This is a genomic window from Microbacterium sp. P5_E9, from assembly GCF_054049175.1.
The window spans coordinates 1-91,824 of record NZ_JBFUMV010000017.1; the positions used below are offsets into that span (position 1 = coordinate 1).

A 91,824-nucleotide genomic window follows, 5' to 3' on the forward strand; every position below is an offset into this window, starting at 1 on the left:
CCGTCGCCCAGACCTCTCCAGTCTCGCAATCGACGATGTACGGCCCGCTGCCGATGAGCATCGTCAGCACGTCGCCCGTGTCGAGATAGACCCGAGACTGCCGCGAGATCGTGAAGCCCCACGGCTTGGTCTCGACTCGCTCGTCGGCTTCCCGCCCCTCATCGAACGCCGGGCGCGTCCACTCTCTGACGACGTCGGAGGTCACCTCGAGCTCAGTATCAGTCATCTCGGCAGGCTACTGGCTGCAGCCGGCGCGTGAGCGACCCCTGGGCGCCGTAGCCCGGTCGCTCAGCGGGCCAGTTCGTGGCGTGCGAGGACGGTGATCCACTTCTCCGCCGATGTCGGCTGGGTGGAGTCAACGATCYTGAGCGGCGTCCACCCTGCGTCGCGGACCACGGCTTCTAGGGCGTCTTCCTGCCAGTAGGTGAAGTGCCTTCGGGCGTCCAGTTTYTGGCTCGACCAGCCCTCGCCCTCACCCTTCTTGAACGACGCCACAAGCACGCCGCCCGCTCGCGTTGCTCGACGCGCGACCTCAAGCACACCTGCCAGCCGCGCACGGGGCACATGCAGAAGGACCGCGTTCGCGAACACCGCGTCATACGGTCCGCCGAAGTCGCGCGCGTCGAGTTTCAACACCCGAGCGGCAWGACCGGCCGCATTGAGTCTTTCGACGAACGCGGCCGCACCGTCCGTCCGGTCGACGCTCAGCCCGGCAGCCTCGAGCGCCACGGCGTCCCTACCGGGACCGGTACCCAACTCGAGCACACGATCCCCGGCCGCGGTCAGCCCGATCAGGTCATCGACAAGGGGCGACCGAGCGTTGGACGTGCGATCGACGTACTGCGTCGCGTAGTCCTCATACGCGTTCAGCGTCTCGACGGCGGGGTCCAAGGGCTCCATCACATCATCCTCGCGTCCGATGCGACCACCGCAAAGGGCCGTTCCCTCGAGCGGGTGGCTCAGCGCGACAGTTCAATACGCTAATCAGGGTCCTTGTATATTGTGCTCGCCAGAGTATTCTGTGGACATGCGCGATGCCACTCACGAGTTGTCGAATGAAGTGTCCTTCTGGGTGCTGACAGCTCTGTCTGAGGCGCCAAAGCATGGGTACGCAATCTTGCGGGATGTCGAGTTGCTAAGCACCTCTCAAGGCAGCCCCGTGACCCTGAAGATACCGACGCTTTATGGGGCGCTGGAGCGGCTGAATCGCATGGAACTGATCGAGGTGACCAGCGAAGAGGTCGTCGATGGTCGCGCCCGCCGCTACTACCGACTCACCGAGCTCGGGGCGGCGGCGCTGGAAGACGAAACGGTACGCCTGGAAGCGCGCGTTCGGGTCGCCAGATCGGTGATGCCTGCCAGTCCATCTGTCAGCGTCGACGGAGGGAGGCGATGACGAACGCGCGACGGCATTACGAGCGGATCCTGCGCTGGTACCCACGTACCTGGCGGGTACAGCACGAGTTGGTCGTGCTGGGGACCTTGCTGGACATGGATGACGCACGGGGACGGAACGGCCCGACTTTCGGCGAGGCGTGGTCATTGCGCCTGGACGGGCTGAAGCACCGGCTCTTTCCGGCCACTGGAGAGGTAGCGCGTCGCCGGCGCACAGTCACTTCCGTCGCGGCCGTGGTGGTGATTCTCGGGTGCGTGTCGGTCGGCGGACTGGCAGCTGTTGCGTCGTCTTCGCTCGCGCCCTCGGCCGAAGAAAGAACGGCACAGCTCGCAGCGTGCCTCGCAGAGAAGGGTTGGGCAGCAACGATTGAGGCGGACGGCGTCGTTTTCCAGGCACCAATGGGCCAGCAAGAGCAGTACCTGGCAGATGTGGAAAGTTGCGCCTCGTCCACGAATCTGATTCCCGTCGCGGCACCGTCGCGCGAGCAGCTGGAAAAGCAATACGCGAACTTGCTCGCAGCGCAGCAGTGTCTCGAGGAGCTCGGCTATGGAACACCGAGGGCTCCTAGCGTGTCGACGTTCGTTGCATCCATGGGGACGTGGTCACCCTTCGCGATGCTGCCCAACATCTCAGCCGCAGAGTTTGCTCAGATCGAAGAGGCATGTCCACAGCCAAACCTCGAGACATGACGAGCTCTCCAGCCGAAAGACCGAGCGCATCAGCCCTACAACGCTGAAGTTGGGGCGCTTAGCGGACACCTTCAACCTTCCCCAGACCCCAAGGAGAGTGTCCACGAATGAGTTCGGTAGCCGACAAACTCACCGAGAAGTCCAGCCACAAGACCAGTGTCAAGCAGGTGCGTCTGCGCTTGGTCTATATCGACTTCTGGTCAGCCGTGAAGCTGTCATTCCTCGCGGCGATCGCGATCGCCATACTCACCGTCGCCGCGTGCGTGCTGATCTACTTCGTCGTTCGTACAGCGGGCCTCATCGCGCACGCGGACGAAGTCTTCGCCAGCTTCTCGGGCGGCAACATCCTGATCTCGCAGATCATCAATCTTCCGCAGGTGCTCAGCTTCTCCGCGATCGTCGCGATCCTCAACCTCGTAGTCGTCACGGTGCTCGGTGCCGTCATAGCTGCCACCTACAACCTCGCAGTTAAGGTGACCGGCGGACTACTGGTCGGATTCACCTCCAACTGACCTCTCTCAGAGCTCGACAGTTGCCTTCTCGTAGGCCCGTTGTTCATCGCAAAGCGCGGTTGCATGCGGATCGACATACGTTCAGGGGGGAACTGGGCTCGATGTTGTCACCTGAGGAGTTCTCGCGCGTAAGGGTGGCCGTGGATCTTGGAGAAATGTTCCGGGTCTCGTGTCACACTTCGCGTGTTGCCGGCCATTACCTTCGTGACGGCGGATGGTCMGTGGTCACTGGCTGATTGGAAGACGCACCGTGGGCAAGCCAACTGTTGATGAGTTGCTGTCAGGGAGTGGCCCGTCCTTCGCGCCCTCGGTCGCGACGGAGGCGGCGCTTGATGCGCTGGTTCTGGAGACGAAAGCCGCCAGTGTTGAGAGGCGGATTTCCCGTAGACGGCGTGCGCTGTGGCTAGTGCCGGGGGTCTTTGTCGCTGTCGGCGCTCTGACCGCTGGCGCCGCGGTCGTCGAGCAGTATCTGAGCGTGGACGTACCGATTGCGATCGGGTACACGACCGACACCGGGGTCACTGTGGCATGCACGGCGCACGTGGGCAGCTCCTTCTTCGATCCCCAGCCGGCAGAGGTCATCAAGTACTACCAGACGCACGACTTCAGCGGAGTGGGACAGCAAATATATGRCTACGCGCTGGTCCTCCACGGCGAGAGACCAAGCACTCCGGATGTCCTCCCCAAATCGGTCGTCTGGCACCCAGCCGAGGGCTCGGAGTCGGATCCAAACGACGGCGCGTTCGGCGACTCAATGATGAGCTTCCTCGTCCTCGACGTCATTCTCGAGCTCGGGTTGGAAGGCCCTGGAGGAACTGCCGGCTACAGCGCCGACTGCCAGGGTGAACTGCATTGACCGACGCGGTGACACGCGCGAACGTCGGCGCGGCCAGCACCGACCTGACCAATGCCTTCCAACGCGAGGCGGCAACTCTGTTGGGGTTCTTCATACGGCGTGGTGTTCCCCCGCAAGACGCCGCCGACCTCGTCGGTGAGACGTTCCTGGCAGCATGGAAAAGCAGTGGGCGGCACCGAGTGGAGCCGGCAATGCTTCGCGCGTGGCTGTTCGGAATCGCCCGCAAGGTGCTGTCGCAGTACCGTCGCGGCCGCGTCCGTCGAACGGCTCTCACCGACAGGGTCCGCGCGACACTCCCCTCCGACAACACTGCGCAGGCAGACGGTTCCCCCGACGGACTGGATCCCGCCCTTGCCCAGCACGTACGAGAACTCATCCAGTACCTGCCGGAGACTGATCAGGAAATCGTACGGCTGGTCTACTGGGAAGGGTTCAGTCAAGAAGAGGTCGCCACCATCCTTGGCAAACCGGCCACGACCGTACGCGCCCGGCTGTCCCGCGCACGCACCGTGCTGCGCCAGCAGCTCGATGCAAGCGGAGACATCGAATGAACTCGCAGCTAACCCGATGGGCGCCGCCTGACCCGGTGCCCCTCGCATGGCGCAATCGAGATCCCTATCTGAGGGATGACGTCACAAACAGCCACAGGTCAGCAATGGTCGGAGAAACTCAACGGCGAACACCCAGGCCGATTCTGTCGATGATCGCGAGTAGATCCGGTGCGCTTCCCCCGAGCACCCGCAACCCGGTCGCTCATCGCTCATCGTGGTGAGCTTCCGGGCTTCAAGGTCTGCGCACCGGAATCCAGCTCTGGTCCGTTGCCGGGTCGCATGAGATTGTCGAACCATGCAGATCGTTGGAGTGCTGCCTGAGGACGCCCCCGACCCGCGGCTGGAGTCCGCGGCGCGGGTACGCGCCCTGCCGTTTCCCGTCGTCGGCCTCATCCCCCAACCCTCGATCACCGATACAGGCGGGTTCGGCTTCCAGGAAACACGAGACACCTCCGGCCACACTGCAACCGCCGTTGACCGCAGCTACACGCTCTGGCGTAATCCCGACGACCATTCCGACCCCGTAAACCTCGCCGATCTCGACGAGCGGGCCCGCGCGTCGCTCGACGAGGTGCCACCATGGCCGCGGCCGGCATGGCTGATCGAAGCAGCGCAGCTGATGAGATACCCGATGCTGCGGCAAGCGGTTCGCACAAGCTGGAATCGCGACCCGTCCGATCGCACCACACCGGCCCAGCAGCTCGTGGACCACACCAACCACGTCCTACGCAACCAGTACCGCGAACAGCTCGGTTTGCAGCGCGGTCCTCACGAGAACAACAGGGACTGGATGATCACCATCTCAGCCGTGCGCGAGGGTGCCACCGCCCGCCTGGACGGAGCGGATGTTGATGCCGCGGAGATCGACACCGACCCCTTTGTCTACGCGATCGGCTTCGCGCTCAGAGAGGATGTCGTCGTAACGGCCGTGCTGCCCCGAGACGTTTTGATCTACCTCGATCAATCGTTCACTACGGGCACAGGTCTGGGCAGAGCCGACAGCGAGGCGATCTGAACCTGCCGCGTACCCGTATAGGCGGGTGAGGCCATCGACCGCAACCCCGTCCTTCAACGCGACGGTTCGATCTGCGGGGATGTGATCTGCGAGCGCGAACGTCGCGACGTTGCGCCGCGGCGGGCTTGCTGTGGTGGGCCGTGCGTCGCTCAGGCCCGCGCGGTGGTGGACGGCGGCCCTCCAAGTAATCCAACAATCCGACTCGTGGGTGTCAGGATCCGGTCGTGTTGAGCATCTACAGGTGTAAGGCCGCTCTCCACAGGTCGGAAGGCTCGGGGGTGGGTCGCGTGCGAGGATGTCGAGGCTGGCATGGCTGTGAGGGATGAATGCGGGACGGGTTCGATTTGCTGTACCGCGAGCAGTATGCGGCGGTCGCGCGGTTCGTCCGGCGCCAGGTCGGCGAATCGACGGCGGAGGATGTCGTGGCGTCGACGTTCGAACTGGCGTACGCGAAGCTCCGAGACGATCACCCGCATCCGGTCGGGTGGCTTTTCCAGACGGCTCGTAATCTCATGAAGGCAGAACTGCGCCATCGGGAACGGGAACGCCGCGCCCTGCGGGACGCGAGTGTCCTGGCGGTGCGTGACGCGGGCGATGACGACATCGAGACCGTCCGAGCCCTGCTCGAGGCGCTCCCTCTGCGTCACCGAGAGGTGCTGCAGCTCACCTACTGGGATCGGCTGGCGGCCAGCGATGTCGGTGTGGTGCTGGGGTGTTCAGAGCAGGCGGTGTGGAAGCGGATCAGCCKCGCCAAGACGGCGCTGCGTACCGCGTGGACGTCGAAGGGCTCCACTTCATGGGAGGAGACGCTCACCGATGCCTGACGACATGCTCTCCGACACTGAACTTGACCGCCTGCTTGCGGCGTCCAGCCCCTATCCTCCCGAGGCTGATTCCCACGGTCTCCCGCATCCCCAGACCGCCCCGGCGGTCCCGGCAACGGCACGAAGCCGCACGCGCGCGACGCGTCCGCGACGATCGCGTTGGGGATGGGTAGCGCCCGGGTTCGCGGTGGCGATGACCGCCGCGATCGTGGTGATCGCATTTCAGGCATTCGCCGCCCGCCCCAGCCCCGTGGCCGCGCCTTCACCGACCGCCTCAGCGACCACGAAAGTGTACGACGACATCGATGCACTGGCCCGCGACAGCTCGGTCATCGTCATCGGGTCAGTCACCGATCAGCACGCGGGCATCTCCACCGTGAAGGTGACGAACACCCCCGGGAATCCCGGTCTCGGCGAAAACCTCAACACCCGGTCCGCACCGGTCGCGGTCGGCGACCTGATCCAAGTTCGGGAGGACCCCGCCACCAGCCTGCTGCGACCGGGTCAGGAATATCTACTGTTCCTGACCCAGAGCACTCTCCMGGGGGACCAAACCACTCAATTCCGCATCACCGGAACCGACTCGGGGGCATACCAGATGGCCGGCAATCAGTTCATTAAGATCGTGACCGACAATGGCGATGGCCTCCCAGACACCATCGAAATCGCTGGCACGCGAGGCTGACCGAACCGTTGCACGGCGCATCTCCGACTGCGAGATCGTCCGGTGCAACCTTTGCCCGCCACCCGGGCGGTCTGCGCGACAGGGGTTGTGGTCACAGGATTCGCAACCGATTAGTTTCATCTCATGAGCCGCACCGCGATGCGCACAACAGTGATCACCGTCGTCGCGCTCGGCTTCTTTGCGATCGTGGCGTCGATTGCGTTCGACTGGCCGGCCAAGCAGTGGCTCGCTCTGGTTGGATACGCGCTGTTCGCAATCGGAGTGGCCATCGGCCTGGTGCGACGTCTAGTGCGGAGCAAGCGGCCGTCTGGCGGGGGCTCGTCCGAGCTATCTGCCTCCGACGAGTACTCGGACCTCGAGCTCGGGCGCCGCCCATTCACGCACTATCCTCGCGATGACGCGAGCACATCGCAGATTGGCGACCCACCGCAGCATCGTTTACCTTCCATCTAGGGAGCGCAAGGCGGTCGCTCTACGCGAGAAGACCGATAACGTGCAACCTCAGGGGCCAAGACAGCAGGCAGCCGGCTGCGACGGCGTTGCCCAAAAGACACTACCTGCGGTGGTCTCGGAGTGACCGCGTACATTGGGCGTCGGAGGATGGCTGCATGACGGTTAAACGCGGACACATGGTCTCGGAGGCATACCTCCGAGCGTGGGCTGACGCCAGAGGAACCGTCGACGTGCTCGATATTCAACACGGTCGCGGCTTCCCCTCCTCGATCAAGAACGCCACGGTCGTGAGCTACGTCTACGACCCCGCGATTCTCACGCGCGACCTCGAACGCGACTACTGGCGCATCGAAGATCGCGGGATCCCGGTAATCGTCAAACTGCGCAACGGAGAAGCGCTTGACTCTCACGAGTTGAGCGCACTGGTCGGCTTCCTCGACATGCACCTCGCTCGAGGACGGTACGCGGACCGCGCGGGAGTCCGTGTCCCCGCAGTGCTGATGAAGAACGACGGGAGCACGGAGGATGCCGAGCTCAACTTCGGCGACATGCTCTTGCTGTCCCAGTACCACCCCGAAACCCTGCGACTTACAACGCTCGGGCTGGAGCAGTGGCCGTGGCAGATCGTCGAAGCTCGCGGACTCGCCACCGGAGACGGCGCAGTACTCCTCTGGCGCCCGCATGCGAATGCCGAGATCTCGACGGTCTCCTTCCCCTTATCCCCCACGCAACTGCTCGTCATCGGAGTAGAGCTTCCCGCCGACCTCCCACTCAACACTCGCTTGGCAATGAACTGCCGGCGTTGGATCGTCGGGCTCCGGGGAACCCTGAACCTTGGACAAGCCGCCGTCATCGCCGCACGACAATCTGAATAGGTCAAATCAACGGCTCTTCGTCATGTGTGCGACGCGAAGAAGCCGTCCAACCGCTGTCTCGTCTAGACAGACCCATCGTCCGAGCCGTGAGGTGATCTGCCGAGATTGCCGCGTAGATGGTTGCGGCCCACGACGCGGTGCTTCGATCGCGGGCGGACGCACCGCCCGCTCGACGGTCCCTCAGCGACACACATAGAGCCGCACAGACGATCATGCCGGCGGCATCGGCACCTGCACCGGAATGTGGATCTGCAAGGTTGGCGGCAAGGAGATCGCGGCCGGGTGAATGAGACTTTGAGTTTCGTCCATGGTTGCGCTCCGTTCGTCAGGGTGTGTGTGATGAAGTGCCAGGCGGAACCAGCGCTCACGACTTAGCTGGCGCCCGGTCCCTCGTCTTCGGGGTGGCTAATTGTGCCGGGTTCGATTCGCCATACGACACGTAGGACGTTGACCACGTCGCCGGGGTCGGCGCCCGTTGCGGTGGCTTCGTCGACCAGTTCCCGGATCCGGCGGATGACCGATCTCGGTAGTACGGCTGCGGACTCGGCGACGCGGGTGCCGGCGGCGGTTCGGCTGACGACGAGACCGTCTTGCTCGAGCATCTTGTAGGCCTTTGCTGCGGTGCCGGGAGCCACGCCCAGGTCGCTCGCGGTCTGCCGCACCGTCGGAAGACGCTCATTCGCACCGAGCTGACCGGACACGATGAGGCCGCGGAGCTGCCGGTAGATGTCCAGGGTCGGGCTGGCCTCGTCCGTCGGGGACAGGATCGGATGCGTCGTCACAGCACCGCCTCCACGCCTGTCTTCAGTTCGGCCTCTTCGGACGGCTTGGTGATCGGCCTACGACGCAGGCGGCTGGCGACGAGCAGGAGCAGAACGAACGCGGTGATCTCGAGAGCTGGTGCGACCCAGCCGGCGACTGCGGCGGCCTCCGCATACCGCCAGGTCACTTCGTAGGGGTTGCCTTCGTTCTCGCCACTGATGAGCACGCTCGAGATCGATCCGGCGCTGGCGATGAACCGCCACGCGCCGGCCAGCGCGAGCAGCATGCCCGATGTCGCGATCCGCACGGCTCCGACCGCCACCTCGCGACGCGGGTCGCGTTCCGCGGTAACGGTCTCGGCCCGGATATACGGACGGGCGGCGTTGGTGTGAAGAACCGCCCAGGTCACTGCGGTCAGGACGGCCACGCAGATCAGGACCGGAACGCCATATGCCCACCCGTAGAACCACGGACGAATTGGGTCGACCGCTACCTCGTTGGGCACGGGGATCGCGAGCCATATGTACCGCCCCTGACCATCAGGCGAGGACGCCAGCCCGGCTGCAATGGTGGTCGCCACCAGAACGAGCAGCGCGATGCTCGCACCGATGATGCCACGCCGCGGACTGAAACTCAGCCAGGTCCGTCGTGCCGCGGGCAGAACGGGTGCCTCGGGCGGTGTTGTCCCTCGGGTAACGATCAGCCCGAGAACCACGCTGATGCCGAGGAACGCGGAGAACACGGGGGTGGCGTACCGCCACCACGAGACGACATCGCTCATGCTGAGATCGAACAGGTTGAGGAGGTATCCGCGCACCAGGTTCTCCGCCGCGAACAACACGATGACCGCGATCGCTGCGATGCCCAGGGCGCGGTGCTCGGGCAGGTATCTGGTTCGAACCGATCGGGCTGCTTGTTCGGAAAGCTGTCGTGCGTCACGGTTCTCGCGTCGCTGCCGCGACGCGAGGAGGAGGATGCCCCCTGCCACAAGCAACGCGATGGCCAGGGAGAACAAGGGCAGCGAAAGGGCCGCGGCCACAAGCTCCAGGGGGCCGAACGAGAAAAGACCGCTCTGCGGCATGGCGCCTCCAATCAATCTGTTGTGTCACATGTCTATCACAACTTGTGCCAGATTGAGGATACAAAGTTTCCGTTGTTGTAGGCGCAATCTCGCTCGGTCTCGTCGCGGACATACTCGGTGCTGCATGCAACGCTTCGAGCGGGCCGACCCACCTGGCGACTCCGCCGACCATCACGTGGCCGCAGGCCGGTCCCTCTACGCGACAGGTCGAGCAGAAGCGGATCCGCTACTGACGTACCGAATCCGCTCATCGCTCCTGTCATGCTGGGGCGGCATGTGTCGGGACGGCTGCAACCCCTGAACCAGCGCATGAGGTGACGTGGCAGAGCCATCCCGTACGCATGGATGGGATGGCCCCGCCCGAACCGCTCAGGACGTTCGGTAGACGAGGAGAAGAAGTTGACGAAGAGCAGCAGAGCAGGGAAGGTCCTGACGATTGTCGGCGTCGTGCTTATGGGCGTATTCACACTGGCATCGTCGGTGTTTCTCGCGTTGGCTGGTGCCGGCTTGTCGTCGATGGGCGGCGAACTCGAAGCAATGAGCCCGACGGTCGACGAGGTGGCGCGCTGGAACTTGGCGCGCGGTCAGTTCGCAACCGGTTGGCTGATGCTCATCGGCGTCGCCGTCGGTGCCCTACTAGTGGTGGTCGCCCATCCGCGCCGATGGCTTCGGGTCGTTCTTTGGGCCGCGGCCTGTGTGGCCCTACCGGCGGTCGTTTACGTCATCGCCTGGGTTAGTCAGCTGGGGTGAGCGTGCTGCTCGGCGCTCGTGATGCGTGAGAGGTGGCGCCACAGCGTGTTTCCAACCGTCCCTCAGCGCGACAGTCGGCGTCCCGTGATACCGACCCATGTCGACCACTGGGTGGCAGCCCTTAATGGCGCGTGGTGAACTCGAGTGGAATGTAGTCCAGGTCGTCGCGAGGGAGCACTGCAGTGAGGATCCCCCCGGTGGGCAGTTCTGCTCCTACGCAATAGACGAACGGGTCGGTGTCGATCTCGGCGCCGATGACGTCAGAACCATCGATCCTCACGCTGATGCCGTGGCGAACGGCTCGTTCGGTTACATCGGGCGCCGGCGCATCCCAGGGGTTGCCTTCGAGTCCGCGCTGCTGTCGATACCAGTTGGTCAGGATGTAGTTGGTGTGCTGCGCGAGCACGACGGTCAGCGTGGTGTGCTCGTTCGACTCGCGGAACCAGGTTGTCTTCACCGCCTCGGCCAGTTGCGGGTACCGCATCTGCTCGACCTGCTCGATGAGCCACTGCGGCCGAGGCCATGGTGGCACCTCCTCGATCGCCGCTCGGGTCTGTTCGTCGAGCTCGGCCAGGTTGAGTGGGTCCGAACGATCGGAGGGGTTGCGCCAGAGGGTGTAGCTGAGACTTGTCGACATCTCGAAGTACCCGGCACCGTCCTGGCCGCCGCCAACTCCCGCGTTCGTCTCCTGAAGTGAGGGTTGCGGAGCGAGGCCGACCACCGGAACCGGCATCAGCCTCACCTGATCTGTCTGCTCGACTCGCGGATCCGGCGCGTCCTCAGGAAGAACTTCAGCAAACCTCATCACCCGATTTTGGACGGGCGCCTAGTAATGAGCAACAGACGGTTCCAGATGACCGCCCGCCAGTCGGTCGGTCTGCGTACTCGCGCCGGCCTTGATCTGGGCGATACGTTCGAACGGTGAGAGCAGAGCTCATCGATCCTCGCGATCAGACGTCTCAAATCGACGACCCGCGCTACCGGGTCTACTTCTGGGACGCGGTCGGTAGAGCCAAGGAGGAGTGGCAGCTTTCGGAAGCTGATCTCGTTGAAGTTCTCGAGTGGATTCCCTCACGATCTCAAGGCCGGACCCATAGCCTCTGGGCAGTGACTAGGACTGCAACCGGCGTGTGCTTGATTCGTCTGCGAGGCATCGACCTCGACACCGAACCGGACCAACGGCCAATCTGGGCCAAGCAAGTCTCCCAATAACGGCGGTCACCGGTCGCCGAACGCGACAACCTCCGTCCGCAGGGGATCGGGCATGGATGTACCGTACCGATGTGCAGCAGGTATGGATCGTCTACCACGACAGTTCGCCCGACAACGTCATTCTCGGCGTCTTCGACGTCGAAGATGAGGCATACGCCTATCAAGAAGCAGTGGCAGCTGACTACCCGAACGGCGCTCTGCTCACCCCGTTTCCGGTCCCCTGGTGCGCTACCGATCACTCCGCCGAGATTCGCATCGGTTGATCGAGTCCCAACTAGCTTCCAGCTCACGCGTGGATCAGGATCGCGACCGCCAGTGCGCGCAAGCCGGTCCGCGTGTGCGAACAGTGGCGAAGAAGGACACGCTCGCGTGCAAGGGCGTTGATGGGTAGCGGGTTTGTGATTGGGCATGCCACCCTTGGCTCGAAAGGCGGGGGGTTGTCGTGCGTTCAGGTTGGCCGATTCCGTGGAACCCGTGGCCGCACGACATGATCATCACGGTCGATGATGGCCCTCAGCAGTTGCTTGAGCTGCTGTGGGTCCGTGACACGTGGTCACTGGCTGCCGGTCATCCGGACCCGCCGCCAACCCTGGTCCAGGCCGCTCCTGCAGGTGCGATCCCGGACGACGGGTGGGCGACGTGGAACGCGGCGTGGTCGGGACTGTGGCAGGGCGCCGTGGAGCATGCCGGCCGTGTCATCGGCGCCGATGCGCACGCGAAGCTGACGCGACCCAACCTGGCTCCCCCCGAGCGGCGCGCGCTGCTCGCCCAGATCGTCGGACCCAACTGGCGCGACCAGTTCGGCGACGAGGGGCTGGGCGACGCGTATCAATCCTGGCAAGCGGTACATCAGCGGAACCGGGGTGCGCGGCGCCGCGAGTTGATGTCCGCCGAGCTGGAGCGTCACGCGCTCGACGAGCTGGCCCCCGCGTGGAAACGCGGACTGACCAAGATCGTCACGATTCCCTGCCGTGGAGACCACACCCGCACCGTCGGCGCGCACACGCTCCTTGTGACGGACGAGACGCGCGAGGATCTGGGTCGCTACCGTCGCGCACTCGCCTCGTTCTGATTGCACGGCAAGGGGTCCCTCAACGCGACAGCTCGAGCAGAGGCGGATGGCCAATTGACGTCCGAGCCGAGCTGACACGCTGTGAGGCGCGAATCGATCAGAATTCGTAGATCGCGGCCAGCTCATCCGATAGCAGGACTGAGTGCGGGAGATCGCTTAGCGCGTCGGCGTCTACCGTGATCCCGCGCAGCCGTGCGGCCTCCGCATATTGTTCCCACGGAAATGAGGACGGCTCGGCGGCATCCGCTTGTACCAGCGCGAGAACCTCCGAGATCACGTCCGCTGAGGAGCGTTTCCAGGAGACCTGCTCGGTAGGCCGGTGCTTGAACGAGGAGACGCCGCGATCCATATCGAGACGAATCATCGACTCGTCCGAGAGGCGCAAGTACTGCGTCATCTTCATGCTCATAGCCGGTCGCAGGTTCCCTGGGGGCGGGTCATCGAGTTCGCAGATGATGACCAGCCCGGTCACTGACAGGTTCGAGATATCGAACGGCAGGCGATGCGCGGGCTCGGCACCTACCCACTCGCCCCGCATCGCCATATATCGAGTCTGCTCATCGTTGCCGGTCATGTTGGGGACAGCTTATGTCGGGGCTGCTGCACGAGTTGTAGACCTTCGATCCGGCTCGCCTGAGAGGCCGGCTCGGCCATCTCATGACGGTGTCCGCGAGCCCGGCACTCACCGCGACGGTTCTCGTCCTCTGGTGGATGGATTGGAGTCACGGCTCGAGCCTCAGATGTGAATCCTTCCACTGCATGCTGTGCCTTGTCCGTTCAGTCGGAAGTTGTCGCGTCCGGTCGCTCGAGCCCCAGAAATGGTCGCATCGCGGCACGATAGTCGTCGATGCTGCCAGACTTCACAATGGTCGCGCCGTAGCTGATGCCGATGCTCGTGAGGGGCCAGTTGAACTTGTCTGCCTCCCGACCTGCGTCTCCTGTGGGATCGAGTGAGCGATCTTGAATGGACAGAAGAACCCACTGCACGCCGTCGGTTGCTGTCGCGCTCCACACCCAACACTGCGCGTCGGTGCCAGCGCATTCCTCGAGTGATTCGTCGCGCACGAACCGTCCGAGGCCGGCATCTCGCGTGATCTCGCTGGCGGCGTCGAGCACCATCTGCCATTGGTCGGGCTCGGGGATCCCGTCTGAGATCAACTCGCAGCAGTTGACCGTCGTAAGCAGGGAGTCGCCGCCGTAGCCGTTTCCAACCTGCGGGTGCCAACTGTCGTCGCTGAACCACTCGTCTTGTGGTTGAGCGGGTTTGAGTTCAAATCCGGAGGAGTCGGCAATCGCGGTGCGGAGTTGGTTCATCAGCTCCCGCGCGGCAGGCTCGAGCTCCGCTTGGTCGGGATACTCGAGCAGTGCTTCGCCATCCTGGCCGGCGTGCGCTGGATAGTCCGCCCAATCCACGGTGACCGTCTTCCCGGAGTCATCCGTGTACGACGTAGTCGGGGAAGGCGAAGCGGCCAGCGCGCTGCATCCTGTCAGGAGCATTGCGCTGATCAGTATCGAGGCAGGAAGGGGCCCGCGAGAGAGATGAGAAAGCACATGGGGAATATTACAGGTTTTGGAATATGATCGGCGTATGCCCGCTGCATTGAATCAGCCGTCGTTCTGGATCCTCACCGCGTTGGCGTCGCGCCGGCGTCACGGATACGAGATTCTCCGCGAGACTGCTGACGCGTCGCAAGGGAGCGTGTCGCTGAAGGTCGCGACTCTGTATGCGGCTCTTGAACGGCTGGAGGCCGACGGGTTGATCGCTGCGGACGGTGAGGAGATTGTCGCGGGCAGAGCGCGCCGGTACTTCGTGATCACCGATGATGGCGCGTCCCGGTTGTCGGCGGAGGTCGATCAGATGGAGAGGTCGGCTCGAGCTGCGCGAACGCAGCTGGCTCTGCACAAGTTCGCGTTCACGCCGGTCGAAGGGATCGCCTGGTGAGCCGCGCGATGCAAGACCCGTTTCAGCGGCTGCTCCGGTGGTACCCGAGGCGGTGGCGACAGGCGAACGGAGAGGTCTTTGTCGGCAGCCTCCGCGATCAGGCTGAACACGAACACCGAGTGGCACCCACGGCAGGAGACAGTCTCTCCGCGGTAGTCAACGGCATCGGTCTCCGACTCGACGCGCGAGTCGCACTATGGTCTGCGCTCGTGGCGATCGGGCTCGGCGCCTGCTCCTGGCTTGCGCTGCTGAACGGACTCGGTGGAGCGCCGTGGGCAGCGAATGTGGTCGGCATCGTCACAGTCGGCGTCGTTCCCGCCTTGGCCGTCGTGGGCATGATCGCCGTCATGAGAGACCGGGGATGGGTCACCGCACCTCGCGCCCTGATCGCGATCCTCGCCCTCGTTACATCTCTCGCGCTGGCAGCACTGGCKCAGCTGTCCTGGGCACAAGGGTTCAGACTGGCCGACCAGAACCTGCCGCAGACCGGTCTGGCAGACGCGTGGGGTCAGCTCTTCGTGGTCGCATGGGTGGTCGGAGCGGCCGCGGTTGCCCTGCTCGTCGACGGTCTATTGCACCGCACTCGATGGCCGTGGTTCGCTCGTATGCCGCTAGCGGCGTTGGTCGGCATTCTCGCGGCCCCCGCAGCTGGCCTCGCATTGATCAATCCGACGATGGCCGTGGTCGTTGCGGGGTTCGCCGCCCTCATGGCTCTGTCCACGCTCAGCGGACGGCGTGTTCGGAGATCACCGGCCGCCACCCGGACGCGCGAGGCACGCTCGTCCGACGACCGGACCGCGGTTCGCTGGCTCACTGGCCTCAGCGCGATTGTCGGCCTGTTCGGCGTCGCATATGCGCTGACCGGGGCGGCGTGGTCGGCCGGTGCCGCCGATGGAACCGGGGCGATGGGGCAGGGCATCACCATTCTGCTCGCTGCCGCGATTCCCTTGCTGACGGCGGTCGCTCTCACCGTTTCGCAACGACATGGGCGTGCGGCGGTGTCGGGACCAATCGGTCTGGTCATCCTTGAAGTCACGGCCGTCGCCATCGCCTATGTCAGCGCGCCCTCATGGGACGACATGGCCCCCTGGATGGCCGTTTCCACGATCTTCGGCGGCGGGGCGGTGGCATGGTGGGCTATCCCGCGTCTTCGCGGGCCGTTGGGGCTCCGCGTTGCGGTTGGCGTCGCCCTGGGCGTTGGGTATGCGGTGCTATTCGGGACGACGACGATTCCGCTGCTCGCGTTTACGGTCCCCGTCTTCGCGGTCGTGGTCGCGCTGGTGGGCACTCGGTCCAGTCGGAAGTTGATCGCGCCGACGGTGCCGGATCCGACGGCAGCACTCTCAGCATGATCCGACGCCGCGGAACGAATCTCCAGCCCGCTACCGACGGTCTGTAGGTCGATCCCTCAACGCGACCAGCCATCGTGATGCCGCGGATCGGTCCCCAGCTTCCGGCACAGTTGCGTGTGTAGAGAGCGAGGGTTTGCGAGCGAGGCTCGGTTGGAGAGAAGTTCGTTCCCGTTAGGTTCGATCCTGTGACTGCTTCCGCGCAGCGAGTGACGCTCGCCCGGGTAACGGGCCCCGCATCGGTCGTGGGGTGGGTTTCCGCCCTCATCGCTCCTGCCACCGTCTTCCTCGTCACCACCGCCGCGCTACTCCAGCGGCGCAACGATTACTGTTCCATCGGAGCCACCGAGGTAAGTGGTCAGTGGCAGTTTTCGCTTGTGCCGCTCGGTCAAACATGCAGCCAGCAGATGTCACCCGAGGGGTGGGTTGCTCAATGGGTCGCGACGGTGGTCGCCTTCGCTGCGGCGTTGATCATGCTCTCCGCCTGCGTGGTCTTGGGCGTGGTCTGGATGAAGTTCGGCTACGCCCCTGGCTACGCACGGTGGTTGCTGTACGCAGTGGCGACGGGAATCCTGCTCGCGCTCGTGGTGTGGCTTCGAATGTCCTCTGTGGATCGCTACATCGATCGGGCGGGCGTGTCGCTCGGGATCGTCTGGGCCTGCGCGCTCGCCTTCGGTGCGGGCCTCATGACGACCGCTCTGGTTGGCTTCGTTCGATTGCTCTACCTTGAAGGCCGTGCGAGACCAGTGGCATAAGGGTCCTTCACCGGACGCCCGCAACCGGATTCCTCAACCGGCGCTATGGCTCGAGACTAGGGCGCGTCTCTATGACCACCGCCAGTGTTGCAACGACCAGAGACCGTAGCCGGATCCGTTGGCGCGGGCATCAATCTGGGGCGGTACCGACGTGGGGCGCGGGAACCTTTCGTTGGGCCGCGGACACTCCATAGTGTGAGCAACAGTGACGAGGCCGCCTGGGCCGAGGCCCTCGCGGGCAGTGGGGATGCCTTCGGGCAGATTTTTGATCGTCATCGTGCCCGGTTGTACCGGCACTCCCGCGGTCTTGCCCCTTCCTGGTCTGACGCAGACGACGTTGTCGCTGTGACGTTCCTCGAGGCGTGGCGCAAGCGCGACAAGGTGCAGTTCGTCGATGGTTCGATGCTGCCCTGGCTGCTTCGCACCGCGACGTACACGGCGAGCAACCTGACCCGCTCAACCCGACGCTACAAGGCCGCACTCCGACGCCTTCCGGCGGGTGAGGTGCACCCAGATCACGCGGGTCAACTCGACGACGGTGACGCGGTGACGGCGCTGCGGGGCATGTCGCAGATTGACCAGGAGGTTCTCACCCTGTGCGTGCTCGAGGGCATCCGCGCAGAGGACGCGGCCCGAATCATGAACGTCCGCCCCGGGACAGTCAAATCCCGACTCTCGCGAGCCAAGGCACGGCTCCGCGATGCCCTCAACGAACCGTCTCCAATGCTGCGACCGGAAGGTGTGACCAATGTCCTCTGAAATGATCGAATCTGAACGCGACACGGAACTGCGTCGGATGCTCGTCGCCACCGCCTCCGCCGCACCCGTCCGTGCTCGCCGTCGTTGGAGTATCGCCGCGCCGATCGCCGCATTCGCGGTTGCTGGCGCGCTGACCGGGGCTGCCTCGGCGGCCGCGCTCAACCCGCCCGAGCCCGTGTCGACGGTGAACGTCGCGGCCTTCGCGGACGAATTCGTCTACGACTACACGCAACTCTTCGGATCTCCCGTCCTGCTCAGTGGTGAGGGCGACACCATTGTGCAGCTCGGCTCCGTACCCACAGGGGCCGTTGAGCTAGCGGTTGCATTCAACTGCGGCGACCCGGGCCGGTTCGAGTTCCATCTCGACGGTGAGTGGGTCGGCAGCGTCGTCTGCGACGAAACGTCGACAGGTGCGGGGGGCGGCGGGGTCTACTACGCGGTGAGCGACGCGGCGACCCATACCCTCACGATCTCCACCGACGCCGGTGCGCGCTACGCACTATGGGCATCATGGGCCGCCCGCGCAGTTCTCCCCGAGCCTTCGCAAGCCCAGGCCGAGGCTATGGCCGACGGCCAGGTCACAGAAGACGAGTACCGCGCTGGGTTCAACCGTTACTCCGAGTGCATGACCAAAGCCGGACACCCCCTGGCTTTCGTCGATACGACAGGCACAGTGATCGACTACTCCAACCCCTCAGAGGCCGTCACCTCAGGCGAGGAAGGGCGATGCTACGCGCTGGAGTTCGGACAAATCGACCCCGCATGGCAGGTCGCAAACGAGTAGAGACGAAACCACACGGGCTGCGAGCCTGCCTCGCAGCCCCGACGGATCCCTCCCGCCCGGACATCGTCTCGGTCTGGGCGGGTTCCAATAAGCGGGCATCCGGCCCCAGCGCCACGCGTTCCGACTCACGTCAGTCGGTGGCAAGTCGCCGACCAAGCAGCTGAGCAGAGCCGCCAATACCACCAGCCCCAAACAATGTCTCGAGGAGTTCCATGGCCAACCCTCCCATCGGCCCTGCCGATCTGAATCTGCCACCAACAGAACCCATCGACATCTCATGGGCACTCGCGACAGCAAACTCCGTCAATCGGCCCGACGTTCCGTTGACGCTCTGATCGTCGCGCCGGGTTGGTGTTCCGTCAGTCAACTCAGAAATGCTCGACCTTCGCCTCCAGAGTCCAGCCCCCGCGCCGCTGAGCGGTCCCTCAACGCGACAGTTCAACTCCGCCAAACGGATCCTCGCCTACGACTTCGGTTCGCGATTAACGGCGTTTCGAATATTGTCTGGGCGCGGTGTGACTATTCGGGTGGCTGCGGACACTATGAAGTGTGGTGGACGATTCGGATGAGATGGTGTGGCGGTTGGTGCTGTCTGGCGACAGTCGCCGGTACGGCCTGATCTGGGACCGGCATCGCGACCGAGTCTTCCGGCACCTGATTGCCAGCGGGAACAGCGCGACGAGCGCGGAGGATCTCACGGCGGCGGCGTTCCTGGAGTTGTGGCGTCGCCGTGACGCGGTGCGGTTCGTGGACGGGTCGCTGCTGCCCTGGCTGATCGTGACCGCGCAGAACATCTCCAGGAACGCCGCCCGGGCAAGGCGTCGGTACGAGCGGTTTCTGGCTGCCTTGCCCGCTCCGTCCGTGGTGCCCGATCCTGCCGATCCGATCGCCGATCGCGACCACGAGCATCTGATCGCGTTGCGGGAAGCGATCGCCGCTGCACGTCCCGCGGACGCGACGCTTCTGGCGATGACGGCGTTGGAGGGGTTCACGACCCGGGAGGCCGCGACTGCGTTGGGGCTATCCGAGTCGGCCGCGAAGATGCGGCTCACCCGTCTCCGTGCCCGACTACGCACAGCGGTCACCGCCCATCCACTCCCTGAAGGAGGGTCATGATGGCGAACTTCACCCCGGAACGCTCCGACGCGATCAGAGCGAACCTCATCAACCATGTCGCCGAGAACCCGGCTCCCCGCCGGCGCCGCGCGCTATGGGCTGCCGGTTTTGTCCTCGCCGGTCTCGTCGCGGGCGCCGGGGCCTCAGCGGGAGCGTTCGCCGCCACCGGAATGCTCACCGCCACTCCGGCGCAACCCTCCGGGCAGCCCACGCCCGCCTACCCTGACGCGGTCGCCGCCCCGCTCGGGGTGACGCCCGGCGCCCCGATCATCGCTCTGCTCGGCGACCCGATCACGGAGACCTTCGACACGACCACACAGATCTCCCTCGAGGACCGGCCCGCTGCGGCCACCCACGCTCGCGTGACGATGACACCGTTGAGCCCCGGGTCGCTGAACTGGGGAACCGATGCCGGCGGGAACAATCCCAACGGTGGGTGGGGCGCGCAAGACTTCTCCTCCGGTCGAGATCTCTCGGCCTGGTACGACTACCCGCTGGACGACACCGTCCACACCCTCTACCTGAACCCGACCGACTTCAGCGCAGTCGTAACCGTGCAGTACATCACCCAAATACCCACCCATCTCGGGGTCAACGCCAACGGGCAGACCTACGGCGTCGAGGACTCGATCGAAGGCCGCCCCGACCTCATCAGCGCGATTGGCATCGCACCCGACGGAACACAGGTCGTGGGCTACATCTTCGCGAGCGAACTCGATGGCAGCAGCCCCGACCACCCCGGGCTCCCCTCCTCGCCTGACGAAGCACTTCGCTGGCAGAAGGAGACCCAAGAGAAGTACCCGAACGGATGGACCGTTCCCGTCTACACCTCCGACGGCACAACCCAGATCGGAACCTTCCAGATCAACGGGTGACCACGTCGCGGGCGTCCGCATAAGGGCCCTCGGCGGGACCGCGCGAATGGTCGGCGACCCAATCGTTCTTGCGAGATTGTCCAGGCAGGCTGTCTACTGAAGGCGTTGAGCAGTCCGCTGAGCTACCAGTGACGCCATCGGGTAAGGAGTCGACGATGTCCGCAAGCACAACCCCGACCACGTCGGTCCCTCGTATTACGAGGATCGGTGCGAAGCGGGTGGTTCAGCTGATCGCTGTGGTGCTGGCGGTTGCGGCGGGGGTCTTCATGCTCTTCGCGCCGACGTACCAGATCGCGACATCTGACTCCGCTGGAAACTCGAGTACGGGGACGGCGACCATCCTGGAGACGTCCGGCGCCTGGGCAATCGTGCTCGCTCTAATCCCGGTCGCCATCGCGCTTGCGCCGCTCGTTGTCCCGCCGCGCGCATGGCAGTGGGTGACGATCGCCGCAGTTGTCTTGTTCGCCGGATGGATCATCGTGGGCGTTTGGACCATTGGCGGATTCTATTTGCCGGCCTTCCTCGTCCTTCTGGCTTCGGTGTTCATCCGGCCACGCAGCAGCTTCGGAGAGTGACAGCCCTGCCCCGGTCTCTCAGACCCGGGCGTCGACGGCAACCTCGTCTCATAATCTCTTCCGACAGAAGGCGCCCATCGCGAAATCCGGACCGGGCGGTTCCAGCGCGTTCCTGCTCGCATCGATGTATCGACACCGGCGCGGGTTCCTAGCGGCCTGAGCCGTTGGGCACTCGACCCCTCAGGAACTCCAGTACTGTCAGCATGCCCGATGCCGGTCCCTCACCGCGACGCGGCGCGAGTCGCCGTGCTATCCGTCGAACACATCGGCACTGGCGAAGGCGGCGTCGTCGGGGAGCAGTTCTACCAGGAGTGGCGGGCAGTCGTCGAGCATCACTCGATCCGGCGACGGCATCGGTTCTGAGCCGAAGTCTGCCTCCACCGAGTAGCAGGTGTAGACCTGGCTCGGCCCCGTGTAAGTGCGGTTCTCATCGGTCGGGACGGCCTGCCGTGGGCCAGACGAGATGAACACCGCGACCTTAGCGGATGAATCCGTTGCGACCGTGTCGTAGAGAACGATGCCGCCTCTGTCGAGCTCCAGGTCCGCAGCGGATGACGCACTCCCATCCCAGCGCATGCCGTCGAGGGCGTCGAGGTACGCAGCCGGCCCATTCTCCGCAGGTTGAAATAGATCCTCGGAGAGGGGATCCTCGAACGTCGCGACTTGCCTCGCCAACACCCCGTCGATCCCGCTGTCGTAGCCGTGGTACTCGGTGGCGCATCCCGCGAGGGCAATAGCCCCAGCTACCGAGAAGACGATCGTGACGATCAAATTGTGCTTCTGCGCTACGGTCACTTTCCACCCTCCCATTCAACGGTGACCCCGGGTGAGCGCCGCCGAGGCCACGCGCCGGTCATCTCTGACGTGCGATCGTCAACCAACCCACCACACACACATCGAGAGCGGTGTCGTCGGCCTTGCGGTCCGTGGCCGCTTGTAGTCAAGGAGAACCGACGGTCGAACAACGAGTCAAGCGCTGCATGAACCGGTTGGTCCTCAGGGCCGACCCCGTGCTCACACTCGATGACCTCGTTATCGGTGCTCACACTCGTATTGCTCCATACAACCGGATCAGTGCACACCAATCTTGCGCGGCGTGATCCCGCAGTGTCTGGTGCTCGCGAATTGCACCCTCATGGCTGGAGATCGGGCTGTGGGCATGCTCGTTCGATCTGGGCGAGATCCTCGGCTGTCCCGTTGGGGAGCGCCGCGAACGGCGACCATGTACCTCCGGATACCACGAACGTGGACCTGTCCGGAGCTTTCGGTGTCGCGTAGCCACGCTCTTCGAGGCAACGTTGTGCCGCGAGCAGGTTTGCGTAGTGCGCCTCTAACTGCGCGCGCGACGGCTTGGCGATCCGATTGAGCTGCAGTGTGGTGATGCAGCTCTCAGCGTCCGCTAGGTGCTGGGCTTCCTGGTCGGACTGGTATTCGACAGCGACGCCACCGTCGGCGCCTATCTCTGTTGCCCAGCCTTTGTCGTTGAGGCAGGCGGCGAGTAGTTGCGCTCTTTCCTCGTCCGAGAGAGCCGGGGGTGATGCGGCTGCCGCTAGGCCTCCGACGGACACGCATCCGACAATCACGAGGCCCACGATGGCAGGTGCCATCCTGCGTCGCCTCCGCGGCAGGCCGTCATCGGCGGGGCGGAGCCGGCGCCGCAGTCCGTCAAGACGCAGCGACCACGCCTCACCGAATGTCGGCCCGCGCCGCCCGCGAGCATCATCCATGTCCAGCAGGGTGCCGAGCATCACCTGCTCGTGCTGCGCCCGCCATTCCTTGGGATACCACCGAAGAATTCGCTGATATCGCCGCTTAGCGTTCGCGTCCGTCATCGTCCGCGCCCATCGACCGTGGTTGATGTGCTCGCGGACGATCCGGCAGGCATCACGGATCGCGCAACACGAACGCGCGCCTCCAGACGCACCGTCTCCTCTTCCAGCGCCGCAGTCCCGTGCTCGGTGAGCCGGTAGTACCGACGAGCGCGACCATCGACGACCTCCTCGCTCAACACCTCAATCAGCTCCAGCCGATTCAGACGATCCAGCGCCCCATAAAGCGTCGGGACCTTCAGGGAGACGGGGCTGCCCTGCGAGGTGCTCAGCAGTTCCACGTCACGCAGAATCGCGTAGCCGTGCTTTGACTCCTCGGACAGGGCAGCCAACACCCAGAACGACACTTCATTCGACAGCTCCCGCGAGACTCCGCCCATGCCCACAGAATACTCTGCCGGGAAGAATATGCAACGTCTGATTCCGAATCGCCTCACCGGCCTCGTCGCGAACCACACCGACCACCCTCAGGGCGGTCCGACCGCATGCGACAGTTCGCGTACAAGCGGATCATTCGGCGGGCGTAGCCTCGTTTTCGAAGCAAGTTGTCCTCGCGATGGACGAAGTGCCGGGTGCTGGACATATGGAGGTATGGGCACCTTCGAGAGGACAACGCTATGAGCGAGAACCGGGATCAGTCGAGGTCGTTGGATCAGCTCTTGACGCGAGCGGCGCCGCCGCGAACACCGATCACACCTCAGGTTGAGGACGCGCTGGCGCGGATGACTGTCCAGGCGCACAAGCAGGAGCGCGAGCCGGCGGAACGGCGTCGGCGAACGTGGAAGGTCGCGGGTCTGAGCATTGCCACCGCGGTCATGCTCGGCGGGGCCGGGATGGCCGCCGCGGCGACCGCCGATGATTGGGCGTGGTGGCTGCAAGAGCCGGACGGCGCGTATTACTTCACCTCCCTGTCCGGAGACCCGTGTGAGTACCGGGTCGGCCAGATCGAGTCCACGGACCCGGATGTCGCACAAGCTGTGCGCGACGCGTTCCGCGAGGACGCGACCGTGAACCAGGACGCGATCGTCGCAGACTGGGAAGCACGACTTGCTGAGTACGCTCAGTTCACCGCCGATCAGAAAGCGCTCGGTGTCGAAGCGCCCGCCCGATCCGACGAAACGATGTGGATCATGTCGGTATCCCGCGTTGTCGACACTCAGATGCGCGCCGATCTCGCAGCGCAGGGAGTCGACGCCGCTGCGATACAGGAAGCCGGCCTCGCGGTCAGGGGCGAGATTCGCTGCAAGGGAGAAATCGTTGAGTAGGCGAAGCGACCACGACAACGCGGTCCTGCACGCGATCTCCCTCTCGTCCATCGACCTACTCGGCTACTTCGAGTACCGGGTCGGCCGTGACGATGCTCCGGACCTCCTGGCCGAGACCATGACCACCGCCTGGCGGCGCTCCGCGGACCTTCCGTCCTCACAGGTTGAAGCGCGCATGTGGCTGTACGGGATCGCCCGCAACGTGCTCGCGAACGCCGAGCGCGGCGGTCGCCGGCGGTGGCGGCTGGCCAACAAACTCCGCGCCCTAACGACGCCCCAGAGCATTGTCGGCGTCCCCGCCGATGCCGGTATCGAGATCCGCGACGCTGTCGACAGGCTCCCGAAAGACCAAGCCGAACTCGTCCGGCTCATCCACTGGGACGGATTCACCATCGCGGACGCCGCACAACTGTGCGGCATCCCAGACTCCACAGCACGAAGTCGGTATCAGACCGCAAAACTCCGACTTCGCGAGACCCTCGAACCAGATCGATCGGAACCGACGCAAATCCCCGCGATTAGGTGTTGAGCGCCGCGGGATGTCGAGCTTCCCGTGGCGAGCGCCGGCGGTAGGCCGGTCCCCGTGCGAGACAGCCCCCGCAAAGCCGGTCAGTCAGCGGTCTCCTAAGGCGTCCGGGTCATACATAGCGAAATCGCCGACCACACGAAGGCTCGGTCCAACCTCTCGTTGCAGGTCACGTACGAGTGCGTCGCCTTCGGCAATCCATTCGCGTCCAACCGACGGCTCCGGCCACTTGATCTCAAAGACCGGATCGAGAACAACCTCCCACGTCCGGTTCCATGCACGGAGTCGCTGACGTAGCTCGGGAGAGATGTCGATCGACCGGGGAACTACCTCTCGCCCTCCCCACTCGGGAAAGACGAGCAGGGTACTCACGCGTTCTTCCTGTTCGCTAGCGTCCACCCTTCGACGGTAGCTCGCTGCTGCCCGTCAGAGTGAGATCGGCCACAAGCCGGTCCCTCAGCGCGACAGCAACGGCCGTGGACGAGCAGCCCGAGGCGATGAGGTTGTCTGCCTCGTATTGCTCGCCGTCTTCGAGGATCGGTAGCGTGCCTGAGCAGGAGCGATTCGCAGCGGTCGCGCCTGCAAGCGGGCAGTCTCCATTACGCGACGCCGGGGGTGCTTACTCCGTCGGAGATGCGAAGACTGGGCCTAATGCCGGCCAGAACTCGCTTCGCACGAAAACCGGGAGCTCGCCGAGGGGAGTTGGACGGGCGAGGAGCTGACTGCCCTCCACGCGCGCGCCTGTGAAGGCGTCGATCCATTCGCCGGCGGGCAAATAGACCTCGATGGAGTGGGCGCCTTCGTGCACGACCGGCGCTACTAACAGCGCGTCGCCCAGCATCCACTGGAGTGGCCGGTCCCACACCATGCTGTCGCGCGGGTGATCGAAGAAGAGCGGCCGCATCAGGGGCTCACCACGGGCTATCGCGTTGTGAGCCGATGAAGCGAGGTACGGGACGAGGCGTTCGCGCAACTCCGCAAATCGGCGGAATGTCGGGATGATGCGGTCGTCTCCGGTGCGCTCCTGGATATTCCATGGCGTCCGGTCTCGGCTCGGAGTGCGGTGGAAGTTGAACTCGGAGTGGTACTGCATGATCGGTACGAACGTCGCCGCAGCCACAGCGCGGAGGTAGAGCTCAGCAGTTGGAACATCGCCACTGAATCCTGCGAGATCCCAGGACCAATACATGATCCCCGACGCCGATGCGCTCAGGCCGGCGAACAACGACCACCTGAACGCATCCCATGTCGAGTTTTCGTCGCCCGCCCAGAATGCGCCATGCGCCTGGCTGCCCGTGAATCCCGCACGGCTGAAGGTGACGGGCGGCTTTCCTGCCCGCCGCAACAGTTCACCATAGGCCTTGGCGTACGCGACCGGGAACGCGTTGTTGCGCTGGTCACCGTGGCGCCCGTCGAGATACACCAGATCGGATCCCCATGCGTGCTCACCGCCGTCGGTCTTGAAGCCGTCGATGCCCACCTCGTCGACGAGGTAGCGCCGCTTCTCGGTCCACCATTGTGCGGACCGATCGTCGGTGAGATCGGGCATCAGCGCGAGTGGGAACCACCAGCCTCGATTGCGATAAGGACGGAGCCGACCATTATGCGTCGGCTCTTGGATCAGCACGTTGTCACGGATCGCCGCTGCGGCATCCGCTGCAGCCTGCCCAGCAGGGGGCGGTCGCATCTTGATGAGCGGGATCTGCCAGAGGTGCACGCGGATCCCTCGCGTGTGGAGTTCGTCGACCATGCCCTTCGGATCTGGCCATGGCCCGTCGGAGGGAAAGTCGAAGTCGGCGAGCCGGGCGGGACGTGCCCCATCGCGCACGATCGCCCGGGCGCCGCGCCACTGCGTGAACGTGCTTTCGTCGCTCCACGCCTCGATCACGAGGTTGCCGAATGGGATGCCATGATCGCGGTGAGCGTCGGCCTGCCGCATCACGTCAGCTTGGGTGTTCCACTCGTTCCCGCTTGCCCATAGTCGGAAGACCCACTCTGGCAGTTCCTCGGGCCGACCAGCCTCGCGAAGAAACGCTGAGAGTACATCGCGCGGCGTGCCGTCGTAGAACGCAATCTCCAACTGCCCGTCTGCCCCGGTTTCGGCTTCGACCCACAACCGATCGGGGTCGGATGCCCCTACGTCGAACCAAACCCGACGTGTGGTGCGGACGTGAAATCCCCACCCAGATCCGCCGACCACATGGGCAAAGGGCATCGTCAAGTACGTGCGTCCCGTCGCTCCCTGGTCTTTGTATTGCTCGAAGACGACCGAGTCCAGTTGCCGGCCGCGCTGATCGATCGCGTCGAATCGTTCGCCGAACCCTACGACGTGCTCGCCTGCCTTGAGCCGTAGCGCGAAGCGCACCCGACGTGTCTTTGATCCGTCGCCGAGGGTGCTGCCGCGTTCGTCGGCGATGCGCGTCGTGCCCACGACCGCGAGTCCTCCCACACCGACGGTCCAGCCGTTTACCGATGTCTCGAACCACCGCGTGCGACCGTCATTCGAGATGAACCGGTATCGCAGTTGCTCGCCGCGCCGTAGACCACCCAGTTCGGTGGACCATCCGACGCTGGAAGGCGCGAGGCGATTCTGTGCCGCGGCGAGGTGACCGACCTGGCTGACCACCTTTCCGCGGTCGCTGCGAACGACGCGTCCCAATGAGACATCGGCTTGACGTACCGCATCGCGGTGCCACTCGAGCAGCACCCACCTGACCTCTGCGGATGCGCGGACGCCGAGGCGAAGCGGCTGCCCTTCGACCGGCGTCGCTGGCGAAAGCTGGTCCGTGTCGTCGGCGTACGGGTGACCAGATCCTGTCGGTCGGTGGCGAATCACTCGCCGAGCAACCCAAGCTCGTCGGCGAGGATCAGGTACATTCCATGCGACCAGAGGAGCGGCGTCGCGACGGGACCCCACTCGCCGACCCAGCGATCGCGATGCTCGGGGTGAAGCAGGTGGTGTGGTACCTGTTCGGGGAACTGACCTTCGGGGCTCAGCTGGTCAGCGGACCAACGCAGGTGGGCGAGCGCTCCGTCGACATCGCCCCGCACGGCTTGGTTCCAGCCGAGTAGGCAGGAGAGCAACGGCCACTGTCCCCCACCGTAGAATTCGTCGGCGAGATAGCGATGAACGCCACCGCTCACATCGAGGTTTTCGGAGATGGCGTCGATGGTAGCCCCCGCCACGGGGTCCTCGACGGCGATGATCGCGAACGGGACTATGCAGGACGCCAGCGAGGCGTCGCAAGCATCGCCTCCCAGCCATTTAGCGAGACGTGCGCCGTCGTCAGCCAATCCCTCAGTCAGAATGAGCTGCCGGATACGTTCTGCCGCGGCGGCGGCGGCGGCGACCCTTGGCTGATCGATCGCCGTACTCCGAGCGACGGCCGACAGGCCGCCGAAAAGCGCACCCAGTGTCGAGCCATGGCGCTGGTCGACGTTCTCCTCCCACCAGTCGTAGCAAGGCAGATCCCAGAACGCGCTCGCGTAGTCCGCAGCGACTTCGATCCCCGCCCGCCACCGCTCGAGAGGTTCCGCATGGCGTTCGGCATGGGTCACGACAGACCAGAGCCATGTGCCATAACCATCAGTCTGGAAGTTCCACCAGGTGTCCGGTTCTGCGTGATCTTCGGTCGGGAACCGTGTGGGAAGCATCTCGGCGACGGTGGGGATGACCCCTTCGCCCCGCTGCGCGACGAGGCGGTCCACTTGGCTGCGGCGGTCGGCGAGCCGCGCAGTCACCCAGTCGTGAAATGCGTTCGCGGACTCGACATCCCCGAAACGAGAGACGCCCTCAGCAGTAAAAGCGCCGTCGCGCAGCCAGCTGTAGCCGCGGTAGGCGGAGAAGGTGGGCGAGGCCGGGTAGGCACCATGTGCGTCCTGACAATCGACGATCAGATCGTGCGACAGTCGGGCAATCGCGATCAGCCGGTCACGGTCCTCGATCATTCTGCGCGCTCCCACCAGACCATCGACCACACCTGGAGGCTCGGAATCACGAACTCGAGGAAGCGGTTGCGCTCACCGTTGACCACGGTGAATTCGAGTGGACGCGCCGTGCCTTCGCCATCATCGGGGGTGTCCCACCACACGCCATTAACACGGCCCGTGACCACAACACGCACCTTCAGCGCTGCTAAGACCTTTGGCGGGGTCAGCTGCGCGCTATTCCACCTGCCGGACTCGATCCCGACAAGATTGACGAGGTTCAACGTCGTCACGTGGCTATATTCCCGAGTGATGGTCCAGACCGTTCCTGGAACGGCTCCTGCGCCGTAGCTGGCGACGTTGCCGGCCAAATCGTCGTGTTCAAGGAGGATGACGTCGTTGGTCGGCCCGACCTGCGTCCAAGCCACGTCGATCCCGCCACCATGCAGAGCGCCGGTATTTCGTACTGCGAAATCCGCGTAACGGCGCACGATCTCGAAGTCCTCGTCCGGTAGCACGCCGTAATTTGGGTAGTACGCCTCAGTAAGCAAACCGGCGCCCTCGCCAGCGAGAAGCTGAAATCCCCCCGACGAGTTGATCGTCGCCCACGCCAAGCGGAACGTGTTCATCGCGCCATCCTGCCGACCCTCGGCAGGATGGAAGGCGTGCAGATATGCGGCGAGGACGACCTGCTTTGCGGGCCTGAGTTCCCGCGACCGGCGGATCAGGTCGTAGAGGTCCCGATAGGTGGAGTACGGATCCCACACTTCGATATAGGTGGCAGCATCTGAGCTGACTTTTGGCATTTCCTCGAGAGGCCACGCATTCACCAAATTGAAGATGGACCCTCCATCCGGTGCAGCCGCGAGCGTCTCCCGAGCCGCCTGCTCGACGAATCCGGTGAACTCGACTCCCAGATCCACTTCCTGCCACTCTCCCGAGGCCCGAGACACCGAGCGCTTTGGGTACCCGTATTGGTCGATATGGATGCCATCGAAGCCGAGTTCGCGGATCGCAGCCACGTACTGATCGATGATCCAACGCCGCCAGCCGGACACCTCACGAATGTCCTGCAGGTAGAAGATCTCGGCGAGCTCCAGCGGGATGTGTCGCCCGTCGTAGAGCAGCCAATCCGCGTGCTGGTCGGCGAAGTCTCGTTCCGCCCCGTACAACGCGCCATACGCCAGTGCCGCCATACCCCGCTCGTGAGCAAGGTCCACTTTCCGCTGAGTGACGGCGCGCGAGAGAGTTCTCCCGAGCGGGTCGATGAACTCCTGCGTAGGCGGAACAAGAGTGTGGTGGCTGTACATCCAGTCATAGAACTGAATCACGTTCAGATGCAGCGAGAGCATCGCATCGGCTCGTCGCGCTGACTCTTCCGGGGTCTCGTCAGGGCCGAAGTCGGAGAAGAAGCCGTACCGCGGAGCATCGTGCCACCGGACCGCGATGTCGAAGGCGCTAGTCGCGGTCACGGTGCCGCTGAGTGTTTGGACTGTCACAGAGAACCCACGTGAGGCACCGGCCGACACTTGCGCCGCGAGAAGGGCGAGTTCCACCTCCGCGCGCCCTTCCCCGTCCTCGCCGACAACGATCCCCAAATCGAAGTGCTGCGGTTTAGCCAGGAACGGTGACCCAGCCGCGATCGTGCCACGGAGGGAAAGGTCTCCGACCGGAGCGCCGGCAACAGTTATCCGAAGTCCGATGTGCTCGCCAGGACGATACTGCGCTCGGGTGGGGGTGACGACGAGGTGGGTCAACGAACGACCTCCGTCCATGTGGCAGGCCGGCATCGGGTGGGGATGAATGGCGTGCCGACTTGCCAACTGCGGTCTCTTACGGCCCCTCGTGGGGCACGGACGGTTGAACTCAAGGCGAACCTTTCTCGGCTGACTAGTTGAGCGACGGTGTCTGAACTGGCTACGGGACTACCCGCGAACGCCGGCGGAGAATGCGCCGTTCACGAAGTAGCGCTGAAGGACGATGAAGATCGCGATCTCAGGAAGTGCGGCGAGCGTGGTCGCAGCGAAGATCGTCGTCCATTGGGTGGCATGCGAATTGAAGAACAGCAGGATTCCGATCGGAAGGGTTCGCAAGTCGGGGTCCTGGAGGAGCAACCGCGCCCACCAGAAGTCGTCCCATGAACCGAGGAACGCGAAGACGGCGATTGTTGCGAGGGCAGGCTTGCTAAGGGGAAGAAGGACGCGCAGGAAGAACGTCCACACTCCGCCACCGTCGATCCGAGTCGCGTCTTCGAGTTCCTGCGGGACCTGTGCGAAAAAGCCGCGAAGCAGGAAGGTGTTGAACGCAACAGCGTTCGAGACGTAGATGATCCAAAGACCCGTCCAACTGTTTGCGAGTCCGAAGTCACGCATCACCTGGAACTTGGGTAGCAACGCAATGAGGTCGGGGATCGTCATCGTGACGAGATAGAAGCCGAAGATCCACTCCTTGCCGGGGAACCGCAGCCGCGCGAAAGCGAACGCGCTCAGCGCCGAGATGCTCACCGTCAGTATCACGGTGACGAACGCGACGACGAGCGAGTTGAGGGCGTACTGTTGCAGCCCCGCCGAGGTCAGGGCACGAATGAAGTTGTCGAGGGTCGGGTCCGCGGGCCAGATCGTGGGCGGGTCAGGAATCACCCAACGCTCGGGGCTGAGGGCGGTTCCGACCATGTATCCGAACGGCAGAATCATGGCGAGGGCACCGAAGGTGAGAGCGACGTACCGCATGATCCGCCACCTGAGGAGCCCCCGGGTGGCGCGCTGGAGGCGGTGACCGTTCCGYTTCGGCGTGGCGCTGGCGGTCACTGGTCAACCGCTCCTCGGGTGATTCGGCGCTGCAGGAAGCCGAACACCATGACTGTGCCTCCCAGGATGAGTCCGATCGCGGTCGCGTACCCGAAGTCGAGGGCGGTGAAGGCCTGGTTGTACATGTACGAGAGCATGACCTCAGTGCTTTTCTCCGGACCGCCGCCGGTGATCAGGTAGACGGAGATGAACACGTTGAATGCGCCGATGATGAGGGCGACACTCACGAACTGGAAGGTGGGGCGCAACAACGGGAAGGTGACGCGCCAGAACTTCTGCCAGGCGTTCGCGCCGTCGAGGGTCGCGGCTTCATAAAGCTCCCCGGGGATCGACTGCATCGCCGCAAGGAAGATCACCATGTTCCAGCCGATGCCCTTCCACACCCCGAGAAGMATGATCGGCACCTGAGCTGCCCACGTGTTGTGGAGCCACGCGATCGGCTCGGTTGCGACGTGGAGCACATCGACAAGCACGTAATTGACCGGACCCATGCCATCGCTGAAAAGGAATGTGAACACCAAGCTCACGATGAGCCAGGAGGTCACCACCGGAAGGTAGAACAGCGCCCGATAGACGGTGCGACCGAACAGTTGACCGTTGAGCAGAACAGCCGCGAACAGGCCGAGCGCGATCTGGATCGGAACTGTGACGATCGCATAGAGAAACGTGTTGCGAACCGAGACCCAGAAGATGGGGTCCCCGGTGAACGCCTTGATGAAGTTGCCTAAGCCGATGAACTCGCTTCGGCTGGGCACCGGAAGGTTCCAGTCGTACAGGCTCATCTGGACGCCCTTGATCAGAGGCCAGACCACGAAGAGCAATACGAGGATGAGGCCGGGTAGTACGAACGGGGCGGCGACGAGCAACTGCCTGCGGCGTTTCCGCATCGCACGAGCGCGAGGTGCCACCGGCTGCATCACTGGGCGGTCGGACGCGATGAGAGAGGTCATCCTGAATTTCTCCGGGCGGATCGGTTACCTGAAGGGAAGGAGTGGAGACGGTGGCCGCCCCCACTCCCCCTCATCTCTACTTCTCGGACAGCAGCGGATCGATTTGCGCCGCAGCGTCGCTGAGCGCCTGTTGCGCGGACTTCTCGCCACGGAGCGCCGCACCGAACGCGTCGGTCAGGATCGGGTCGATCTGCGTCCACGTCGGTACGGGTGTGCGGGCCTGGGCGGTCTGCAGCTGCTCGACGTATGCCGCCAGGTAAGGCACCCCGGTCACCGCGGGAGACTTGAGTGCAGACGCGGTCACCGGGATCTGGCCGACCTCCGCCATCGCCTCCTGTGCAACATCGGACAGCATGAACTGCTCGAATGCCCAGGCTGCCTCCTGGTGAGTGCTAGTCGCGAACATCACGAGGTTCTCACCACCCACCACCGAAATGGATCCGCCCGGGCCCTCAGGAACCTGGACCTCCTCGAGCGTCAAGTCGTTCTGGAATGTCGCCACCAGCCAGGGTCCGTCCGTGATACCCGCATAATCGCCACCGCTGAACCCGCCCCAGCTGTCTGGTGTCCCACCAACGGATGAAGGGCCCAGGAGTCCGGCGTCGTTGAAGTCGACCAGCCACTGCAGCGCCTTGACGGAATCGGCGGAGTCCAGGTAGCCGGTCGCCTTGGTGTAGTCGTCGTTCGTGACCGCGCCGCCGCCGCTCCAGAAGAAKGGCAGCACGTTCCACGGCCCGCTGCCACCGAGCGATAGAGCCCACTTGCCCTGGCCCTTGAGCTGGTCGCCGAGGGTCTCGAGGTCGTCGAAGGTCTCCGGCGCGGTCGTGACCAGATCGGTGTTGTACACGTACACCTGCGTGTTCGTGTCCAGAGGCAGACCGTAGGTGGCTCCCTTGTACTCGTTGGTCGATAGCGGTCCCGGCAGGACCGCCGAGGCGATGTCCGAGAATCCGCTGAGGTCATCGACCGGCTGAAGTACTCCGAGATCGGCGAACTCAGGCGTCCAGATGATGTCCATCCGCATCACGTCGGGCAATCCGCCCGCGCTCACACCCGCGATCAACTGGTCATGGAGACCGTCATACGGCATGACAACCGCGTCCACCTTGACACCCGGGCACTCCTCCTCGAACTTCGGCAACACCGTGTTCAGGAGCTGGTCGTTCTCTGGACTGTCGGTGCTGTACGTATGCCAGAACGTAATCGTTGTCGGCGTCGATGCTGCGCACACATCTTCAGCCGGCCCGGCTGTGTCACTGCCCCCACCGGCACATCCGGCGAGCAGTGTCACGGCGGAAATGCCGACGAACGACAGAATCAGTGCCCTCTTCGTGGTTTTCATGCAGACCCCCTTGTCTCTTTCTGGTGCACCCGCGACCATTACGCGGGACGTTCCTAACCCTCGCCCGCACCTGCTCGGAGGCGGGCGCGGACGAGACGGCCCTGCTCCCCGCTCGCGCCCGACGAGTCGAATGGCGTTGCGAGCACCAGCGCTGCCGCTCCTCGCGCCCATGCATCGTCATCCCAGGTCTCGACCATGACGCCGATCCCTCGGCGAGCAGGGATGAGCGCCGAACGGAACGCTGGCTCAAAACCGAAGGCCCAGTGGGGCCAGGCAAGCGTTCCCTCCCCGAGGATCATGACTGCTTCGGGGTCCAGGGTGTGCACGAGTCCCGCCAGTACCCGGCCGAGTCGATGCCCCGCCGCACCAAACACACCAGCGGCGACGGAGTCGCCCGCATCTGCGGCGGCGCGGAGCCCCGCGATCCCGTCTCCCTCGCGGATCACTCCAACTAGCCGACCAGCCTGAACGAGGCTGTCCTCGCAGATCAGCGTCTCCAGGCATCCGCGGTTGCCGCATACGCACTCGACGCCGTCCTCCACGACAGGGAAATGCCCGATCTCGCCCGCGCCTCCGTTCGCGCCGCGATGCACCACACCGTCAACAACGAACGCAGCTCCAACGCCGGTTCCGATGGTGACGACCAGGAAGTTCTCGAACTCGCTGCCAGAACCGTAGAGACGCTCGGCAACTGCCACAGCGTTGACGTTGTTCTCGACCAGAACAGGCAACTGGAGCTGACGACGAAGACTCTCGCCCACCGGGAGCCGCTGCCAACCCAACTGCGCGGAATCGACAATGCCGCTGTGCTGCCCATCCACATTTCCTGGGAGACCGACCCCCACCCCGAGCAGCCTTTGCGACGCGCTCTCTGAAACGAATCGACCGATCAGGGAGCCGAGGTCGGCGAGCACCGTCGTGGCGCCCGCATCGAACGGCTCGCTGGAGAATCTCTGAACGGTGCCGTCGATCCCCGCTTCAACCAACGCGACGTGATCGGCAGCTACCTTTACTCCAATGGCCGATCCGGCGCTTTTGGCGAGGCCAAGCATCTGGGCAGGGCGTCCGCCCTGCGAGGGCGAAAGTTCTAGCTCGACGACAAGTCCTTCAGCGATCAATTCTCTAGTGAGCTGAGTCATGACGGGGGGTGAGATGCCGAGTGTGCGTGCAAGCTCGGCCCGCGAAGCCGAACCCTGAGCGCCAAGAAGCGCGAGGACAGCCGATCGCTTTACGTCAGCTCGAGCCGCTGGATCATTCACTTGGGATCCTAAATTTAGAAGTAAATTAAGTTCTACAGATTAGCCACTCGCCTGTCAACCATTTGTTAGTCCAAGTCCCGAAGCCCTGGAACTAGAGTTCACTGTGCCGTGACCTGACCGCGTCGATGCAGCGCGCAAAGGGGGGTCTTCGAGGCGTGAGGTTGTCGGTCGCGCTCCTCGAGCTAGACATCTCCTCCGAGGCGACACCGATAGGCCTTCCAACGGACACCACGCGGCTCGGAACGATATCCGGGTCGAGGCCGTCGACGCGAGCGGCGAGTCCGTGGGCGCCATCCTCTTGCGGGGTCGCTGTGCGTACGGGAGTCCGGGCCGCCGTGATCCTCGCGCCTCTACGGTTAGTGCATGGGCAGCAGTAGTGAGCAGCTACAACCCCACCGCTGGGACAGGCAGCTTGGCGAGCTTTCTATCTCCGGCCGCACCGTGGGCTATGTGTACTTTCGGGCATCTCGCAGTGGCCTGGAGTGGAACGTAAATCGCTAGTGGCGGCTTTCGAAGGTGCAGGACTGGTGGATAGAAACGGAGGAATGGTTTATCGCGCCAGACGGTGAGATGTCGGCTTACGCGGGCGACAACGTCGGGCCCGAGCAAGAGTTCGCGCGATTAGATGCTGGCAAGTACACAGCGGCGCTATCCCGACTCGATCCTGCCGCGGCACGAGGATCCGGGGCTGCGACCGAAGTTGACGTCGACCTCCGCTGGATGGCAGGCGACGAGCGCACACAGACTCTGAACCGTCTGCAAGGTCTCTGACCGGTCGCTCACCGCGACGGTCTCGTCCGCTACCTCTCGATCGCGGCCCTCAACAGTCGCACAGCCTTCGGGCCGACACCATGGAGAGTTGCAGGGCGGTCGAGGCCTGCCTTCTCTGCGTCCTCCAAGTTCAGCACCCCGGCCTCGGCTAGGGCTCGGGTGGCCGGCGCGCCGATGTTCGGGAGTGGGCGAGGGGCGTCCATGCGCTTTACCGTACGCCCAGCATCAATGGCGCATGCCGGTCTGCTCGCGGACGCACTCTCACAGCGATGAGGCAGTGTCCCTCAGGGCGCACGCTGCGCAGGTGGGTCCTGGGTTTGAATCGTCCGGAGTTCGGCAATCAGCGCACGCGCTTCGTGGAGAATCCACTCCGCGTCATCTCGGGTCACCAACTCAAACCAGCCGTGGGCCGCGTGGTTACGGAAACCGAGAATTCGATCTATGGTCCGCAGCTGCCCTACAGAGATCAAATTGCTGCTCCTCAGCAGTGAGCCATAGGTGCCGAGCGTTGGGTCCTTCTTCGAGACGGAAATGCCGCATGCGCTCGTTGCTTCGCGGAGAGCTCGTTCCAAGGTGGCACTGGCCACCATCGTGGAGGCGCTCGGGTGTTGAGATCGATCTGATAGAAGATGCTCCGCGCGCAAGAGCATCTCTTCGTCCACTGAGGACCGCGCCGCCAGCATCCGCCCAAGGCGGACAGACGCATGCTCTTCGGCGGGCAGGTCGAGGTCCCGAATCATCTCATTGCGTAGCAGGACGCTTCCATGTGACGCCGTCCGAACAACGCTGACATACGAAAAACGATTCTCGAGAGCGAGGTACCTGAGAGTCTGGGTCAGGGCCAGAGTGGTAACAGGGAATGGAAGGCCCGCTCTGCGCCCTACCCGCTTCACCACCTGATTGATGTAAGTCAGGGCCACCCCAGAACCTGCGTCACCTCTCACTGCCCGCAACAGAAATCCCGTGCGTCGCCCGTCCAGGTAACGGTCCATCTCTACAGCGAGTAGGTCTGGCAAGGTCACGAAGCCAAGATCATTCATGCTCCCCGCCCGGGCTGGAATCGCCAACGCTGTCATGCCGGAGCGAGAGTGCAGGTCTTTCACACGCGCTTCTCTCAGTTCACTGCGACGCACTGAGCAGAGCCCGGCCAGACCTACGATTATTCGTTCAACGCCATCGGATGCCTCCCACATCGCTGCCAACTCATCGAGAGTCAAAACGGTTCTCCCAGCGAGAGCCACTTCGGTGATCTTGATGTCGGCGGCTGGATTGACTGCAATGACACCCGTGCGCCGAAGGTAATCGTAAAAGCTACGGACGTTCTTGAATCTCGTGTTTACGGTGTTGGGCGAGAGCTTCCGAGCGCGCAACCATTCACGAAACTCCCAAAGGTCCGTCACCGTGGCGCTCTCGAATGAAACCGATTGGGCGTCAGCCCAGTTCGCGAGATCGCGAAGTGCGAGCCTGTAGGCGTCGAGCGTTCCCGCCGCGAATGAGCGGTGCTGGAGAAACCTCTGCATCAGCTGGCCGCGGGCAGGAGTATCCATGTTCGCGATGCTATGCGCTCTCGGCCACGGTCATATTCGAAGCACTCGAAGCGGCGTCGCATTCGCGTCATCATCGAGCAGAGTCCGTTCGCAAGCCGGTCCCTCAGCGGGCGGCTTCGATTGGTGGAGTGGCTGCCTAGCCCTCGTCTAGGAAAACGCCGATCTGGTCGCCTGCCTTGACGAATTGAAGGGCGCTGTCAGGGTAAGCAGCGCGTAGTTCCTCGGGGGCGTTGCTGTCTACGACCATCTCGACTGTGGCTGGAAAGGCTCCCACGCGGCACGCGGTGTACGCGAGACCTGAGATTGACCAGGAGTTCTGGTCGATCTCTTGTTCCGCGGGGATCGCCGCGGTCGTGACGACGGCGAAGCAATCACCTGCGCTTCCGAGCATTCCGTTGGAGGTCTCGAACAGGGTCAGCCCGTGAAACTCCCACGCGCGGGAGCTTGGTCCTGCGCCGAACCAGCCGGGCGGGACTTCGACTCGCGGTGCGGGACGCAGCGTGGCGATCTGGGGAGCGCCGCTCGACGCCGAAACGGGGGACATGGCGAGCAGCCCATACGTGAGGGCAGTCGCGATGCCCGCCGCCGCGACAATTGAGGCCGCCCAAACCAGTCGAACAGGGCCCGACAACCTTCGCCGCAGCCGGGGCTCACCGGTGTCGTCGGCCGGTGGATCTGGGAAAGGCTCATCGGGCTCGGCGCTTTGCGAACGGTCGGGATCGGGCGCGGTCGTGCGGTCATACTCGCTCACCTCAGCCGCGGCCGCCGGCGCTTCAGCGAGTCCCTGATTCCCGGCGGACTGCGAGGAGTCGACGGCCGCAGACGTGTCTAGCGAGACAGGAGCGGATACTCTGACGAGCCCTTCCAGTTCACGAAGACGCCGTAGCGCGGCCGAGTCCGTGCCAATGTCCGCCGAAGGACCGTACGCGCGGGAACGAAGAGTCTGAAGCTCGTCGGAGATCTCGGTGTCCATCGGCCGCATCGTCTCACGAGATCGGGTCCCGTGCGCTACTCGCCATCCCGCGAGTCGTGCGTTTCCGATGCCGGTCGTTCAGCGCGACGACCATGTGGCGAAAGCAGATCCGTGTACGGGTGTTCGGGGATTGGAGCCCGTCGCCTCCTATGATGCGAGCGTTCGCCTGCTCACCCGCGATTCGGGCCACACACGGATGCTGAGCGCGGTGAGCGCAACAAGCCAAGCCCAGGCCCCGACCGTTAGCGTCTCGAGTACAGCCCCGGTTGTTGGGTAGGCGTGGGAGGCACTCCAGGCCACGCTCGACACCAGTTCGCGCATGGGGGACGCGGCCACGAGGTACCACCCACCAAGTAGGACGGTCACGGCCAAGCCAAGCTGAGAAACAGTCGTCGACTTCACACGCGCCGTCGATGCAGTGATGAGAACAGCGACGGCAGCGATGGCGCCAGTGACTGACCAGACAAGCATCGGGGTGGTCCCTGACGCGATCGCGTCCTCTCTCATCGCGACCGGGGCGCCTCCGGCCGCAGCCACACCGGGCAGCGCGACCAACGCGTACCAGCTACCGAGGATCACCATCATGACGGGTAAGACTGCCACTACAACAGCAGATCTCTTTGGCGCGCGCGGCATGTCAGGCCGGGCGCGGTCGAGCGTCAGCGCAACCCAGGCCACCGCTCCCGACGCCACTGCAACGTAGGCGAAGACCGGCTCGGTTGGAGCGAAGAAGGCAAGCGCCGCGGCAGCGGTCAACGAAGCCACGACAACTGCAACAGCTAAGCGATTCATGTGGCGAATGTAGGGTGGCTCGCCGTTGTGCGTGCCAAGGCGCGCCGGTCGTCCAAGAAGCGTGAGCCGGGACTGATGTCGCGACGCCTCGACCGGTGAGTTGGCCGATCGGTGCGTCCGCTACCGGGTCCGGTTGCGCAACGAAAGATGTCGCGCGGCGCGACCGGCTTGCGGTGGTGGGTCTGCGAAAGAGTTGGCGCTGCGTTTCGATGCCTTCGAACTCGCAGCTGAGATGCTTGTCGAGTGAGCAATTCAKACCCGGGCGATGAACTGTTTCTTCTCCGAGAACGCGCGTATGGACCGAATCCGACCATCGACGCGGCCGGCATAGTCCGGCTGAACCAGTTGGAGTCCGCGAGTTCGGTCGCGCCCGAAGTTGTTGCGAACGCGTCTTCTGACGCGGACACCATCGACGTGTCCCTGCCGTCATTGACTGTTCGTCTTCGAGGCGATGTTGGGAACGCCTCGTCGTCCCGGCACCGTCGATTTGTCCGGCGGCTGGGTTTCGCGGGAGTGGCAGTCCTGACTCTCGCCGGCGTTGGCTGGGGAGGATTCGCTCTAGGCCAAGCGGGCGCCCCTGCAGGGCTGAGCGCGAGCATCCCGTCCTCAGGAGCCGAGGCCGCGGAAGCTGCAATCTCGAAGATTGCGAACTGGGACGTGGACTCGCTCCAGCTCATCCGGAAAATCGACGACACAACTCTGTGGGCTGCAACCAAAGACGCTGGAAAACACGCGTGCATCGGGCTCTACACCGGAGGCGCGGGCACCGTGACGTGCGATGATACCGACGCCGTTCGCGGAACCAATGTGGGCGGCTCATTGGTTACGGTTACCGACGGTGGCACACCTGAGGTTCAGTTTCACCTATTCGACTAATCCCTACAGATACCCCCAGGTCACGTTCGCCACGAAATAGAGCAGCGATCGCGGAAACCCACGTATCTCAAGCCGGTCGGCTTGCGCGCCGTCCCGCTGGACTACGAGCCGGTGTTCCGCTCTAGCCATTGGTCGATGAACAGCCCCGTCTACTCGGGGTGCCGCGCAGGTGGCTTCYCCGCCATCGCGCAGGTCACGATCAACAGTGACATGCCCGACGAGCTGCGTGCCCAGTTCCCTGCGGACAGCGCCTTGCGGTTCGTCTACGACGGGGACAGCCTCGGGGTTTTTCTCGACAGCGACTAGAGGTCTTCTCCTTCGAGTCGCCTCGATTCGTGTCCAGCGCTTTGTCACGGACACTCATGCTCGCGGAGTCGCGCCACGCCCCACTCAGCCCAGTGAGCCGGGATCTCGGTCCTACAGCAGGACGTCACCACCTCACGACCTGCAATCCGGCCGATGAGTTTCCGAGCGACTTGGTGGAAGTGTGACCTTTCGGGGTGCTGCGGACACTATGAAGTGTGGGCGACTCTGACGAAGTGGTGTGGCGACGCGTGGTCGCGGGCAACGCCCGCGACTACGGACTGATCTGGGATCGGCATCGCGACCGCGTGATCCGGCACCTGCGTCTCAGTGGCAGCAATCTCGTGGACGCGGACGACTTGGCGGCCGTGACATTTCTCGAGCTGTGGCGGCGTCGAGGTGATGTCCGATTCGTGGACGGGTCGCTGCTGCCGTGGTTGATAGTGACCGCGCAAAACGTCCACCGCAACGCGCAACGCGCTAATCGTCGCTACCGCGCGTTCTTGGCCTCTCTTCCAGAGCCAGAGCACGCGCCGGATCATGCCGATCAGTTCGCGGACTTCGATAACTCACGGTTGGTGCGATTGCGGGCATTGCTCGCCGATGCGCGACCAACGGATGCACGCCTGTTGGCGATGACCTCTCTGGAGGGGTTCACGATCCGCGAAGCGGCCGCCGCGTTGGGCGTCTCCGAATCAGCGGCGAAGATGCGGCTCTCACGACTCCGGCGACGGCTTTCGAGCTCGCTTGCCCCCATCACGGAAGGGGAAACACCATGACAATTCCATCCACCCCGAGCAGGTCTGACGCCATTCGCGCCGGATTGATCGCACATGTCGCCTCCTCCCGTCCCCGCACCCGCGTGGGGTGGGCCGCTGGCCTGGTGGCTGTGGGAGTGATCGCGGGTGCCGGTGTATCCGCGGCCGCTTTCGCCGCGACAGACAATTGGCCCTCTCCCGGCCCGGAGACGCACCCTGCTGGCAACGGGATCGTCATCGAACAGCCCGCCGGCCAGCCCACGCCTGCACTGAGCGATCCGGTTGTCGCCCCCCAAGGCGTCATCCCGGGACAGCCGGTGATCACCGTCGTCGGTGACCCCACCTCTCTTACGGTGACATCCCCGATCGAGCTACCACTGACGAACCGGCCCAACGAGACCACCCATGTGCGGGTCACCGTCACCTGCCTGACCGTAGGAAGAATCGTCTGGGGAACAGACCCCAGTGGAAACAACCCCGCCAGTTCCTGCACCGCCACCGACGCGGGAACCGCCTCGGGGACGGCGTGGCTGGACCTCCCACTTGACGAATCCACCACGACTCTCTTCGTGAACCCGGAGGGCAAAGCGACAGCGAGCGTGACAATGCAGTACGTCAACTACGTACCCACGCTGCTCGGAGTGAATGAACACGGCGAAACCTACGGTTCGGGAGCGTCCKACCAAGGACAACCCGACCTGATCCTCGTCGAGACCACCGCAGCGGACGGAAACGCCCTTCAGGGATACGTGCATGCAACCGCCCTGAACTCCTTCTCACCCGACCACGCAACCCCGCCCTCCAACCCAGACGAAGCTCTCGCCTGGCAGGAAGAACGCGACCAGAAGTACCCGAACGGATGGGAAGTCCCCGTATTCGAATCCGACKGAACCACCCAAATCGGCACATTCCACGTCGGCGGCTAACACCAGTTCAGGGTCCGGTTGCGCGACGATAAGTCGCGCGCTGCCGAGCCTTGGGTATCGCAGTTACGGGAGGATAGCGAGGTGAGTTCCTACACGCGTCCTTTGATCGACACGCCGGTGTTCCGCGACGCCGACGGTCAGGTCATTGACTACGGCAACCGTTGGAGTGGGTCACCGCCGGAGGAGACCTACTCTGTAGACACGCACCCAGAGCGCTTCGCGCCGGTGCACACCGTCGCCGACGCGCTCATCGCTCACCTTCGTGACACCTACGACGTTGTAGTCGAGGAARGCGAGGAGATGGCGGCGGATCTGCTTCACCCGGCCTATAACGACGTGGTGCGCGCCGTACGGATACGACCGAATGATTCGGCGTGCGCGTCCCTCACGCTGGTTTTCACTGCCTACCCGGGGATCTACATGCATGCCGGACTCCTCAACGACTTCCATTACCCGGTCTGTGGTTGCGACGCCTGCGACTCAAACTGGCAGGCGGAGGCGGACGACCTTGAGCGGCAAGTGCTCGCGGTCGCCACCGGGCGCTATCGCGAGACCGTCGAGCGGCGAGACCTCGACCCCTGGGTGGGATATTCGTTCACTTACACCGACGGCGCGAGCTCAGGAGGCTCGCTCGAGCAAGGCATGTCGCTCGAGCGGTTCAACGCCGCCGAGTCGATCCTCCACAAAGCCCCGGAAGCATGGTCCGAGTGGCCGAGGGCGACTTCAGCACCGTGATCAGCACGGCCTAAGACCGCAAGCCGATCGTCAAGCGGACTGTTGGAGCGTTACCGAGAAGTTTGACGACTGCCTGCCTTAGGCCGGCGAGGGTGTTCCGAGTGCTTGTCGGTACAGACTCGGGTCGTGGCGGGTGACGCGCGAGACGATTAGTGTGGCGGCGTTCAAGCGCTCAGCGAAGTAGCCGGCATACGGCAGCTGAAGGATCGTCGTGAGGCCGGTTCGCCACGCGGGCACGAGTGCATCAAGGCAGCGCCACTCCGGATGCTCGGCAAGCGGAAGAGAGTGGTCGTCGTGCAAGCTCATGGACCACGTGTTGAAAGCGTCACGGTCGGTCCCTTCAGCCCAGAACGTCGACGGCATCGTGGAGAAAGCTTCTGCGAGTTGCTCATCGGGGAGCTCTCGGAGCAGGCGCGCGGTGTCCTCGTCGGGTTCGCGCACACTACGGTCACGCGGCTCGAATTGCGTAAAGGCGCGAGACCACTCGCGGCGCCACCGTACTGCGGCCTCGGTCGGATCTACCGCCGGTGGTCGCGTCGATGTGCCCGTCGCGGGCACCGGATCGACGTCTGGAAGTTCAGCGACATCAAGGCGCCACCCCTCCCGAACGAACAGGAGATACATAAGCGCGTACGGCTCATCGACAGCGATCTGCATTTCGAGTGGCCACGGGTTCCCAGGTATGGGCTGGTCGCTGCGCATCGTCGCCCTCCTTATGGTCGATCGGGTGACACCTGATTCTCTCGTCAAAGGGCGACCCGTATGAGGGGCACAACCCGCGAAGGACCTGACCGTCACGCTGATCCAGAATCCGTTCCGCTCGAGGGTCCCTCAACGCGACGCTGCGGCCAAAAGCGATCAGCTTGGCCGCAGCGGCCATGACCGGCGTTCAGTAGGCGGTGCGGATCCAATCTGTGATGGGTTCGAAGGTGGGGTCCAGCGTTCGCGTTCCGTCCTCCAATGCGGTGCTGCTCGTGATGATTGTGCCGTGGTCGTACTCGATGCGTTTGGTGGCGATGCCAGAGTCTTGGTCAACGACCATGGTCTGTCTCATCGCGGGGTCGCCCCCGTGCTCGAAGGTGAGCAACAGCGATCGCTGGCCAAGGCGCTGAGCAAGTACAGGACGGAAATGCGTCGGACGCTCGCCCCACACTAAGAACTCGGTCGGCCACAGCAGCTTCATCGGGTCGGAAATCGAGTCATGAAAGGAGGACGGGTGCGTGTTCCCGTTGCCGTAGTCGACGACGCCCGCAGAGTATGACCACTGCTCACCGTTGTCGAAAACCGCAGCCCACGCTGACTCGGGCTCGTCGACCCAGAAGCGGAACTGGCGAATCCCCCCTCGGTCTTGAGTCACTCCTTCCACCAAGAGCGATCGCGGCGAACCGAGCGCGCCGATGTCCGAGCGAAGCTTCGCTCCGCCTGTGGGGCCGAGTACACGATCGAAGAGCATGACTCCCACTCTGGTTGCTCGGGTCGGAGTCCAGCAAGCCGCAGGGATTCGGTGCATTCGACACCTCAGGTGCAGGGCGTCGCGCACCCGGGCAGCAACGGGAGTCCGTCAGTCGCGTCGTCCCATGTGCGCAGTTATGCGAAGGCCCGTCCCGCCCACCCGCTGTTAGCCACAGGCGGTCCTTCAGCGACACACGTCGGAGTCGCACGGACGATCACGCGTGGGGCGTCGGTACCTGGACCGGAATGTGGATCTGCAGGGTTGGCGGCAAGGAGATCGCGGCCGGGTCAATGAGATTTTGAGTTACGTCCACGGATGCGCTCAGTTCGTAGGGGTGTGAGTGATGAAGTGCCCAGTTCCTTGGTCGCTTCGGCGTCGCGACGACAACGAGGGCGGGCTGGTGACGCAACGGAATCGACCCTCGGACCTCCTACTGCGCCACGGGATCATTTATGACGGCAAGCGGCGTGGATGGGGAAGAGCGCCCGGAGGTAGGGCTCTGGGCGCTCTTCCCCTGCCGCCTGACAGGAACCAGTCAAATTCGGCTGTGATGTCCAGGCAGGTGCGGCGGTAGCGAGCAGGTGCCCACGGCAATGACGTTTCCGCAGTGCATCACGCGCTTACGCCGAGGGCGGCTCGCAGATCGTCCTTGGCGCGGGCGTATCGTGATCGCGCCGTCGCCGCTGGGATGCCGACAATCTCCGCAGCCTGTGCGAGCGTGAATCCGTCCCAGTGGACGAGTTGAACGATCTCCGCAAGCTCAGGTCTGAGGCGCTCTATCGCGTCGCGGACCTCGCCACCCTCGTCTGCCGCGGGCGCCGCCGCACGGGTCGGCATGTGGGATCGGACTTTGTCGACGAGCGCGGAGCGGCGGCGGGCGCCGCGCGCGTGGTTCAGCAGTGTTCCTCGGGCAAGCCCGAACAGCCACATCCGCGCTTCGATCGGATCCTCCGGCAGGTCGTCGACGCGCCGCCACGCGATCAGCAGCGTCTCCCCGAACAGGTCAGGCGCATCGTCAGACCCCACGCGTCGGTGCAGGAACCGCAGCAGGTCACCGTTCGACTCATGAAGGGCCGAGGTCAATAGTCGTTGCTTGCGCTTGGCCGTATTCACGGGGCAAGGGCCTCGCACTGCAGCTGCGCATCCGACGTCCACCAGCCGTCGATCCCCGCCTCGGCGGACAGACGAGTCGTCTCCTCCGTCAGCGCGACATAGTGCGCCACCGCGTACCAGTCGTCCTCGGTCGGCTCGGCCCCMGCCGGCAGATCCACGAACTGCCCGTTCGCGTCCAGCACCTGGATGATCGATCGAGGATCGGAACGGATCTCGTCCGCCCGTCTCGCGACGGTCGCGTCATCGAGGGTGAGCTGACCGATATCGGCGACGAACACGTCCCAGTCGCCGTAGTCCTCGGTCTGCTCCAGAACGATACGTGCCTCGCACCCGCGACCGCTCGGCAAGGTGAACGCATAGGCGACATCGGGATCCTCCGCCCACGGCAACCACTCGAAGCCTCCCGCTGCAACCGCGGCACCGGCGCCGCCCGTCAGCAGGACTGCCAGTCCGACGCCCGCCACAAGGCGCGGCATCCGGCGGATGCGGGGCTGCTCGTCCGCCACTTGTGTGTGTGTCGCCGCCGCGACGTGATCCATTTCGCGGACCAGGTCATCGCCAACGTGCACTGCCTCGGGCGCCGAGCGCTCGAGAAGCAGATCCAGACGGTCTTGGGTATCCATGTCACTCCCATCGTGAAGGGTCGTTACATGAGATATGTCCAGCAACACCGCCAGTGATGACGACGAATGAATGTTCGCGACCACGTAATCGGAAGTCTCCACCTGACGCAGTCCGCACCGAGTACAACCGGCCGCTGAACAACGTGCCGGGACATCACATCTGGCCCGGGACCGGGACCCGGTCCCTCTACGCGACGGCTCGGCTGAAGCGGATCCCGCCAGGACGCGGGTCTTGCCTGCGCAGGCAGGGCGCCGGGGTCTTGCTCCGCCATCCAACGAGCCTGGTGGTGATAGTCCGTGCCAAGTGTGTCACGTTGCTAGCACATTGTGTATCGTCGCGGTAATACAACTCGTTGGTAGGGAGTGCCCGATGGGAATTCTGCATGTGATCGCCTTCGCGCCGTTGCTTCTCGCGGCCGGCGCAGCCGCCGCAGGGTGGTTGATTATCGGCCGCCGCGTTGCGGTTCCGAGGGGATTGACGCGAGTTCTGATCGTGGTGGCTACCAGTGCCGCACTCGTGGTGATGATCGGCTATTGGCTGGTCAGCACCGCCCCTTGGCTCTTGCCGTCACCGTCGATCGAGGTGGTTACGGCGATGATGGATCTGCGGTACTTGACTCCGCTGGTGGTGGGAGGCGCTGCACTCATCATCCTTGCTTTCCCTGTGCGGGGCAGTGGAAGCCGGAGTGAGGGTGCTGAGCTCTCGCGGCGGACGGTGCTGACTTTCTCCCGGCCATGGTGGTTTGTCACGTTCGGGATCGTGCTGCTCCTGACCGTGGCGGTGGCGGTGGCCGCCGGCGTGGCCTCGTCGCCCGACGAACAGGGTCGGTACACCCTCTACGTCGTCGAGGTCGGCACAGCCGCGGCATCCACGACAATCTATGGCTGGCACTACTCCGTCCCGTGCCTGATCCTGCTCGCGGCGCTCGTCGGGGTCATGACTATCGATCTCACACTGATCTCACGACCCGCGATAGCGGAGAACCGTGATGAGGACGTCGCTGTACGCCGCGTGCGCTCCCTCAATGTCGTGCGCGTCGGGATGGGAGTAGTGCTTCTTCACCTGTCGGCCGTCCTGAGCTCACTCGCCGGAACCTCGACGCTCAGTGCCGGGATCGGTACAGGTGCGGGCATCGCAGGCGAGATCAATGTCGGGACATCCTTCGCCGCGCTAACCCCGTTCCTCTACTGGGCAGGAGCGGTCGTCGGGGTAATCGGACTCGCATTGTGGTTCTCCGCGCTGCTCTCAGCAGTGCCGACACCGAACTCTCGACGCCGGGTGGCGATCGCATGATCATCACACTGTCGGCATCTGGCGGGCCACCGACCGATCAAGTGCGCGACCAGATCCGTGGGCTCATCACGACCGGGCAGCTCGCCGCTGGGGAGAGACTCCCGTCGGTCAGGCAACTCGCCAGCGACTTGGATGTCGCTCCAGGAACGATCGCGAAAGCCTACAAAGCGCTGGAGACCGAAGGGATTCTGGAGACTCGCATCGGCAGCGGAACACGCGTGGGGATGACAGCATCCCCCACCGCCCGCTCCGTCCTAGAAGCCGCACGTAAACTCGCTGCCGTCAGCCACCGCCAAGGCGTCGACCTCGACKAAGCCACCCGCGTACTCCGCGCGATCTGGTAGCAACCACGCACACCCGGCAGCGGGTCCTCTACCGGACGTCATTCGGGCTAGATCTCGAGGACGCCATCGCGTGCGTTGCTCGGATCGGGGAGTGCGGCGGTGTCCAAGTCCTCCATGAGGTGGATGGCCGCATACATGGCCGGGCGGATGCGTCCGGCGTCGTCGAAGACGCGGAGGCTTCGGCGGAGGCGTCCCTCGGGGTAGTGGGGGTGAGTGAAGGAGACCTCTACGCGGGTGGCCGGCCACTCATCGACAGCCTCGACGAGTGGATCGCCGAGACCTTGTGACAGCGGAGACGTGCGGTCACCGTCACCGTGCCAGTAGTTCGCGAGGTGGTCGAACTCGCGGAGGACGGCGCGGACGGCCGCGGCCTTGTCGTGCTCGGAGAGGCCGAACGGGGTCAAGGGGATCTCCACACCCATCGGAGGATTATCGGGGGGCTGCGGTGCCAACCTCGTCATGGCATCGAGAAGGTCGTGCTCGTCGAACTGCTCGGACTCGAGGTCCGCGAGGCGGGTGACGTTCGCGAGTTCGTCCGTGAGTGAGACCCCGATGTACCGGTACGTGTACGTCGTCCCGCCCAGTCGGCCACGGTTCGCGGCGGGCGCCCCCGCGTAGAGGATCAGCCGGGACCGGTGGCCGTCATCGATGGCGAATGCGATCCGACGGTCGATCGTGAATCCCCCTACGGTCCCGTCCGCGTTGAGCACGGCTGCATGGTGCTCCCCGTGCCACGACTCTTCGTCATCCGGATCGAGAAAGCTCTCCGAGGTGAGCCAGAGCCCATGGCGGGTGACGCCGAGAGGCTGATTCTCAGTCAGGCCGGTGAAGCGAGTCATCTGACCGCTGACAGCAACGTGCACGGCCGCTGGCGTTCCGTCAGGAAGCGCAGGATTCTCCGCTTCCAGCGGCCGGTAGAACACCCACGCCCCGGTCGGCGCACCCAGCACTGTGCTCGACGTGGCGCGGGACCCCACATCAAGGTCCGGCCACGAGACGACAACGTCGCTTAGCCCGGGTCGGCGTACAACCGCGTAGGGACCGTCCACGCTGACGACGATGCGCGAAGCCCCGACTACGACCTCGAGCCATCGGCTTGGATTGACCTGCACAAGGCGAGACTGCCAGACCCCACGCGGAACGGCGACGGCAAGAGCCGGTTCTCCAACGGGACGGCACTCATTCCCTCAATGGATCGACCCCTACGCGGAGGGTTCCACTCGTGTAGGTGCTTTCAAAGCAAAACGGGCGAAATCGATACAAGCCACCGCGAGAAGACCTCCCACGCCCCTGTGACGAGAAGAACTCCGGTCACGGCCAGGCCGACGGCTGCGAGGACAGAGACGAGCCGTCCAGCTCGTCCCGCCCATCGTCTACCTCGGGTGGCGCGCACGAAGATGAGTCCGAACAACATGATCGGTGTCAGGAGGCCTAGGAAGTACGCAAAACCGAGAACCAACGCCGTCGGCACGCTCTCAGCACGAGATCCCAATCCCAGCACGATTCCCAAGGTCGGGCCGACGCATGGCAACCAAACGAGCGCCAAGCCGAAACCCAGCAGGAACGGGCGCAGGAAGCCAGCGGTTTTCGGGACATCGAACGCACGCACTGGCGGCTTGATCCATCCCACTGAAGCAGCGGCAGCCACGATGAATACCACGCCCAGCAGCCACGAGTATGGCGGGGCGAGGAAGTTCACGTAAAGGCCGATTACCAGGAGGAGAGCGACGGACCCGACCAGCGCGACGGTCGCGCCAGCGGCGAAGAGGAGCACTCGCAGCGACGCAGCGCCGGCGCGCGTTGTATGGGTACCGCCCTGAAGGCTGGCCACCACACCGGGAAGGATCGGAAAGGTGCAGGGCGAAAGAAGCGCTGCAACTCCCGCGCCGAAGCTCAGAAGCGCAGTCATTAGCACGCATGGAGTCTAATGGGGGTGCATCCGCTGGCCTTTGGGTCCAGGGTGATGTCCGAGTCCGCTGGCCGGTCCCCCAGCGCGAAAGTACGATCTCGCAGCCGGCGGATCGCTCAATCGAGAGGCCGGGGCCGTCGGCGCCGGTAGCATCGGGCACTGACGCAGCGAATTCACGACATTCCCGTAAGACCCGCCCGCGATCAATTCGCGCTCGGGTCCGTCATACGCAACAAGCGATTACGCAGAACAAGGTCGGTTTACGCAACCTAACGCGGGACATCGCTTGTCGCTGAGCTCTCGAGCCACGACGTAAGTGCAGACCGGAACACTGCGGGATCGACGTTGGCCTCCCACCCGTGTGGAGCAGCGGCCGTTTCCACGAGCACAACATCTGAGTGCGCTGCGACGAAATCGGTGGTCAGTTCAAAGGGGATCTCTTCATCGCCTTTGGAGTGGACCACGATCGTCGGCTTGTTGATCGTGAGGCGCCGGCCCCAGTCGAGCCGAGCGAAATCCAGGGGTGTCGGCATCCCGATCAGTCGACTGGCGACGCGCGAGGAGAGCGCCCACGTCACGACGGAGGCGACGAATCCAGGTAGACCTGCGTGTCCCACCCCATGTCGGATGATTCGTCGCCAGTTCGTGGCCGGGGCGATCAGCGCGAGTCGGTCGAACGCATCTGGGTTGTGGCGAAGCAGTTCCAGCGCCAGCCCCGCTCCCATCGACCACGCCACGACGTAGATAGACGCAGCTCCGCAGGCTCGTGCGTACTCGACTGCATCGGCCAGGTCGCCCCACTCACGCTGCCCGAGCGTCGAGGCGGGTGCCGTGGGTCCGTCGCCCGAGCCGCGATAGGTGATCACCAGCGAGGTCAGCCCCGCACGAGTAGCCACCTCGACAGAACGCAGCGTCACGAGTCGAGATGTGCGGATGCCCTGCACGTGAATCACCCACGGCGCATTGACCGATTCGGCGCGGAACAGCCATGCCGGCACCGAGGCTCCGTCGCGGAGTGGCACAATGACGTCTTCCCAGTCTGGATCGATGTCCGCGGGCCCGCTCATGATGTGACCGGTCCACTGTGCGTCGAAAGGGCCGGTGGGGATCGGAGTGCTCGCCTCGAGTACCCGGCGGATGACTCGGTCCCCGTCCGAGTGCAGGACAGGACCGATGAGCGCGTGGTGCTTGAAGCCCTCACCGAACCAGAGTCCGTACTTGCCGGCCGCGAGGGTCAGGGTGCTCCGCGGCAGCTCGACGTCGTCACCGACGCGACGGACGGCCAGAATCTTCCGTCTCGGCTCGACCCCAACGACGCGCCGAGCCAACAGTCGCACGAGGCTCGCAACTGCAGCCAGCACGACCGCGATGAATGCGACGACTATCGCGATCACTTTCAAGGTGCGGTCACCCTCCCCGCGGCGCTAGACATCCGGACTACGGCGGGCGCTCTCATCTGTCGATCGAGCATCGCGGTCGCCGCGCGCAACAGGTTTCGCTCACGCTTCGTCAGCTCCTGGCTGTTGGCGATGTCGGTGAGACGAACCGCTAGCCGGTAGGTCTCGTGGACGGGGTCTTCGTCCGGGATGGGAGTCACGAGCATTCCCCGACCGACGTTCGCTCTTGTGAGCAGACGGCCCAGCGCTGCATTCATCGACCGACGGCCTGCGCGGGCGATCGCGAACGCGATGATGCCGGCGCACACCAGGACGACACCGCCGTAGAACGGAATCGTGAACAGATTTCCGACCGCTTCAACTGTCGGGGTACGGCCCAATCCGGCTACACGGAGCGTGAGATAGACGATCTCCACAAGGCTGGCGCCAATGATCGCCCACGCGCCGATCCGGATGACGATGTACGGCCGTGGTCTGCGACCGCGGATGCCTCGAAGCATCCGGGTCATGATCAACACGACGCATCCCATGTATATCGACGCATACGCCCAAAGACCGAACTGATCCGCGGTCTCCTTGATGAAGGCATCCGTCGTCGATCCCCGATCAGCGATCAGCAGGAAGGGGATTGTGAAGGAGAGGAACATGACCGGCAGTTCCCACAGGTTGCGTGGGTTGAAGCGGCTCCCGTCCAACGTGAGGGCTGCCTGCATCACGAACCAGAACGCGGTGATCGCCAGCATGTTCTGGAGAAGGTTCGCCACATTCGTGCCGCCGAGCCAGCCGTCGACGATTGCCAGTGGAACCGCTACACCGACCATGAAGATCGCGGCAAGACCGGTGATGGTGGCGATCCAGGTCAGGCGACTGGACGGCTCGCGGATCGCGGAAGGCAGCCGGATCAGTGTGAGGAGCAGCAGCGCGAGGAACGCGACCGTCTCGATGCGTACTAGCATCAGCCGAATACCGCCTCGTCGTGACCATGGCGTGGCTGCAGCAGGAGACGAGACAGCAGCTGCGACAGCTTCTCAGCCTCCGCCTCGACAACCAACTCGGTGTCGCTGAAGTCCAGATCGACTTCGAAGTCCGGGGTGGCGATGCCGCGCGCAAGCACGGTCTGACCGGCGCGGGCATGTCGCGAACCTGGATGCTTGACGGGCAGGGTGGCACAACCCGCGTGCTCGAACACGATATGGGACAGCTCGTGGAGCACCGTGTGGAACTGGTACCAGCGGGGATCGGACTTCCGCACCAGGATCGTGGCTGAATCGGCGGTGAGCAGAACCAGACCGGTGATGTTCTCCCAGTCCCGATCACCGACCGGCTCGACGTCAATCCGTCTGCCTGTCGCGGAAGCGACGTGTCGAACGATGTCTTCCAGGTCTACGTCTGCCGGAAGCGCGAGGCGTTCCAGCTGGGCTTCCGCGCGGGCGCGCAACTCTTCATGGTCTCGAGATGCGCGGTAGCTCATGACGCCCGACCTCCGATCACGACCTCGGCACAGCGATCGCTCGAATGCTTCCACTGTACGCCGATGCGCAGTCGAGGTCAGGTGAGTCCGTTATTGAGCAGAGATCGACCTAAGGGTCTGTGCAATCGCGCGCAACGCCGCAGGTGAAATCTCACCGACGGCACGGGCCGACACCGAGTCCGCACCGGACGCCTTGAGCGCCTCACGGAACTCGAGGTTCGCTTCGGCTACTTCTACCGCTGCAGCATCGCCCAGATCCAGCAGGTAGGCAGTAGGGACGCCCGCGTACGCTCCTACGCCTTCAAGAACTCGCACACGCACCGGTGATGTGGACTCCGCAGCGAGCAGGGAGGACCACTCGTCCCGGTCGAGTGCGACGCCGCGATCAGCGAGCTCGTTGACAAGACCGTCGACGTCGAACGTTGAACCGTCAAGGCGAGGTGCACGGGAGACGGCGGTCAGACGGCGACCCAACTCCTTGGCCTCTGTTTCCACCAAGGGCTCAATCTCGTGGCCTTCGCCGATGGATGCCGCCACGCGCGAGATCTCATGCGGATGCGTTCCCAAGGCATGCGCGAGCTTTTCGATGTCGTTCGCGTCGAACGGCGCGGCCCCCCGCAATCGCCCGTAGTAGTAGCTCGCTGACATACCTGATCGGTCGATCAGTTCCTGATTCGTCATCCCGGCCGCGTCGCGCAGAGTCGAAACGGCGCGCACCAGGTCCATCGACCACGCGCCAGCCTCGCCTTGGGAACGTCTACCCACGAAAACAGGCTATCGCTATGCATTGCCATGGCGTTTGGTACCTATTTCAGCACGATCGGCGTATGGTGCACCTATGTACGCACATCGGCCTTCTGCGTTACCTCGCCCGCCGCCAACGCGCAGACGACGTTCAACGGAGAGATGACGCGTACCTCCCAATAGAAGCCGCGAACGTCGGCTGAGGAGGAGGAGGAGGTACGCGCGCCATGACTCACGAGAGTTCCACTATCGGTGCCGAGGACGCGAAGCTCGAACGGCTGCACGCTCAGCTGGCGGATGCTGTGGCCAAGCTCGTGACTGGCGATGACTGGGTGCGCGCTCTCGAGTTTGCCGCTCGATTCCGCTCCCGATCGTTCAACAACACCGTGCTCATCTGGATGCAGCACGTCGCTGCCTTCGAGCAGGGCAGAGTGCCCGAGCCGACGCCGACGTACGTCGCAGGTTTCAGGCAGTGGCTGGCGCTTGGGCGATCCGTCGATCGCGGCCAAAGGGGCTACCTGATCTTCGCCCCCGTCCTCGGCCGGTTCGCTTCGCCCACCCCGCAGGTCGCCGAGTCGTGGCGTCGCCTCGAACCTCGCGAGACTCCGCAAGGCGGCGACGTGCTGCGCACGCGACTCGTGGGTGTGCGACCGGCGTACGTGTGGGACGTATCCCAGACGAGCGGCGCGCCAGTCCCGGAKGTACCCCGGCCGCAGTTGCTCGAGGGAGAGGCGCCGAAGGGTCTTTGKGACGGCCTCGCGACATTGGTACGCGGACACGGTTACTCATTGCGCATTGTTGAAAGCGCTCGTGATCTCGGCGGAGCGAACGGCATGACTGATTACGTCACGCGGACCGTCGCTGTACGTGGCGACATGGATCCCGCGGCGGGGGCAAAGACCCTGGCGCACGAGCTCGCCCACATCGAGCTACACGGACCTGACAACCCAGATGCCACGCTCCATCGCGGGATCAGCGAGGTCGAGGCGGAGTCCGTCGCACTGATGATCGGAGCGGCGCACGGTCTTGACACCTCGGGCTACACCATCCCGTACGTGTCGACCTGGGCAACGTCCGTCGATGGGAAGACACCGGTCGACGTCGTCCAACTGACTGGCGAGCGGGTGCGCACCGCAGCGGTCGCGATCCTCAAAGGACTGCCGACGACGCAAGTGGGATCGGGCGACCGGCCCGGTCTGACGAGAGAAGCGCAACCGAGTTGGCCCTCGTCAGATACCCATCGTCCAACGGAACGGCTCGACGATGTCAGCTTCGCGACGGAGCGGCGATCCGCCAGCCGCTTCGAGAAATCAATTCGGGTGCTGTGATGGACACCCCAGCCCTATTCGCTGCAGTGGCGGGACTGCCGCCGAGCGAGGGAGCAACTCGGTTCGCCGCGGCCGGAATCCCGATCTTCCCGTGCAAGCCTGCGGAGAAGCGTCCACTCACGGAGCACGGGTTCCACGACGCTACCGCCGATGCCGAGCAGGTCAGACGGTGGTGGGCGCGCTGGCCTGAAGCGAACATCGGCATGCCGACCGGCTGCGCCTCCGGCCTCGAGGTCGTCGATATCGATGTGCACGGTCGGGTGCGCGGATTCGCTGCCTTTGAACTCGCCCGCCGAGAGGGCCTCGTGGACCGCTGGCAGGCGCTGGTGAAAACGGCATCCGGCGGAATGCACGCCTACTACCCGGTTGACCCTAACGGCGCTCAGTCGTCGTGGCAGGCCGCAAAGTCCGGCATCGACTTCCGTGGCGAAGGCGGCTACGTCATCGTGCCACCGTCATTGGTGATGTTCGAAGGCAACCGGTCTGCATATGAACTGATCGGCGCAGGGCGCGGGGATTCCGTGCCCGTCGACGGAGCGGCCCTGCGAGCGTTCCTTGACCCGAAGCCGGCTCCAGTGGCGACCATGCCCACGGATGCGCGCCGCGAAGTCGACGTGGATAGGATCGCGGCCTGGCTGGCTACGCGAGCCGAGGGCGAACGCAACCGCGCGCTGTACTGGGCCGCATGCCGACTCGCGGAGAACGGCGTCCCGGATCAGAGCGCGCGCAACGTTCTCGGCCCGGCAGCGGAGCGCGCCGGCTTGCATCAGCCAGAGATCCTGACCACCATCCGATCCGCCTACCGGACGGCGGTGGGGCTGTCGCCCTTTCGGAGCAGCGGACCCCATGCACTTGCCCGCTCACTCAACGGGCAGGTGATCTCGTGACCCCCCTAACGACGGACGCGCAGTCGGGCCGAGTCGCCGTCTCGACCGCAGTGGCGGGGACGGTCTTCATCGCGGTCGGCGCGTTCTGGCTGTCCTTCACTGCCCTCACCGATCTCGCACGCCGCTCGGGTGTTGCGCCAACGCAAGCGTGGGCGTGGCCGCTCATCGTGGACGGGATCATCGTCGTCGGCACGGTCGCGGTCGTGGCGCTCGCAGGCCAGCGCGACGCCTGGTACCCGTGGATTCTTCTCATGGCGGGTGCGGCCGTGTCCGTAACGGCGAACGCCATCCACGCTGTTGTGGCCGCCGATGCCGACGTTCCACCGGTGCTCGCGGCATCCGTTGCGGCGGTGCCTCCGTTGGTCCTGCTCGCGATCACGCACCTGACCGTCGTGCTCACCCAGCGGTTCCGCTTTCCGTTCTCCTCCACAGCTGCTGCGTCCCCCGTCCCATCCACAGAAGTAGTGCAACTTCGACAGACGGCCGACGTTCCGGAGAAGCGTGCCCTCAAGGACGTTGCAGCACTGATGCGTCAGCGCGGGATGTCGAACAAAGAGATCGCGAGCGCCACCGGAGTTCATCCGTCGACAGTTGGTCGATGGTTCACGGGGACTCTCGGCACACCTGAGATTCAGAAGGGAGCTGCGCCATGAACGAGTACGACCGAGACCCGCAGTCCGAGACCCGGTTTCGCGCGGATGCGTCGGAACGCCAGCGCGAACGCGCCGAGAAGTCGCCCAGCGACGAGGTGTCCGAATTCGCACGGCACGGCGATCCCTCGCTCACGAGGCAACCGCTGACTCTCCCAGGTGCCGAGCGGGTTCGAAGTGAGATCGTCTGGATGCGACCCACGGAGCTCGTTCCTGCCGTGACCGGTCGTGTCGCAGGTCAGGGTATCGACCTCGAGTCGTCGCTATCCCGGCGCGCGCGTGCGCTGCCAACACAGGGCGTTGCTGCCACCCGCCGTGCCATCCGCGATCGGGCGCTTCACCTTCCGCCCGTGACCGCGTTCGGAAACGGTCACGCTGCACATGGCGCAGTCCGCCGCTCCGGAATCGATCGGTAGCGAGGTTGCGATGTCCGGCCAGAGTTCACAGTCAGCGGCGAACGCATCGGGGCCGAGACTCCGGCTGCCGGAGGTGCCCGAGTCTGGGATTGCTCGCGCGGCGTTCGAGAGCTCGGAGGGTCTGCGCGAACTTTTGGAACGCCTCGCCGCACAGGACCACGGCGCGTGGCGTCACGATGCCGAAGCCGCAGCGCTGATGGGACACGTCGTTCGGCGCTACGCGAAGCTCGCGCGCAAGCATGGGCTCGACCCGTGGGACGCAGCCGCAGCCGCGTTCGACGCGATGCGCTCGTCGGCCGTGCGCAACGCCGACGATCCATGGGCGGTCGTGACCCGTGCTGTCCAGGTCACGCTGATCGCGGAGGAACGCGCGAACGGCCTGCTGTGCTCGGTCTACCAGGCGCGCCGCCCGGAGTTCTCGTCATTCCATGACCCCGAGCGGTTCAGCGACCGTGAGAACCCCTTGAGCGACTATCACCCGGCATTGCGGGTGGAGCCGATCGGGGACTCGCAAGTTGATGCAGCCTCGGCCGAAGGAACCGGGATCAGGGAGGCAGTTGAGAATGCGATCGCCTTCCTGACTCTCCTCGGGTGGCCCCGCACGCCCGCACGAACCGCAATGGAGTACATCTGCGCACGCCTAAGCGACGTGCCTTCCCGCGCAACGGCCTGGGAGTCGCTCCGGCGCGACGTCCACGGACGGACCCTACTTGACCTCTCGTCCGCGTCGTGGAACGGATTGCTACGTGCCGTCCTCGGCAACCCAGAGCCGGAGGTCGCTCGAACGACAGCAGGACGCGGAATCCTGCTTCGACTGTTGATCGGTGAACCGCTCCGATCTCTCCTGACGGATGACGACCTCGTCCTTGCGGTCAGTCTCGCCGCCCCCGCCGAACGATCGAGGCGGTGACCGTGCGAACCAACACCGGCCACATCGAGCTCGAACGATCGATCGAATCGATCATCGTTGGGAAGCGGCACCGCACCGAGTTCGGGGACATCGACGAGCTCGCCGAGTCGATCACCCGCGACGGCCTGCTACAGCCGGTCACCGTGACACCGGAAGGCGTCCTGGTGTGCGGCGCTCGTCGTCTCGAAGCGCTCAAACGGCTTGGTGAGAAGACGATCAAGGTGTGGGTGAGGTCCGGGATCACCGATCGGCTCGCCGAACTGTTGGCCGAGCAGGCCGAGAACGTCCTCCACAAACCGCTTACGCCGACAGAGGCCGCTGCCCTGTACTCCGAGTTGAAGGATCACATCGTCGACGATGCGACTCGCCGCCAGGCCGCGACGCGCTTCAGTCGTCCCGATGCTCGGGATGGAATAGACGGTGGTGCCACCGTGGCACCACCGCAATTCAAGCCAGGCAAGAGTCGCACGCAGGCGGCCCAGATGGTCACCGGCAAGGCGTCGTACACCACGCTGGAGCGCATCGCCGAACTGCAGCGCCTTGTCGCCGACCCTGGCGCCGGCCATGCACTGAAGGAGAAGGCGAGCGAAGAGCTACGGCTCATCGATGAGGGCGGAAGTGTCGCCGCGTCACACGCGCGAATCCGGCGACTCCTCGAGCCGGAGCCGGCGCAGCAATTCGAGGACTTCGAAGCGCCCGAGGACTTCGAGCCGCCCGACGAACTCGAGCAATTGGCGAACGCGGCCCTCGCAAGAGTCAAGGAGGCCAAGCGCAACCGCCGAACGCCTCGGTCCCGTGCCGTTGCGACGCATGTCTTTCCCGTCCGGGCGTTCGTGCGCGTGTGGGAGGACCTCGACCTGTGGTGGACCCACTTCGACGTCGCAGCTGTCGCCACGGAACTGAGCGACGAGCAACTGGAGCAGTTCGAGGCGACGCTCGCGTCGACCGTGGAGTTCTTCGCGGCGCTCCGCAACACGCGAGCTCAGTTGAGGCGGGAGATCGCGTCATGACAAATCCCGAGCGCTCGGGTCGTCGGCGCCTCGTACTCCTACTCGCCGTCGGCTTCGCCGTGCTGGCAGCACTGGTCGGAGTCGGGCTCTATGGCCTCTTGCTTGCGCCAACCCCGACCACGCCGACGACCGCGGTCGATTCGACAGCCCCGGTKGGACCCTCTGCTGAGCCCAGGCCGAGCGCGTCGAGCCGGGCGCTCGCTCCCATTCTTTCGACATCGGATGCCGGGACATTCGCCCGCGCCGCCGCTCAAACGCTGATCAACTGGGACACCGCCGCCGGACTCGAGCCGACCGACTATGCGCAAGTCATGGTCGATGCGGGCGATCCGTCCGGCGCGGAAACAGCCGCGCTTGCGTCTGACGTCCGCACCTACTTCCCCACCGCGGACGCATGGTTGAAGCTGCGCACCTACGGCACGCGTCAATGGTTGACAATCGACGACGCGTTCGTCCCGGCATCCTGGAACGAGGCTCTCGATCAGGCGACAGAAGGTCAACTGCTCCCAGGAACGATCGCTTACACCGTCACTGGAACGCGTCATCGCGCCGGCATCGTGGGGACCGACGCGCAGGAGACATCTCGACCGATCGCCTTCACTCTCTTCATCGCGTGCGAGCCCAGTTTTGACGAGTGTCGGCTGCTCCGACTGTCCGAGGTTGACAACCCGCTTCGATGACGGGCGCTGGACATGAAGAAGCTCGTGATCGCTCTGATCGTCGCGGTGTTCATCGCGCCGTTCGCAGGGCTAATAGCGCTGCCACTTGTCCTCTCCCCCGCCGCGCTCGCTGCTTGCCAAGCAGCGGGCCAGCTCGTCGTGACCGACGTGCCTGACAAGCTCACCGCGGTGCGGCGCGACGGCGCGTCAGTGACCCTCCGGCACACACAGCTCACGCGCGCCGCGACGATCATCACCGTGGGCAGCGGCATCGAAGGCGTCGGACGACAGGGCGTGCTCGTCGGTCTGATGGCGGCGCTGACCGAGTCGACCCTGAGGATGCTGGCGAACGTCGCCTACCCGACATCCCTCGACATGCCGAACGACGGCATCGGTAGCGACCACGACTCACTCGGCCTCTTCCAAATGCGCCCGACCGCGGGATGGGGCACCGTCGATGAGCTCATGGATCCGAACTACCAAGTACGCGCCTTCTTCGGCGGACCGGAGGGACCCAACTTCCCCTCGCCCGCAGGACTCCTAGACATTCCGGGGTGGCAGTCCGCTGACCCCGGTTCAGCTGCACAGTCCGTTGAACGCTCCGCCTTCCCCGACCGTTATCAGGACTATCAGCCCGTCGCAGAGGCGATTCTCGCAGCGCTGACCAGGCCCGCCGCAGGCGCAACCGAAGACGGCACACCTCTCGGCTCCGTCCCGGAGACCACCCGAGTCGTATTTGCACTGCCGAGCGGCACGTGGGTTCGTTCCAGCGGGTATGGATGGCGCACTGACCCCATGACCGGAGGACGCGCATTTCACGCGGGCACCGACTTCTCCGCGGCCGAAGGCACGCCCATCTTCGCGATCGCGGACGGGATCGTCAGTTGGGCCGGCCCGTATGGCGGATACGGAGAACTGGTCGTCATCGAACACACGATCGACGGAAAGCGAGTTGCGTCGGCCTACGCACACATGTGGGCGTCCGGCATATACGTGTCGGTGGGCGAGCGGGTCACCGCCGGCCAGCACATCGCGGACGTCGGTTCATCCGGTAAGTCCTCGGGATCACACCTTCACTTCGAGATACGCCCCGGTGGTTCCTTCGAGCCGTCCATAGATGCAGACCCGTGGCTCACCCAGCACGCGGCCGAGGGTTTGGATGCCGCCACGTCCGGTAGGGGATCGTGCGCGGCAGGACTCTCAGGGTGACCGGAATGGGCATCTTCCCGGACTTCGGAGCGGTTGGGGGTGGCGGTGACCTGCGTGCGATCGTCGGCGCACTCCTCATGTACGTCTTGGTCTTCGCAGTGCTCACCATCCTCATCTGTGGGGTCACGTGGGCGGTCGCGTCATCGAACGGCAACTACCAGTCGGCGATGCGGGCTCGCGCCGGGCTCCTCGTCGCTGTCGGTGCCGCGGGGCTCGCCGGCGCGGGAGTCGCTTGGATGAACTTCCTCATTGGAGTCGGTCAGCAGCTCTAGTCCGGGTTCGTTCGCCGATTTGCGCGGCGCGACCGGACCGCGGGGACGCCGCACGCACCTTGTGCGCAGGCTCGTTTCTTCCCAGACAAGGAGCACGACCGTGATCGACATCCCACCCAACGCGTCGGGACTTCCCGGCATCGAGCAACTCCGCGTCATCGTCGGCGCCATGATGACTGTCGGGCTCATCCTCGCCGTGCTCGCGCTCATCATCGCCGCCGTCGCGTGGGGATACGGAGCGAACTCCTCCAACCCCCATCTCGCCTCTCGCGGAAAGCTTGGCGTGCTCGTCGCGTGCGGTGCGGCACTCATCTGCGGTGCGGCCGTTACGCTCGTGAACTTCTTCTGGGGTGTCGGTCAGTCCGTCTGAGCGGTCGGGGCCGATCGAGGGGAACGACGCGAGTGGGTGGCGTGTGTGACATCCCGGCTATCGCCGAGGTATGCCAGAACGTCGGATCGGGTGTCGTTTCGCTCGTTGCCGCGCCCTTCGACTGGCTCGCCCATACGCTCGGCGCCGCTGCCGCGTGGTTCTTTCAAGCCGTTTGGGCCGTCTTCGACACCACCACGCTCGTTGACGTCACCGGTGAGCAGTACATCCAGGTGTACAACCTGCTTTTCGGCGTCGCGCTGTTCGTCATGCTCATCTTCTTCTGTCTGCAACTCATCACCGGTTTGGCGCATCGCGACCCGACCGCGCTCTCGCGTGCTGTGGTGGGACTGGGCAAGTCGGTGCTCGGATCCTTCGTCGCAATCGCACTCACAGCGACCCTGCTGGAAATCACGGATCGTTTGGCCATCGGCATCGTCCAGGCGACCGGAAACACGATGGCGGGGATGGGAGACCGGATTGCCCTGATGGCCGCCGGCCTCGTGGCGATAAACATCGCGAGTCCCGGCGTCGGCGCGATCATGACGATCTTCCTCGCTGGACTCGCGATCGCGGCGTCGGCGATCGTGTGGTTCTCGCTCCTCATCCGGAAGGCGCTCCTCCTGGTGGCGATCGTGTTCGCTCCGATCGCCTTGGCGGGGTTCTCCTGGGACGCAGCGCGCGGCTGGTTCGGCAAGTGGGTGGCGTTCGTTGTCGCCCTCGTGTTCTCGAAGCTCGTGCTCGTCGTCCTCTTCCTCGTCGCGATCAATCAGACTGCAGCACCGATAGATCTCGACCTGGCCTCCATCAGCGACCCGGTCGCCGGAGTCGTGCTCATGCTTGTCGCGGCTTTCGCCCCGTACATGACCTACAAGTTCATCTCCTTCGTTGGGGTCGACATGTACCACGCAATGTCGACCGAGCAGGAGGCGAAGGGCGCAATGAATCGCCCCATACCAGTGCCGGTAAGCCCCGCGATGGCGACGTCAGCGAAGGCGATCCTCGGAGGAGGCGACGCAGCATCAGGTAAGGCGGCAACCCCCGCTGTGGCCAAGGCCACCAGTGGCGCCGTGGGATCTGGTACCGGCGCGGCAGCATCAGGCGCAGGGGCTTCGGGAGCTGCGGCCGCCGCTGGCCCCACCGCTGCGGTCATCATCGGCGGGCAGGCTGTCGGCCAAGTGGCCACGGCTGGCCCCAAGCTCGGCAACGCCGCGGCTTTGGCCGCGGAAGGACACGCCGAAGGTAGTGCCCCGACTGATATGCCGCCAACATCGACCGACCCGGAGGCGGGTGCGCGCTCGATCCCCCAGTCGAGGCCAACGGTCACTCCCCCGCGCGCGCTTCCGGCTCCGCGCGAAAGGACAACGGCATGACAGCGAACAACACGCATCGCGCGAGCCAGCTCCACCCGGTTCAGTTCTCGCGACTACCCAAACGAGGGGTGATGCTCGGGCTTTCGCTCGCGCAGCTCGTGACGCTCGCCATCGGGCTGATCGCGTTCACCAGCGCCGTCTACATGGGTGGCGGCATGCTGTTCGGCCTGACGTCGCCGATCTGGATCACCAGCGTCGTGATCGCCTTCGTCCCCGTCGGTGGACGCAAGCTCATCGAATGGATCCCCATTGCCGTCCGCTGGGTGTGGCGAAGCATGGGAGGCCAGCTTCGGTTCCGAGCTGACGTGGCCAGGCCGCGCCCGGCCGGAACGCTTGCGCTTCCCGGAGATGCGGCAGCGCTACGCGAGTGGCTCGACCCCGAGACAGGCGCGGCAATGATCCAGGACCCGCACACCCAGACGTTGACCGCAATCGTCGGCATCACGCATCCGGCGTTCGTCCTGCTCGACAGTGGCGAGCAGGAACGGCGAGTAGCCGGGTGGGGACGAGTGCTCGCGACGGTCTGCCGGTCGGGTCGCATCGCGCGTGTGCAGATATCCGAGAGGACAGTGCCCAGTTCGGGAACCGGGCTCGCCGAATGGTGGGCTCGGCACGGCGTGGACGACAGCTCCTGGCCTGCGGTGACCTACAAGGAGCTCATCGAGCGGGCCGGCCCGGCGGGCGAACGACACGCGACGACGATCTCTCTAGCCCTGGACATGCATGCGGCCGCTCGACAGATCCGCGCCGCCGGCGGTGGCATGAAGGGAGCCGCAGGCGTACTTCGCCAGGAGATGACGACGTTCACCGCGGCGTTGCGTGCAGCCGACCTGACACCGACCGGATGGCTCACGCCAGGCGAAGTCGCTGTCGCGCTGCGCTCTGCGTACGATCCCGCCGCCGCTCCCGCTCTCGAGCGAAACGGTGACATCGGCCGGTCGCTCGCAACGGCCGGACCCCTCGCGGTCGCCGAATCCTGGGACCGGCTCCATACCGACTCCGCCCATCACGCGGTCCTCTGGATCTCGGAATGGCCACGATCGCAGGTCTTTCCGGGCTTCCTCTCACCTCTGCTGCTGACCTCGGGCGTCCAGCGCACCTTCACCCTCACCTGCACACCGGTTCGTGCGGATCTCGCCGTGCGAGACATCCGAAGGAAGAAGGTCGGACTGCTTTCGGATGCCGCGCAGCGCGCGAAGATCGGACAGATCGAGGATGCCGCGCGCACGGCCGAATTCAACGACGTCGTCCAGCAGGAGTCGGATCTGACCGCTGGCCACGGTGTGCTGCGTTACACCGGTCTCGTCGCAGTGTCGGCCCCGACGATCGACGAACTGGATGCGGCAATCGCGGCGATCGAGCAAGCCGCCGTGCAGGCTGCCTGCGAGACGCGGCGGCTTGTCGGGCAGCAGGCCCAAGCGTTCACGGCAGCCGCGCTGCCTCTGTGTCGAGCCGTGTGACTCGCGCGTGACCCCGACTACGCGATCGCGGGGACATCGCACGCACCTCCTCAAAGACTCCGCTATAAGGAAGCGAAATGCCCACATTCCAGGATCCCGTCGTCGATGGCGAGGAAGCACGCCAAGCGCTACGCGCCCTCGCGCACGCCACGCGATCGTTCGACGACCCGGCACAGACGTACGACGTTGTCGGGGACTTGCTGGGCGGCCTGAGGTCCCTCGAACAGGTTCTCGATCAGCTCGCAACCGCGCACACGATCACAGAGGCGATCGCCTGCACTGACGATGGCGATCACTGGGCCGGCGTGGAGGAAGCCTATGCGGCTGCGAACGAGCTGCGCCGAGCGTCGACCCTTGTTGCCCGAGCGGGCTTGGCCGTGGATCGGGCTTCTCTGCACTCCGGTCGAATCGCATGGGACTCCACCGCAGCGGCCGCGCCCGTGCCTGTTGCCGAGTCGATCGCGCCGCGTATCAATCCGCACGACTCCTTCCAACGCACGAACTCCTTTCCCTCCTCAGGGGCAGGAGCGAGCGCTCGCCGGCGAAACGGGATGTCGCTGTGAGCGCGCACGAGGACGAACGAGTGCACACCGCGGTGCTCGTCGACCCGGCTGGCGAACGCAGGAAGGAGCGCCGCGCCCGACGGAAAGCATCCCAACGACTCACTGCTGACTCTCGGGCCGCCGCCCTCGCGGCCGATCGTGCCGAATCGGAGGCTCAGCGCGCCGATCGGCGTGCGACGACCTTCCTGCCCGCATCGGGTGAGTCGCGGCCAGCGGCGCTCCGTACCCCGGGCCGGCTGCGGCTTCCGCGTCACCAGGACACCAGTGCGACCCTTGCCGGAGCGTACCCGTTCCTCGCCGAAGGCGGACTCGGCTCGCAAGGGGTGTTTGTGGGGCAGGATCTCTATTCGGGTGCGTCGTTCGTCTATGACCCGTGGGTACTCTACTCGCGCGGAATGATCACGGCGCCGAACATCGTCCTCGCGGGGATTGTGGGGTCTGGCAAGTCGTCGCTCGTCAAGAGTCTCTACACACGGTCGATCCCCTTCGGCCGCCGCGTCTACGTACCCGGAGATCCGAAGGGCGAGCACACTGCCGTCGCCGAAGCCGTCGGGGGGCAGGCAATCGTGCTCGGACACGGCATGGCGAACCGGCTCAACCCGCTCGACGAAGGGCACCGTCCGTCCGGTCTCAGCGATGAGAGTTGGGCGGGCCAGGTCGCCTCTCGTCGCCGTGACCTCATCGGAGCCCTCACCGAGACGGTGCTCGAGCGCCCACTGAGCCCGCTGGAGCACACGGCGATCGACCTCGCCCTTGCTGACACCGTCCGGTCCTGCGAGACCCCAATCCTGCCGATGGTCGTTGACCGAATCCTCTCGCCCGACGTATCTCGGGAAGCAGACCACCGACTCGTGGAGGACGGCAGGGTCGTCGGCCACGCACTGCGTCGGCTCGTCGCCGGCGACCTTGCCGGGCTGTTCGACGGCCCCAGCACAGTCACTTTTGATCCGAGCCTTCCGATGATTTCGCTCGATCTATCGCGAGTCGCCGAGAACGCCACGCTCGTGTCCGTTCTCATGACTTGCTCGTCAGCCTGGATGGAGTCAGCCCTCCTTGACCCACACGGCGGGCAGCGCTGGGTCATATACGACGAGGCATGGCGTCTCATGTCGCACCCAGCTCTGCTGCGACGCATGGATGCTCAGTGGCGACTAGCGCGCCACTTCGGGATTGCGAACCTGCTCGTGTTCCACAAGCTCTCTGACCTCGACAACGTCGGCGATCAGGGCTCCGCAATGCGGGCAATCGCGTCATCTCTGCTTGCGAACGCTGAGACCCGGATCATCTACCGGCAGGAAGCGGACCAGCTCGGAGCGACGGCGAGCGCACTGGGCCTCACGGGCACCGAGCAGAGCCTGCTGCCGGGGCTCGGCACAGGTCAAGGGCTCTGGCGGATCAAGGATCGGAGCTTCGTGGTTCAGCATCAACTGCACCCCGCGGAGCTCGCAGCATTCGACACGACGAGCCGGATGACGGAGGGCGTGAGATGAGCACAACCCACGCGGTACGACGGACGACAGATGCGATCCACGTGCCGCCGGTCCTGCCCCTGATCTGCATGAGGATCGCTACGGACGGCGCGATGACCGTAACCGTGGATGGGGTGCCGTGCGAGCCGCCTCGATTCGGGCCGCCCTGGGCCCGGTCGTCCTTTGCGGCAGTCATCGACACGGTGCTGCAAGAGCGAGGCTCGCCCGTGCGAGTCCTCGTGTACGAAACGGACGGCACGGTGTTCACCGACCTCGTCACACGGCCGTTGCAGAGAACGTTCAACCCGAAGGTGGAGCCGCAAATTCGCCAGGCCGCGCCGGCGGGCAGCACGAAGGTCGCCGACGCACTCATCGATGCCGCCCCCTTGATTGCGCCGCCGCGCGTCGTTCTCGGCGAGGAAGGCTTCCTCCCCGGAGAGGAGGTCGCCGTCGCGATCATCGTGCGACACACCAAGGCGTCGCCGGACGGGTCTGCCCGAGCGCTCCTCGAACCTGGAATCTGCCAGGCGAGCGCCGAAGGCGAGGTCGTCCTCATCGGGCGGATCTCCGGCACGTGCGTCATTGGAAACTTCACGTGACCGGCAGCCACGGCGTGGACATCTCCGGTCACGACGGCCTGACCAACCTCGCCTTGCTCGCCCTCGGCGCCGTCATCGCGATTGCCGGAGTACTCCGTGTGGCGGGCGATTTCGCCGCCTTCATAACGGGGGCGAACCCGCCGACTGGCGGTCTGGCTGCCGGACTCGGTGTCTTCGGCTCGCCCGCAAGCCCGGGGATCGCTCTCGGCTCCGCCGGGCTCAACCCTGTCGCGTACTGGTTGGTCGTGACGGTGCTCGTGGCGCTCGTCGGTGTTGCGGGGTGGTGGGTGTGGCGAGTGCTTCGGAATCACACTCGCCACACAGCATCCGATCCCAATCGGATCGCCGGGATCGCGACGTCGGCCGATGTACGCCGCGCCACCTCGGATCACGCGCTGCTGGCGCGGGCCGCGCATCTCCGAGCGTCCGTCGCGAAACCGCGACCGGAGGATGTGGGTTATCTCGTCGGGGTAGCTCGAGGAACGAAGGTATGGACGTCGGTCGAGGACTCGATCCTTGTGATCGGCCCTCCCCGATCCGGCAAGGGCGCACACATCGTCATCAACGCGATCCTCGACGCTCCCGGCGCGGTGGTCACGACCTCCACTCGGCCGGACAACCTCACCACCACAATTCGCTCGCGGATGAGGCGAGGACCGGTGGCCGTGTTCGACCCGCAACAGCTCGCCCCTGGGGTGCCGGCAGGCTTGAGATGGTCACCGGTGCGAGGGTGCGAACTCCCGCTCACTGCGATGATCCGCGCTACCGGGCTGGCGGCTGGCACCGGCTTGTCGAGCGTCGGGGTGGAGAACGGCGGCTTCTGGGAAGGGAAGACCCGCACAGCGCTGCAGGCGCTCCTTCATGCGGCGGCGCTCGAGGGTCGTTCACCGGGCGAACTTTTCCGGTGGACGCTCGACCCTGCCGCGGCTAAGGATGCCGTCGCGATCCTGGCCTCCAACCCAGCGGCAGCGACCGGATGGGCAGAGTCGCTCGAAGCGATGATCGATGCTGACCCCCGCACGCGCGACTCGATCTGGCAGGGTGTCTCACTCGCTCTGGCGGCGTTGGCCGACCCCCGTGTTCTCGATGCGGTCAGTCCGGGCGAGGACGAGCAATTCGATCCAGAGACCTTTCTCCGACGCAACGGCACCCTGTACCTCCTCGCGACCGGCGCCGGCGCCGGCGCATCCTCGTCGCTGGTCGCCGCGCTCGTCGAAGACCTTGTCGAGACAGCCAGGCGAGTCGCAGCGCGCTCTCCCGGCGCCCGCCTCGACCCACCGCTACTGCTGGCGCTCGATGAAATCGGCAACCTGGCGCCCCTGCCGTCCCTGCCGGTCCTGATGGCGGAAGGCGGCGGGACCGGGATCACCACGATGCCTGTGCTTCAGTCGCTCGCGCAGGCTCGGCAGCGGTGGGGCGACAACGCGGCTACGGCGATCTGGGACGCGAGCATCGCCAAGATCGTGCTCGGCGGCGCCTCAGGCTCACGCGACCTTCAGGACATCTCTACCCTGATCGGGGATCGTGATGAGGTCACCGACTCGATCACCGTCGGTGAACGCGGGCTGCGCTCAAATCAGCGATCAACACGCCGGGTTCCGGTCATGCCGCCCGACGTGATCCGGACGTTGCCGTACGGCACCGCTCTCCTGATGCTGAGGGCCGCACCGCCGATCGTCACCCGCATGCGGGAATGGGCCTCTCGCCCGGACGGGGCTCAACTTCGTGACGACCGTGCTCAAGTCGAGGAGCAACTGCGGCGGGGAGAAGTGACCCACCTACCAGGTGATGACCGACCCGCGGCCCTCTAGGAGCACCTAATGACCATAAACACCCAGCAGTCCCTTTCCGGCTTCCTCGCATCGCAGCCTCAGCTCGCGTTCAACGCGAAGGGTGAGGCCCGATTCTGGGTGCGGATCGGGCAGGAGCATTTCGAACGCAACGATGACGGCACCTTCACCCAGACGGAGACCACGTACCACGATCTCGTCATGTTCCGACGGAACGCGGAGCGGGCCTACGCGATGTTCAACAAGGGTGACGCCTTCATCGCCGAGGGCTACACTCACACATCCTCACGGGAACGCGACGGCGAGACGGTCGAGACCGAAGAATTCATCGCGAAGCGGCTCGGACACGACTCCGCACGGACGAACTACACCCTGCAACCTCGCCGGAACACGCTCCCGCCCGTGGCGGCGTCGGCACCATCGACGGCGAAGCCCACCGTCCAGCCCGTCTCCCTCTGAGGCATCCGATGGCCTTTGACGAGCCCCTACAGTTCCCCGGTTACGAGTTCGAGGCCCCGACGCCCGACAGCCCGGATGCAGATCCAGAGGGCTTGCCCACAGTGCCACGTCCGGTCAACTGGAACGTGCTCGCGTCGGATCGGGCGGCGTTCGAGTGGGTCGAACTCGACAGGTGGGTGAACTGGCTGCGCCGCACATACGGGCTCGGACCGTCGATCATCCCGCCGCTGTGGCATCGCCACTCCGAGCTCGTTTGGGAACTCTCGGCCCTGCACCTCCACTGGCTGTGCGCCTATGACGAGGAGCAGCATGGCTCCGCCCCCCTCGGCTGGCACCGCGACTTCGACGAGGCACGGGAACGACTGCATGACTGGGTCGCGGCCTGCGGCTCACGTCTCGACCGCGACCGAGCCACCCGTCAAACCGCCTGGCCCGGAGAGGCCCCCGCGCCTGCCGTCGAGGAGACGACGATCGAGGACCGTGCAGCCGACTTCCGCAGATTCGTCGTCGAAGACGTCGCACGCCGTCGCGCCGTCGAGGACGCGTTCATGGCGGCAGCCGCCGACGCGAGCTAGGGCCGACGAGGGCGCGACTAGACCGGCGGGAGAACTCGTTCTGCCGGTCGCCGACCTCAGAGCACGATGTCGTGGTCCGGCTTCGCGACATCCGACGTGAGCCATCGGAAGGTGGCGAGGGATGACGTGGGCGAGGCGGCACCGCGACGAACGTAGCCGGTGCTTGCTATCTGGAGTGCGCGGCGGCGAGGTTCGGTGTAGACATCGAGAGGTAGCAAGCCGGCCCGGAAGCGCGCTCGGGAGACCTCGGCGACGCGCGCCCGCAGTTCGACTTCGTGGTCGGTGAAGTACGCATCTGCGATGGTCAGGATCTCGCGGACCACGCGACTGGTCTCCCAGCGGTGCTGCCAGGCGAGCATCAACTCAGGTGGAGTCGGCACATCCTGCTGTCTGATCCGGGCCAACTCCTCGCCGCTGCGCTTCCGAGCGAAGAACGCGTCCGCGGCGGCGTCGTTCTGGCGCCGCTCCGCAGCCAACACCCGGTGAAGTCGGCGGTCGGGCAGTCCGGCACGAGCGCGACGACGGTGCAGGCGCCGCGCTTCATTCTCTCGCTGCCGATAGGACTCCTGTTGAGACGGACTGGGTGTCCACTCGGACACACGGCCGGCGGCGCGAGCGCGGGCGACCGCGCGACGACCAGCCTCGCGGGCTTTTCCCGGCTCCGCAGCCTCTCGCGCCCGCCGGCGCTCGGCGATCACGTCACGATTCCGGTAGTAGTAATCACGCTGAGCTTGCTTGTACGCCTCCGGATGCTTCTGCTTGTATCGCTCGCGCGCCTGCTGTCGCTCCTCGGGATGCTGCCGTGCCCACTCTTTGGCCCGCTCGATGCCCTTCTGCCGCCGCTCCTTCTCAGCTCGCTCGCGTTGCGTGCGCCGACGCTCACGCTCGCGGCCCGTCTTCCGGATGTACTCACGGTTCCGCTCCCGATACTCGGCGTAGTACGTCGGGTGCGCATCGTTCCAGGCTTGCCGCTGCGCTGCGTGTCGCGCCGAACGCTCGTCCTCGTTGAGCGCCTCCTCAGGCATGGTGTCCCACCGCGGGCACACCGTTGAGTTCAGCGAGCGCCGTGAACAGTTCTTCGCGCGTCGCTGTCGGGTCGATGATCGCGCGCGCGATGAGCACCCGCATCCGTTCCCGTTCGGTGTCAGACACGTCGCCGAGTCGCGCGATACACCATTCGATGTCATCGGCGAGGCGATACGCCCGGTCATCGACCTGGATGCCGGGGTAGTAGAGGAACGCGAGCACCGCCACGTGCTCGAGGACGGCGTCGGCGTGTTCTCGATCGGTCATGCCATCAAGGTGCGTGAACAGTTCCCACCGCCGCTCACCGCGCGTCCTGTTGGCATCTGGCCGGCGCCGCATGTTGCGGAGTGCGCTCATGAGGGGCGGTCATGTGTCCTTTGCGAATGCGCGCTCCAACATCTCGGCGGTCGCCGGGTTCACCATCTCGTTGCGCCGGATGTAGTGCTGAATGGTGATCTTCGGATCGGTGTGCCCCAACAGCTCAGCGGCAAGTTCGACTCCCGCTTGCTCGTTGATCGCGGTCGCCACCGTTCGCCGAAAGGTGTGCGGCGTCACCCCGGTGATGCCGGCGATGTCCATCACACGACGCAGTTGCCGGCGCACGTTATTGGTGGAAAGAGGGGTGCCTTCGCGGCTGCAGAACAGCAGAGCATCGAGAGATGGGTCGGCGAGTCGCGCCAGTCGGCGACGGACCGCCTCGGCTGTAAAGGTCGGTATTGCTACCGTGCGCCTCGATTTCGCGGTCTTCGGATGGTCCTGGCGTTGCGTGGGTTCGCCCTTGCTGCTGACGACCGTTCCCGCGATGCGGATGGATGGTAAAGGACCCGTGATGTCGACGTCGCGACGCCGAATCGCAAGCACCTCACCGATCCGCGCCGACGTGCCGAGCATGACCTCCACAATCGCGCCCAGCTGACCGTCCGGCTTCGGCCCCGACACTGCACGGCCTTGCTCCCACACAACAATCGCCGTGCGAATCGACGTAACCTCGGCCGAGGTGAGCGCATCGGGGGTGGCGGACTGCCGACGCAAGTTGTCGACGTGATCAATCGGGTTTCGCGGGAGAATTTCGTGTCGTACCGCGAGAGCGAGCGCGCGGCCGAGCACCACACGGGCATGCTTCGCCCGACTGTAGCTGCGTCTATTGAGCTGCTTGAGCAGACGATCGCAGCGCGCGACGCCGATCTCGCGCAGAGTCAGGTTTCCCAGCGCGGGCATAACGAGTGTCCGCATGTCGCGCTCGTAGAGTTGCCGGGTGCTTGGCGCGATTCTTCCTTCTAGATCGAGGTCCTCGAGCCAGTAGTCGACGAGAGCGGAGAACGGGCTGTCGGGTGAGAGCGACGACGACACTGGCTGGAAGAGATCTCTCATCGAGAGCTTCACCTTCAAGGCCCGCTCAGCGTGAGCCCTTGTACCTGCCGTGACCTGCACGAGCCGGGTCATCCCATCCCAGTCCCGGAAGCGCGCTCTCGCCATGACGCGGCCATTCTCGGCTGGGAGGAATCCGATCTCGCCGAAAGTGCCGATCGCGAGACGTGCGCGGCTCATCGTGTCACCGAGCGTCGCCGGGCGAGTGAATGCCCGACTCCCTGTGCGCGTCGACCCAAGCTCGCACATCCGAGGCTGCGAACGTTAGGTGCTTGCCGTAGTGATGGGCGGGAGGCGCCTGCCCCTTCATGCGCCACTCGTAGATCGTCGAGACGGGAACGCGAAGATAGGCGGCAAGCTCGTTTATGTTGAGGAGCCTCTCCAAGCCCCACAACTCGAGCGTCAGGCTGTCCACTGCGTCCATGCCCAGTAGGTGCGCAATGTGTCGCCCCACCGTTCGGATGCAACCGGAGAGAAGTCGAGCCAGCCAAGGCCCTTCGTCTCATCTCGGCACTGGAGCGGTCAAAGTGATGGCATTGCGATGACGTGGTCAAGTTTCACCAACTAAGGAAGTCCCGGGAACCCTTAGGTTCCCGGGACTTTCCGTCGGGATGACAGGATTTGAACCTGCGACCCCCTGACCCCCAGTCAGGTGCGCTACCAAGCTGCGCCACATCCCGAGATCAGCGCTTGCGCGCGGACAACTCCCCCATCTTAGCCGAGCCGCGGGGCGGTCGCGAACTCGCGCCCGGCCGGGTCGCGGCATCCGTTCCGGGGGCCTTGTCGGTGTCGGAAGCCGGGCGTAGCGTCGCGGCATGCCGACGATCACGATCGAGCCCGCCACGCTCGGCCGCTTCGACGATGTCGAACACGCGCTGACTGGCGGCGGCGACGGGCGCAGCTGCCAGTGCCAGTGGTGGACGCTCACCAACGCGCAGTTTCAAGAGACATCCGCCGACGAGCGCGAGCGGCTGCTGCGCGACGAGGTGACGGCGGGTCCGCCGCCCGGTCTCATCGTCTATGTCGACGGTGAAGCGGCCGGGTGGGTTCGGGTCGGGCCGCGCACGGCCCAGGCCAGACTCGCACGGACGAAGAACTACACGAGCAGCTCGGAAGAGCCGTGGGACGACGACTCCGTCTGGGCCGTCACGTGCTTCGTGGTGCGGCGGGAGCACCGCCGCCAGGGACTCAACGCGCGATTGCTCGATGCCGCGGTGGAGCACGCGCGAACGCACGGCGCGCGGCTGATCGAGGGCTACCCGATCGATCCGGACGTGGGGAACAAGAAGCCGGCGAACGATCTCTACCACGGCGTCTGGTCGACCTTCGCGGATGCCGGATTCCGCGAAGTCGCGCGCCCGCGACCCGATGTCGTCGTGGTCTCGCTCGCGCTGGATTGACCTCGCCGTCAGCGCAGCGCCGGCGATCGGGCCGTTGCCTGCGCCCGCGTACGATTGATCGACCAACGCCGATCGCACCATGAAGGAGCGCCGTGAGCGCCAGCGCCGCACCCGCGCGCCCCTCGACCGCCACGCTTCGGGCGGGCTGGTGGTGGGGTTTCGCGCTGTACGGCGCCCTGTCGGTGCTCCACATCATCGTGATCGTCGCCGGTTGGTCGGCCATCGCCACGGTGACCAAGCTCGTGCTCATGCCGGCGCTCGCGCTCGCCGTGTTCTGGGCCTCCCGGGGTTGGCGGTGGGCCGCACCGCTCACGCTTCTGATGCTCGCGATCGGCCTGTCCTGGCTCGGCGATGGCGCGGGGACGTTCTTCCCGTTCGCCCCCGAGATCCCGATGATGCTGCTCTGGTTCGGGCTCGCGCACCTCTGCTACATCTGGCTGTTCTGGCGGCACCTCGCGATCCGGCGCCTCCCGCCTTGGGCGGCCGTATACGCGGTGTGGTGGGTCGCGGTGCTGCTCGTCCTCTGGCCGCACCTCGGCGGACTCGCGATCGCGGTGGCCATCTACGGGCTCGTGCTCGGCGGCACGGCCGCGAGCGCGACCCGCTGTGCTCCGCTCATCGCGATCGGCGGGGCGTTCTTCCTCGCGTCCGACACGATCCTGGCGTTCCGTCTGTTCTACCCCGGCATCCCCGATGCCGTGGCAAGCCCCGTCATCATGCTCACCTACTGCCTCGGGCAGGGCCTGATCGCGGCCGGGGTCGTCATCGCGGTCCGCCGACGCAGTGCCGTCCCGGTCGCCGCATGACCGAACCGGCGAGCTCCGCACGGGTGGATGCCTGGCTCTGGGCCGTCCGCATCTACAAGACCCGCTCGGCGGCGACGACGGCGTGCCGCGCGGGCCATGTGCGGGTCAACGGCGACCGTGCGAAAGCCGCGCAGCCGGTGCGTCCCGGTGACGAGCTGCGCGTGCGCATCGCCGGATTCGACCGCATCCTGATCGTGCGCAAGCCCATCTCCAAGCGGGTGGGTGCCGCGCTCGTCGCCGAGTCGGTCGAGGACCGCACTCCTCCGCCGCTCGCGAAAGAGCTCACCGCGATGGTGCCGGTCCGCGATCGGGGCGCCGGACGCCCGACCAAGCGCGATCGCCGCGACATCGAGAAGCTCCGCGGCCGCGAGTAGCACTCCCCCGTCAACCGCCGAAACCACCCACTCTGCGCGAAACCTCACAGATCCACGCGCCGAATCAGGTGGTCTCGCGCGGGATCGGTGGTTTCGCGAAGGAGGAGAAGAGCCGCGTCAGCCGAGCTGGTCGAGCAGCCAGCGGGTGCCGTGGACTGCGGCTCCGGCATCCGTCACCCGCCGCGAGAGCTCGCGGTCGCTCGTGACCACCGTGACGGTGCGTCCGGCAGCGACGAGGCGCTCCGTCTGTGCGACGATTTCGTCGTCTCCGGATGCCGCGGCCCTGACCACCTCGACCTGTGAGATGCCCGCGCCCGCGGTGCGCGCCTGGCCTTCGATGACCGCGACCCACTCCGGAAACCACATGTGCTCCGAAAGTTCAATGATGCCCGCGGGCACCCCGGCCACTGCGAGCGTGCCGATCCGGCGGATGAGCCGCGCGGCCGCGCCGGCGCGGTCGTGCCACCAGCCGTCGGGCACCGAGCCCATCACGTTCGCCACATCCACGACGACGGCGGGCCGGATCTCGAGCGAGCGACGCAGCACCTGCCACGACGATGCGAACCCCGGATGCAGCGGCTTGCGGTCGACCTCGTCCACCGGCACCCACGCCAGTTCGCGGCTCTCCGGATCGCTGATCGTCGGCTCGAAGGGCACGACCACATCGGCGATGAGCGTCGCGTAACTCCAGTAGCCGAGCTCCAGCACGCTCAGCAGGCGCGGGCGGATCGAGGCATCCGGAACTCCCGCCTCTTCGGCCGCCTCGCGCATCGCGCCGTCAGTCGCCGACTCGCCTTCATGGCGTGCGCCGCCGGGCAGCGCCCAGGTGTCGCCGAAGTGGCTCCATGACACGCGGTGCTGCAGGAGCACTCCGTGCTCGGCGTCGAGTGCGAGCAGGCCCGCGGCGCCGAAGCGACCCCAGTACCGCTCCCCCGTCGGCGCGACGACCCACGCGTCACCCGGATCGCGGGGTCCGAACGGACGCGGTGGCTCTCCGGGGGCGGGAGGCTCGATCGTCACCCGTTCAGCCTGTCACACGGGCAGGCCTCCGACCCTCGATCGGCACCGGATCTGACACGGGGCGTCTCGAGAGAAGAGAGGCATGGAGAGCAGTTCGGCTCAGCGCTGGCGCTTCTCCCGCACCCGCATGTTGACGACGATCGGGGTGCCCGCGAAGCCCCACACCTCGCGCAGACGGCGCTGGATGAACCGGCGGTAGCCCGGGTCGAGGAATCCGGTCGTGAACAGCACGAATGTCGGCGGACGCGTCGTGGCCTGGGTGCCGAACAGGATGCGCGGCTGCTTGCCACCCCGCACCGGGTGCGGGTGCTCGGCGACGAGCTCGGCGAGGAATGCGTTGAACTTGCCGGTGGGGATGCGCTGATCCCACGAGTCGAGCGCCGTCTCGAGCGCCGGTACGAGCTTGTCGAGGTGACGACCGGTGCGGGCCGAGATGTTGACGCGGGGCGCCCACGCGACGTGGGCGAGGTCCTGCTCGATCTCGCGCTCGAGGTAACGGCGGCGGTCGGCGTTCTCGAGGTCGACGTCGGTCAGGCGATCCCACTTGTTGAACGCGAGCACGAGGGCGCGCCCCGATTCGAGCACGAGGTCGATGATGCGCACATCCTGCTCGGACAGCGACTCCGACACGTCGAGCACGACGACGGCGACTTCGGCCTTCTCGAGCGCGGCCGACGTGCGCAGCGACGCGTAGAAGTCGGCGCCCTGAGACAGGTGCACGCGACGACGGATGCCGGCGGTGTCGACGAAGCGCCACATGCGGCCGCCGAGCTCGACGACCTCATCCACGGGGTCGCGCGTAGTGCCGGCAAGCTCGTTGACGACCACCCGCTCCTCCCCCGCTGCCTTGTTCAGCAGCGAGGACTTGCCCACGTTCGGGCGTCCGAGGATCGCGACCCGGCGCGGGCCGCCGATCTCCTGCTTGGCGACGGCGGAGATGTCCGGAAGCACCTTCATGACCTCGTCGAGGAGGTCGGCGACGCCGCGGCCATGGATGGCCGAGACCGGGTACGGCTCGCCGAGGCCGAGGCTCCAGAGGGCTGCGGCTTCGGGCTCGTGCCGGGCGTCGTCGATCTTGTTCGCCACGAGGAACACGGGCCGGCCGGTCTTGCGCAGCATCTTGACGACCTGCTCGTCGGTCGAGGTCGCCCCGACCATGGCATCCACTACGAACAGCACGACATCGCACAGTTCGATCGCGATCTCGGCCTGCGCCGCGACGGACGCGTCGATGCCGCGGGCGTCGGGCTCCCAGCCACCGGTGTCGACCACGGTGAAGCGGCGGTCCATCCACTCGGCCTTGTACGTGACGCGGTCACGCGTGACGCCGGGGGTGTCTTCGACGACGGCCTCGCGGCGGCCGAGGATCCGGTTCACGAGCGCGGACTTGCCGACGTTCGGGCGTCCCACGATGGCGACGACCGGCAGGGCGGGAAGGAACTGGATGCCGTCCTCGCCGAGCTCGACGCCCGCGAGCAGCGCAGCGTCTTCGTCTTCGAGCTCGTAGTCGGAGAGCGACGCGCGCAGCGCGGTCGCCCGCTGCTCGGCGAGCTCCTCATCGAGATCGGCGAGCTTCTCGACGAGGTCGTCCGGGCCGCCTTCGTACTCTTCGTCAGCGTTCATGATGTTGCTCTCTTTCGCGCGTCGCCCGGTCCCTGAGCTTGTCGAAGGGCCTGAGCTGGTCGGAGGGTCGTGGCCTGCACGACGTCGAGGACGGCGGCCACTGTCTGGTTGAAGTCGAGATCGGTCGAATCCACCACGACCACGCCAGGCGCAGCGGTGAGGAAGTCGACGACCTTCGAATCTGAGGCGTCGCGGCGGTGCAGCGCGTCGGCGACGGATGCCGCATCCTGCGTCGTCACTTCGGCGCTGCGCCGCGCGGCGCGCACTTCGGGCGACGCGGTGAGGAGGATCCGCACCGGTGCGTCGGGGGCGACGACGGTCGTGATGTCCCGGCCCTCCACGACGACACCGGGCAGCGCGGACTCGCCGATGAGCCGCCGGAACAGCGCATTGACCGACTCGCGGATCTCGGGCACGCGGGCGACGCCGCTCACGGCATCCGTCACCCGCGGCTCGCGGATCGCGAGCGTGACGTCGGCGACGCCCACACGCACCCAGAACTGATCGGGGTCGAGCGAGATCGCGTACGGGAAGTCTTGGGCCACGCGGAGCACGGCCGCGGGGTCGGAGGTGTCCTCGCCCTGCGCGAGCGCGTGCCAGGCGAGCGCGCGGTAGGCGGCGCCGGTGTCGAGGAAGCCGAAGCCGAGGGCACGGGCTGCCTGCTTGGACACGCTGGACTTGCCGCTGCCGGCGGGGCCGTCGATCGCGACGACGATGGTCTCCGAGCTTGTCGAAGGGCCGGTCCCTGAGCCGCCCACCGCGGTCCCTGAGCTTGTCGAAGGGTCAGTCATTGCTGCTCGCGATCTTCCAGCCGCGCGCCTCGAGCCCGTCGACGGCCCCGCGCACGGCGCTCGGCACGACCGAGATCTCGGCGAGGCCGAACTGGGCGCCCGGCGAGTGCTCGAGGCGCAGGTCTTCGACGTTGACCCCGAGCTCTCCGAGCTCGCCGAAGAGGCGGCCGAGCTGGCCGGGGGTGTCATCCACCATCACCACGACGCTCTCGTAGCGGCGGTTCTGGCCGTGCTTGCCGGGGAGGCGCTCGACGCCGTCGTTGCCGCGACGGATCGTGTCGGCGACGGCACGACGCGCGCCGGGCACATCGGGGTCGCGGAGCGCCGCGGCGACGGCGGAGAGGTCCGCCGCGAGCGAGTCGAGCACGTCCACCACCGGCGCGGAGTTCGCGCCGAGGATCTGCACCCACAGTTCCGGGGCGGATGCCGCGATCCGTGTCGTGTCGCGCACGCCCTGGCCGGCGAGCCGAAGCGATCCATCCGGTGCGTCGACGAAGCGGCCGGCGAGCAGGCTGGCGACCAGCTGCGGGACGTGCGACACGAGTGCCACGGCGCGATCGTGCTCGGCCGGGTCCATCTCGATCGGCGTCGCGCCGAGATCGAGCGCGAGGCCCTCGACGAGGGCGAGGTCGGCCGCGGAGGTGTCCCGGTCGCGGCACACCACCCAGGGGCGCCCGACGAAGATGTCGGCGCGCGCCGAGATCGCCCCGCCGCGCTCGCGGCCGGCGAGGGGGTGCGACCCGATGTAATGGGTGAGGTCGACGCCGCGCTCGCGCAGGGTGCGCAGCGGCTCGAGCTTGACGCTCGCGACATCCGTCACGACCGCGCCCGGGAAGCGGATGAGTTCGCGCTCGATGACGTCGGCAACGACGTCCGGGGGCACGGCGACCACGATGAGGGCGGGGTCATCGTCGGTGCGCGCGGCGCGGCCGGCGCCGTAGTCGATGGCCAGGCGCAGCTGCGCCGGGGAGGTGTCGTCGAGGGCGACGTCGACGCCGGTCGCGGTGAGGGCGTGCCCGATGCTGGATCCGAGCAGGCCCGCGCCGACGATGCGGACAGTGCCTCGCACCCGCGGCGAGAGCACGCCTGTCGAATCGCTCACGGTGTCTCCTGCTCCTCCGGCGACAACCCGTCAGCCGTGCCTGGCGCAGCCGTGTCCCGCTCGCCGCGATCGTCGCGGCGCGAAAGCGTCAGCAGCGCGCCTCGTTCCACCTTAGTCAACTCGCGGGCCCGACCGGCTGGGAGGGTTCCCAGGTGCAGCGGCCCGAATTGGCGCCGGACGAGCTCCACGACCGGGTGGCCGACGGCGGCGAGCATCCGTCGCACGATGCGGTTTCGTCCGGAGTGCAGGGTGAGTTCGACGAGGGAGCCGCCGCCATCCGCCGAGCTCGACAGCAGGCGCGCCTTGTCCGCCGCGATCGGTCCGTCCTCGAGGTCGATGCCCTTCGTGAGCCGCGCGATCGTCTGCGGGGTGACGCGTCCTTCGACCTTCGCGATGTAGACCTTGGTGACTCCGAACGAGGGATGGGCGAGCACGTGGGCGAGCTCGCCGTCGTTGGTGAGCACGAGCAGACCGCTGGTGTCGGCATCCAGTCGCCCGACGTTGTACAGGCGCTCCGGCCAATCCTTCGTGAAGCGGCGCAGATCCGGCCGTCCGCGGTCATCGTTCATCGAGCTGACCACCCCGACCGGCTTGTTCAGCATGACGTAGCGCTTGGACTGGTCGAGCTGAATGGCGGTGCCGTCGACGTCGACGAGGTCGGTCTCCGGATCGATGCGCGAACCGAGTTCGGTGACGACGGTGCCGTTGACCCGCACCCGGCCTGCCGCGATCAGGTCTTCGGCGACCCGCCGCGAGGCGACGCCCGCGTTCGCGAGCACCTTCTGCAGGCGCACGCCCTCGGGGGCGGCATCCGATCCGGTTCCTGTGCCTGTCGCGTCGCTCATCGTCCGCCCTCCCCGAAGCCGTCTACGCCGCTCACATCGTCGGCATCGGCGAGCAGCGGCGAGATGTGCGGCAGCTCGTCGAGGGAATTGATCCCGAGATTCACCAGGAGCGCGTCCGTCGTGCCGTAGTGGATGGCGCCGGTCTCGGCATCCGTGAACTCCTCGGTGATCAGGCCCCGCGCGAGCAGCGTCCGCACGACCGAGTCGACGTTGACGGCGCGGATCGACGCGACCTGGCCGCGGGTCACCGGCTGCTTGTAGGCGATGACGGCGAGGGTCTCCAGGGCCGCCTGGGAAAGTCGGGACGGCGCCTGCGAGTTGACGAACTCCGACACGAGGTCGTCGTGCTCCGGGCGCACGTAGAGACGCCAGCCGCCGCCGACCTCGCGCAGCTCGAAGCCGCGTCGCGGACCGCCGGCGAGGCCGTCGTAGTCCTCGACCAGCGCTTCGATCGCCTGCCGCACCGCGGGCACCGGCGAAGCCACGGCCGCGGCCAGGCTCACGATGCTCTGCGGCTCGTCGAGCACGAGCAGGATCGCCTCGAGGCGGCGCGCGACGTCCATGGTCCCTGACCCTTCGACAGGCTCAGGGGTCGAAGGGCCGGTCGGATCATCGGTCATAGTCGGCCCCCAGGGTCGCAAGATTCTCATCGGACCACCGCTCGGCGGTCCAGCGCAGGGTCAGCTCACCCAGCGGTTCCAGCTGCTCGAACGAGAGCGCAGCGTGGCGGTACAGCTCCAGCACGGACAGGAAGCGCGCGACGACGACGCCCGGCTGAGCGACCCCAGCCACGAGCTCCCGGAAGTTGAGGCTCCCGGCATTCCGGAGGAGCGTCACCACGATCGCGGCCTGCTCGCGGATGCTCACGAGCGGCGCGTGCAGATGGTCGAGGCCGACGTGCGGGATCTCCTTCGGCGTCATCGCGAGCACGGCGAGCGCGGCGAAGTCGTCGACGGTCAGGGTCCACACGAGCTCGGGCACCGCCTTGCGGTACTTCTCCTCCAGGCGCACGGCGCGGACATGCCGACGGTCCTCGGCCTGCACGCGCTGCGCGAACCACGCCGAGACCTCTTTGAACGCGCGGTACTGCAGCAGCCGCGCAAACAGCAGATCGCGCGCCTCGAGCAGCGCGACCGATTCGGCGTCGACGAGTTCGCCCTGCGGGAGCAGCCCAGCGACCTTCATATCGAGCAGGGTGACGGCGACGACGAGGAACTCCGAGGCCTGATCGAGCTCCTCATCGGGATCGAGGTCCCGCAGGTAGGCGATGAACTCGTCGGTCACCTTCGACAGCGAAACCTCGGTGATGTCGAGCTCGTGCTTCGAAATGAGGGTCAGCAGCAGATCGAACGGCCCGTCGAACACGCTGAGCGAGACGCGGAACCCTTCGACAGGCTCAGGGACCGGCAGTGGCTCAAGGACGGGCTCGGTCGTTGAGCCTGTCGAAACGTCTTCGTCAGGCGACGGCGCCACGGGCGACCAGCTCCCGCGCGAGGCGCAGGTAGGCCTGGGCCGCCGCGTGCTCGGGCGCGAACTCGGTGATCGCCATCCCCGAGACCGAGGCATCCGGGAACTTGACGGTGCGTCCGATGACGGTCTCGAGCACATCATCGCCGAACGCCTCGACGACGCGTTCGAGCACTTCGCGCGAGTGCAGGGTCCGCGGGTCGTACATCGTCGCGAGCAGCCCGTCGAGGGCGATCGAGGGGTTGAGCCGGTCGCGGACCTTGTCGATGGTCTCGATGAGCAGCGCCACCCCGCGCAGCGCGAAGAACTCGCACTCGAGCGGGATGATCACGCCGTGGCTGGCGGTGAGGGCGTTGACGGTGAGCAGCCCCAGCGACGGCTGGCAGTCGATGAGGATGACGTCGTACTCGGGCGCGACCTTGCGGAGCACCCGGGACAGGATCGTCTCGCGAGCGACCTCGTTGACCAGCTGCACCTCGGCGGCCGACAGGTCGATGTTCGCGGGCATCAGGTCGAGGCCCTCGAGGGCGGTCGGCACGATGGCGTCGTGCGGGTCGCGCTTGCCGTCGATCAGCAGGTCGTAGATCGTGGGCACGTCGTGGGTCTGGATGCCGAGCCCGGCCGACAGCGCGCCCTGCGGGTCGAAGTCGACCGCGAGCACCTTGCGTCCGTAGTTGGCGAGCGCGGCGGCGAGGTTGATCGTGCTCGTGGTCTTGCCGACCCCGCCCTTCTGGTTGCACAGCGAGATGATCTTCGCGGGGCCATGGGAGTCGAGGGGAGGAGGTGTGGGGAAGCCCTGATAGGGACGCCCGGTGGGACCGAGAGGGGGGGCCTCTGTCGTGGCCTTCGCCGAGCCCCGCTTGCTGACCGTCACCGACACTCCTGACTGTTGCTTGGTCGATTCTATCGACCGGTCCGCTCCCTCTGTGCTCACCGCGCCCGCGGGTGAGAGGTGGCATAGACATCGCGCAGCGCGTCGATCGACACGTGGGTGTAGATCTGGGTCGTCGCGATCGAGGCGTGACCGAGCAGCTCCTGCACGACGCGCACGTCGGCGCCGCCCTGCAGCAGGTGCGTGGCGAACGAGTGGCGCATGGTGTGCGGCGACACGTGCGCGGTCAGCTGCGCCCGCTCGGCCGCCCGCTGGATGATCAGCCACGCGCTCTGCCGGGACAGCGGGGCACCCCGGGCGCCGAGGAACAGCCGCGGGGTCGCGCGCCCCCGCCGAGAGAGTTCGGGGCGCGCACGGGTGGCGTAGGCGTCGAGCGCGGCGCGGGCGTACGAGCCGATCGGCACGATGCGCTCCTTCGATCCCTTGCCCCGCACCCGCAGCACGTCGCCGTGCACGATGTCGTCGACGTCGAGCTGCACCGCCTCCGACACGCGGGCTCCGGTTGCGTACAGCAGCTCCAGCAGCGCCCGGTCGCGCAGCCCGAGCAGGTCGCCGGCGTCGGCGGTCGATGGCGCCGGTCCGGAGGCATCCAGCAGCCGCTCGACTTGATCGATGGTGAGCGCCTTCGGCAGCCGCCGGGCGAGCTTCGGCGGCTTCAGCTTCGACGTCGGGTCGTCGGTGACGATGCCCTCGCGGGCGAGGAAGCGGTGCAGGCCCCGCACCGAGGACTGCAGTCGAGCGAGACTGGATGCCGCGGGCGGCGGGTGCGCGGACGCCCGCTCTGCGGCGAACTCGGCGACGAGCGCCGGCGTCACCTCGGCCGAATCCGTGATCGCGCGCTCGCCGAGCCACGCCAGATACCCCGCGAGGTCATGCCGGTAGGCCGCGACCGTGTGTTCGGACAGTCCACGCTCGATCGAGATGTGACGCAGGTACGCGTCGACGGCGCGCTCCAGCCGCATGCCCGGTCAGCTCCGGCGCAGCTTCTCCGCCGCGGCGAGCACCCCGACCGACAGGATGCCGTTGCGCAGCCGGCCCTCGAGCACGCCGGTGATGACGTCCGTGAGGGGCACCCACTCGATGCGGATGTCGGCCTCTTCGGCTTCGCGGGCGTGCGCCTCGCTGGCGGCCGTCAGGCCACGGGCGAGGAAGAGGTGCACGACCTCGTCGTTGCCGCCCGGGGTCGTGAAGATGCTCACGAGCGGCTCCCACTCGGCCGCCACGAGGTCCGCCTCTTCGGCGAGCTCGCGCCGCGCCGTCTCCAGCGGCGACTCCCCCGCGATGTCGAGCAGCCCCGCGGGGATCTCCCAGTCGCGGAGGCGGATCGGATGCCGGTACTGCTGGATCAGCAGCACCCGCTCCTGATCGTCCAGAGCGACGATCGCCGAAGCCCCCGGATGCGCGACGAACTCCCGCACGATCTCGGCGTCGCCGTAGCGGAAGCGCTCACGGCGCACATCCCAGACCATCCCGCCGTAGACGAGGTCGTTCGCGACCACCTCGACGGGGGCCGGCTCATCCTGCAGCCCCTCGAAGGACTCGGGGACCACCTGCGGGTCAGTCATTCTCGACGTCGAACAGCTCGCTGGAGCTGTGGCGCTCGACGGCCGCCTCGACGAGTCCGCGGAACAGCGGATGCGGCTGCGTGGGCCGCGACCGCAGCTCCGGGTGCGCCTGCGTGGCCACGTAGTACGGGTGCACGTCGCGCGGCAGCTCGACGTACTCCACGAGGTTGCGGTCGGGCGAGAGTCCGGAGAACACGAGCCCGGCCTCGGCCAGCTGCGGGCGGTACTGGTTGTTCACCTCGTACCGGTGGCGGTGGCGCTCGGACGCCTGGGCCGCGCCGTAGACCTCGGCCACCAGCGAACCGGGTGCGAGGTCGGCTTGGTAGATGCCGAGCCGCATGGTGCCGCCCAGGTCGCCGTGGTCGAGGATGTCGACCTGCTCGGCCATGGTCGCGATCACGGGGAACTCGGTGTCAGGGTCGAACTCGCTCGACGACGCGCCCTCGAGCCCGGCCACGTTGCGCGCGTACTCGACCACCATGCACTGCAGGCCCAGGCACAGCCCGAGGGTCGGGATGCCCTGCTCGCGCGCGAACTTCAGCGCGCCCAGCTTGCCTTCGATGCCGCGGATGCCGAATCCACCGGGCACGACGATCCCGTCGAGGGCTCCCAGCGCCTTGGCCGCGCCTTCGGGCGTCTCGCACAGATCCGACGGGATCCAGGTGATCTTGACCTGCGTCTCGTGCGCGAACCCGCCGGCTTTGAGCGCCTCGGTGACGCTGAGGTAGGCATCCGGCAGATCGATGTACTTGCCGACCAGGCCGATCGTCACCTCGTGCTTGGGGTTGTGCACCGCCTGCAGCACCTTGTTCCAGCGCGACCAGTCCACCTCGGTGGCCTTGGCGGCGAGCCCGAGCGTGCGGACGATGTAGTCGTCGAGCCCCTGCTCGTTGAGCATCGTCGGGATGTCGTAGATGCTCGGCACGTCGACCGCGTTCACCACGGCGAGTTCGTCCACGTCGCACATCAGCGCGATCTTGCGCTTGTTCGCCTCGATGACCGGCCGGTCGCTGCGCAGCACGAGTGCGTCGGGCTGGATGCCGATCGACCGGAGCGTAGCGACCGAGTGCTGCGTCGGCTTGGTCTTCTGCTCGCCGGACGCGCCCATGAACGGCACGAGCGAGACGTGCACGAAGAAGATGTTGGCCCGGCCGAGCTCGTGGCGGATCTGCCGCGCGGCCTCGATGAACGGCTGCGACTCGATGTCGCCGACGGTGCCGCCGATCTCGGTGATGATGACGTCGGGCCGCGGGTCCTCGGTGGCCTGCAGGCGCATGCGGCGCTTGATCTCGTCGGTGATGTGCGGGATGACCTGCACGGTGTCGCCGAGGTACTCGCCGCGGCGCTCGCGGGCGATGACCTGCGAATAGATCTGGCCAGTGGTGACGTTGGCGGCCTGGCTGAGGTCGATGTCGAGGAAGCGCTCGTAGTGCCCGATGTCGAGGTCGGTCTCGGCACCGTCGTCGGTGACGAACACCTCGCCGTGCTGGAACGGGTTCATCGTGCCCGGATCGACGTTGAGGTACGGGTCGAGCTTCTGCATGACGACCCGCAGTCCCCGTGCGGTGAGCAGGTTGCCCAGGCTGGCTGCGGTCAGGCCTTTGCCCAACGAAGAAACGACACCTCCGGTCACAAAGATGTGCTTGGTGGTGTCGTTCGAAGTGGATTCCGCGGCGGCTGTGTTTGGACTCTGCATCACGGGCTTTTACCCTATCAGTGCCCACCGGTGCGAAGGCTGAGCAACTCCCGGGCGTGGCTCAAAGCGGCATCCGAATCGGGCATTCCGGAGAGCAGTCGGGCCATCTCGGCCTCGCGCTCGGCACCTTCGAGCCGGCGCACGTCCGACGCCGTGACCGCTCCGTCGCTGGCTTTGACGACGGAGAGATGGTTGGTCGCGAAGGCCGCCACCTGGGCGAGGTGGGTGACGGCGATCACCTGGGATGCCTCGGCCAGCCGTGCGAGACGGCGGCCGACTTCGATCGCCGCGGCGCCGCCGATCCCGGCATCCACCTCGTCGAAGACGAAGGTCGGCACCGGATCTGCGCCGGCCAGGACGACCTCGATCGCCAGCATCACCCGGCTGAGCTCACCGCCCGACGCGCTGCGCGCCACCGGCCGCGGATCGGCGCCGGGGTGCGGAGCCAGCAGCAGGGAGATGTCGTCGCGGCCGGACGTGGTGGCGTTGCCCGGCGTGACCGCGACGGTCAGCCGCGCGTCGGGCATGGCCAGCGCGCGGATCTCCGCGGTCACCGCCTCGCCGAGTTCGGCCGCCGCGGCGGTGCGGGCAGCGGTGAGCACGGCGGCGGCCTCGTCGAGGGCGGATGCCGCATCCCCACGTTCCGCGGTGAGCCGCTCGATCCGCTCGCCGTCGTCGTCGAGTTCGGACAGCCGCGCCGAGCCGGACTCGAGCAGGTCGATGGCCGCGTCGAGGCTGCCGTGCGCGCGGATGAGCGTGCCGAGCACGGCCCGTCGATCCTCGACGGCAGCGAGTTCATGTGGACCGGACTCGTCGAGGTCGGCCAGGTAGACCGCGAGCGAGCCCGCCAGATCCGCGATGCGGTAGGCGAGGTCGGCGGTCTGGTCGGACAGTTCGGCGAGCGCGGGGTCGCGTTCGGAGCCGCGCTCGAGGGCGCGTCGCGCCCCGGCGATGAGCGTGCCGGCGTCGGGTCCGTCCCCTTCGCCGGAGAGCGCCTCGTGGGCGGTCGCGGCGGCGATGCGCAGCTCCTCGGCATTCGCGAGCCGTTCGGCGCGGACGTTGAGCTCGGCATCCTCCCCGCGCACCGGCGCGGCCTGCTCGATCTCACCGAGCGCGGTCCGCAGCTGGGCCGCTTCCTCCGCGCGCACATCGCGATCGGCGATCAGGGCGCTGAGCTCGGTGTCGATCGTGCGCCAGCGCTCGTAGCCCGTGCGGTACGCCTCGAGCGCGCCCTGCACCGCCGCGCCGCCGAACCGATCGAGCGCGCCGCGCTGTGCGGCGGCCGAGCGCAGCCGGAGCTGATCGGACTGTCCGTGGACGACGACGAGCTCATCGGCGAGATCGGCCAGGACGCCGGCCGGGGCGGAGCGACCGCCCACCGTGGCGCGGCTGCGGCCTTCGCTCGAGATCGTGCGACCGACGAGCAGTTCGGCACGCCCGTCGCCGAGCGGCTCGACGTCTCCCCCGGCCTCACGCACCCGCGCGCTGACGGCCCCGACCTCCGGCACGATCCAGACGCCGTCGACCGATGCCTGCGCCGCGCCGGCCCGCACGGCGCTGAAGTCGGCGCGCTGACCGAGCAGCAGCCCGAGTCCGGTGACGACCATGGTCTTGCCTGCGCCGGTCTCGCCCGTGATCGCGGTGAAGCCCGGCCCCATCGGCAGGGTCGCCTCCGCGATGACACCGAGATCGCGAAGGCGCATCTCCTCGATCACGACGTGCCCGGTGCGGGAACAGGCGCCACCGATGGCTTCGGGATCGGCGCGGTGAGGGCGGCAGGGCCCCGCCATCCGTCGACCGGCAGCTGGAACTTGCGCACCAGGCGATCGGTGAACGCCGCGGGATGCAGCCGGGCGAGGCGGACGGGGTGTGTCGAGCGGCGGACGACGACGCGGGCGCCGGGCGGCAGGTCGTGTGAGCGCCGTCCGTCGCACCACAGGATGCCGGCGCCGTCGGTGCGCTGCAGCAGCTCGATGGCGACAGCATGCTCAGGTCCGACCACGAGCGGCTTGGCGAACAGCGCGTGCGCCGACAGTGGGACGACGGAGATCGCCTCGACCGTGGGCCAGATCACCGGACCGCCCGCGGAGAAGTTGTACGCGGTCGACCCGGTCGGCGTCGACACGACGACACCGTCGCAGCCGAACGTGGACAGCGGCCGGCCATCGATCTCGATGACGACCTCCAGCATGCGCTCCCGGCTGGCCTTCTCGACGGTCGCCTCGTTCAGCGCCCAGGTCTCGAAGACGACGGAATCGGCGGCATCCTTCACCCGCACATCGAGCGCGAGACGCTCCTCCACGCGGTAGTCCCGCGCGATCACCCGGCGGACCGCGTCGTCCATGTCGTCCCGCTCGCTCTCGGCGAGGAATCCGACATGGCCCATGTTGATGCCCAGCACGGGTGCGGTTCCGTCGCGCACGAGCTCGGCGGCGCGCAGGATCGTGCCGTCTCCGCCGAGCACGATCGCAAGTTCGACGTCTTCAATCGGCACGTCGACCCCGAGCACGGCGACATCGTCGATGTCCGACAGCTCGGCGCAGTCCTCCGGCGCCAGGACAGGGCGGGCCCCGGATGCCCGCAGTGCGGCGATCACCCGGTGCGCGGCACGCACGGTCTCTTCGCGATTGGTATGCGCGACGATCAGGATGCTGCGCTCTGCGTCACTCATCACTCTCCCGCCGGTCGGTTCACGGTGCTTCACCATTCTGTCTGTCTCCAGGGCTTCAGGGCGAACCGCGGGGCCGCGTGTGCACAAGGCGCCCGGGCCGGCGACGGCGGAGGACCGGTGAGACGCCCTGCACAGGTCGCGGTCGTGGGTTGGCTACGCGAGCCGATCGACCTCGGCGAGCCACTCCGTCGGGTTGGCGCCGCCTTCCGCGAGATGGACGACGAACTCGACGTTGCCGTGCGTCCCCGCCACGGGCGAACGGATGACGCCGCGTACCCCGAGCCCCTCGTCCCACGCCGACCACAGCACGCCTGCGACGGCGTCGGCGCGGAGCGCGGCATCCGTCACCAGCCCGCCCTTGACGGCTGTGCGGCCCACCTCGAACTGCGGCTTCACCAGCAGCACGAAGTCGGCGCCGGGCGCCGCCACGGCGTGGGCGGCCGGCAGCACGAGGGCGAGCGAGATGAACGAGAGATCTCCGGTGATCACCGAGGGCGCGTCGGCCACTCCGCTCGCCTCGCGAAGACTCTCGGGGGTCATAAAGCGCACGTTGAAACCCTCGACCGAGATCACGCCGGAGTCTTCGGAGACGGATGCCGCGAGCTGGCCATGCCCGACATCCACGGCGATCACCGGCGACGCGCCGCGCTCGCGCAGCACCTGGGTGAATCCCCCGGTCGACGCGCCCATGTCGAGCGCCACGCGCTCGGCGACGTCGACCGAGAAGGCGTCGAGGCCGGCGATGAGCTTGTGCGCCGCGCGACTGACGTAGTGATCCGCGCCCGCCACTTCTAGCGCGGCGTCATCCGCAACCGGAGTGGAAGCCTTGACCACGGGGCGGCCGTTCACGCTCACCAGCCCATCGGCGATCAGCGTGGCGGCATGGGTGCGGGACCGCGCGAGCCCTCGTGCCGCGAGTGCCGCGTCGAGGCGCGCGGTCATGGCTGGGATGCCGTGGGGCCGGAGTCGAGGGTGCGTGCGAGCGAGTCGTGCAGCGCCTCATACGCCGCCGCACGCGTCGGCAGCGGCTGCGCCTCGATCACCTCGAGGGCGGAGAGGAGGTCTGCGTCGGGTGTCGGGCGGGCCTCGGAGTGGTCCATGGCTTCAGAATAGGCGGTGCCGGGAGGGCTCGGAGTGTTCCGCGCCGCGTGGCTCAGGGCCGGTGGAACGGGTCTGCGTAGAGGCGCTCAGGCACCCGGAAGCCATAGATCGCGCGGCCGGTGTCCCAGATCGCCTTCGCCCCGGCGCGCAGCAGATCCACCGGACGGTCGCCCTCGGACAGGATCCGCACATCCGGGCCGTCGATGCGCACGCTCGCGCCGCGGACCGACACGACGCCGTCGCGCACGATCGCCTCGGGATACGGCTCATGCAGCTCGCGAAGGTCACCGAGGATGAAGGTCGGCTGCGAATCCGCAGGCGCGGCGAGCACGTGCTTGGGCCGGTCGATTCCGGAGAGCACGAGCACCGACGGCACTCCGGCACGATTCGCGCCGAGAATGTCGGTGTCGAGGCGGTCGCCGAGGAAGAGCGGATGCCGCGCCCCGAACCGTGCGACCGCTTCGACGAAGATCGGCGATTCGGGCTTTCCGGCCACCGTCGCGAGGCGGCCGACGGCGGTGTGCACGGCGGACACGAGCGTGCCGTTTCCCGGCGCGATGCCGCGGGACTGCGGGATGGTCCAGTCGGTGTTGGTCGCGATCCAGGGGATCCCGCCCTCCTCCTCGGGCACCTTCAGTGCGTAGGCCGCTTCGGCCAGCTCCGTCCAACCGACTTCAGGCGCGAAGCCCTGCACGACGGCGCCGGGCGCATCGTCGGCACTCCGCGTGACGATGAATCCCGCCTTCTCCACCTCGGTGACGAGGCCATCGCCGCCGACGACAAGTACCGTTGTGCCGGCCGGAACCCGCTCGGCGAGCAGTCGCATCGCCGCCTGCGGGCTGGTGACGACCTCGTCGGGACGCGTCTGCAGCCCGAGTTCGGTCAGATGCGCCGCCACCGAGACGTCGGTGCGCGATGCGTTGTTGGTGATGTAGCCGAGTCGACGCCCCTCGCGGGCGCGATTGAGGCTGGCGACCGCGTGCGGCAGCGCGCCGGCCCCGGCATAGACGACGCCGTCGAGATCGGCGAGCACGACATCCACGCCGTCGAGCGGGGTGGATTCCGTCGGCCGGCGCGAGAACAACGCCATCAGGCTTTGCTCTCCTTGTCGTCGGGCTCGTCGACTCCGGCCTCGACGAGGAGCTCCTGCACCTCGTCTTCGACACTGATCTCCGACGTGGTGATCGATTGCGTGCCATCGGCGACAACGATCCCCTCCACGAGGACGACATCGTCGGCCTCGTCGAGCTCATCGTCTTCGGTGGCGTCTGAGTCGTCGACTTCTTCGACGTCGTCGAAGGTCTCGATCTCCTCGACCTCCTCGATCTCGATGACCTCGAGGTCGCCGTCGCCGGAGGCGTCGTGGAGAACCTCAGCAGCCACCGCGGCGCGGCGGTTCCATTCGTTCGCCTCGTCGGCTCGGCCGAGTTCCTCGAGCACGGTCGCCCGCGCTGCGAACAGGGCAGGGCTCCATTCGAAGGCCCGGTCCGGATCGAGCTCGGGGATGTCGAGCTCGAGCAGCGCCCGTTCGGTCTCGCCGAGATCGAGCCGCGCACCCGACATCGCGATGGCGAGCTCCACCCGGACGCCCGGAGCGAGCTTTGCGCGATCGACGCCGCGACCGAGTTCCAGGGCTGCGTCAGGACGACCCACACCGCGCTCGCTGTCGACCATGAGCGCGATCTGATCGTCGTTGCCGGAGATCCGACGGTAAGTGCGGAGTTCCCGCAGCGCCAGCGCGAAGTCGCCCGTCGCGTACGCGGTGATCGCGAGGGACTCGCGAACGATCGCAATGCGGCCGGCGCGGCGGGAGGCGGACACGGCGTGCTGGTGTGCCAGCTCGGGATCGATTTCGATGAGCTGCGCGGCCATTGCGAGGTGACGCGCGACCCACTCGGCGTTCTCTTTGCTGAGCGTCTTCAGCTCATTTCGCGCGCTCTGGGGGAGGTCGTTCGGCGTGATCTCGTCCGGAATGAACGGATCGTCGTGGTGGGCGCGAACGGGACGGTTCTCTTCCGGGCGGTTCAGCTCGACGGGACGATCGACGCCCCCGCGGGTCGGACGTCCGCCGCGGTGCTGGTCGGAGGCGCCGTACGGCGGCCTGCGATCGCCGTCACGCTGCTCGTAAGGCCTGCTTCCGTCGCGGGTCGGGTACGACTTACGCTCGCCATCGCGGGGAGGGTAGGACTTCCGCTCCCCATCGCGCTGCTGGTACGGCGGTCGTGCTCCGTCGCGGGGCGGGTACGACTTCCGCTCCCCCTCGCGAGGAGGGTACGACTTCCGCTCCCCATCGCGGGGCGGGTACGACTTCCGCTCCCCCTCGCGAGGAGGGTACGACTTCCGCTCCCCATCGCGGGGCGGGTACGACTTCCGCTCCCCATCGCGGGGCGGGTACGACTTCCGCTCCCCATCGCGGGGCGGGTACGACTTCCGCTCCCCATCGCGAGGAGGGTACGACTTCCGCTCCCCATCGCGAGGAGGATAGGGGCGGTCGCCCTCGCGCTTCTGGTACGGCTTCGATTCACCCGAACGCTGCTGGTACGGCGGACGTGCTCCGTCACGAGGCGGGTACGACTTCCGCTCCCCATCACGAGGAGGRTACGACTTCCGCTCCCCATCACGAGGAGGATAAGGGCGGTCGCCCTCGCGCTTCTGGTACGGCTTCGATTCACCGGAACGCTGCTGGTACGGCGGACGTGCTCCGTCGCGCGGCGGGTAGGACTTCCGCTCCCCATCACGCGGAGGGTACGACTTACGCTCCCCATCACGCGGAGGGTACGACTTACGCTCCCCATCACGCGGAGGGTACGACTTACGCTCCCCATCACGCGGAGGGTACGACTTACGCTCCCCATCACGCGGAGGGTACGACTTACGCTCCCCATCACGCGGCGGGTACTGCTTCTTGTCCCCACGCGGCTGCGAGCCGGCAGAGCCGCCACCCGTCGACCGAGTCGTGGGACGGTCCTTCTTACGATCGTCGTCCGTCATGTCTCGATCCTCCCGCAGTTCGTGCGCGTTAACGTGAAATGGCCACCCAGCGTTGGGTGGCCATTTCTCGAAAGAAGTCCGGCGGTGTCCTACTCTCCCACAGGGTCCCCCCTGCAGTACCATCGGCGCTGAGAGGCTTAGCTTCCGGGTTCGGTATGGGACCGGGCGTTTCCCTCTCGCTATGGCCGCCGAAACACTATTGATGTTTCAATCGTTCAAAGCATGAGTTGTCACATCGTGTGTGACGGCTGCTGTTGCAGCTCATGCG

101 protein-coding genes, 1 tRNA gene, 1 rRNA gene and 1 pseudogene are annotated in these 91,824 nt (G+C 66.0%); 49 read left to right on the top strand and 55 right to left on the bottom strand.

Annotated elements, in window-relative coordinates; all coding sequences use genetic code 11:
• A partial coding sequence (locus tag ACXJ3V_RS16495; protein WP_457101425.1) for a hypothetical protein occupies positions 1 to 226 on the bottom strand: 226 nt, incomplete at its 3' end.
• A gap of 62 nt (positions 227 to 288) precedes the next feature.
• Positions 289 to 900: a class I SAM-dependent methyltransferase gene (locus ACXJ3V_RS16500; protein ID WP_457101426.1), complete on the bottom strand. Its 612-nt coding sequence runs from the start codon at positions 898 to 900 to the stop codon at positions 289 to 291.
• Positions 901 to 1,027: 127 nt separating this feature from the next.
• Between ACXJ3V_RS16500 and ACXJ3V_RS16505 the strand changes: the two genes are divergently transcribed.
• The 10 genes from ACXJ3V_RS16505 to ACXJ3V_RS16550 all read left to right on the top strand — a co-directional run bounded on the left by ACXJ3V_RS16505 (position 1,028) and on the right by ACXJ3V_RS16550 (position 7,856).
• On the top strand, positions 1,028 to 1,396 hold the full coding sequence (locus ACXJ3V_RS16505) for a PadR family transcriptional regulator (RefSeq protein ID WP_457101427.1): 369 nt from the start codon (positions 1,028 to 1,030) through the stop codon (positions 1,394 to 1,396).
• Positions 1,393 to 2,085: a hypothetical protein gene (locus ACXJ3V_RS16510; RefSeq protein ID WP_457101428.1), complete on the top strand. Its 693-nt coding sequence runs from the start codon at positions 1,393 to 1,395 to the stop codon at positions 2,083 to 2,085. The genes ACXJ3V_RS16505 and ACXJ3V_RS16510 overlap by 4 nt, the downstream gene beginning before the upstream one ends.
• Positions 2,086 to 2,192: 107 nt before the next feature.
• Positions 2,193 to 2,597, top strand: coding sequence for a DUF3566 domain-containing protein (locus ACXJ3V_RS16515; protein WP_457101429.1), 405 nt, complete (start codon positions 2,193 to 2,195; stop codon positions 2,595 to 2,597).
• 250 nt (positions 2,598 to 2,847) lie between these two features.
• A complete protein-coding gene (locus ACXJ3V_RS16520; RefSeq protein WP_457101430.1) occupies positions 2,848 to 3,453 on the top strand; it encodes a hypothetical protein in 606 nt (201 codons plus the stop codon).
• Positions 3,450 to 4,004, top strand: coding sequence for an RNA polymerase sigma factor (locus ACXJ3V_RS16525; RefSeq protein WP_457101431.1), 555 nt, complete (start codon positions 3,450 to 3,452; stop codon positions 4,002 to 4,004). Before ACXJ3V_RS16520 ends, ACXJ3V_RS16525 begins: the two co-directional genes overlap by 4 nt.
• Before the next feature lie 310 nt (positions 4,005 to 4,314).
• On the top strand, positions 4,315 to 5,019 hold the full coding sequence (locus tag ACXJ3V_RS16530; RefSeq protein ID WP_457101432.1) for a hypothetical protein: 705 nt from the start codon (positions 4,315 to 4,317) through the stop codon (positions 5,017 to 5,019).
• 326 nt (positions 5,020 to 5,345) lie between these two features.
• On the top strand, positions 5,346 to 5,843 hold the full coding sequence (locus ACXJ3V_RS16535) for an RNA polymerase sigma factor (RefSeq protein WP_457101433.1): 498 nt from the start codon (positions 5,346 to 5,348) through the stop codon (positions 5,841 to 5,843).
• A gap of 193 nt (positions 5,844 to 6,036) precedes the next feature.
• Entirely contained in the window at positions 6,037 to 6,528 is a 492-nt protein-coding gene (locus ACXJ3V_RS16540) for a hypothetical protein (protein WP_457101434.1), read from the top strand.
• A gap of 123 nt (positions 6,529 to 6,651) precedes the next feature.
• On the top strand, positions 6,652 to 6,981 hold the full coding sequence (locus ACXJ3V_RS16545) for a hypothetical protein (protein WP_457101435.1): 330 nt from the start codon (positions 6,652 to 6,654) through the stop codon (positions 6,979 to 6,981).
• 176 nt (positions 6,982 to 7,157) lie between these two features.
• The gene (locus tag ACXJ3V_RS16550; RefSeq protein WP_457101436.1) at positions 7,158 to 7,856 is read left to right on the top strand and encodes a DUF4238 domain-containing protein; all 699 of its coding nucleotides are present in this window, start codon (positions 7,158 to 7,160) and stop codon (positions 7,854 to 7,856) included.
• Between the two features lie 371 nt (positions 7,857 to 8,227).
• On the opposite strand, the gene ACXJ3V_RS16555 is transcribed toward ACXJ3V_RS16550, so the two are convergent.
• The gene (locus tag ACXJ3V_RS16555) at positions 8,228 to 8,638 is read right to left on the bottom strand and encodes a GntR family transcriptional regulator (RefSeq protein ID WP_457101437.1); all 411 of its coding nucleotides are present in this window, start codon (positions 8,636 to 8,638) and stop codon (positions 8,228 to 8,230) included.
• Positions 8,635 to 9,699 (bottom strand): hypothetical protein, encoded by a 1,065-nt coding sequence (locus ACXJ3V_RS16560; protein WP_457101438.1) that lies wholly within the window; start codon positions 9,697 to 9,699, stop codon positions 8,635 to 8,637. The genes ACXJ3V_RS16555 and ACXJ3V_RS16560 overlap by 4 nt, the downstream gene beginning before the upstream one ends.
• 399 nt (positions 9,700 to 10,098) lie before the next feature.
• Between ACXJ3V_RS16560 and ACXJ3V_RS16565 the strand changes: the two genes are divergently transcribed.
• Entirely contained in the window at positions 10,099 to 10,449 is a 351-nt protein-coding gene (locus tag ACXJ3V_RS16565; RefSeq protein WP_457101439.1) for a hypothetical protein, read from the top strand.
• Positions 10,450 to 10,570: 121 nt separating this feature from the next.
• Here ACXJ3V_RS16565 and ACXJ3V_RS16570 read toward each other — a convergent pair whose 3' ends face one another.
• Positions 10,571 to 11,182, bottom strand: coding sequence for a hypothetical protein (locus ACXJ3V_RS16570; protein WP_457101440.1), 612 nt, complete (start codon positions 11,180 to 11,182; stop codon positions 10,571 to 10,573).
• 535 nt (positions 11,183 to 11,717) lie between these two features.
• On the opposite strand from ACXJ3V_RS16570, the gene ACXJ3V_RS16575 reads away from it, so the two are divergent.
• A complete protein-coding gene (locus ACXJ3V_RS16575; RefSeq protein WP_457101441.1) occupies positions 11,718 to 11,924 on the top strand; it encodes a hypothetical protein in 207 nt (68 codons plus the stop codon).
• A 224-nt stretch (positions 11,925 to 12,148) separates the two neighbouring features.
• Positions 12,149 to 12,733: a hypothetical protein gene (locus tag ACXJ3V_RS16580; RefSeq protein ID WP_457101442.1), complete on the top strand. Its 585-nt coding sequence runs from the start codon at positions 12,149 to 12,151 to the stop codon at positions 12,731 to 12,733.
• A 97-nt stretch (positions 12,734 to 12,830) separates the two neighbouring features.
• On the opposite strand, the gene ACXJ3V_RS16585 is transcribed toward ACXJ3V_RS16580, so the two are convergent.
• Entirely contained in the window at positions 12,831 to 13,307 is a 477-nt protein-coding gene (locus ACXJ3V_RS16585; protein WP_457101443.1) for a hypothetical protein, read from the bottom strand.
• A 203-nt stretch (positions 13,308 to 13,510) separates the two neighbouring features.
• On the bottom strand, positions 13,511 to 14,146 hold the full coding sequence (locus ACXJ3V_RS16590; protein ID WP_457101444.1) for a hypothetical protein: 636 nt from the start codon (positions 14,144 to 14,146) through the stop codon (positions 13,511 to 13,513).
• A gap of 175 nt (positions 14,147 to 14,321) precedes the next feature.
• Between ACXJ3V_RS16590 and ACXJ3V_RS16595 the strand changes: the two genes are divergently transcribed.
• From ACXJ3V_RS16595 to ACXJ3V_RS16630, 8 genes are all read left to right on the top strand, one after another.
• Positions 14,322 to 14,675: a PadR family transcriptional regulator gene (locus ACXJ3V_RS16595; RefSeq protein WP_457101445.1), complete on the top strand. Its 354-nt coding sequence runs from the start codon at positions 14,322 to 14,324 to the stop codon at positions 14,673 to 14,675.
• A gap of 329 nt (positions 14,676 to 15,004) precedes the next feature.
• The gene (locus ACXJ3V_RS16600) at positions 15,005 to 16,027 is read left to right on the top strand and encodes a hypothetical protein (protein ID WP_457101446.1); all 1,023 of its coding nucleotides are present in this window, start codon (positions 15,005 to 15,007) and stop codon (positions 16,025 to 16,027) included.
• Positions 16,028 to 16,212: 185 nt separating this feature from the next.
• Entirely contained in the window at positions 16,213 to 16,779 is a 567-nt protein-coding gene (locus ACXJ3V_RS16605; protein ID WP_457101447.1) for a hypothetical protein, read from the top strand.
• A gap of 195 nt (positions 16,780 to 16,974) precedes the next feature.
• Positions 16,975 to 17,538, top strand: coding sequence for an RNA polymerase sigma factor (locus ACXJ3V_RS16610; RefSeq protein ID WP_457101448.1), 564 nt, complete (start codon positions 16,975 to 16,977; stop codon positions 17,536 to 17,538).
• The gene (locus ACXJ3V_RS16615; RefSeq protein WP_457101449.1) at positions 17,528 to 18,322 is read left to right on the top strand and encodes a hypothetical protein; all 795 of its coding nucleotides are present in this window, start codon (positions 17,528 to 17,530) and stop codon (positions 18,320 to 18,322) included. Before ACXJ3V_RS16610 ends, ACXJ3V_RS16615 begins: the two co-directional genes overlap by 11 nt.
• A 552-nt stretch (positions 18,323 to 18,874) precedes the next feature.
• The gene (locus ACXJ3V_RS16620) at positions 18,875 to 19,438 is read left to right on the top strand and encodes an RNA polymerase sigma factor (RefSeq protein WP_457101450.1); all 564 of its coding nucleotides are present in this window, start codon (positions 18,875 to 18,877) and stop codon (positions 19,436 to 19,438) included.
• A complete protein-coding gene (locus ACXJ3V_RS16625) occupies positions 19,438 to 20,313 on the top strand; it encodes a hypothetical protein (protein ID WP_457101451.1) in 876 nt (291 codons plus the stop codon). The genes ACXJ3V_RS16620 and ACXJ3V_RS16625 overlap by 1 nt, the downstream gene beginning before the upstream one ends.
• A 155-nt stretch (positions 20,314 to 20,468) precedes the next feature.
• A complete protein-coding gene (locus ACXJ3V_RS16630; RefSeq protein WP_457101452.1) occupies positions 20,469 to 20,888 on the top strand; it encodes a hypothetical protein in 420 nt (139 codons plus the stop codon).
• A gap of 249 nt (positions 20,889 to 21,137) precedes the next feature.
• Here the strand turns inward: ACXJ3V_RS16630 and ACXJ3V_RS16635 are convergent, their stop codons facing one another.
• From ACXJ3V_RS16635 to ACXJ3V_RS16645, 3 genes are all read right to left on the bottom strand, one after another.
• Complete coding sequence (locus ACXJ3V_RS16635; protein ID WP_457101453.1) at positions 21,138 to 21,683, bottom strand: hypothetical protein; 546 nt, start codon at positions 21,681 to 21,683, stop codon at positions 21,138 to 21,140.
• Between the two features lie 338 nt (positions 21,684 to 22,021).
• On the bottom strand, positions 22,022 to 22,720 hold the full coding sequence (locus ACXJ3V_RS16640) for a hypothetical protein (RefSeq protein WP_457101454.1): 699 nt from the start codon (positions 22,718 to 22,720) through the stop codon (positions 22,022 to 22,024).
• The gene (locus ACXJ3V_RS16645; protein WP_457101455.1) at positions 22,717 to 23,097 is read right to left on the bottom strand and encodes a PadR family transcriptional regulator; all 381 of its coding nucleotides are present in this window, start codon (positions 23,095 to 23,097) and stop codon (positions 22,717 to 22,719) included. The genes ACXJ3V_RS16640 and ACXJ3V_RS16645 overlap by 4 nt, the downstream gene beginning before the upstream one ends.
• Before the next feature lie 279 nt (positions 23,098 to 23,376).
• Between ACXJ3V_RS16645 and ACXJ3V_RS16650 the strand changes: the two genes are divergently transcribed.
• Both ACXJ3V_RS16650 and ACXJ3V_RS16655 read left to right on the top strand, forming a co-directional pair.
• A complete protein-coding gene (locus ACXJ3V_RS16650) occupies positions 23,377 to 23,982 on the top strand; it encodes a hypothetical protein (protein ID WP_457101456.1) in 606 nt (201 codons plus the stop codon).
• Positions 23,975 to 24,511 (top strand): RNA polymerase sigma factor, encoded by a 537-nt coding sequence (locus tag ACXJ3V_RS16655; RefSeq protein WP_457101457.1) that lies wholly within the window; start codon positions 23,975 to 23,977, stop codon positions 24,509 to 24,511. The genes ACXJ3V_RS16650 and ACXJ3V_RS16655 overlap by 8 nt, the downstream gene beginning before the upstream one ends.
• A 616-nt stretch (positions 24,512 to 25,127) precedes the next feature.
• On the opposite strand, the gene ACXJ3V_RS16660 is transcribed toward ACXJ3V_RS16655, so the two are convergent.
• The 11 genes and pseudogenes from ACXJ3V_RS16660 to ACXJ3V_RS16710 form a co-directional block, all read right to left on the bottom strand.
• On the bottom strand, positions 25,128 to 26,939 hold the full coding sequence (locus tag ACXJ3V_RS16660; RefSeq protein ID WP_457101524.1) for a glycoside hydrolase family 31 protein: 1,812 nt from the start codon (positions 26,937 to 26,939) through the stop codon (positions 25,128 to 25,130).
• An 87-nt stretch (positions 26,940 to 27,026) separates the two neighbouring features.
• Positions 27,027 to 27,425, bottom strand: a pseudogene (locus ACXJ3V_RS16665) (hypothetical protein); the annotation flags it as partial.
• Positions 27,341 to 28,486 carry a glycoside hydrolase family 15 protein gene (locus ACXJ3V_RS16670; protein WP_457101458.1) on the bottom strand — a complete coding sequence of 382 codons (1,146 nt, stop codon included), beginning with the start codon at positions 28,484 to 28,486 and terminating at the stop codon, positions 27,341 to 27,343. The pseudogene ACXJ3V_RS16665 and the gene ACXJ3V_RS16670, both read right to left, overlap by 85 nt.
• Positions 28,453 to 30,192 (bottom strand): glycoside hydrolase family 66 protein, encoded by a 1,740-nt coding sequence (locus ACXJ3V_RS16675; protein ID WP_457101459.1) that lies wholly within the window; start codon positions 30,190 to 30,192, stop codon positions 28,453 to 28,455. Before ACXJ3V_RS16675 ends, ACXJ3V_RS16670 begins: the two co-directional genes overlap by 34 nt.
• Positions 30,193 to 30,360: 168 nt before the next feature.
• Complete coding sequence (locus ACXJ3V_RS16680) at positions 30,361 to 31,164, bottom strand: carbohydrate ABC transporter permease (RefSeq protein WP_457101460.1); 804 nt, start codon at positions 31,162 to 31,164, stop codon at positions 30,361 to 30,363.
• Positions 31,165 to 31,238: 74 nt separating this feature from the next.
• A complete protein-coding gene (locus tag ACXJ3V_RS16685) occupies positions 31,239 to 32,192 on the bottom strand; it encodes a carbohydrate ABC transporter permease (RefSeq protein ID WP_457101461.1) in 954 nt (317 codons plus the stop codon).
• A 76-nt stretch (positions 32,193 to 32,268) separates the two neighbouring features.
• Entirely contained in the window at positions 32,269 to 33,573 is a 1,305-nt protein-coding gene (locus ACXJ3V_RS16690) for an extracellular solute-binding protein (protein ID WP_457101462.1), read from the bottom strand.
• Positions 33,574 to 33,587: 14 nt separating this feature from the next.
• On the bottom strand, positions 33,588 to 34,793 hold the full coding sequence (locus ACXJ3V_RS16695; protein ID WP_457101463.1) for an ROK family protein: 1,206 nt from the start codon (positions 34,791 to 34,793) through the stop codon (positions 33,588 to 33,590).
• Between the two features lie 1,055 nt (positions 34,794 to 35,848).
• Positions 35,849 to 37,111: a tyrosine-type recombinase/integrase gene (locus ACXJ3V_RS16700; RefSeq protein ID WP_457101464.1), complete on the bottom strand. Its 1,263-nt coding sequence runs from the start codon at positions 37,109 to 37,111 to the stop codon at positions 35,849 to 35,851.
• 136 nt (positions 37,112 to 37,247) lie between these two features.
• Complete coding sequence (locus ACXJ3V_RS16705; protein WP_457101465.1) at positions 37,248 to 38,084, bottom strand: hypothetical protein; 837 nt, start codon at positions 38,082 to 38,084, stop codon at positions 37,248 to 37,250.
• Positions 38,085 to 38,231: 147 nt separating this feature from the next.
• On the bottom strand, positions 38,232 to 38,876 hold the full coding sequence (locus tag ACXJ3V_RS16710) for a hypothetical protein (protein ID WP_457101466.1): 645 nt from the start codon (positions 38,874 to 38,876) through the stop codon (positions 38,232 to 38,234).
• Positions 38,877 to 39,119: 243 nt separating this feature from the next.
• Here ACXJ3V_RS16710 and ACXJ3V_RS16715 point away from each other — a divergent pair, with 243 nt between their 5' ends.
• From ACXJ3V_RS16715 to ACXJ3V_RS16735, 5 genes are all read left to right on the top strand, one after another.
• Complete coding sequence (locus ACXJ3V_RS16715; RefSeq protein ID WP_457101467.1) at positions 39,120 to 39,752, top strand: hypothetical protein; 633 nt, start codon at positions 39,120 to 39,122, stop codon at positions 39,750 to 39,752.
• Between the two features lie 135 nt (positions 39,753 to 39,887).
• The gene (locus ACXJ3V_RS16720; protein ID WP_457101468.1) at positions 39,888 to 40,058 is read left to right on the top strand and encodes a hypothetical protein; all 171 of its coding nucleotides are present in this window, start codon (positions 39,888 to 39,890) and stop codon (positions 40,056 to 40,058) included.
• A 215-nt stretch (positions 40,059 to 40,273) separates the two neighbouring features.
• Positions 40,274 to 40,834, top strand: coding sequence for an RNA polymerase sigma factor (locus tag ACXJ3V_RS16725; RefSeq protein ID WP_457101469.1), 561 nt, complete (start codon positions 40,274 to 40,276; stop codon positions 40,832 to 40,834).
• Between the two features lie 110 nt (positions 40,835 to 40,944).
• The gene (locus ACXJ3V_RS16730; protein ID WP_457101470.1) at positions 40,945 to 41,739 is read left to right on the top strand and encodes a hypothetical protein; all 795 of its coding nucleotides are present in this window, start codon (positions 40,945 to 40,947) and stop codon (positions 41,737 to 41,739) included.
• Positions 41,740 to 41,820: 81 nt separating this feature from the next.
• A complete protein-coding gene (locus ACXJ3V_RS16735; protein WP_457101471.1) occupies positions 41,821 to 42,474 on the top strand; it encodes a DUF6226 family protein in 654 nt (217 codons plus the stop codon).
• A gap of 78 nt (positions 42,475 to 42,552) precedes the next feature.
• Here the strand turns inward: ACXJ3V_RS16735 and ACXJ3V_RS16740 are convergent, their stop codons facing one another.
• The 4 genes from ACXJ3V_RS16740 to ACXJ3V_RS16755 form a co-directional block, all read right to left on the bottom strand.
• On the bottom strand, positions 42,553 to 43,176 hold the full coding sequence (locus tag ACXJ3V_RS16740; protein WP_457101472.1) for a hypothetical protein: 624 nt from the start codon (positions 43,174 to 43,176) through the stop codon (positions 42,553 to 42,555).
• A gap of 187 nt (positions 43,177 to 43,363) precedes the next feature.
• Positions 43,364 to 43,927 (bottom strand): hypothetical protein, encoded by a 564-nt coding sequence (locus ACXJ3V_RS16745; RefSeq protein WP_457101473.1) that lies wholly within the window; start codon positions 43,925 to 43,927, stop codon positions 43,364 to 43,366.
• Positions 43,928 to 44,539: 612 nt separating this feature from the next.
• Positions 44,540 to 45,010: an RNA polymerase sigma factor gene (locus ACXJ3V_RS16750; RefSeq protein WP_457101474.1), complete on the bottom strand. Its 471-nt coding sequence runs from the start codon at positions 45,008 to 45,010 to the stop codon at positions 44,540 to 44,542.
• Positions 45,011 to 45,036: 26 nt separating this feature from the next.
• The gene (locus ACXJ3V_RS16755) at positions 45,037 to 45,663 is read right to left on the bottom strand and encodes a hypothetical protein (RefSeq protein WP_457101475.1); all 627 of its coding nucleotides are present in this window, start codon (positions 45,661 to 45,663) and stop codon (positions 45,037 to 45,039) included.
• Between the two features lie 370 nt (positions 45,664 to 46,033).
• Here ACXJ3V_RS16755 and ACXJ3V_RS16760 point away from each other — a divergent pair, with 370 nt between their 5' ends.
• A complete protein-coding gene (locus tag ACXJ3V_RS16760; protein WP_457101476.1) occupies positions 46,034 to 46,957 on the top strand; it encodes a hypothetical protein in 924 nt (307 codons plus the stop codon).
• Positions 46,954 to 47,301 (top strand): GntR family transcriptional regulator, encoded by a 348-nt coding sequence (locus tag ACXJ3V_RS16765; protein ID WP_457101477.1) that lies wholly within the window; start codon positions 46,954 to 46,956, stop codon positions 47,299 to 47,301. The genes ACXJ3V_RS16760 and ACXJ3V_RS16765 overlap by 4 nt, the downstream gene beginning before the upstream one ends.
• Before the next feature lie 47 nt (positions 47,302 to 47,348).
• Here the strand turns inward: ACXJ3V_RS16765 and ACXJ3V_RS16770 are convergent, their stop codons facing one another.
• From ACXJ3V_RS16770 to ACXJ3V_RS16795, 6 genes are all read right to left on the bottom strand, one after another.
• On the bottom strand, positions 47,349 to 48,140 hold the full coding sequence (locus ACXJ3V_RS16770; protein WP_457101478.1) for a hypothetical protein: 792 nt from the start codon (positions 48,138 to 48,140) through the stop codon (positions 47,349 to 47,351).
• Between the two features lie 395 nt (positions 48,141 to 48,535).
• Positions 48,536 to 49,216 carry a cytochrome c biogenesis CcdA family protein gene (locus tag ACXJ3V_RS16775; protein WP_457101479.1) on the bottom strand — a complete coding sequence of 227 codons (681 nt, stop codon included), beginning with the start codon at positions 49,214 to 49,216 and terminating at the stop codon, positions 48,536 to 48,538.
• A gap of 263 nt (positions 49,217 to 49,479) precedes the next feature.
• Complete coding sequence (locus ACXJ3V_RS16780; RefSeq protein WP_457101525.1) at positions 49,480 to 50,604, bottom strand: alpha/beta hydrolase family protein; 1,125 nt, start codon at positions 50,602 to 50,604, stop codon at positions 49,480 to 49,482.
• 2 nt (positions 50,605 to 50,606) lie between these two features.
• Positions 50,607 to 51,563, bottom strand: a complete 957-nt coding sequence (locus ACXJ3V_RS16785) for a hypothetical protein (RefSeq protein WP_457101480.1) — start codon at positions 51,561 to 51,563, stop codon at positions 50,607 to 50,609.
• Positions 51,563 to 52,078, bottom strand: a complete 516-nt coding sequence (locus tag ACXJ3V_RS16790) for a hypothetical protein (RefSeq protein WP_457101481.1) — start codon at positions 52,076 to 52,078, stop codon at positions 51,563 to 51,565. Before ACXJ3V_RS16790 ends, ACXJ3V_RS16785 begins: the two co-directional genes overlap by 1 nt.
• 90 nt (positions 52,079 to 52,168) lie before the next feature.
• A complete protein-coding gene (locus ACXJ3V_RS16795; protein ID WP_457101482.1) occupies positions 52,169 to 52,804 on the bottom strand; it encodes a helix-turn-helix domain-containing protein in 636 nt (211 codons plus the stop codon).
• 245 nt (positions 52,805 to 53,049) lie between these two features.
• Between ACXJ3V_RS16795 and ACXJ3V_RS16800 the strand changes: the two genes are divergently transcribed.
• The 11 genes from ACXJ3V_RS16800 (at position 53,050) to ACXJ3V_RS16850 (ending at position 63,363) form a co-directional block, all read left to right on the top strand.
• Positions 53,050 to 54,150, top strand: a complete 1,101-nt coding sequence (locus tag ACXJ3V_RS16800) for an ArdC-like ssDNA-binding domain-containing protein (protein WP_457101483.1) — start codon at positions 53,050 to 53,052, stop codon at positions 54,148 to 54,150.
• Complete coding sequence (locus ACXJ3V_RS16805; protein WP_457101484.1) at positions 54,150 to 55,037, top strand: bifunctional DNA primase/polymerase; 888 nt, start codon at positions 54,150 to 54,152, stop codon at positions 55,035 to 55,037. The genes ACXJ3V_RS16800 and ACXJ3V_RS16805 overlap by 1 nt, the downstream gene beginning before the upstream one ends.
• Positions 55,034 to 55,690 (top strand): DUF2637 domain-containing protein, encoded by a 657-nt coding sequence (locus ACXJ3V_RS16810; RefSeq protein WP_457101485.1) that lies wholly within the window; start codon positions 55,034 to 55,036, stop codon positions 55,688 to 55,690. Before ACXJ3V_RS16805 ends, ACXJ3V_RS16810 begins: the two co-directional genes overlap by 4 nt.
• 486 nt (positions 55,691 to 56,176) lie before the next feature.
• The gene (locus ACXJ3V_RS16815; protein ID WP_457101486.1) at positions 56,177 to 57,013 is read left to right on the top strand and encodes a hypothetical protein; all 837 of its coding nucleotides are present in this window, start codon (positions 56,177 to 56,179) and stop codon (positions 57,011 to 57,013) included.
• The gene (locus ACXJ3V_RS16820; protein ID WP_457101487.1) at positions 57,010 to 58,023 is read left to right on the top strand and encodes a ParB/RepB/Spo0J family partition protein; all 1,014 of its coding nucleotides are present in this window, start codon (positions 57,010 to 57,012) and stop codon (positions 58,021 to 58,023) included. Before ACXJ3V_RS16815 ends, ACXJ3V_RS16820 begins: the two co-directional genes overlap by 4 nt.
• Positions 58,020 to 58,703 (top strand): hypothetical protein, encoded by a 684-nt coding sequence (locus tag ACXJ3V_RS16825; protein WP_457101488.1) that lies wholly within the window; start codon positions 58,020 to 58,022, stop codon positions 58,701 to 58,703. The genes ACXJ3V_RS16820 and ACXJ3V_RS16825 overlap by 4 nt, the downstream gene beginning before the upstream one ends.
• A 12-nt stretch (positions 58,704 to 58,715) precedes the next feature.
• Entirely contained in the window at positions 58,716 to 59,891 is a 1,176-nt protein-coding gene (locus tag ACXJ3V_RS16830; protein WP_457101489.1) for a M23 family metallopeptidase, read from the top strand.
• A 5-nt stretch (positions 59,892 to 59,896) separates the two neighbouring features.
• Positions 59,897 to 60,163, top strand: coding sequence for a DUF6112 family protein (locus ACXJ3V_RS16835; RefSeq protein ID WP_457101490.1), 267 nt, complete (start codon positions 59,897 to 59,899; stop codon positions 60,161 to 60,163).
• A 100-nt stretch (positions 60,164 to 60,263) separates the two neighbouring features.
• Positions 60,264 to 60,533, top strand: coding sequence for a DUF6112 family protein (locus ACXJ3V_RS16840; protein WP_457101491.1), 270 nt, complete (start codon positions 60,264 to 60,266; stop codon positions 60,531 to 60,533).
• A 32-nt stretch (positions 60,534 to 60,565) separates the two neighbouring features.
• Entirely contained in the window at positions 60,566 to 61,903 is a 1,338-nt protein-coding gene (locus ACXJ3V_RS16845; RefSeq protein WP_457101492.1) for a conjugal transfer protein TrbL, read from the top strand.
• Positions 61,900 to 63,363 (top strand): SCO6880 family protein, encoded by a 1,464-nt coding sequence (locus ACXJ3V_RS16850; protein ID WP_457101493.1) that lies wholly within the window; start codon positions 61,900 to 61,902, stop codon positions 63,361 to 63,363. Before ACXJ3V_RS16845 ends, ACXJ3V_RS16850 begins: the two co-directional genes overlap by 4 nt.
• 128 nt (positions 63,364 to 63,491) lie before the next feature.
• Here the strand turns inward: ACXJ3V_RS16850 and ACXJ3V_RS16855 are convergent, their stop codons facing one another.
• Positions 63,492 to 63,659, bottom strand: coding sequence for a hypothetical protein (locus ACXJ3V_RS16855; RefSeq protein WP_457101494.1), 168 nt, complete (start codon positions 63,657 to 63,659; stop codon positions 63,492 to 63,494).
• A gap of 263 nt (positions 63,660 to 63,922) precedes the next feature.
• On the opposite strand from ACXJ3V_RS16855, the gene ACXJ3V_RS16860 reads away from it, so the two are divergent.
• The 5 genes from ACXJ3V_RS16860 to ACXJ3V_RS16880 all read left to right on the top strand — a co-directional run bounded on the left by ACXJ3V_RS16860 (position 63,923) and on the right by ACXJ3V_RS16880 (position 68,818).
• Positions 63,923 to 65,416, top strand: coding sequence for an ATP-binding protein (locus ACXJ3V_RS16860; RefSeq protein WP_457101495.1), 1,494 nt, complete (start codon positions 63,923 to 63,925; stop codon positions 65,414 to 65,416).
• 92 nt (positions 65,417 to 65,508) lie between these two features.
• Positions 65,509 to 65,994, top strand: a complete 486-nt coding sequence (locus ACXJ3V_RS16865) for a hypothetical protein (protein ID WP_457101496.1) — start codon at positions 65,509 to 65,511, stop codon at positions 65,992 to 65,994.
• Positions 65,991 to 67,805, top strand: a complete 1,815-nt coding sequence (locus tag ACXJ3V_RS16870) for a type IV secretory system conjugative DNA transfer family protein (RefSeq protein WP_457101497.1) — start codon at positions 65,991 to 65,993, stop codon at positions 67,803 to 67,805. Before ACXJ3V_RS16865 ends, ACXJ3V_RS16870 begins: the two co-directional genes overlap by 4 nt.
• A gap of 9 nt (positions 67,806 to 67,814) precedes the next feature.
• Positions 67,815 to 68,243: a single-stranded DNA-binding protein gene (locus ACXJ3V_RS16875; protein WP_457101498.1), complete on the top strand. Its 429-nt coding sequence runs from the start codon at positions 67,815 to 67,817 to the stop codon at positions 68,241 to 68,243.
• Between the two features lie 8 nt (positions 68,244 to 68,251).
• Positions 68,252 to 68,818: a hypothetical protein gene (locus ACXJ3V_RS16880; protein ID WP_457101499.1), complete on the top strand. Its 567-nt coding sequence runs from the start codon at positions 68,252 to 68,254 to the stop codon at positions 68,816 to 68,818.
• 56 nt (positions 68,819 to 68,874) lie between these two features.
• Here ACXJ3V_RS16880 and ACXJ3V_RS16885 read toward each other — a convergent pair whose 3' ends face one another.
• The 5 genes from ACXJ3V_RS16885 to ACXJ3V_RS16905 all read right to left on the bottom strand — a co-directional run bounded on the left by ACXJ3V_RS16885 (position 68,875) and on the right by ACXJ3V_RS16905 (position 71,892).
• Positions 68,875 to 69,843, bottom strand: a complete 969-nt coding sequence (locus ACXJ3V_RS16885) for a hypothetical protein (protein WP_457101500.1) — start codon at positions 69,841 to 69,843, stop codon at positions 68,875 to 68,877.
• On the bottom strand, positions 69,836 to 70,111 hold the full coding sequence (locus tag ACXJ3V_RS16890; RefSeq protein ID WP_457101501.1) for a hypothetical protein: 276 nt from the start codon (positions 70,109 to 70,111) through the stop codon (positions 69,836 to 69,838). Before ACXJ3V_RS16890 ends, ACXJ3V_RS16885 begins: the two co-directional genes overlap by 8 nt.
• Before the next feature lie 99 nt (positions 70,112 to 70,210).
• Positions 70,211 to 71,392 carry a tyrosine-type recombinase/integrase gene (locus tag ACXJ3V_RS16895; protein WP_457101502.1) on the bottom strand — a complete coding sequence of 394 codons (1,182 nt, stop codon included), beginning with the start codon at positions 71,390 to 71,392 and terminating at the stop codon, positions 70,211 to 70,213.
• A 4-nt stretch (positions 71,393 to 71,396) separates the two neighbouring features.
• Complete coding sequence (locus ACXJ3V_RS16900) at positions 71,397 to 71,636, bottom strand: helix-turn-helix transcriptional regulator (RefSeq protein WP_457101503.1); 240 nt, start codon at positions 71,634 to 71,636, stop codon at positions 71,397 to 71,399.
• 182 nt (positions 71,637 to 71,818) lie between these two features.
• Positions 71,819 to 71,892, bottom strand: a tRNA-Pro gene (locus ACXJ3V_RS16905).
• A 135-nt stretch (positions 71,893 to 72,027) separates the two neighbouring features.
• Between ACXJ3V_RS16905 and ACXJ3V_RS16910 the strand changes: the two genes are divergently transcribed.
• The 3 genes from ACXJ3V_RS16910 (at position 72,028) to ACXJ3V_RS16920 (ending at position 73,792) form a co-directional block, all read left to right on the top strand.
• Positions 72,028 to 72,612, top strand: coding sequence for a GNAT family N-acetyltransferase (locus ACXJ3V_RS16910; protein ID WP_457101504.1), 585 nt, complete (start codon positions 72,028 to 72,030; stop codon positions 72,610 to 72,612).
• 92 nt (positions 72,613 to 72,704) lie between these two features.
• A complete protein-coding gene (locus ACXJ3V_RS16915) occupies positions 72,705 to 73,418 on the top strand; it encodes a lysoplasmalogenase (RefSeq protein ID WP_457101505.1) in 714 nt (237 codons plus the stop codon).
• Positions 73,415 to 73,792 (top strand): RNA-binding S4 domain-containing protein, encoded by a 378-nt coding sequence (locus ACXJ3V_RS16920; RefSeq protein WP_457101506.1) that lies wholly within the window; start codon positions 73,415 to 73,417, stop codon positions 73,790 to 73,792. The genes ACXJ3V_RS16915 and ACXJ3V_RS16920 overlap by 4 nt, the downstream gene beginning before the upstream one ends.
• Before the next feature lie 117 nt (positions 73,793 to 73,909).
• Here the strand turns inward: ACXJ3V_RS16920 and ACXJ3V_RS16925 are convergent, their stop codons facing one another.
• The 18 genes from ACXJ3V_RS16925 to rrf form a co-directional block, all read right to left on the bottom strand.
• Positions 73,910 to 74,812 (bottom strand): NUDIX domain-containing protein, encoded by a 903-nt coding sequence (locus ACXJ3V_RS16925; protein WP_457101507.1) that lies wholly within the window; start codon positions 74,810 to 74,812, stop codon positions 73,910 to 73,912.
• A gap of 99 nt (positions 74,813 to 74,911) precedes the next feature.
• The gene (der, locus tag ACXJ3V_RS16930; RefSeq protein WP_457101508.1) at positions 74,912 to 76,435 is read right to left on the bottom strand and encodes a ribosome biogenesis GTPase Der; all 1,524 of its coding nucleotides are present in this window, start codon (positions 76,433 to 76,435) and stop codon (positions 74,912 to 74,914) included.
• Positions 76,432 to 77,226, bottom strand: coding sequence for a (d)CMP kinase (gene cmk / locus ACXJ3V_RS16935; protein WP_457101509.1), 795 nt, complete (start codon positions 77,224 to 77,226; stop codon positions 76,432 to 76,434). The genes der and cmk overlap by 4 nt, the downstream gene beginning before the upstream one ends.
• Entirely contained in the window at positions 77,219 to 78,328 is a 1,110-nt protein-coding gene (locus tag ACXJ3V_RS16940; RefSeq protein WP_457101510.1) for a prephenate dehydrogenase, read from the bottom strand. Before ACXJ3V_RS16940 ends, cmk begins: the two co-directional genes overlap by 8 nt.
• The gene (locus ACXJ3V_RS16945; RefSeq protein WP_457101511.1) at positions 78,325 to 79,173 is read right to left on the bottom strand and encodes a pseudouridine synthase; all 849 of its coding nucleotides are present in this window, start codon (positions 79,171 to 79,173) and stop codon (positions 78,325 to 78,327) included. Before ACXJ3V_RS16945 ends, ACXJ3V_RS16940 begins: the two co-directional genes overlap by 4 nt.
• The gene (gene scpB, locus ACXJ3V_RS16950; RefSeq protein WP_457101512.1) at positions 79,170 to 79,793 is read right to left on the bottom strand and encodes an SMC-Scp complex subunit ScpB; all 624 of its coding nucleotides are present in this window, start codon (positions 79,791 to 79,793) and stop codon (positions 79,170 to 79,172) included. The genes ACXJ3V_RS16945 and scpB overlap by 4 nt, the downstream gene beginning before the upstream one ends.
• Entirely contained in the window at positions 79,783 to 80,646 is an 864-nt protein-coding gene (locus ACXJ3V_RS16955) for a segregation and condensation protein A (protein ID WP_457101513.1), read from the bottom strand. The genes scpB and ACXJ3V_RS16955 overlap by 11 nt, the downstream gene beginning before the upstream one ends.
• Positions 80,630 to 81,514, bottom strand: coding sequence for a ParA family protein (locus ACXJ3V_RS16960; RefSeq protein ID WP_457101514.1), 885 nt, complete (start codon positions 81,512 to 81,514; stop codon positions 80,630 to 80,632). The genes ACXJ3V_RS16955 and ACXJ3V_RS16960 overlap by 17 nt, the downstream gene beginning before the upstream one ends.
• A gap of 56 nt (positions 81,515 to 81,570) precedes the next feature.
• Positions 81,571 to 82,494 carry a site-specific tyrosine recombinase XerD gene (xerD, locus tag ACXJ3V_RS16965; RefSeq protein WP_457101515.1) on the bottom strand — a complete coding sequence of 308 codons (924 nt, stop codon included), beginning with the start codon at positions 82,492 to 82,494 and terminating at the stop codon, positions 81,571 to 81,573.
• A gap of 6 nt (positions 82,495 to 82,500) precedes the next feature.
• Positions 82,501 to 83,097: an NUDIX domain-containing protein gene (locus ACXJ3V_RS16970; protein WP_457101516.1), complete on the bottom strand. Its 597-nt coding sequence runs from the start codon at positions 83,095 to 83,097 to the stop codon at positions 82,501 to 82,503.
• On the bottom strand, positions 83,090 to 84,793 hold the full coding sequence (locus ACXJ3V_RS16975) for a CTP synthase (protein ID WP_457101517.1): 1,704 nt from the start codon (positions 84,791 to 84,793) through the stop codon (positions 83,090 to 83,092). The genes ACXJ3V_RS16970 and ACXJ3V_RS16975 overlap by 8 nt, the downstream gene beginning before the upstream one ends.
• A gap of 17 nt (positions 84,794 to 84,810) precedes the next feature.
• Complete coding sequence (recN, locus tag ACXJ3V_RS16980; RefSeq protein ID WP_457101518.1) at positions 84,811 to 86,508, bottom strand: DNA repair protein RecN; 1,698 nt, start codon at positions 86,506 to 86,508, stop codon at positions 84,811 to 84,813.
• Complete coding sequence (locus tag ACXJ3V_RS16985; protein WP_457101519.1) at positions 86,505 to 87,464, bottom strand: NAD kinase; 960 nt, start codon at positions 87,462 to 87,464, stop codon at positions 86,505 to 86,507. The genes recN and ACXJ3V_RS16985 overlap by 4 nt, the downstream gene beginning before the upstream one ends.
• A gap of 153 nt (positions 87,465 to 87,617) precedes the next feature.
• Complete coding sequence (locus tag ACXJ3V_RS16990; protein ID WP_457101520.1) at positions 87,618 to 88,406, bottom strand: TlyA family RNA methyltransferase; 789 nt, start codon at positions 88,404 to 88,406, stop codon at positions 87,618 to 87,620.
• Positions 88,403 to 88,564 (bottom strand): hypothetical protein, encoded by a 162-nt coding sequence (locus tag ACXJ3V_RS16995; RefSeq protein ID WP_457101521.1) that lies wholly within the window; start codon positions 88,562 to 88,564, stop codon positions 88,403 to 88,405. The genes ACXJ3V_RS16990 and ACXJ3V_RS16995 overlap by 4 nt, the downstream gene beginning before the upstream one ends.
• Before the next feature lie 53 nt (positions 88,565 to 88,617).
• The gene (locus ACXJ3V_RS17000; RefSeq protein WP_457101522.1) at positions 88,618 to 89,655 is read right to left on the bottom strand and encodes an HAD-IIA family hydrolase; all 1,038 of its coding nucleotides are present in this window, start codon (positions 89,653 to 89,655) and stop codon (positions 88,618 to 88,620) included.
• On the bottom strand, positions 89,655 to 90,437 hold the full coding sequence (locus ACXJ3V_RS17005; protein WP_457101523.1) for a hypothetical protein: 783 nt from the start codon (positions 90,435 to 90,437) through the stop codon (positions 89,655 to 89,657). Before ACXJ3V_RS17005 ends, ACXJ3V_RS17000 begins: the two co-directional genes overlap by 1 nt.
• A 1,195-nt stretch (positions 90,438 to 91,632) precedes the next feature.
• Positions 91,633 to 91,749, bottom strand: a 5S ribosomal RNA gene (rrf, locus tag ACXJ3V_RS17010).
• Positions 91,750 to 91,824 lie beyond the last annotated feature (75 nt).

Excerpts from the sequence above, each read along its gene's own strand:
- ACXJ3V_RS16740 (WP_457101472.1), bottom strand. The coding sequence starts at position 43,176 with ATGCGCAGCGACCAGCCCATACCTGGGAACCCGTGGCCACTCGAAATG.
- ACXJ3V_RS16895 (WP_457101502.1), bottom strand. The coding sequence starts at position 71,392 with ATGAGCCGCGCACGTCTCGCGATCGGCACTTTCGGCGAGATCGGATTC.
- ACXJ3V_RS16680 (WP_457101460.1), bottom strand. The coding sequence starts at position 31,164 with ATGCGGTACGTCGCTCTCACCTTCGGTGCCCTCGCCATGATTCTGCCG.
- ACXJ3V_RS16560 (WP_457101438.1), bottom strand. The coding sequence starts at position 9,699 with ATGCCGCAGAGCGGTCTTTTCTCGTTCGGCCCCCTGGAGCTTGTGGCC.
- ACXJ3V_RS16850 (WP_457101493.1), top strand. The coding sequence starts at position 61,900 with ATGACAGCGAACAACACGCATCGCGCGAGCCAGCTCCACCCGGTTCAG.
- ACXJ3V_RS16985 (WP_457101519.1), bottom strand. The coding sequence starts at position 87,464 with ATGAGTGACGCAGAGCGCAGCATCCTGATCGTCGCGCATACCAATCGC.
- ACXJ3V_RS16745 (WP_457101473.1), bottom strand. The coding sequence starts at position 43,927 with ATGCTCTTCGATCGTGTACTCGGCCCCACAGGCGGAGCGAAGCTTCGC.
- ACXJ3V_RS16990 (WP_457101520.1), bottom strand. The coding sequence starts at position 88,406 with ATGACCGCGCGCCTCGACGCGGCACTCGCGGCACGAGGGCTCGCGCGG.
- ACXJ3V_RS16885 (WP_457101500.1), bottom strand. The coding sequence starts at position 69,843 with ATGCCTGAGGAGGCGCTCAACGAGGACGAGCGTTCGGCGCGACACGCA.
- ACXJ3V_RS16995 (WP_457101521.1), bottom strand. The coding sequence starts at position 88,564 with ATGGACCACTCCGAGGCCCGCCCGACACCCGACGCAGACCTCCTCTCC.
- xerD (WP_457101515.1), bottom strand. The coding sequence starts at position 82,494 with ATGCGGCTGGAGCGCGCCGTCGACGCGTACCTGCGTCACATCTCGATC.
- ACXJ3V_RS16625 (WP_457101451.1), top strand. The coding sequence starts at position 19,438 with ATGGCGAACTTCACCCCGGAACGCTCCGACGCGATCAGAGCGAACCTC.
- ACXJ3V_RS16910 (WP_457101504.1), top strand. The coding sequence starts at position 72,028 with ATGCCGACGATCACGATCGAGCCCGCCACGCTCGGCCGCTTCGACGAT.
- ACXJ3V_RS16805 (WP_457101484.1), top strand. The coding sequence starts at position 54,150 with ATGGACACCCCAGCCCTATTCGCTGCAGTGGCGGGACTGCCGCCGAGC.
- ACXJ3V_RS16710 (WP_457101466.1), bottom strand. The coding sequence starts at position 38,876 with ATGAATCGCTTAGCTGTTGCAGTTGTCGTGGCTTCGTTGACCGCTGCC.
- ACXJ3V_RS16575 (WP_457101441.1), top strand. The coding sequence starts at position 11,718 with ATGTACCGTACCGATGTGCAGCAGGTATGGATCGTCTACCACGACAGT.
- ACXJ3V_RS16700 (WP_457101464.1), bottom strand. The coding sequence starts at position 37,111 with ATGGATACTCCTGCCCGCGGCCAGCTGATGCAGAGGTTTCTCCAGCAC.
- ACXJ3V_RS16830 (WP_457101489.1), top strand. The coding sequence starts at position 58,716 with ATGAAGAAGCTCGTGATCGCTCTGATCGTCGCGGTGTTCATCGCGCCG.
- ACXJ3V_RS16890 (WP_457101501.1), bottom strand. The coding sequence starts at position 70,111 with ATGACCGATCGAGAACACGCCGACGCCGTCCTCGAGCACGTGGCGGTG.
- ACXJ3V_RS16770 (WP_457101478.1), bottom strand. The coding sequence starts at position 48,140 with ATGACTCGCTTCACCGGCCTGACTGAGAATCAGCCTCTCGGCGTCACC.
- ACXJ3V_RS16785 (WP_457101480.1), bottom strand. The coding sequence starts at position 51,563 with ATGCTAGTACGCATCGAGACGGTCGCGTTCCTCGCGCTGCTGCTCCTC.
- ACXJ3V_RS16505 (WP_457101427.1), top strand. The coding sequence starts at position 1,028 with ATGCGCGATGCCACTCACGAGTTGTCGAATGAAGTGTCCTTCTGGGTG.
- ACXJ3V_RS16835 (WP_457101490.1), top strand. The coding sequence starts at position 59,897 with ATGGGCATCTTCCCGGACTTCGGAGCGGTTGGGGGTGGCGGTGACCTG.
- ACXJ3V_RS16705 (WP_457101465.1), bottom strand. The coding sequence starts at position 38,084 with ATGGACACCGAGATCTCCGACGAGCTTCAGACTCTTCGTTCCCGCGCG.
- ACXJ3V_RS16545 (WP_457101435.1), top strand. The coding sequence starts at position 6,652 with ATGAGCCGCACCGCGATGCGCACAACAGTGATCACCGTCGTCGCGCTC.
- ACXJ3V_RS16880 (WP_457101499.1), top strand. The coding sequence starts at position 68,252 with ATGGCCTTTGACGAGCCCCTACAGTTCCCCGGTTACGAGTTCGAGGCC.
- scpB (WP_457101512.1), bottom strand. The coding sequence starts at position 79,793 with ATGACCGATGATCCGACCGGCCCTTCGACCCCTGAGCCTGTCGAAGGG.
- ACXJ3V_RS16640 (WP_457101454.1), bottom strand. The coding sequence starts at position 22,720 with ATGACGGACGCGAACGCTAAGCGGCGATATCAGCGAATTCTTCGGTGG.
- ACXJ3V_RS16900 (WP_457101503.1), bottom strand. The coding sequence starts at position 71,636 with ATGGACGCAGTGGACAGCCTGACGCTCGAGTTGTGGGGCTTGGAGAGG.
- der (WP_457101508.1), bottom strand. The coding sequence starts at position 76,435 with ATGAACGCTGACGAAGAGTACGAAGGCGGCCCGGACGACCTCGTCGAG.
- ACXJ3V_RS17005 (WP_457101523.1), bottom strand. The coding sequence starts at position 90,437 with ATGGCCGCGCAGCTCATCGAAATCGATCCCGAGCTGGCACACCAGCAC.
- ACXJ3V_RS16615 (WP_457101449.1), top strand. The coding sequence starts at position 17,528 with ATGTCCTCTGAAATGATCGAATCTGAACGCGACACGGAACTGCGTCGG.
- ACXJ3V_RS16645 (WP_457101455.1), bottom strand. The coding sequence starts at position 23,097 with ATGGGCGGAGTCTCGCGGGAGCTGTCGAATGAAGTGTCGTTCTGGGTG.
- ACXJ3V_RS16585 (WP_457101443.1), bottom strand. The coding sequence starts at position 13,307 with ATGACCGGCAACGATGAGCAGACTCGATATATGGCGATGCGGGGCGAG.
- ACXJ3V_RS16580 (WP_457101442.1), top strand. The coding sequence starts at position 12,149 with ATGATCATCACGGTCGATGATGGCCCTCAGCAGTTGCTTGAGCTGCTG.
- ACXJ3V_RS16920 (WP_457101506.1), top strand. The coding sequence starts at position 73,415 with ATGACCGAACCGGCGAGCTCCGCACGGGTGGATGCCTGGCTCTGGGCC.
- ACXJ3V_RS16630 (WP_457101452.1), top strand. The coding sequence starts at position 20,469 with ATGTCCGCAAGCACAACCCCGACCACGTCGGTCCCTCGTATTACGAGG.
- ACXJ3V_RS16875 (WP_457101498.1), top strand. The coding sequence starts at position 67,815 with ATGACCATAAACACCCAGCAGTCCCTTTCCGGCTTCCTCGCATCGCAG.
- ACXJ3V_RS16570 (WP_457101440.1), bottom strand. The coding sequence starts at position 11,182 with ATGCCGGTTCCGGTGGTCGGCCTCGCTCCGCAACCCTCACTTCAGGAG.
- cmk (WP_457101509.1), bottom strand. The coding sequence starts at position 77,226 with ATGACTGACCCTTCGACAAGCTCAGGGACCGCGGTGGGCGGCTCAGGG.
- ACXJ3V_RS16760 (WP_457101476.1), top strand. The coding sequence starts at position 46,034 with ATGGGAATTCTGCATGTGATCGCCTTCGCGCCGTTGCTTCTCGCGGCC.
- ACXJ3V_RS16865 (WP_457101496.1), top strand. The coding sequence starts at position 65,509 with ATGACCGTAACCGTGGATGGGGTGCCGTGCGAGCCGCCTCGATTCGGG.
- ACXJ3V_RS16945 (WP_457101511.1), bottom strand. The coding sequence starts at position 79,173 with ATGAGCGACGCGACAGGCACAGGAACCGGATCGGATGCCGCCCCCGAG.
- ACXJ3V_RS17000 (WP_457101522.1), bottom strand. The coding sequence starts at position 89,655 with ATGGCGTTGTTCTCGCGCCGGCCGACGGAATCCACCCCGCTCGACGGC.
- ACXJ3V_RS16795 (WP_457101482.1), bottom strand. The coding sequence starts at position 52,804 with ATGGACCTGGTGCGCGCCGTTTCGACTCTGCGCGACGCGGCCGGGATG.
- ACXJ3V_RS16970 (WP_457101516.1), bottom strand. The coding sequence starts at position 83,097 with ATGACTGACCCGCAGGTGGTCCCCGAGTCCTTCGAGGGGCTGCAGGAT.
- ACXJ3V_RS16975 (WP_457101517.1), bottom strand. The coding sequence starts at position 84,793 with ATGCAGAGTCCAAACACAGCCGCCGCGGAATCCACTTCGAACGACACC.
- ACXJ3V_RS16550 (WP_457101436.1), top strand. The coding sequence starts at position 7,158 with ATGGTCTCGGAGGCATACCTCCGAGCGTGGGCTGACGCCAGAGGAACC.
- ACXJ3V_RS16515 (WP_457101429.1), top strand. The coding sequence starts at position 2,193 with ATGAGTTCGGTAGCCGACAAACTCACCGAGAAGTCCAGCCACAAGACC.
- ACXJ3V_RS16595 (WP_457101445.1), top strand. The coding sequence starts at position 14,322 with ATGCCCGCTGCATTGAATCAGCCGTCGTTCTGGATCCTCACCGCGTTG.
- ACXJ3V_RS16790 (WP_457101481.1), bottom strand. The coding sequence starts at position 52,078 with ATGAGCTACCGCGCATCTCGAGACCATGAAGAGTTGCGCGCCCGCGCG.
- ACXJ3V_RS16510 (WP_457101428.1), top strand. The coding sequence starts at position 1,393 with ATGACGAACGCGCGACGGCATTACGAGCGGATCCTGCGCTGGTACCCA.